General features: G+C 38.4%; 126 protein-coding genes, 2 pseudogenes, 2 riboswitches and 3 other annotated features (2 of these 133 running past the window's edge). Of the genes and pseudogenes, 85 read left to right on the forward strand and 43 right to left on the reverse strand.

Features of this window, described 5'->3' with window-relative positions; genetic code table 11:
* Together ACH0CI_RS08695 and cysI are read left to right on the forward strand one after the other, a co-directional pair.
* Positions 1-193, forward strand: the final stretch of a protein-coding gene (locus ACH0CI_RS08695) for an assimilatory sulfite reductase (NADPH) flavoprotein subunit (protein ID WP_406901262.1). 1,616 nt of this gene lie to the left of the window's left edge; 193 of the gene's 1,809 nt are visible here — the last part of the coding sequence; its start codon lies beyond the left edge, outside the window; it ends in the stop codon at positions 191-193.
* 22 nt (positions 194-215) lie between these two features.
* Positions 216-1,937, forward strand: a complete 1,722-nt coding sequence (gene cysI / locus ACH0CI_RS08700; protein WP_048018962.1) for an assimilatory sulfite reductase (NADPH) hemoprotein subunit — start codon at positions 216-218, stop codon at positions 1,935-1,937.
* A gap of 49 nt (positions 1,938-1,986) precedes the next feature.
* On the opposite strand, the gene ACH0CI_RS08705 is transcribed toward cysI, so the two are convergent.
* The gene (locus tag ACH0CI_RS08705; protein ID WP_033580575.1) at positions 1,987-2,253 is read right to left on the reverse strand and encodes a hypothetical protein; all 267 of its coding nucleotides are present in this window, start codon (positions 2,251-2,253) and stop codon (positions 1,987-1,989) included.
* Positions 2,254-2,452: 199 nt separating this feature from the next.
* On the opposite strand from ACH0CI_RS08705, the gene ACH0CI_RS08710 reads away from it, so the two are divergent.
* Positions 2,453-3,202 carry an SDR family NAD(P)-dependent oxidoreductase gene (locus tag ACH0CI_RS08710; protein WP_335707393.1) on the forward strand — a complete coding sequence of 250 codons (750 nt, stop codon included), beginning with the start codon at positions 2,453-2,455 and terminating at the stop codon, positions 3,200-3,202.
* Positions 3,203-3,243: 41 nt separating this feature from the next.
* On the opposite strand, the gene ACH0CI_RS08715 is transcribed toward ACH0CI_RS08710, so the two are convergent.
* Positions 3,244-3,774 carry a GNAT family N-acetyltransferase gene (locus tag ACH0CI_RS08715; protein ID WP_335707394.1) on the reverse strand — a complete coding sequence of 177 codons (531 nt, stop codon included), beginning with the start codon at positions 3,772-3,774 and terminating at the stop codon, positions 3,244-3,246.
* A 233-nt stretch (positions 3,775-4,007) separates the two neighbouring features.
* Positions 4,008-5,012 carry a DUF3231 family protein gene (locus ACH0CI_RS08720; protein WP_335707395.1) on the reverse strand — a complete coding sequence of 335 codons (1,005 nt, stop codon included), beginning with the start codon at positions 5,010-5,012 and terminating at the stop codon, positions 4,008-4,010.
* Positions 5,013-5,329: 317 nt separating this feature from the next.
* Here ACH0CI_RS08720 and ACH0CI_RS08725 point away from each other — a divergent pair, with 317 nt between their 5' ends.
* From ACH0CI_RS08725 to ACH0CI_RS08750, 6 genes are all read left to right on the forward strand, one after another.
* Complete coding sequence (locus ACH0CI_RS08725) at positions 5,330-6,124, forward strand: AAC(3) family N-acetyltransferase (RefSeq protein ID WP_406901264.1); 795 nt, start codon at positions 5,330-5,332, stop codon at positions 6,122-6,124.
* A gap of 270 nt (positions 6,125-6,394) precedes the next feature.
* Complete coding sequence (gene ystJ, locus ACH0CI_RS08730) at positions 6,395-7,627, forward strand: NADP-dependent malic enzyme (protein WP_335707397.1); 1,233 nt, start codon at positions 6,395-6,397, stop codon at positions 7,625-7,627.
* Positions 7,628-7,791: 164 nt separating this feature from the next.
* Positions 7,792-8,097, forward strand: a complete 306-nt coding sequence (locus ACH0CI_RS08735) for an antibiotic biosynthesis monooxygenase family protein (protein ID WP_013057785.1) — start codon at positions 7,792-7,794, stop codon at positions 8,095-8,097.
* Complete coding sequence (locus ACH0CI_RS08740; RefSeq protein WP_025751140.1) at positions 8,094-8,459, forward strand: hypothetical protein; 366 nt, start codon at positions 8,094-8,096, stop codon at positions 8,457-8,459. The genes ACH0CI_RS08735 and ACH0CI_RS08740 overlap by 4 nt, the downstream gene beginning before the upstream one ends.
* Before the next feature lie 190 nt (positions 8,460-8,649).
* Positions 8,650-9,294: a hypothetical protein gene (locus ACH0CI_RS08745; protein WP_335707398.1), complete on the forward strand. Its 645-nt coding sequence runs from the start codon at positions 8,650-8,652 to the stop codon at positions 9,292-9,294.
* 99 nt (positions 9,295-9,393) lie between these two features.
* Positions 9,394-9,813, forward strand: coding sequence for an Rrf2 family transcriptional regulator (locus ACH0CI_RS08750; protein WP_063247319.1), 420 nt, complete (start codon positions 9,394-9,396; stop codon positions 9,811-9,813).
* A 30-nt stretch (positions 9,814-9,843) separates the two neighbouring features.
* Here the strand turns inward: ACH0CI_RS08750 and ACH0CI_RS08755 are convergent, their stop codons facing one another.
* On the reverse strand, positions 9,844-11,466 hold the full coding sequence (locus ACH0CI_RS08755; protein WP_335707399.1) for a glutamate/serine transporter AimA: 1,623 nt from the start codon (positions 11,464-11,466) through the stop codon (positions 9,844-9,846).
* Between the two features lie 347 nt (positions 11,467-11,813).
* Between ACH0CI_RS08755 and ACH0CI_RS08760 the strand changes: the two genes are divergently transcribed.
* Positions 11,814-11,897 (forward strand): KxYKxGKxW signal peptide domain-containing protein, encoded by an 84-nt coding sequence (locus ACH0CI_RS08760; RefSeq protein ID WP_368485975.1) that lies wholly within the window; start codon positions 11,814-11,816, stop codon positions 11,895-11,897.
* Here the strand turns inward: ACH0CI_RS08760 and ACH0CI_RS08765 are convergent.
* The 4 genes from ACH0CI_RS08765 to ACH0CI_RS08780 form a co-directional block, all read right to left on the reverse strand.
* Positions 11,868-12,323, reverse strand: a complete 456-nt coding sequence (locus ACH0CI_RS08765; protein WP_014459377.1) for a hypothetical protein — start codon at positions 12,321-12,323, stop codon at positions 11,868-11,870. The two genes, ACH0CI_RS08760 and ACH0CI_RS08765, sit on opposite strands and share 30 nt — an antisense overlap.
* A 238-nt stretch (positions 12,324-12,561) precedes the next feature.
* Complete coding sequence (locus tag ACH0CI_RS08770) at positions 12,562-13,014, reverse strand: DMT family transporter (protein WP_013057779.1); 453 nt, start codon at positions 13,012-13,014, stop codon at positions 12,562-12,564.
* Between the two features lie 12 nt (positions 13,015-13,026).
* The gene (locus ACH0CI_RS08775; protein WP_406901265.1) at positions 13,027-13,455 is read right to left on the reverse strand and encodes a DMT family transporter; all 429 of its coding nucleotides are present in this window, start codon (positions 13,453-13,455) and stop codon (positions 13,027-13,029) included.
* A 70-nt stretch (positions 13,456-13,525) separates the two neighbouring features.
* The gene (locus ACH0CI_RS08780; protein WP_013083854.1) at positions 13,526-13,840 is read right to left on the reverse strand and encodes an ArsR/SmtB family transcription factor; all 315 of its coding nucleotides are present in this window, start codon (positions 13,838-13,840) and stop codon (positions 13,526-13,528) included.
* Positions 13,841-14,135: 295 nt separating this feature from the next.
* Here ACH0CI_RS08780 and ACH0CI_RS08785 point away from each other — a divergent pair, with 295 nt between their 5' ends.
* The 3 genes from ACH0CI_RS08785 to ACH0CI_RS08795 all read left to right on the forward strand — a co-directional run bounded on the left by ACH0CI_RS08785 (position 14,136) and on the right by ACH0CI_RS08795 (position 16,622).
* On the forward strand, positions 14,136-15,626 hold the full coding sequence (locus tag ACH0CI_RS08785) for an MFS transporter (RefSeq protein ID WP_049165429.1): 1,491 nt from the start codon (positions 14,136-14,138) through the stop codon (positions 15,624-15,626).
* Between the two features lie 286 nt (positions 15,627-15,912).
* Positions 15,913-16,083 (forward strand): hypothetical protein, encoded by a 171-nt coding sequence (locus ACH0CI_RS08790; protein WP_013083852.1) that lies wholly within the window; start codon positions 15,913-15,915, stop codon positions 16,081-16,083.
* A gap of 146 nt (positions 16,084-16,229) precedes the next feature.
* Positions 16,230-16,622 carry a hypothetical protein gene (locus ACH0CI_RS08795; protein WP_406901266.1) on the forward strand — a complete coding sequence of 131 codons (393 nt, stop codon included), beginning with the start codon at positions 16,230-16,232 and terminating at the stop codon, positions 16,620-16,622.
* 23 nt (positions 16,623-16,645) lie between these two features.
* Here ACH0CI_RS08795 and ACH0CI_RS08800 read toward each other — a convergent pair whose 3' ends face one another.
* Entirely contained in the window at positions 16,646-17,002 is a 357-nt protein-coding gene (locus tag ACH0CI_RS08800; protein WP_028414387.1) for a helix-turn-helix domain-containing protein, read from the reverse strand.
* A 267-nt stretch (positions 17,003-17,269) separates the two neighbouring features.
* On the opposite strand from ACH0CI_RS08800, the gene ACH0CI_RS08805 reads away from it, so the two are divergent.
* A complete protein-coding gene (locus ACH0CI_RS08805; RefSeq protein WP_335707403.1) occupies positions 17,270-18,253 on the forward strand; it encodes an asparaginase in 984 nt (327 codons plus the stop codon).
* 20 nt (positions 18,254-18,273) lie between these two features.
* The gene (gene aspA / locus ACH0CI_RS08810; protein ID WP_014459383.1) at positions 18,274-19,704 is read left to right on the forward strand and encodes an aspartate ammonia-lyase; all 1,431 of its coding nucleotides are present in this window, start codon (positions 18,274-18,276) and stop codon (positions 19,702-19,704) included.
* Positions 19,705-19,736: 32 nt separating this feature from the next.
* On the opposite strand, the gene ACH0CI_RS08815 is transcribed toward aspA, so the two are convergent.
* Positions 19,737-20,180 (reverse strand): HIT family protein, encoded by a 444-nt coding sequence (locus ACH0CI_RS08815; protein ID WP_335707404.1) that lies wholly within the window; start codon positions 20,178-20,180, stop codon positions 19,737-19,739.
* A 254-nt stretch (positions 20,181-20,434) separates the two neighbouring features.
* Between ACH0CI_RS08815 and ACH0CI_RS08820 the strand changes: the two genes are divergently transcribed.
* The 4 genes from ACH0CI_RS08820 to ACH0CI_RS08835 all read left to right on the forward strand — a co-directional run bounded on the left by ACH0CI_RS08820 (position 20,435) and on the right by ACH0CI_RS08835 (position 22,621).
* On the forward strand, positions 20,435-20,857 hold the full coding sequence (locus ACH0CI_RS08820; protein WP_406901267.1) for a MerR family transcriptional regulator: 423 nt from the start codon (positions 20,435-20,437) through the stop codon (positions 20,855-20,857).
* A gap of 427 nt (positions 20,858-21,284) precedes the next feature.
* Positions 21,285-21,866: an ATP-dependent Clp endopeptidase proteolytic subunit ClpP gene (gene clpP / locus ACH0CI_RS08825; protein WP_406901381.1), complete on the forward strand. Its 582-nt coding sequence runs from the start codon at positions 21,285-21,287 to the stop codon at positions 21,864-21,866.
* 12 nt (positions 21,867-21,878) lie between these two features.
* A complete protein-coding gene (locus ACH0CI_RS08830) occupies positions 21,879-22,043 on the forward strand; it encodes a hypothetical protein (RefSeq protein WP_165573521.1) in 165 nt (54 codons plus the stop codon).
* A 161-nt stretch (positions 22,044-22,204) separates the two neighbouring features.
* Positions 22,205-22,621 carry a YhfM domain-containing protein gene (locus ACH0CI_RS08835; RefSeq protein ID WP_028414382.1) on the forward strand — a complete coding sequence of 139 codons (417 nt, stop codon included), beginning with the start codon at positions 22,205-22,207 and terminating at the stop codon, positions 22,619-22,621.
* Between the two features lie 280 nt (positions 22,622-22,901).
* Here the strand turns inward: ACH0CI_RS08835 and ACH0CI_RS08840 are convergent, their stop codons facing one another.
* Entirely contained in the window at positions 22,902-23,171 is a 270-nt protein-coding gene (locus tag ACH0CI_RS08840) for a GlsB/YeaQ/YmgE family stress response membrane protein (protein ID WP_013083843.1), read from the reverse strand.
* A 350-nt stretch (positions 23,172-23,521) separates the two neighbouring features.
* On the opposite strand from ACH0CI_RS08840, the gene ACH0CI_RS08845 reads away from it, so the two are divergent.
* Entirely contained in the window at positions 23,522-24,337 is an 816-nt protein-coding gene (locus ACH0CI_RS08845; protein WP_335707406.1) for an STAS domain-containing protein, read from the forward strand.
* A gap of 43 nt (positions 24,338-24,380) precedes the next feature.
* Here ACH0CI_RS08845 and ACH0CI_RS08850 read toward each other — a convergent pair whose 3' ends face one another.
* Both ACH0CI_RS08850 and ACH0CI_RS08855 read right to left on the reverse strand, forming a co-directional pair.
* Entirely contained in the window at positions 24,381-24,566 is a 186-nt protein-coding gene (locus ACH0CI_RS08850; protein ID WP_335707407.1) for a Spo0E family sporulation regulatory protein-aspartic acid phosphatase, read from the reverse strand.
* Positions 24,567-24,723: 157 nt separating this feature from the next.
* Positions 24,724-24,987 (reverse strand): GlsB/YeaQ/YmgE family stress response membrane protein, encoded by a 264-nt coding sequence (locus ACH0CI_RS08855; protein ID WP_013083841.1) that lies wholly within the window; start codon positions 24,985-24,987, stop codon positions 24,724-24,726.
* Positions 24,988-25,184: 197 nt separating this feature from the next.
* Between ACH0CI_RS08855 and ACH0CI_RS08860 the strand changes: the two genes are divergently transcribed.
* The 3 genes from ACH0CI_RS08860 (at position 25,185) to ACH0CI_RS08870 (ending at position 27,183) form a co-directional block, all read left to right on the forward strand.
* Positions 25,185-25,949, forward strand: coding sequence for a GNAT family N-acetyltransferase (locus tag ACH0CI_RS08860; RefSeq protein ID WP_335707744.1), 765 nt, complete (start codon positions 25,185-25,187; stop codon positions 25,947-25,949).
* Between the two features lie 142 nt (positions 25,950-26,091).
* The gene (locus ACH0CI_RS08865; RefSeq protein WP_014459392.1) at positions 26,092-26,568 is read left to right on the forward strand and encodes a hypothetical protein; all 477 of its coding nucleotides are present in this window, start codon (positions 26,092-26,094) and stop codon (positions 26,566-26,568) included.
* Between the two features lie 138 nt (positions 26,569-26,706).
* Entirely contained in the window at positions 26,707-27,183 is a 477-nt protein-coding gene (locus ACH0CI_RS08870; RefSeq protein WP_335707745.1) for a hypothetical protein, read from the forward strand.
* 36 nt (positions 27,184-27,219) lie between these two features.
* Here the strand turns inward: ACH0CI_RS08870 and ACH0CI_RS08875 are convergent, their stop codons facing one another.
* Positions 27,220-28,053, reverse strand: a complete 834-nt coding sequence (locus ACH0CI_RS08875; protein WP_335707746.1) for an STAS domain-containing protein — start codon at positions 28,051-28,053, stop codon at positions 27,220-27,222.
* 238 nt (positions 28,054-28,291) lie between these two features.
* Positions 28,292-29,074, reverse strand: a complete 783-nt coding sequence (ytvA, locus tag ACH0CI_RS08880; protein ID WP_335707747.1) for a YtvA family blue-light photoreceptor — start codon at positions 29,072-29,074, stop codon at positions 28,292-28,294.
* Positions 29,075-29,226: 152 nt separating this feature from the next.
* Here ytvA and ACH0CI_RS08885 point away from each other — a divergent pair, with 152 nt between their 5' ends.
* From ACH0CI_RS08885 to ACH0CI_RS08900, 4 genes and pseudogenes are all read left to right on the forward strand, one after another.
* Positions 29,227-29,490: a hypothetical protein gene (locus ACH0CI_RS08885; RefSeq protein WP_335707748.1), complete on the forward strand. Its 264-nt coding sequence runs from the start codon at positions 29,227-29,229 to the stop codon at positions 29,488-29,490.
* A gap of 352 nt (positions 29,491-29,842) precedes the next feature.
* Positions 29,843-30,508 carry a cobalamin B12-binding domain-containing protein gene (locus tag ACH0CI_RS08890; RefSeq protein WP_406901268.1) on the forward strand — a complete coding sequence of 222 codons (666 nt, stop codon included), beginning with the start codon at positions 29,843-29,845 and terminating at the stop codon, positions 30,506-30,508.
* On the forward strand, positions 30,495-31,319 hold the full coding sequence (locus ACH0CI_RS08895) for an STAS domain-containing protein (protein WP_029714452.1): 825 nt from the start codon (positions 30,495-30,497) through the stop codon (positions 31,317-31,319). Before ACH0CI_RS08890 ends, ACH0CI_RS08895 begins: the two co-directional genes overlap by 14 nt.
* A 134-nt stretch (positions 31,320-31,453) precedes the next feature.
* Positions 31,454-31,846: pseudogene (locus ACH0CI_RS08900) on the forward strand (EamA family transporter); the annotation flags it as partial.
* Positions 31,847-31,959: 113 nt separating this feature from the next.
* Here the strand turns inward: ACH0CI_RS08900 and ACH0CI_RS08905 are convergent.
* Positions 31,960-32,874, reverse strand: coding sequence for a LysR family transcriptional regulator (locus tag ACH0CI_RS08905; RefSeq protein WP_013083830.1), 915 nt, complete (start codon positions 32,872-32,874; stop codon positions 31,960-31,962).
* 408 nt (positions 32,875-33,282) lie between these two features.
* On the opposite strand from ACH0CI_RS08905, the gene ACH0CI_RS08910 reads away from it, so the two are divergent.
* A complete protein-coding gene (locus ACH0CI_RS08910) occupies positions 33,283-34,386 on the forward strand; it encodes a citrate synthase/methylcitrate synthase (protein WP_050689865.1) in 1,104 nt (367 codons plus the stop codon).
* Positions 34,387-34,440: 54 nt separating this feature from the next.
* Here ACH0CI_RS08910 and ACH0CI_RS08915 read toward each other — a convergent pair whose 3' ends face one another.
* Positions 34,441-34,905, reverse strand: a complete 465-nt coding sequence (locus ACH0CI_RS08915; RefSeq protein ID WP_223260182.1) for a DUF4306 domain-containing protein — start codon at positions 34,903-34,905, stop codon at positions 34,441-34,443.
* A 188-nt stretch (positions 34,906-35,093) separates the two neighbouring features.
* Between ACH0CI_RS08915 and ACH0CI_RS08920 the strand changes: the two genes are divergently transcribed.
* The gene (locus ACH0CI_RS08920; RefSeq protein ID WP_406901269.1) at positions 35,094-35,978 is read left to right on the forward strand and encodes a diacylglycerol/lipid kinase family protein; all 885 of its coding nucleotides are present in this window, start codon (positions 35,094-35,096) and stop codon (positions 35,976-35,978) included.
* Positions 35,979-36,008: 30 nt separating this feature from the next.
* Here ACH0CI_RS08920 and ACH0CI_RS08925 read toward each other — a convergent pair whose 3' ends face one another.
* Positions 36,009-36,572: a YitT family protein gene (locus ACH0CI_RS08925; protein WP_322743156.1), complete on the reverse strand. Its 564-nt coding sequence runs from the start codon at positions 36,570-36,572 to the stop codon at positions 36,009-36,011.
* Between the two features lie 360 nt (positions 36,573-36,932).
* Between ACH0CI_RS08925 and ACH0CI_RS08930 the strand changes: the two genes are divergently transcribed.
* Together ACH0CI_RS08930 and ACH0CI_RS08935 are read left to right on the forward strand one after the other, a co-directional pair.
* Entirely contained in the window at positions 36,933-38,102 is a 1,170-nt protein-coding gene (locus ACH0CI_RS08930; protein WP_406901270.1) for an MFS transporter, read from the forward strand.
* A 186-nt stretch (positions 38,103-38,288) separates the two neighbouring features.
* The gene (locus tag ACH0CI_RS08935; RefSeq protein WP_033580597.1) at positions 38,289-38,735 is read left to right on the forward strand and encodes a GNAT family N-acetyltransferase; all 447 of its coding nucleotides are present in this window, start codon (positions 38,289-38,291) and stop codon (positions 38,733-38,735) included.
* A gap of 328 nt (positions 38,736-39,063) precedes the next feature.
* Here the strand turns inward: ACH0CI_RS08935 and ACH0CI_RS08940 are convergent, their stop codons facing one another.
* Positions 39,064-39,420: a hypothetical protein gene (locus ACH0CI_RS08940; RefSeq protein ID WP_335707752.1), complete on the reverse strand. Its 357-nt coding sequence runs from the start codon at positions 39,418-39,420 to the stop codon at positions 39,064-39,066.
* Positions 39,421-39,486: 66 nt separating this feature from the next.
* On the reverse strand, positions 39,487-40,353 hold the full coding sequence (locus ACH0CI_RS08945) for a YitT family protein (RefSeq protein WP_033580599.1): 867 nt from the start codon (positions 40,351-40,353) through the stop codon (positions 39,487-39,489).
* 162 nt (positions 40,354-40,515) lie between these two features.
* Here ACH0CI_RS08945 and cobT point away from each other — a divergent pair, with 162 nt between their 5' ends.
* Positions 40,516-41,553, forward strand: a complete 1,038-nt coding sequence (cobT, locus tag ACH0CI_RS08950) for a nicotinate-nucleotide--dimethylbenzimidazole phosphoribosyltransferase (RefSeq protein WP_335707753.1) — start codon at positions 40,516-40,518, stop codon at positions 41,551-41,553.
* Positions 41,554-41,627: 74 nt separating this feature from the next.
* Here cobT and ACH0CI_RS08955 read toward each other — a convergent pair whose 3' ends face one another.
* Entirely contained in the window at positions 41,628-41,792 is a 165-nt protein-coding gene (locus ACH0CI_RS08955; RefSeq protein ID WP_155017376.1) for a hypothetical protein, read from the reverse strand.
* Between the two features lie 288 nt (positions 41,793-42,080).
* On the opposite strand from ACH0CI_RS08955, the gene ACH0CI_RS08960 reads away from it, so the two are divergent.
* Positions 42,081-42,761, forward strand: coding sequence for an FHA domain-containing protein (locus ACH0CI_RS08960; RefSeq protein ID WP_335707754.1), 681 nt, complete (start codon positions 42,081-42,083; stop codon positions 42,759-42,761).
* A gap of 15 nt (positions 42,762-42,776) precedes the next feature.
* Here the strand turns inward: ACH0CI_RS08960 and ACH0CI_RS08965 are convergent, their stop codons facing one another.
* The 3 genes from ACH0CI_RS08965 to ACH0CI_RS08975 form a co-directional block, all read right to left on the reverse strand.
* Positions 42,777-43,544 (reverse strand): class I SAM-dependent methyltransferase, encoded by a 768-nt coding sequence (locus ACH0CI_RS08965; RefSeq protein ID WP_049165404.1) that lies wholly within the window; start codon positions 43,542-43,544, stop codon positions 42,777-42,779.
* A 187-nt stretch (positions 43,545-43,731) separates the two neighbouring features.
* Complete coding sequence (locus ACH0CI_RS08970) at positions 43,732-44,193, reverse strand: DinB family protein (RefSeq protein WP_335707755.1); 462 nt, start codon at positions 44,191-44,193, stop codon at positions 43,732-43,734.
* Positions 44,194-44,313: 120 nt separating this feature from the next.
* Positions 44,314-44,589, reverse strand: a complete 276-nt coding sequence (locus ACH0CI_RS08975; protein WP_013057736.1) for an AbrB/MazE/SpoVT family DNA-binding domain-containing protein — start codon at positions 44,587-44,589, stop codon at positions 44,314-44,316.
* Positions 44,590-45,009: 420 nt separating this feature from the next.
* Between ACH0CI_RS08975 and rpsN the strand changes: the two genes are divergently transcribed.
* Positions 45,010-45,279, forward strand: coding sequence for a 30S ribosomal protein S14 (gene rpsN, locus ACH0CI_RS08980; RefSeq protein WP_028414364.1), 270 nt, complete (start codon positions 45,010-45,012; stop codon positions 45,277-45,279).
* A 29-nt stretch (positions 45,280-45,308) separates the two neighbouring features.
* On the opposite strand, the gene ACH0CI_RS08985 is transcribed toward rpsN, so the two are convergent.
* Positions 45,309-47,060 (reverse strand): N-acetylmuramoyl-L-alanine amidase family protein, encoded by a 1,752-nt coding sequence (locus ACH0CI_RS08985; protein WP_406901271.1) that lies wholly within the window; start codon positions 47,058-47,060, stop codon positions 45,309-45,311.
* A gap of 561 nt (positions 47,061-47,621) precedes the next feature.
* Here ACH0CI_RS08985 and ACH0CI_RS08990 point away from each other — a divergent pair.
* The gene (locus ACH0CI_RS08990; RefSeq protein ID WP_048018985.1) at positions 47,622-48,155 is read left to right on the forward strand and encodes a GrpB family protein; all 534 of its coding nucleotides are present in this window, start codon (positions 47,622-47,624) and stop codon (positions 48,153-48,155) included.
* A 36-nt stretch (positions 48,156-48,191) separates the two neighbouring features.
* Here ACH0CI_RS08990 and ACH0CI_RS08995 read toward each other — a convergent pair whose 3' ends face one another.
* The 4 genes from ACH0CI_RS08995 to ACH0CI_RS09010 all read right to left on the reverse strand — a co-directional run bounded on the left by ACH0CI_RS08995 (position 48,192) and on the right by ACH0CI_RS09010 (position 50,570).
* Complete coding sequence (locus ACH0CI_RS08995; RefSeq protein ID WP_406901274.1) at positions 48,192-48,872, reverse strand: DUF4397 domain-containing protein; 681 nt, start codon at positions 48,870-48,872, stop codon at positions 48,192-48,194.
* Positions 48,873-48,987: 115 nt separating this feature from the next.
* Entirely contained in the window at positions 48,988-49,425 is a 438-nt protein-coding gene (locus ACH0CI_RS09000) for a hypothetical protein (RefSeq protein WP_033580605.1), read from the reverse strand.
* Between the two features lie 93 nt (positions 49,426-49,518).
* Entirely contained in the window at positions 49,519-50,256 is a 738-nt protein-coding gene (nfsA, locus tag ACH0CI_RS09005; RefSeq protein ID WP_335707650.1) for an oxygen-insensitive NADPH nitroreductase, read from the reverse strand.
* Positions 50,257-50,285: 29 nt separating this feature from the next.
* Positions 50,286-50,570, reverse strand: coding sequence for a putative quinol monooxygenase (locus ACH0CI_RS09010; RefSeq protein WP_013057729.1), 285 nt, complete (start codon positions 50,568-50,570; stop codon positions 50,286-50,288).
* A gap of 204 nt (positions 50,571-50,774) precedes the next feature.
* Between ACH0CI_RS09010 and ACH0CI_RS09015 the strand changes: the two genes are divergently transcribed.
* Positions 50,775-51,089 carry an ArsR/SmtB family transcription factor gene (locus tag ACH0CI_RS09015; RefSeq protein ID WP_013083811.1) on the forward strand — a complete coding sequence of 105 codons (315 nt, stop codon included), beginning with the start codon at positions 50,775-50,777 and terminating at the stop codon, positions 51,087-51,089.
* A 19-nt stretch (positions 51,090-51,108) separates the two neighbouring features.
* Here ACH0CI_RS09015 and ACH0CI_RS09020 read toward each other — a convergent pair whose 3' ends face one another.
* Complete coding sequence (locus ACH0CI_RS09020; RefSeq protein WP_176343832.1) at positions 51,109-51,444, reverse strand: CHY zinc finger protein; 336 nt, start codon at positions 51,442-51,444, stop codon at positions 51,109-51,111.
* A gap of 177 nt (positions 51,445-51,621) precedes the next feature.
* Between ACH0CI_RS09020 and ACH0CI_RS09025 the strand changes: the two genes are divergently transcribed.
* The 16 genes from ACH0CI_RS09025 to ACH0CI_RS09100 all read left to right on the forward strand — a co-directional run bounded on the left by ACH0CI_RS09025 (position 51,622) and on the right by ACH0CI_RS09100 (position 66,434).
* A complete protein-coding gene (locus tag ACH0CI_RS09025) occupies positions 51,622-52,689 on the forward strand; it encodes an undecaprenyldiphospho-muramoylpentapeptide beta-N-acetylglucosaminyltransferase (protein ID WP_029714620.1) in 1,068 nt (355 codons plus the stop codon).
* Between the two features lie 201 nt (positions 52,690-52,890).
* Positions 52,891-53,033: riboswitch (cyclic di-AMP (ydaO/yuaA leader) on the forward strand.
* Between the two features lie 72 nt (positions 53,034-53,105).
* Positions 53,106-53,243 (forward strand): hypothetical protein, encoded by a 138-nt coding sequence (locus ACH0CI_RS09030; RefSeq protein WP_156830726.1) that lies wholly within the window; start codon positions 53,106-53,108, stop codon positions 53,241-53,243.
* Between the two features lie 15 nt (positions 53,244-53,258).
* Positions 53,259-53,399: riboswitch (cyclic di-AMP (ydaO/yuaA leader) on the forward strand.
* Between the two features lie 297 nt (positions 53,400-53,696).
* Positions 53,697-53,777, forward strand: a complete 81-nt coding sequence (gene kdpF, locus ACH0CI_RS09035) for a K(+)-transporting ATPase subunit F (protein WP_063611563.1) — start codon at positions 53,697-53,699, stop codon at positions 53,775-53,777.
* A gap of 24 nt (positions 53,778-53,801) precedes the next feature.
* Positions 53,802-55,463: a potassium-transporting ATPase subunit KdpA gene (gene kdpA / locus ACH0CI_RS09040; RefSeq protein ID WP_335707654.1), complete on the forward strand. Its 1,662-nt coding sequence runs from the start codon at positions 53,802-53,804 to the stop codon at positions 55,461-55,463.
* A 21-nt stretch (positions 55,464-55,484) separates the two neighbouring features.
* A complete protein-coding gene (gene kdpB / locus ACH0CI_RS09045) occupies positions 55,485-57,560 on the forward strand; it encodes a potassium-transporting ATPase subunit KdpB (RefSeq protein WP_406901275.1) in 2,076 nt (691 codons plus the stop codon).
* A gap of 13 nt (positions 57,561-57,573) precedes the next feature.
* Positions 57,574-58,140: a potassium-transporting ATPase subunit KdpC gene (kdpC, locus tag ACH0CI_RS09050; RefSeq protein ID WP_335707648.1), complete on the forward strand. Its 567-nt coding sequence runs from the start codon at positions 57,574-57,576 to the stop codon at positions 58,138-58,140.
* A gap of 53 nt (positions 58,141-58,193) precedes the next feature.
* On the forward strand, positions 58,194-59,342 hold the full coding sequence (gene kdpDN, locus ACH0CI_RS09055; RefSeq protein WP_335707647.1) for a KdpD-like non-kinase potassium sensor: 1,149 nt from the start codon (positions 58,194-58,196) through the stop codon (positions 59,340-59,342).
* A gap of 29 nt (positions 59,343-59,371) precedes the next feature.
* On the forward strand, positions 59,372-59,806 hold the full coding sequence (locus ACH0CI_RS09060) for a CBS domain-containing protein (protein WP_048018991.1): 435 nt from the start codon (positions 59,372-59,374) through the stop codon (positions 59,804-59,806).
* A 254-nt stretch (positions 59,807-60,060) separates the two neighbouring features.
* A complete protein-coding gene (gene lepB / locus ACH0CI_RS09065; protein WP_028412768.1) occupies positions 60,061-60,615 on the forward strand; it encodes a signal peptidase I in 555 nt (184 codons plus the stop codon).
* 82 nt (positions 60,616-60,697) lie between these two features.
* Positions 60,698-61,801, forward strand: coding sequence for an oxidoreductase (locus tag ACH0CI_RS09070; RefSeq protein ID WP_406901276.1), 1,104 nt, complete (start codon positions 60,698-60,700; stop codon positions 61,799-61,801).
* A gap of 249 nt (positions 61,802-62,050) precedes the next feature.
* Positions 62,051-62,938: a sulfite exporter TauE/SafE family protein gene (locus ACH0CI_RS09075; protein WP_033580612.1), complete on the forward strand. Its 888-nt coding sequence runs from the start codon at positions 62,051-62,053 to the stop codon at positions 62,936-62,938.
* Between the two features lie 449 nt (positions 62,939-63,387).
* Positions 63,388-63,849: a hypothetical protein gene (locus tag ACH0CI_RS09080; protein WP_013083806.1), complete on the forward strand. Its 462-nt coding sequence runs from the start codon at positions 63,388-63,390 to the stop codon at positions 63,847-63,849.
* Positions 63,850-63,964: 115 nt separating this feature from the next.
* Positions 63,965-64,423, forward strand: a complete 459-nt coding sequence (locus ACH0CI_RS09085; RefSeq protein ID WP_406901277.1) for a hypothetical protein — start codon at positions 63,965-63,967, stop codon at positions 64,421-64,423.
* On the forward strand, positions 64,423-64,743 hold the full coding sequence (locus ACH0CI_RS09090) for a hypothetical protein (RefSeq protein WP_028412772.1): 321 nt from the start codon (positions 64,423-64,425) through the stop codon (positions 64,741-64,743). The genes ACH0CI_RS09085 and ACH0CI_RS09090 overlap by 1 nt, the downstream gene beginning before the upstream one ends.
* Positions 64,743-66,002, forward strand: a complete 1,260-nt coding sequence (locus ACH0CI_RS09095) for a glutathionylspermidine synthase family protein (protein ID WP_406901278.1) — start codon at positions 64,743-64,745, stop codon at positions 66,000-66,002. The genes ACH0CI_RS09090 and ACH0CI_RS09095 overlap by 1 nt, the downstream gene beginning before the upstream one ends.
* Positions 66,003-66,017: 15 nt before the next feature.
* Positions 66,018-66,434, forward strand: a complete 417-nt coding sequence (locus tag ACH0CI_RS09100; protein WP_406901280.1) for a DUF350 domain-containing protein — start codon at positions 66,018-66,020, stop codon at positions 66,432-66,434.
* A gap of 18 nt (positions 66,435-66,452) precedes the next feature.
* Here ACH0CI_RS09100 and ACH0CI_RS09105 read toward each other — a convergent pair whose 3' ends face one another.
* Positions 66,453-66,599, reverse strand: coding sequence for a hypothetical protein (locus ACH0CI_RS09105; RefSeq protein WP_165351762.1), 147 nt, complete (start codon positions 66,597-66,599; stop codon positions 66,453-66,455).
* 189 nt (positions 66,600-66,788) lie between these two features.
* Here ACH0CI_RS09105 and ACH0CI_RS09110 point away from each other — a divergent pair, with 189 nt between their 5' ends.
* Positions 66,789-67,214: a DUF6843 domain-containing protein gene (locus ACH0CI_RS09110; protein WP_033580617.1), complete on the forward strand. Its 426-nt coding sequence runs from the start codon at positions 66,789-66,791 to the stop codon at positions 67,212-67,214.
* Positions 67,215-67,255: 41 nt separating this feature from the next.
* Here the strand turns inward: ACH0CI_RS09110 and ACH0CI_RS09115 are convergent, their stop codons facing one another.
* Positions 67,256-67,708, reverse strand: coding sequence for a hypothetical protein (locus tag ACH0CI_RS09115; protein ID WP_028412776.1), 453 nt, complete (start codon positions 67,706-67,708; stop codon positions 67,256-67,258).
* A 172-nt stretch (positions 67,709-67,880) separates the two neighbouring features.
* On the opposite strand from ACH0CI_RS09115, the gene ACH0CI_RS09120 reads away from it, so the two are divergent.
* The gene (locus ACH0CI_RS09120) at positions 67,881-69,218 is read left to right on the forward strand and encodes a sodium-dependent transporter (RefSeq protein ID WP_014459442.1); all 1,338 of its coding nucleotides are present in this window, start codon (positions 67,881-67,883) and stop codon (positions 69,216-69,218) included.
* Between the two features lie 304 nt (positions 69,219-69,522).
* Positions 69,523-69,924, forward strand: a complete 402-nt coding sequence (locus ACH0CI_RS09125; RefSeq protein ID WP_224980258.1) for a hypothetical protein — start codon at positions 69,523-69,525, stop codon at positions 69,922-69,924.
* Positions 69,925-70,141: 217 nt separating this feature from the next.
* On the opposite strand, the pseudogene ACH0CI_RS09130 reads toward ACH0CI_RS09125, so the two are convergent.
* Positions 70,142-71,666, reverse strand: a pseudogene (locus ACH0CI_RS09130) (catalase); the annotation flags it as partial.
* A 453-nt stretch (positions 71,667-72,119) separates the two neighbouring features.
* On the opposite strand from ACH0CI_RS09130, the gene ACH0CI_RS09135 reads away from it, so the two are divergent.
* Both ACH0CI_RS09135 and ACH0CI_RS09140 read left to right on the forward strand, forming a co-directional pair.
* On the forward strand, positions 72,120-73,295 hold the full coding sequence (locus ACH0CI_RS09135) for a C40 family peptidase (protein ID WP_335706873.1): 1,176 nt from the start codon (positions 72,120-72,122) through the stop codon (positions 73,293-73,295).
* A gap of 124 nt (positions 73,296-73,419) precedes the next feature.
* Positions 73,420-73,734: an MTH1187 family thiamine-binding protein gene (locus tag ACH0CI_RS09140; RefSeq protein WP_013057706.1), complete on the forward strand. Its 315-nt coding sequence runs from the start codon at positions 73,420-73,422 to the stop codon at positions 73,732-73,734.
* Between the two features lie 64 nt (positions 73,735-73,798).
* On the opposite strand, the gene ACH0CI_RS09145 is transcribed toward ACH0CI_RS09140, so the two are convergent.
* Positions 73,799-75,382 carry a PucR family transcriptional regulator gene (locus tag ACH0CI_RS09145; protein ID WP_028412781.1) on the reverse strand — a complete coding sequence of 528 codons (1,584 nt, stop codon included), beginning with the start codon at positions 75,380-75,382 and terminating at the stop codon, positions 73,799-73,801.
* A gap of 306 nt (positions 75,383-75,688) precedes the next feature.
* Between ACH0CI_RS09145 and allC the strand changes: the two genes are divergently transcribed.
* From allC to ACH0CI_RS09200, 11 genes are all read left to right on the forward strand, one after another.
* Positions 75,689-76,930 carry an allantoate deiminase gene (gene allC, locus ACH0CI_RS09150; RefSeq protein WP_328174060.1) on the forward strand — a complete coding sequence of 414 codons (1,242 nt, stop codon included), beginning with the start codon at positions 75,689-75,691 and terminating at the stop codon, positions 76,928-76,930.
* Positions 76,931-76,942: 12 nt separating this feature from the next.
* Positions 76,943-78,193: a pyridoxal-phosphate-dependent aminotransferase family protein gene (locus ACH0CI_RS09155; protein WP_335387814.1), complete on the forward strand. Its 1,251-nt coding sequence runs from the start codon at positions 76,943-76,945 to the stop codon at positions 78,191-78,193.
* A gap of 41 nt (positions 78,194-78,234) precedes the next feature.
* A complete protein-coding gene (gene ggt / locus ACH0CI_RS09160) occupies positions 78,235-79,845 on the forward strand; it encodes a gamma-glutamyltransferase (RefSeq protein ID WP_048019000.1) in 1,611 nt (536 codons plus the stop codon).
* Positions 79,846-79,869: 24 nt separating this feature from the next.
* The gene (locus ACH0CI_RS09165) at positions 79,870-80,454 is read left to right on the forward strand and encodes a chromate transporter (protein ID WP_028412785.1); all 585 of its coding nucleotides are present in this window, start codon (positions 79,870-79,872) and stop codon (positions 80,452-80,454) included.
* Positions 80,451-80,981, forward strand: a complete 531-nt coding sequence (locus ACH0CI_RS09170) for a chromate transporter (protein ID WP_014459451.1) — start codon at positions 80,451-80,453, stop codon at positions 80,979-80,981. Before ACH0CI_RS09165 ends, ACH0CI_RS09170 begins: the two co-directional genes overlap by 4 nt.
* 58 nt (positions 80,982-81,039) lie before the next feature.
* Complete coding sequence (locus ACH0CI_RS09175; protein WP_335387809.1) at positions 81,040-81,498, forward strand: GNAT family N-acetyltransferase; 459 nt, start codon at positions 81,040-81,042, stop codon at positions 81,496-81,498.
* A gap of 200 nt (positions 81,499-81,698) precedes the next feature.
* Positions 81,699-81,904: a binding site (T-box leader), on the forward strand.
* A 70-nt stretch (positions 81,905-81,974) separates the two neighbouring features.
* Positions 81,975-82,181, forward strand: a binding site (T-box leader).
* A gap of 126 nt (positions 82,182-82,307) precedes the next feature.
* The gene (locus tag ACH0CI_RS09180; RefSeq protein WP_013057698.1) at positions 82,308-83,381 is read left to right on the forward strand and encodes a bifunctional 3-deoxy-7-phosphoheptulonate synthase/chorismate mutase; all 1,074 of its coding nucleotides are present in this window, start codon (positions 82,308-82,310) and stop codon (positions 83,379-83,381) included.
* A 6-nt stretch (positions 83,382-83,387) separates the two neighbouring features.
* Positions 83,388-83,588: a binding site (T-box leader), on the forward strand.
* Positions 83,589-83,636: 48 nt separating this feature from the next.
* Entirely contained in the window at positions 83,637-84,803 is a 1,167-nt protein-coding gene (gene aroC / locus ACH0CI_RS09185) for a chorismate synthase (RefSeq protein ID WP_033580623.1), read from the forward strand.
* A 20-nt stretch (positions 84,804-84,823) separates the two neighbouring features.
* The gene (locus ACH0CI_RS09190; protein ID WP_406901281.1) at positions 84,824-85,681 is read left to right on the forward strand and encodes a prephenate dehydrogenase; all 858 of its coding nucleotides are present in this window, start codon (positions 84,824-84,826) and stop codon (positions 85,679-85,681) included.
* A 15-nt stretch (positions 85,682-85,696) separates the two neighbouring features.
* On the forward strand, positions 85,697-86,968 hold the full coding sequence (gene aroA, locus ACH0CI_RS09195; RefSeq protein ID WP_033580625.1) for a 3-phosphoshikimate 1-carboxyvinyltransferase: 1,272 nt from the start codon (positions 85,697-85,699) through the stop codon (positions 86,966-86,968).
* Positions 86,969-87,109: 141 nt separating this feature from the next.
* Positions 87,110-87,355, forward strand: coding sequence for a hypothetical protein (locus tag ACH0CI_RS09200; protein ID WP_013057694.1), 246 nt, complete (start codon positions 87,110-87,112; stop codon positions 87,353-87,355).
* 42 nt (positions 87,356-87,397) lie between these two features.
* Here the strand turns inward: ACH0CI_RS09200 and ACH0CI_RS09205 are convergent, their stop codons facing one another.
* Positions 87,398-88,942 (reverse strand): FAD-dependent oxidoreductase, encoded by a 1,545-nt coding sequence (locus ACH0CI_RS09205; RefSeq protein WP_406901282.1) that lies wholly within the window; start codon positions 88,940-88,942, stop codon positions 87,398-87,400.
* 128 nt (positions 88,943-89,070) lie between these two features.
* On the opposite strand from ACH0CI_RS09205, the gene ACH0CI_RS09210 reads away from it, so the two are divergent.
* The 5 genes from ACH0CI_RS09210 (at position 89,071) to ACH0CI_RS09230 (ending at position 92,982) form a co-directional block, all read left to right on the forward strand.
* Positions 89,071-89,229 carry a hypothetical protein gene (locus tag ACH0CI_RS09210; protein WP_335707670.1) on the forward strand — a complete coding sequence of 53 codons (159 nt, stop codon included), beginning with the start codon at positions 89,071-89,073 and terminating at the stop codon, positions 89,227-89,229.
* Between the two features lie 367 nt (positions 89,230-89,596).
* Positions 89,597-90,568: an extracellular catalytic domain type 1 short-chain-length polyhydroxyalkanoate depolymerase gene (locus ACH0CI_RS09215; protein ID WP_033580627.1), complete on the forward strand. Its 972-nt coding sequence runs from the start codon at positions 89,597-89,599 to the stop codon at positions 90,566-90,568.
* A gap of 339 nt (positions 90,569-90,907) precedes the next feature.
* Complete coding sequence (locus ACH0CI_RS09220; protein ID WP_033580628.1) at positions 90,908-91,327, forward strand: CBS domain-containing protein; 420 nt, start codon at positions 90,908-90,910, stop codon at positions 91,325-91,327.
* A gap of 316 nt (positions 91,328-91,643) precedes the next feature.
* On the forward strand, positions 91,644-92,036 hold the full coding sequence (locus ACH0CI_RS09225) for a hypothetical protein (RefSeq protein ID WP_406901283.1): 393 nt from the start codon (positions 91,644-91,646) through the stop codon (positions 92,034-92,036).
* Positions 92,029-92,982 (forward strand): sporulation protein, encoded by a 954-nt coding sequence (locus tag ACH0CI_RS09230; protein WP_335707668.1) that lies wholly within the window; start codon positions 92,029-92,031, stop codon positions 92,980-92,982. The genes ACH0CI_RS09225 and ACH0CI_RS09230 overlap by 8 nt, the downstream gene beginning before the upstream one ends.
* Before the next feature lie 29 nt (positions 92,983-93,011).
* On the opposite strand, the gene ACH0CI_RS09235 is transcribed toward ACH0CI_RS09230, so the two are convergent.
* Both ACH0CI_RS09235 and ACH0CI_RS09240 read right to left on the reverse strand, forming a co-directional pair.
* Positions 93,012-94,337 (reverse strand): hemolysin family protein, encoded by a 1,326-nt coding sequence (locus ACH0CI_RS09235; RefSeq protein ID WP_335707667.1) that lies wholly within the window; start codon positions 94,335-94,337, stop codon positions 93,012-93,014.
* Positions 94,338-95,002: 665 nt separating this feature from the next.
* On the reverse strand, positions 95,003-95,635 hold the full coding sequence (locus ACH0CI_RS09240; RefSeq protein WP_028412794.1) for a spore coat protein: 633 nt from the start codon (positions 95,633-95,635) through the stop codon (positions 95,003-95,005).
* A 227-nt stretch (positions 95,636-95,862) separates the two neighbouring features.
* Between ACH0CI_RS09240 and ACH0CI_RS09245 the strand changes: the two genes are divergently transcribed.
* Complete coding sequence (locus ACH0CI_RS09245) at positions 95,863-96,414, forward strand: hypothetical protein (protein WP_335707666.1); 552 nt, start codon at positions 95,863-95,865, stop codon at positions 96,412-96,414.
* A 23-nt stretch (positions 96,415-96,437) separates the two neighbouring features.
* Here the strand turns inward: ACH0CI_RS09245 and ACH0CI_RS09250 are convergent, their stop codons facing one another.
* Positions 96,438-96,890, reverse strand: a complete 453-nt coding sequence (locus tag ACH0CI_RS09250) for a Dps family protein (RefSeq protein WP_406901284.1) — start codon at positions 96,888-96,890, stop codon at positions 96,438-96,440.
* A 192-nt stretch (positions 96,891-97,082) separates the two neighbouring features.
* Here ACH0CI_RS09250 and ACH0CI_RS09255 point away from each other — a divergent pair, with 192 nt between their 5' ends.
* The 3 genes from ACH0CI_RS09255 to ACH0CI_RS09265 all read left to right on the forward strand — a co-directional run bounded on the left by ACH0CI_RS09255 (position 97,083) and on the right by ACH0CI_RS09265 (position 98,885).
* Positions 97,083-97,364, forward strand: a complete 282-nt coding sequence (locus ACH0CI_RS09255; protein WP_013057684.1) for a hypothetical protein — start codon at positions 97,083-97,085, stop codon at positions 97,362-97,364.
* Between the two features lie 93 nt (positions 97,365-97,457).
* Positions 97,458-97,631, forward strand: a complete 174-nt coding sequence (locus ACH0CI_RS09260; RefSeq protein ID WP_013057683.1) for a hypothetical protein — start codon at positions 97,458-97,460, stop codon at positions 97,629-97,631.
* Between the two features lie 552 nt (positions 97,632-98,183).
* Positions 98,184-98,885, forward strand: a complete 702-nt coding sequence (locus ACH0CI_RS09265) for a poly-gamma-glutamate hydrolase family protein (protein WP_406901286.1) — start codon at positions 98,184-98,186, stop codon at positions 98,883-98,885.
* A gap of 51 nt (positions 98,886-98,936) precedes the next feature.
* Here the strand turns inward: ACH0CI_RS09265 and ACH0CI_RS09270 are convergent, their stop codons facing one another.
* The gene (locus ACH0CI_RS09270) at positions 98,937-99,206 is read right to left on the reverse strand and encodes a CPCC family cysteine-rich protein (RefSeq protein WP_033579458.1); all 270 of its coding nucleotides are present in this window, start codon (positions 99,204-99,206) and stop codon (positions 98,937-98,939) included.
* Between the two features lie 281 nt (positions 99,207-99,487).
* Between ACH0CI_RS09270 and ACH0CI_RS09275 the strand changes: the two genes are divergently transcribed.
* The 3 genes from ACH0CI_RS09275 to ACH0CI_RS09285 all read left to right on the forward strand — a co-directional run bounded on the left by ACH0CI_RS09275 (position 99,488) and on the right by ACH0CI_RS09285 (position 103,255).
* Complete coding sequence (locus ACH0CI_RS09275; protein WP_048019008.1) at positions 99,488-100,048, forward strand: copper resistance CopC family protein; 561 nt, start codon at positions 99,488-99,490, stop codon at positions 100,046-100,048.
* Between the two features lie 4 nt (positions 100,049-100,052).
* Complete coding sequence (locus ACH0CI_RS09280; protein ID WP_232217049.1) at positions 100,053-101,114, forward strand: copper resistance D family protein; 1,062 nt, start codon at positions 100,053-100,055, stop codon at positions 101,112-101,114.
* A 413-nt stretch (positions 101,115-101,527) separates the two neighbouring features.
* The gene (locus ACH0CI_RS09285) at positions 101,528-103,255 is read left to right on the forward strand and encodes an ABC transporter ATP-binding protein (RefSeq protein ID WP_406901287.1); all 1,728 of its coding nucleotides are present in this window, start codon (positions 101,528-101,530) and stop codon (positions 103,253-103,255) included.
* Between the two features lie 42 nt (positions 103,256-103,297).
* Here the strand turns inward: ACH0CI_RS09285 and ACH0CI_RS09290 are convergent, their stop codons facing one another.
* A complete protein-coding gene (locus ACH0CI_RS09290) occupies positions 103,298-103,963 on the reverse strand; it encodes a type 1 glutamine amidotransferase domain-containing protein (protein ID WP_335708085.1) in 666 nt (221 codons plus the stop codon).
* Positions 103,964-104,060: 97 nt separating this feature from the next.
* A complete protein-coding gene (locus tag ACH0CI_RS09295; protein WP_335708084.1) occupies positions 104,061-104,639 on the reverse strand; it encodes a hypothetical protein in 579 nt (192 codons plus the stop codon).
* Between the two features lie 150 nt (positions 104,640-104,789).
* Between ACH0CI_RS09295 and ACH0CI_RS09300 the strand changes: the two genes are divergently transcribed.
* Positions 104,790-105,188, forward strand: coding sequence for a FixH family protein (locus ACH0CI_RS09300; protein ID WP_335708083.1), 399 nt, complete (start codon positions 104,790-104,792; stop codon positions 105,186-105,188).
* 63 nt (positions 105,189-105,251) lie between these two features.
* On the opposite strand, the gene ACH0CI_RS09305 is transcribed toward ACH0CI_RS09300, so the two are convergent.
* Positions 105,252-106,628 (reverse strand): aminotransferase-like domain-containing protein, encoded by a 1,377-nt coding sequence (locus ACH0CI_RS09305; RefSeq protein ID WP_406901288.1) that lies wholly within the window; start codon positions 106,626-106,628, stop codon positions 105,252-105,254.
* 150 nt (positions 106,629-106,778) lie between these two features.
* On the opposite strand from ACH0CI_RS09305, the gene ACH0CI_RS09310 reads away from it, so the two are divergent.
* Positions 106,779-107,696 carry a DMT family transporter gene (locus ACH0CI_RS09310; protein WP_406901289.1) on the forward strand — a complete coding sequence of 306 codons (918 nt, stop codon included), beginning with the start codon at positions 106,779-106,781 and terminating at the stop codon, positions 107,694-107,696.
* A 293-nt stretch (positions 107,697-107,989) separates the two neighbouring features.
* Entirely contained in the window at positions 107,990-109,321 is a 1,332-nt protein-coding gene (locus tag ACH0CI_RS09315) for a polysaccharide biosynthesis protein (protein WP_013057669.1), read from the forward strand.
* Between the two features lie 35 nt (positions 109,322-109,356).
* Here ACH0CI_RS09315 and ACH0CI_RS09320 read toward each other — a convergent pair whose 3' ends face one another.
* The gene (locus ACH0CI_RS09320; protein ID WP_028412808.1) at positions 109,357-111,147 is read right to left on the reverse strand and encodes a transglycosylase domain-containing protein; all 1,791 of its coding nucleotides are present in this window, start codon (positions 111,145-111,147) and stop codon (positions 109,357-109,359) included.
* Positions 111,148-111,968: 821 nt separating this feature from the next.
* Between ACH0CI_RS09320 and ACH0CI_RS09325 the strand changes: the two genes are divergently transcribed.
* Together ACH0CI_RS09325 and ACH0CI_RS09330 are read left to right on the forward strand one after the other, a co-directional pair.
* A complete protein-coding gene (locus ACH0CI_RS09325) occupies positions 111,969-112,571 on the forward strand; it encodes an alpha/beta hydrolase (RefSeq protein ID WP_033579450.1) in 603 nt (200 codons plus the stop codon).
* 290 nt (positions 112,572-112,861) lie between these two features.
* Positions 112,862-113,430: the 5' portion of a polysaccharide deacetylase family protein gene (locus tag ACH0CI_RS09330; RefSeq protein WP_406901291.1), read on the forward strand. It continues 142 nt past the right edge of the window; the window shows 569 of its 711 coding nt (coding positions 1-569); it begins with the start codon at positions 112,862-112,864; the stop codon falls past the right edge of the window.

Raw genomic sequence — 113,430 nt, forward strand, 5'->3', positions numbered from 1 at the left:
TAAAGAATTATTCCAGTGGTTAGAAGAAGGCGCATCTTTTTATGTGTGCGGAGATAAAACAAATATGGCACGCGACGTGCACAACACGCTAGTTGAAATTGTTGAAACAGAAGGCAAGATGAGCCGCGAAGAGGCGGAAGCTTACCTTGCTGAAATGAAGAAACAAAAACGTTATCAGCGTGATGTATACTGAGGATTGAAAGGAGATTTTCAACATGGTAAACAAAATTTTAAAAGCGCCCGAAGGTCCTCCAAGTGACGTTGAGCGCATAAAAGATGAAAGTAATTATTTACGCGGTACATTAGGAGAAACAATGCTAGACCGCATCAGCTCAGGTATTTCTGAAGACGATAACCGTTTGATGAAGTTCCACGGAAGCTACTTACAAGATGATCGAGATCTTCGTAATGAACGTCAAAAACAAAAGCTAGAGCCAGCTTACCAATTCATGCTTCGCGTTCGTACGCCAGGCGGTGTTTCAACACCAGAACAGTGGCTAGTGATGGATGATTTAGCACAAAAATACGGAAATGGAACGTTAAAGCTGACAACTCGTCAGGCGTTCCAAATGCACGGAATTTTAAAGTGGAACATGAAGAAAACGATTCAAGAAATTCATGCTTCTTTATTAGACACAATTGCAGCTTGCGGAGATGTAAACCGTAACGTAATGTGCAATCCGAACCCATATCAGTCAGAAGTGCATGCTGAAGTATTCGAATGGTCAAAAAAATTAAGTGATTATTTATTGCCTCGTACAAGAGCGTACCACGAACTTTGGCTAGATGAAGAGAAAGTAATTAGCACACCGGAAGTGGAAGAAGAAGTGGAACCAATGTATGGTCCGCTCTATTTGCCAAGAAAGTTCAAAATTGGCGTAGCTGTGCCACCTTCTAACGATATTGACGTGTATTCACAAGATCTTGGCTTTATTGCCATTTTAGAAGACGAGAAACTTGTTGGATTTAACGTAGCAATCGGCGGCGGTATGGGTATGACGCACGGGGATAAAGCAACTTACCCTCAGCTTGCAAAAGTGATTGGCTTCTGCCGACCTGACCAAATTCTAGAAGTAGCGGAAAAAGTCATTACGATTCAACGTGATTACGGAAACCGCTCTGTGCGTAAAAACGCGCGTTTTAAATACACGGTTGATCGTCTTGGATTAGAAACGGTAAAAGAAGAGCTTGAAAACCGTCTGGGCTGGAGCTTAGACGAAGCAAAATCTTATCACTTTGATCATAACGGAGACCGCTACGGCTGGGAAAAAGGTGTGAAAGGAAAATGGCACTTTACTCTTTTTGTTCAAGGTGGACGTATTGCTGACTTTGAAGACTATAAGCTTATGACGGGTCTTCGTGAAATTGCAAAAGTTCATAGCGGTGATTTCCGTTTAACGGCCAATCAAAATTTAATTATCGCGAATGTATCCACTCAAAAGAAAAAGCAAATTAGTGACTTGATTGAACAGTATGGATTAACAGACGGCAAGCATTATTCGGCTCTTCGCCGCAGCTCATTAGCTTGCGTATCGCTTCCGACTTGCGGGCTTGCGATGGCAGAAGCTGAGCGTTATCTTCCAGTTCTTGTTGAGAAAATTGAAGCAATTGTAGATGAAAACGGTCTTCGCGATAAAGAAATCACGATTCGTATGACGGGCTGTCCTAACGGCTGTGCGCGTCCTGCTTTAGGTGAAATTGCTTTTATCGGTAAAGCACCGGGCAAATACAATATGTATCTTGGAGCAGCATTTGACGGCAGCCGCTTAAGCAAAATGTATCGTGAAAATATCAGTGAAGAAGAAATTTTAAATGAACTGCGCGTCTTACTTCCTCGCTATGCAAAAGAAAGAGAAGAAGGCGAGCACTTTGGTGACTTTGTCATCCGCGCTGGAGTAATTGAAGCTGTAACAGACGGCACGAATTTCCACGCATAATACGTAAAAAGGGACTTTTCTAACTTACAGAAAAGTCCCTTTTTCTATTTTAGTATTCTCTAACAAATACAGCTACTCCAAATACCCCTAATCTTTCAGCAGTAATTTGTTCAAAGCCGTTGTCAAGTAAACAATGAGCTGCAGTGCGGTAGCGCTGACCTTGAGCTAACAAACGTCCGCAAGGATTTGCGCGGCCAATTACCGTTGCTTCTACGATGGTACGAGGAGCTTGTCTATCCAAAGGATTTCGCTCCCACAGAATTGTCACCACATCCGGAGGACGCGGAATAGATACATTACCCGTGTGTTCATGCATAGCCATCACCTCCTTACCCTATAGTAAATGCAAAAAATCACAGACTGCTTGTACACACGCTGATTTTTAGTAAAAAAGGCGTTTGGCTATGCCTAACTTAACCAATTTCATAGCAATGAGGTGATGAATAGAAACGGCTGGTAGAAAAAAAGAATGCTATAATGTAAAAGAAAGGAATTTTTATCAAGGAGGGAGAAACATGCAGCAAAAACGAGTAGCGGTTATTACAGGGGGAGCAAGCGGGATTGGCAAAGAAACTGCCTTAAAGTTCGCGCAAAAAGGAGACGCAGTGGTCATTGCTGATTATGATGAAGGAAAAGGAAAAGAGACTCTTCAAAAAATTGAAGAAGCGGGAGGCCACGCTTTATTTGTGCAAACGGACGTCACCAAGTTTGAAGAAGTGGAAGCACTGATTGAGGAAACGGTGAACACATTTGGACGAATTGATGTGATGTTTAACAATGCAGGGATTGGACGCCCTACTTCTATTTTAGATCAAGACTTAGAAGAATATCACCGTATTATTAACGTGAATCAGCACGGCGTTACATATGGGATTATGGCAGCGGGTAGGAAAATGAGAGAGTTAGGTATTAAAGGCGTCATTATCAATACGGCCTCTATTTTTAGCTTCTTAGCTTCACCCGGAACGTATGCTTATCATGCAACAAAAGGAGCTGTTGTGATGATGACAAAATCAGCTGCGCTAGATCTCGCTAAATACGGTATTCGCGTCGTCGCCGTTGCGCCAGGATTTGTTGATACGCCTATTATTCAAGGCTATAAAGACAACGGTATGATTGAAGGAATGAAAGCGAAAACAATGAGCAGAGAGCTCACTAATCCAAAACAAATTGCAGATATGGTTTATTTGCTGTCCTTAGAAGAAGCGGGAGCTGTAAACGGCAGTGTCATAATGGCTGATGATGGGTATGCGGCGTTTAAATAAAACGAAAAAGGATTCTTTTCTTAAAAAGAATCCTTTTTTTATTATGTAGAAGGCAGGGAGCTATAAACAAGCGTATCGTAAGCTTTTCCGTTTTGATACATATAGTTTTTTAACACTCCTTCTTGTTGAAACCCGAGCTTTTCAAGCACGTGCTGAGATGCCTTGTTTTCAAGAAACACAACAGCTCCAATCCGCACTAGCTGAAGGGTATCAAATCCATAAGCCATAACAGCCGAAGCAGCTTCCGAAGCATAGCCGTACCCCCAGTGTTCAGGGTGCAGCTCATAGCCAATTTCCGCCCGCTTATGCTTTTGGTTCCACTGATTCAATCCGACTGTCCCGATTAGTTCCCCCGTATCGAGTCGTTCGATTCCCCAGCGCAAACCTTTTTGATTTCTGTAATTTTCAGCAAAAATATCAATCAGCACCAAAGCTTCTTGGAAAATTGTGAATTTTTCTTGCCCGTAATATTTGATAACTTCTTCCTGAGAAAAGCAGTCGAAAATAGTATCTGCATCCGCTTCTGTTATTTCACGCAGTGTAGTGCGAGGTGTACGAAGAATAGGAAACATACGTTTCTCCTTTCTATTTTATATAGAAAGTTTTCGGCAGCCCGGAGAAAATTCCTTTTATTTTTTGTCATAAGGTAAGTAGAAATATGAGCTAAAAGACTAAGAAGAAGAGAGGAAGAGCTTCTAAACAACCCAAACAATTTTTATGTAAGGGTAGCAAAAACAGTATACTAAAAAAACAAATGGGAAAGCTAGCTGCACGTTTAGCAGCTAGCTTTCCCATTTGCAAGAACCTATTTTTTCGTTAACTGATTGCGATCTTCAATTTGAGGAGGCTCTTCAAGCCATCCGTTTTGAATCATAATTTTTCCGCCTTCTTTTGCCAAACTGTAAATGTCTTTTGCAAGCTGGAGCATCTTTAATGGCAAATCACTTCTTAAACTAAAGGCTCCTCCTAAGGCGTTACTCCCCAGACCGAACGTACTCAAAAGACTCGTATTGTACATCATCAGCTTATCTGAAAAAGGAGGAACGGTTGAATTCGTCGCTTTTCCAGCATGAGTAGCCGGAGGTTCTATGTAGCTATGGCGTAAAATATCACCTAATTCTGTTTCAATTTTCTTCGAAAGCTTCATACCCCTGACAAAATGCTGCTGTGCCTCTTTGTTGTTGGCTACTTGAGCAAAACCAATCATCAGCTGCATTCCTACAAGATTTGTATCAACAGCATGTTGAATAAGTGACACTTCAATGGTATTCAACGATCTTTTTTCGCTAAACCAGCTCAATCCGCCTATATAATTTTGCGCATGGACAAAATGGACTTCCTTCGGCATAGAAACGTATGGGGGTTTTGCGATGACACCCGTTTCTAACAATACTTGTGTGGATTGATTGTATATGTTCTGTGCTTCTGCTGTTGCCTCTACGAAGAAATTCCGGATATCTTCTCGGTAAGACATGGTCGAATGCAAAGCAAACAGTCCTGTTTCAATTTGAGACATTAAGCGTATATACATAACTTCAAACATATGGTCGTATAGCTTAGGAACTCCTACATTCACGTCATCTTTCGTAAAACCAATTGGGATAACAGCGCCTTCGTTCTCAAATATTTCTTTTATTTGCGCTACACTTTTTAAAGATCGGTTGTAATATAGTTCAAAAAGTTCTTTGTAATCCTGTTTATCTTCCAGAAAATATTCTAAGAACCTCAAAATCATCGTTTTTTCCTGATAAGTCATCCATAAGTTAGCAAGCTCTGAGGACGTGAGCGGCGGAAGTTTTGATGTGCTCATTGTACACATTCCTCCTGAAAATAGTGATAGGTAAATATGTATAGCTTCCTTAGTATTTCTTTTATTTATAGGAATATTCTTCTTTTTAATTTATTGAAAGACCTCAATAGCGGTTATTATAGTAGGATAATTGAAGGAAATAAACCTTACCAACAAGTCAGTTGTATGATAACTGATATGAATAAAACTAAGTTTTTATATTACTTTAAATAATTTGACAATTGATGTTATTCTTACTATTATGGAAACATAAGTTTTACATATATTTCTAGAGTTCAGCAATACATTCTAGCAGCACTATAAGTAAGGAGCTTACGATGAAGCACATTGTCCAAGCAACAGATCATCCTAGAACGAAAGAGATGTTAAAAGAAGATTTACGCAGGTTAGGCATCACACAAGGGATGACTATCATGGTTCATTCTTCGCTATCTTCATTAGGGTGGGTAAACGGAGGTTCAGTAGCCGTTGTTCAAGCTTTAATGGAGACAGTGACAGAGGAAGGAACGATCGTTATGCCGTCACAGTCGGTCGATCTTTCGGATCCATCAGAATGGGGCAATCCGGCTGTGCCAAAAGAGTGGTGGGAAACTATTCGGGAAACGATGCCTGCATATGATCCAGCCCACACGCCAACAAGCGGGATGGGACAAATTGTGGAAACTTTTCGAACATATCCTGGCGTAAGAAGAAGCAGCCATCCAATGTATTCATTCGCCGCTTGGGGAAAGGACAGCGAAGACATCTTAAGAGATCATCCCCTTGAATTTAGTTTAGGCGAAAATTCTCCTCTTGAAAGGCTTTACAAAAAACATGCCTTTGTTTTATTATTAGGTGTCGGGTTTGGGAATAATACTTCTTTTCATCTAGCAGAATATCGGATTCCATATCGAAATGTGATTCAAAAAGGATCTCCAGTTATAGATTCAGGAAAGCGAGTATGGAAGACGTATAAAGAATTAGAGTTTCGAGAAGGGCTGTTTGAAGAGATAGGTGAAGCGTTTATTGAAGCAAAAGGAATAAAAGCTGAAAAAATTGGTTCAGCACGTGCATACTTCTTTTCAATGCCTAAAGCCGTCGATTTTGCTGAAACGTATTTGAAAGCGCTATAGTGAGCGCTTGTATGCTTTCTAAGTTGTCTGTATATCAGACAACTTGAAGTAAGACAAACAAGAGTTGCCGACACGTCTATACTTTATATTGACAAAGCGCAGCAGTCGTTTAAGCAAGATAGTTTACTTTTTATGTTTCTTGTTTCATAATGGCACTTGTCTGTGAATTTATTCAGTCAGGTTGTCTTACAATTATGGAGATAAAAAGCAAGTGTTAAATAAATTCATTAAAAAATTTAAATGTATAGAAAAAAAGGAGAGAATACAATTATGTCACTACGTGATCAAGCACTACATATGCATCAAGAAAAACAAGGTAAGTTAGAAGTTAAATCAAAAGTTGAAGTTCAAAACGCTCAAGATTTAAGTTTAGCTTACTCTCCGGGAGTAGCAGAACCTTGTAAAGAAATTCATGAACATCCAGAAACGGTGTATGATTACACAATGAAAGGAAACATGGTCGGCGTTGTGACAAATGGTACGGCTGTCCTTGGTCTTGGAAATATCGGACCTGCGGCTTCACTTCCCGTTATGGAAGGAAAAGCAATTTTATTTAAAAGCTTTGCAGGCGTAGATGCATTCCCAATTGCACTTGATACAACAGATACAGATAAAATTGTTGAAACTGTGAAATTAATGGCTCATACATTCGGAGGCATTAACTTAGAAGATATCGCAGCTCCACAGTGCTTTGAAATTGAAGAGCGCCTGAAAAAAGAAGTAGATATTCCTGTGTTCCATGATGATCAGCACGGTACAGCGATCGTAACGGTAGCAGGACTTGTAAATGCACTAAAAATTGTCAATAAACCAATGGAAGACTTAAAAATCGTCTTAAACGGAGCAGGAGCTGCCGGCATTGCCATTACAAAACTTCTTTATTCTTACGGCGTACGTGACATGATTATGTGTGATACAAGAGGTGCTATTTATGAAGGACGCCCTCAAGGTATGAACAAAGTAAAAGCGGAAGTGGCTTCTTATACAAACGTAAACAAAGAAAGCGGTACGCTAAGCGATGTAATTAAAGACGCAGATGTATTTATCGGCGTATCTGCAGCAGATGCATTATCTCAAGAGATGGTTAAATCAATGAATGAAGATGCAATTATCTTTGCGATGGCAAATCCTAATCCCGAAATCAAGCCAGACGCTGCAAAAGAAGCAGGAGCGGCTGTTATTGGAACAGGTCGTTCAGACTTCCCTAACCAAGTAAATAACGTTCTTGCATTCCCTGGAATTTTCCGCGGTGCGTTAGACGTTCGCGCTACTCATATTAACGAAGAAATGAAAAAAGCTGCTGTTGAAGCAATTGCAGCCCTTATTACAGAAGAAGAGCTAAACGCAGATTACGTGATCCCTGGACCATTTGATCCTCGCGTAGCGCCAGCTGTAGCAGAGTCTGTAGCAAAAGCAGCAATGGATTCAGGCGTTGCCCGTATTACAATTGATCCAGCACGTGTAAAAACACATACAGAACAATTAACAAAAATCGAAAACTAATAACAGATAGAAAATCCCTTTGAAACGCTGTTTCAAAGGGATTTTTATGTTAAAGACCTGCTGTAACCCCAGTGAAATCTAAACGTAACACCATTTCATCTCCCGTATGATGTACAATAAAGAGAAAAGAACCCAGGTTTTGTATCATAAAGGGAGGAACCAAGATGTACACCGTATTTTCAACATTTAATGTACCGGATGAAAAAGCTGAAGAAGTGATTGGAATTTATAAAAATCGTTCAAAATCAGTTGACGAGGCTCCAGGATTTGTAGATTTTCTACTTCTTCAAAACGATAAGCGAGCAGGGGAGCTCACCGTTCAGCTTACATTTGATACGAAAGAGAATTATTTAAGCTGGGTACGAAGCGAAGATTTTAAGCGTATTCATGATTTAGAGAAAAAGTACCCTGATCAAGAACTGGCAGCTGTCATCCCAAAAGTTTCTCAGTACAAAGTGGTGGCACGATGAGTTCACTTCCCGTTAATAAGATCGTCGAAAGAGTAACGGAGAAAATCTACGAGTTAGAACCTTCTTTGCTCGAAAAATTCGGAGAGCGCGGCAAAGAAAGATGTCATGAAGATAATCATTATCATATGAAGTATCTTGAGACAACATATAAGTTAGATAATCTGCAAATTTTTACGGACTATGCCTTATGGTTAAACAATTTACTCACAAGCCGAGGCATGAAAACACAGCATATTATTGATAATTTTAATTTTATACAAGAAGCGCTGTTTGAACTAGATAATTACGGTGATAAACAAGTACAGGCGTATGTGACTTACTTAGAAGAAGCGAATCATATATTGAAGCAACAGCAGCTTTAAAAAGAAGCTAGGACAAAAGTGTTTTAGTTGAAAGAAAATCCGAATGGGTTTGATTCTTTATAAAGAATTCAATCCGTTCGGATTTTTTCATTGGTAGGGTAAGCGTAGGTTTCCTGGATGTCGTTATGTTTCACTTTTTTGTTTTACATATGTATAAAGGTGGAAATAAAAAAGAAAAAGGAGAATACATATGCAAAAACAGCTAACAAAAGGAATCCTGTCCTTAGTCACTCTATGTATGATTGGAAGTGCGGCAGCTTGTTCAGGTGAACCAGCTAACAAGACAAAATCCGACAATCATAAAGCAGAGGAAAAACCAATTGAAGACCGTCAAGAATTGACAAAGCTACAGCAGTATTCGAGCGACCCAGACATTAAAAAGGGGAAAGAAGAAGATTTTGACTTGATCGGTACGTTAAAAAAAGACGCTGAAAAAGAAATGACTCTGAATATTGATGATCAACTTGTTAAAGTACCAAAGAGCTCTGGGATGGAAGTGGAAGGCTCACAGCTAAAAGATATGCTTAATAAAGAAGTAGAAGCTGAGATTGACGCAGCTACACAAGAAGCAATTAGTATTGAATTAACTCCAAAAGCAAAAGCAGATAAAGATGGCGTATACGAACAAGATGGAAACGAACGTAAAGTTGTGGGTATTTTTATAGAAGAAAGTAACAAACATCTAACGGTAAAAGTTCCAAACGGCAAAAAAACGTATCAAAAAAGCACAGATTTTGAAAAAGAAGAAAAAGGCAGTTTAAAAGAAAAGACGGTATACCTTGAAATCAACTCAGCTAACGAAGTAGAAAGTATAGAAAAAGAAGACCGTGAATAAATAAAGCTACAGTTCTTCTTTCCTTCCTTGCTCTCTTGACTTTTTGAACTGTGTCACTTAACGTTGCAGTAGAGAAAGAAAAAAGGTGGTTTATGGAAGATGAACAGTGAATTTACCATTGCCGTGCACAGCTTAGTGTTCCTAGCAAATTTACCAGATCACCGAGCAAGCAGTGAATTGATTGCTTATAACATCTGTACCAATCCTGCACGGGTTCGGAAAACAATGAGTACACTCAGAAAAAACAACTTGGTTCGGACAAAAGAAGGGCTAGGGGGTGGTTATACTTTAGGCTGCAGCCCTGCTGAAATAAGTCTTGGGCTGATTTACCGAGTTATATCGACAGGAACGTTGAAGCCTCACTGGTGCAGCGGCGACCCTGACGCTGACTGTATTGTGAAATCAAACATTCAAACAGTGATGGACGACATTTTTACAGAGAGTGAGCAAAGCGTCATCAGGCATTTAGATCAAATTACGATCGAAGACGTGCTGAAAAAAGTTAGAACTGCTCACTAAAAAGCACCTTGCTTATGCAAGGTGCTTTTGTTATGACTCTTTAGAAGCTGCTGTTTCATTCACTGCTGCTTTTAAGTCGTCATTTACTTTTCTTCCATTCTCTAAATACTCAGTTTTGAAGCCGCTTTTTAAAGCCCATGTGTAGAAGAGAAGAGAAACAATAACAATAATTCCCATATCCCATCCGTATTTAATAACATTAAGGCCGCCAAACTTTTCGCTTCCAAGCCAGGAAATAGTCATCATACAAAGTAAGTATACAACCATCCATACGCCGCCTTTGAAGTTCTGTCGAAAGCCTTTCCATTTAGCCTTTGCTTGATAATAAAAATAAATAGGAAGGCCGATTAAAATAATAAACAAAACTTGTCCAGTTAGCGGCCAGCGCGCCCAATATAAGGTTAAAGAGGCAAAAATAAAACCAAGCGGCGCAATGATGCTTAATCCTTTTAAACGAAGGGGGCGATATAAATCGCTGCCAGTTCGTCTTAGCGTCATAACCGTAACAGGACCTGTAATGTAAGAGATAAGCGTAGCGACTGAAATAATTTCAGCAAGCACGCCCCAGCCCCGAAATAAAAACAAAAAGATAAGAGCAACAGCTAAGTTAAAAAACATGGCTTGACGCGGAACACCATAAATCGGATGAAGGCGTCCTAGGACACTTGGCAAATATTTATTTTGTTCCATACCATAAATCATTCGAGCAGTAGTAGCTGTATACGTAATACCCGTTCCAGATGGTGAAACAAACGCATCTGCATACAGGACAATGACAAGCCAGTTAATGTTAAGGGCAATGGCTAAATCTGCAAACGGAGAGTTAAAGTTTAAATGACTCCATCCCTTCGCAATATCAGAAGGATTTACTGCCCCGATAAATGCAATTTGTAGAAGCAAATAAATGACTGTAGCAACTAAAATTGAGCCTACTACCGCAATCGGAATGGAGCGGCCCGGATTTTTCGCTTCTCCCGCCATATTAATAGGGCTTTGAAAACCGTTAAAAGCAAACACAATCCCAGACGTAGCAACAGCTGTAAGCACGCTAGCCCAGCCGTTTGGTGCGATGCTGCTTCCAGAAGTGAAGTTCTCGCCGTGAAAGCCTACAAATAAAAGTGCTCCGATTGTAAGTCCTGGTATAACAATTTTAAAAATAGTAATTAACGAGTTGGCTTTGGAAAATAGTCCAACTGTCCAATAATTCAGTAAAAAGTAAATAATCAATAGCACAGTAGCGATAGCTAATCCTTCGCCAGTTAACGTTCCTTTTTCTACGAGGTGGCTTGTCCACTGTGCCCACTTCCAAGGCCACGAACTCATATACTGTACAGAAGCTACTGCTTCGACTGGAATAACGGATACAATTGCAATCCAGTTTGCCCAAGCAGCAATAAAACCAATAAACGAACCGTGTGAGTACTGCGTATACTTGACCATCCCGCCGGCTTCGGGAAACATGGATCCTAATTCACTGTAAGAAAGTGCAATAAATAAAATAACGACCATTCCAATGACCCATGATAAAATAGCAGCCGGCCCTGCAATTTGAGCTGCTCGCCACGCTCCAAATAACCAGCCGGAACCAATAATTGATCCAAGTCCCGTCATGGTTAACGCGAATGTTCCCATTCTTCGATGTAAATTGTTCATCTGACTAACACCTTTCATGTAAAATAAGTCTTTCATTTAAACGTTGTTGCTTTATTATTATTATTCTGAAATCTTTCGCTGTCAACTTTTGTCGTTACATGCAGTTCTTAATACCTATTGATTTCCAGTTATGTAGGACAGCTATCCTCAACCTTTCTGTCATAGCAATTAAAGCGCTTTACTTTCTTTTTCATCCTACAAGAAACCCTACAGAAATAGATAAAAACCGACAAAAAGTTATCAAGTTCGTATCTTATGCACTAGCAATATGAAAAAATTAGGGGATAAGTGGTAGTTATATTCCCTAAAATTGTGAAGAGAAAACACGCTTCATAATAAAGCCCCTTTTGAATAGCGGAATAAATACCTTCAAAAGGGGTAAGAATTGGCTTTTTGGGCCTTTATCTTTCTTGATGTTTATATTCGAGTAGTTTTACGACGTTTTCTACATCATTTTCAGCAGAAAGTTCGTTGATATTCACTTTGTAAATAAGCGTATCCGTTGCAAAGAATTCATCTTCTCCCTCAGGTTTTACTTTCAAGTTTAGGATTTTTACCCGCACAATATGAGTGAACTTACCGCCTTTACCTGGCTGTATCTCACCCATTTGTATTCCGATATCATCTTTTTTAATCGGGCGAACTTTTACTTTTTTATGCTGTTTACCGTACACCTTCTCATAATGAGAAGTAATATCTTGATGTACCCAAGGTTCAAGAGATTGATAAATAAAATCTTTTACAACAGGCTGACTTACGTGTGATTCTATATTTTCTTCTGGTATATTTTCTTCTGCGGAAATGGAAAGCGTAAAACAAAAAAAGACAAATGCTGCTAAAAACAAAAATTTTCCCACGAAAAAACCCACCTTACCTGTTCGTTTATGTAGCCGATTTTCTAGATCTGCCTCTATATCTTTTGAACAAAGGCATGAAGGTATGCACAGTTTTTTGTGAAATTCACCTGATTAAAAACCAATTTCGTTTAAATAAAATATGTTCTAAATAATTGATTGAAAATTCAAACGCGGTTTACGTACAAAAATAGCCAAGTGCGCCTTTACATAGGGACACTTGGCTATTTTCATGAATATTTTATGCTGCTGTTTTCTTATTGCCTTTGAAAATAAAATAAAGAGCTAATAACATAAATGCTACACCAATCCAGCGGGATAGATCGAAGGGTACTTCCTTGCTTCCAAACCAGCCAAAATGGTCGATAATCATACTTGCAAATAACTGACCGATAACAGTTGAAATATTAGCTGCTGTTACGCCAATTTTAGGAACGGCTAAAACGGTTAGAAACAAATAAGATGCTCCGAATAAAGCGCAAGTAAGCTGCCATTTAGGGACATCAAAAACAGAGAGAATGTTTCCTTGTCCAAAGAAGACCACGACAATCGTTAAAATCATGGCACCTGTTGCAAAGGTTAAAAAAGCTGTTTCAAACGTACCTGTTTTTTTACTTAAAGTACCGTTAATAGAAGACTGAGCGCTTAGCGTTAATCCTCCTATTAAGGTAAGTATTACCATCAATAAACTCATCGTAAAACCCTCCTAGAAAATAAGTACAAGCGCAATTCCCATACATACAATAGCCATTACGCGTTCTTTGTTAATTTTAATTTTGCTGCTGCCAAGCCAACCAAAATGCTCAATGGTCATGCTTGTAATCATTTGGCCCACAATAACCGCAACCATTGAAACACCAATTCCGATAAAGGGGATACTAATCACTAGAATTGTTAAATAAACCGTACCTAATAAACCGCCGGTTAAATTCCACTTAGGTGCTTTTAAGACGTAAGGTAAATCTCCTTTTCCAGCAAATAAAGTGGTCAGACCTAAAATGAGCGTTCCCATGATAAAAATATAATAACTGCTTTCAAGTTTGCCCACTGTTTTTCCAAGTTCTCCGGCAATTGCGCCTTCCATACTTAAAGCAGCGCCGCCTAGAACCGCAACTAAATAAACCAACAACTTCACGTTTATCACTCCAATATTTCTTTATATTTGTATATCTAGAAAAATAGATATAACGAGTGAAAAAAACTCGTTAAAGTTTTTTTCGTAAGAATGAAGAAAGCTCTTGAAGCGTTTCTTCATTTCGGCGATAGTATGTCCATTGACCGTGCCGAATTGACTCTAACAAACCTGCTTTTTGCATCATGGAAAGATAGCTGGATACTGTTGACTGAGACAGCTGAGCTTTTTCTTGAATATCTCCCACGCAAACACCGCCTCTGCTGCTGACCTCCTTAGGCAAATGTGCTTGTTTGTCTTTAAAATGCTTTTCAGGTTCTTTTAACCACTCTAATATATTTAATCGAGTTTCATTAGATAATGCTTTAAAGATATCAATAGGTTTCATACTTATTATTTTATTCGTCACAGCTCAGATGTCAAATGTTCAAGTTTGCATTTTATAGCTAAATAACTAGCAATGGGTTGAATTATAACAGCTGTGAACAAAAAGTCAACTTATAATAGGACATAAAGAAGAACGTTTTACCCAGCTGCTTTTCTATTTATATAAGTAGGAAGCATCTTATTTTTTTGAGCAGAACAGATGACATATTCCTTATTTTTCAAGGAATAGTTTGGTAAAATAGAAAAAAGTGAATAACAAAAGAAGCTAGTCTATTTACTCAGGGGGAGGGCTGCATATGCAAGGGAAAACAAAACAAGTGCGCTTTCGTAATATGGTAGCGTATGGATTTGGGGATTTGTTTGGGGGAGGATCCTTTTTTATTATCGGCACATTGTTTATGGTGTTTTTAACGGATGTAGTCGGGCTTTCTCCTGTAGAAGCAGGAACGATTGTAGCTCTTGGAAAAGTGTGGGATGCTTTATTAGATCCAACCATTGGGTACATATCTGATCATCTTCAGACAAAAAAAGGACGAAGAAGAGTCTTTTTTCTTTTTGGAATCATTCCAGTTGCGATCACGTTCAGTATGCTGTGGATTCCTATTGAAGGCTCACATATGTTTAAATACACCTATTTTATCTTAGCCTATCTTTTATTTAACACGGCGTTTGGTATGGTGATGGTTCCTTACAACACGCTAGCAGCAGAAATGACGACAGATTATAGTATTCGTTCGAAAATGACGGGAATACGCATGGTCTTTTCACAAGGGGCTTCATTTTTAGGTGCTTTTTTCCCGAAACGAATCATTGATGCGTTTCCAGGTGGACAAGGATATTTAATTATGGGCATTATCTTTGGTCTTCTTTTTGCTCTTCCATGGATTTTTGTCTATAAAGGAACTTGGGATAGCGGAGAAGTAGTGGAACGAAAAAAGAAGAACGGATTTTGGTTAGAATTTAAGCAGCTGTTTATCAGTTTTGGAAGTGCATTTAAAAACAAGTCGTTTAACGTGTATCTTGCCATGTATTTAGCATCTTACATTGCAATGGATGTATTTAATGCTCTTTTCTTTTATTTTATTGCCTATTACATGCTGCGCGAAGCGATTTATGCAGATACCCTGAGCTTTGTGCAAATTACACAAGTGCTATTTATTCCTCTTGTTACGTACATAGCCATTAAGTTAGGAAATAAATTAACCTATAACTTCAGCATGGTCATTTGGGGAACGGGCATTATTTTATTCAGTTTCCTAACAACAGATAGCTCGTTAGTTCTTATTTACTTAGCGGCATTTTTTTTAGGAAGCGGTCATTCGGGAGCGATCATGATTCCATGGAATGTACTGCCGTTTGTATCAGATGTAGATGAGATGATTACGACAAAAAGACGAGAAGGCGTGTATGCAGGGCTGATGTCATTTATTCGAAAATCGTCTCAGGCGCTTGCGATTTTTCTTGTTGGTATTGCCTTAAAGAATATTGGCTATGTACCAAATGCCGAGCAGTCAGCGTCTACGCTAGCCGGCTTACAAAAGCTGTTCATGATTGTACCTGCTATTTTAATTCTCATGGGAATTATAGCAACCATATGGTTTAAAATAAGTCCGAAAAATCACAAAATTTTATTAGCTGAAATTGAAAGAAGAAAAAAGGGCGGCCCGGCGACCGCCGTTACTCCTGAAGCGAAAGCAGTTTGTGAAAGTTTAACGGGCTATAAATACGAACAGCTTTGGAAAGACGTAACCATTTCAAAAGAAATTCGAGATAAAACGGTTGTTTAACCTTTATATTCACGAAAAAAAGTAAAATTTTTAGCGCGGAGATTCGCTAATTATATCCAATAAGAAACTTCCTCTGACGTATTGCCTTTTAACAACAATAGAAATTCTCCTGTCTATCGACTCATTTTTTAGGTGAATTTTAGAAAGGAAGAATTTCTTGTCATTGAAGATGTGCAATTTGGCACGTCTTGATAGGGTGGATTGTACAATTTATAATGAAACTATAAACTAACCACAGGCGCTTTCAAGGCGCAGGTATAAATTAGAAAAAAGGAAGGTACAGTTTATGCCAATTCGATATGTTTGTCCACAATGCCAAGGAGCCGGTAAGAAATTTGGATTGATAAAGTGCAAAGTGTGCAACGGCGAAGGAAACATCATCATGTCTTCTAATGAGCCAGATCCAACTAAAAATAAAAAATTAAAATCATCTTCTAAACAAGATAAAGCAATGTAAGGTATTGCTAATAAAGGTATGTATGAACCCCGCTTTTCTATAAAAAAGCGGGGTTTTCTGCTAGACAGATAAAAGCTTTTCCTATGATACAATAAAATAAAAGTCGCTAAAATAATAGATAGGGAACCGAAAGAAGAGGGAAATAGATGGAATACACAGCAAAACAATTTACGCCGCAGTTAGAAAAGCATATACATAAGGTTGAAAGGTCTATGCAAGAACTTCTCAAATCCATATATGAACAATATAAAGAAGCTTTTGAAAAAAAGGGGATGGAAATCTCTGTAGATGTGATCCGTGAAGGGGAAAATCCTTTTCACCCTGGTTATCACGCCACTATTCAAGTGGGTATTTTAGAAAAAGATGAGTTTTTAGATGGTCTTTTTATTCCTATCTGGCACTGTGTACGCACATTTTGGGGCATTCGATCTTCGAAGAAGCTCCCAGGCAGCAAGATAACCGGAGAGCTGATGGAAGAAACAGAAGAGGAAATAACAAAAGAAGTAGTAGCTTATTTAGACATGCAGCTAGAAGATTAGAAGCAACCTGCTTCTAATCTTCTTTAAATTGAAGAAGGTGCAGTTTCTTTTTCAATTTGTCTTTTAGCACGAATAAAGGCCGTCAGCTGCTGAATTTCTTCTTGAGATAGTTCCGCACCGTCGACCGTAATTCTATGAGTTTGAGGCGATGTTAATTCGATGGGTGCATCTGAAGGAGAATGAGGTTCCTTTTCCTTACCTAGCAAGTAGTCTGTTGATGTATCAAATAGTTCTGCGATTGTAACGAGTGCTTCAAGAGAAGGACGACGATAGCCAGATTCGTATCCTGCGTAGGTGCTTTTAGCAATTTCAAGCTGGTCAGCTGTATATTGAAGAGACCATTTTTTTTCTTTCCTGAGTTGAGCTAATCTGCTTAACATTCATGACGCTCCTTTGTAGGTGTAGTATGTAAAAAACCGAGGCATTCAGCTCGCGCGCAGATCTTTGTAATCAAATCGTGAGCTAATTTACATTTTTATTCATTATATCATTGCTGTAGAGAAAAGTGTACGCGAAACGAATAATTTTTCTCTTGATTTATTGAATTTTGGTTACTATAATTACAGGTGAAGTACGCGAAATGAATATAATTTATTTGATAGATTGTCAGGTTTTTTTACAGAAATTAAGCAAAGGGGATGTCGGTTTTGAAAAAACTATTATTGTTATCAACTGGCGGAACGGTCGCTTCACTTGAAGGTGAAAATGGACTTGTTCCTGGAATGGAGCCAGATCAATTACTAAGCTACATACCTGATTTAAATGAACATTGTCAAATTGACAGCAAATCTCTTATGAATCTTGATAGTACAAATATGCAGCCTGAATGTTGGATAGAGATGGCAAAAGCGATTGAAGAGCATTATAATGAATACGATGGTTTTGTTATTACCCATGGAACAGATACAATGGCCTACACATCGGCAGCTCTTTCTTACATGCTTCAGCATTCTAAAAAACCAATTGCGATTACAGGATCTCAAATTCCTATTTCATTTAGTAAAACGGACGCGAAGCGCAATATTGCAGATGCGATTCGCTTTGCATGTGAGGAAACAGGCGGAGTCTATGTAGTCTTTGACGGTCGTGTGATTCAAGGCACAAGAGCAATTAAGCTTCGTACAAAAAGTTATGATGCATTTGAAAGCATTAACTATCCATACGTGGCGTCTATCCATGATAATACGGTGGAATATACAAAATCCATTCGCTCTAGTAAAGAAGAGTTGACGGTTAATACATCTCTTTGTACGGATGTGGCAGTTGTCAAACTTTTTCCCGGCATTAAGCCTGAATTTTTCGATGGATTAAAAGATGTATATCAAGGCGTTGTTGTTGAAAGCTATGGAAGTGGAGGAATTCCATTTCAAGTTCGCAATATTTTAGCCAAGCTTATTGAATTGACAAATCACGGTGTATCCGTTGTCATTACTACTCAGTGCCTTGAAGAAGGAGAAGACATGGGCATTTATGAAGTAGGCCGAATGATTAATCATGACAGCGTCGTTCGCTCAAAAAACATGAACACAGAAGCCATTGTTCCTAAATTAATGTGGGTGCTCGGACAAACCAAAGACCCTCACCAAGTGAAAAAGATGATGGAAACGTCGATTGCAGAAGATATTAATTAAAAAAGAAAGCAGGTACAGCCATGAAACAAGAAACAGCAGGATATCGTACAGAAGCTGATTTTCTAGGAGAAAAACAAATTCCAGCAGACGTATACTACGGTGTACAAACCGCACGTGCCGTAGAAAATTTCCCGATTACGGGTTATAAAGTACATGAAGAAATGATTAAAGCGCTTGCTATCGTAAAAAAAGCGGCAGCGCTTGCAAATATGGACACAAAGCGTTTATATGAAGGTATTGGAAATGCGATTGTGCAAGCAGCTGATGAAATCTTAGCAGGTCAGTGGCATGAATACTTTATTGTGGATCCTATTCAAGGCGGAGCAGGAACGTCAATGAATATGAATGCTAATGAAGTGATTGCAAACCGTGCCCTTGAAATTATGGGAGACAATAAAGGCGAATACGGTAAATTAAGTCCTAACAGCCATGTGAATATGTCTCAGTCAACAAATGATGTATTTCCAACGGCTATCCATATTTCAACGCTGAACTTATTAAATAAACTTCTTGTTACAATGAATGATATGCATGATGTATTTAAACGAAAAGCGCAAGAATTTGACCATGTAATTAAAATGGGCCGTACGCACCTTCAAGATGCTGTACCCGTTCGTCTTGGTCAAGAGTTTGAAGCATACAGCCGCGTGTTAGCGCGCGACATTAAGCGTATCAGCGCAACGCGTGACCACTTGCATGAAGTAAATATGGGGGCGACAGCTGTTGGAACAGGCTTAAATGCAGATCCTCGCTATATTGAAAATGTAGTCAAACACTTAGCTGATATCAGCGGTCTGCCGCTTGTGCATGCAGAGCATTTAGTGGACGCTACTCAAAATACAGATGCTTATACAGAAGTATCTGCAGCGCTTAAAATCTGTATGACGAATATGTCTAAAATTGCAAATGACCTGCGTTTAATGGCATCAGGTCCTCGTGCAGGTCTAGGAGAAATCAGCCTTCCTGCTCGTCAGCCTGGTTCTTCAATCATGCCAGGAAAAGTAAACCCGGTTATGGCTGAATTAATCAATCAAATTGCGTTTCAAGTAATGGGAAATGACCAAACGATCTCTCTTGCTTCAGAAGCAGGTCAGATGGAGCTTAACGTTATGGAACCTGTGCTTGTATTTAACTTGCTTCAATCAATCAGCATCATGAACAACGGTTTCAGAAGCTTTACGGATCACTGTTTAGCAGGAATTGAAGCAAACGAAACGCGCATGAAAGAATATGTAGAAAAAAGCGTAGGGATTATTACAGCTGTTAACCCTCACTTAGGCTATGAAGTCGTATCGCGTATTGCGCGTGAAGCGATTTTAACAGGAAAACCAATTCGTGAGCTTTGCCTTCAATACGATGTGTTAACAGAAGAGGAATTAGATCTCATTTTAAATCCATTTGAAATGACGAACCCTGGTATTGCAGGAAGTTCATTATTTGATCGTCAGTGAATAGAACGGCTTCCATAAGGAAGCCGTTTTTTTTATAAAGACATTTGCTGAATGACGCGGCGCATTTTCTGAGCTGTTGCAGCCAAGACGTCATCATTTTCAGCATATTCGGGAATTTGCGTATAAAAATCTCCGAAACACTCCTCTTTATATCTCGGAACGACGTGCATGTGAAAATGAGTTAACTCGTTAAACATACCCCCGTTTTGAGAGAGAGTAACTCCGTCTGGAATAAAAAGCGTCTTAACTGCTTTTGTCATTAGCTTCGCTGCATTCATCACGGCCAATATGTGTTCCGTATCGAATTCGTCAATTTCCACTATATGTGCTTTAGGAAGAATTAAGAGATGTCCTTCGTTAAACGGCTTGTGGTCTAGCAGGCATGTCACAAAGGAATCTTCAAATATCACATGCGATTTCTCCTGGTTATTTGCTAACCGACACCCTAAGCAATCTATACTTGGATTCCCCATCATATGTTTTCTCCTTTTTTAAGATAACTAAAGTGTAGCACGAGAAGTATCAGGAGGAATAGGTTGAAATATACCCTGTTGTTTTTTCACTTAGTAAAGAGAGCCGAGATATATGACCTGGGCTCTTTGGTTCGTTCCTTTTATTTATATGCTCAGTTATTTTATCTAAAATTTACCATGGTTTTAATTGTAAAATGAATATCTTTACAGTATAATGACAGTGTAACATTTAACTGTAACTGAAAAGGGGGGATTGTTTGAAAACATATACAGGCAAGCAAATTACGGAATTTTTAAACAATGAAGGTGCGGACTTGAACCTGCGTACGGTGCGGTATTACACGCAAATAGAAATTGTTCCTCCGCTGGAGCTAGTGGGAAATAAGCGCGTCTATACAGATCAGCATGTTCATTACTTTCGAGCCGCTTTAACATTATCAAAAGCAGGGGAGTCACTAGCTTCCATTCAAGAAACGCTGCGTTCAATGAGTGTGGAAGAAGTGAAAAGTATAGGTGCGCAGCTCCCTCTTTACCAAAGCAAACAAATTCGAAATCAAGAAATGCATCAAGTCAATGAAGATGTGTTTGTCGCTATGAATCGGAATTTATCAGCAGACGTACGGCAAAAAGTAATTGAGTCTGTTACTAAGATTTTAAAGGATCATTCATCGCATGATTAAATTAGCCATAGCAAAATCAGTAATGGAAAAAGAAGAAGGAATGAACCACCTATGTATTACATTTGAACGATCGCAAATAAAAGTTAAAAACATCACGATTGATATTCAGCTGCCCCAAGGTTTGTTCAAAACAAGAAACTTAAATGGGTACTGTGAAAACCCACAAGGACAAATCGAAGTAAAACATATTGACGATGAACCTTTATTAATAGAGCTCTACACGGAAGAGACCGTTTTATATCCACAGGCAGAGATTGCAGTTGCGGTGACTTACCGCGATGAACACTTGCATATACAGCAAGAAAGACATTCTCTAATGATTAAATTTACCGATGAAGATTTGATAGGGGATTCATTTTTAAATCAAGAAATCAGTGCAAAAGTAAAAAAATTTGCTCGTATTAATTCAGTGGAAAGAGGCGGTCACATGAACTTAACTCCCTATGTAGTAGAACAAACAAGTAAAGGAGAGCGTGCCTATGACATTTATTCAAGGCTGTGGCTCGACCGAGTGATTATGCTCACAGGTGAAGTTACGGATGAGGTGGCTACTAGCATTATCGCTCAGCTTTTATTTTTAGATGCAGAAAACCCAGAAAAAGATATTAGCATTTATATTAATTCACCGGGAGGGTCCATTACAGCGGGCATGGCTATTTTTGATACGATGCAGCTTATACGTGCAGATGTAAGTACATTGTGTATAGGGCTAGCAGCATCTATGGGTTCAGTTTTACTAGCGGGCGGTCAAAAAGGGAAACGTTTTGCTCTTCCTAACAGCGAAGTGATGATTCATCAGCCGCTAGGAGGAGCAAAAGGACAAGCAGCTGAAATTGAAATTCGAGCGAAGCGTATTTTGCGCTTAAAAGACCACCTAAATGAACTTCTGTCTGAACGAACAGGACAATCGCTGTCAACGATTAATAAAGACACTGATCGAGATACATTCTTTACAGCGGATGAAGCAAAAGAATATGGCTTGATTGATCAAATTTTAGTTCATCAATAAGGAGGATACCATGTGGAAAAGTCAAATCGTTATTCAGTAGAATATGAATGGGGAAACGTGATTTATTACCAAGAAGTAGAAGCAATGACGATACACGAAGCAAAAGAATACGTTCAACATACAAAAGTAAACGCCGCTATTCGCGCTGTTCATGTCATAGAAGATGTCGAATCGTAACGAAAAACTGGATCCTTTCGGGGATTCAGTTTTTTTGAGCAAATGAAGCAGGGATTTATAGGAAGAAAAGAGAATGCAAAAAGAGATTTAAAAACGAGCAGCTGGTAGCATCATTCAGCAAGAACATCTCATTTCAATTACAAAAAGAAAGGTAGATGTAAATGAAAAAAGTATGGTCTGGATTAGTAGTTCTCATTGCTATTTGTTGGGTGATAACAGGATGTCAGCAAAGCAGTGCTTCAAGCGGTACTGTTGAACAAAAGCTCGTAATCGAAAAATACATAGCCGATAATCAATATGGCCATGCGGTTAAAATGAAAGACCAAAATCAAGTGCAGAAAGTGCAGCAGTGGTTAAAAGATGTATCCTGGAGAGAAGAAAAAGCTGAAATGATTCGAAAACCTAACTACATTCTTCACTTTGAACCGGTAGAAACCAAAAAGGATATAAAGGTACAATCTTACCGGATGTGGGTCAACTTAGACAACGAAACCGTTGAATTAGCTACAGATACACACTACGCACAGTTAAAGGGCAAACAAGCAAGGTCATTTATTGAACTAGTAGAACCGAAATAGAAAGCAGCTATAAAACAATGTCCAATAAAAGCTAAAACTGAACCCTTTCATATTGAAGCTATCTTCACCGATATGCTTGAGGACCTCGAAGGTACAGAGGTGCTTATTACTAACGCGCTTGATATGAGGGTGTAGAAATATTAAATGTCAGAGGTGACAAGCAGCAATTATTAAATGTAGCCATAAAGAATTACACTTACAGGTAGGTCCATTATTAAAACATCTTGCTATAAGAAGTAAGGGAAAAAGAGAAATCAAGACGCTGATTTCTCTTTTTTATTTAGGCGTGTCGATGATTATTATTTCCGCGCATTTTGCGTAAAACAAAACTCACAATTAAAACTAAAATAACAGCACCAATAATTGCAGGAACAATTGCGAATCCGCCGATCTCTGGACCGAAATCTCCAAAAATTAGAGAGCCTAACCATGCTCCAATGAACCCAGCGATGATGTTTCCGATAATTCCACCTGGAACATCTCGTCCTGTTAACACACCGGCAAGCCAGCCGATAAGTCCTCCAACAATAAGTGTCCAAATAAATGACATATACCTAACCTCCTTTTTATAGGGAATTCCTTTTCAGTCTTTCCTAAAACACATTTTGTCATGCGACATGCTTGCTGCAAACCCTTTTACATTTTTTCATCTATTTATCATATATGTTAAAATAGTCTAACTTCAAATTGAAATGTTATGTATGAGAATTCACTGTGAACGTAACGATAAAATGAAGGAGAGAAGTTCAGCTTATGTACATTTTGGATTCAATTTAGCTCATTCTATTCGCAAAAGAGGACATCCGGTTCATTTTTAAAAGCTTTTTCCCTTAGTTTTACTTTTTTTAACGGTATTTGTGATATCATTTTAAGTAAACAAATTCTTAACGGGAGAACAATATGGAGTCATTATTATTAGATAAAAAGCTTAAACACATTACGAATTTAATTCTAGAAAAAAAAGAAGAGTTCTCAAAACAAAAACAAGATGAAGACAAAGATATTCAACAACAGTTAGAACCGTGGCGCGTTCATTTAATTCAAATATACGCTGATTCTGTCTCAACAAATGATACGAAAAACTTTGAAGTGCTTGAGGAATGGGGAAGAGAAGTAGCGAATTTACTCGTTACCCTTCAGCTTCCGTTGGATGTAGCATTAGAAGAAATCAGCTATTACCGAAATATTATCGGGGAAATTATTAAAGAAGAAGCAAAAGCTGAAACGTTTACGTTTGATGCCTTCTATCAAGTTATTTCTCGTTTCAACGTAGTAGTAGATAAGGCCGTGCACTGGGTTAGTAAATCGTATATGACCGACTTTGCAAACAAAATCCAATCGGCTCGCTATGCAATTGATGAACTTTCAATTCCTGTGGTACGCATTACGAAAGAAATTGGCGTGATTCCTCTTGTTGGGGATTTAGATACAAATCGGGCTCAAATTTTAATGGAAAATGCCCTTCAGCACGGCAGTGACTATAAGCTAAATTGGTTGATTATTGATTTGTACGCCGTTCCAATTATTGATACGATGGTAGCGGACCAAATTTTTAAAGTAATCGGTGCTTTAAAATTATTAGGCATTCAAGTGGTTTTAAGCGGTATCCGTGCTGAAATTGCTCAGACGATGGTGAACTTAGGATTAGATTTGGTTGATATTACGACTTTCAGTAGCCTTCACCAAGCAGTGGAATATGTTAATCAGGCGGACTAATATAAAACAAAAGCCCATGATATGGTTACATACTCATGGGCTTCTATTGATAGAAGAAAATTTGAAGTTTATTTAATAAAGCATCTAATGATTGACTAACTTGAAGTGTGTTAGGACTTGCCATTCCTTCACGGACAGCCGTTTGAATCATCAACGTTCGTGTCTGTTCGATTTCTTCTATTAGTATTTCGTACATAGATTTGTCTTTTTGATGGGTTGAAAGCAGCATGTTAATTCCTCTTTTTTTATAGTGATTATGGTTAAATTAACATTAATAGGTTTATTTTTCAATATTATGAAATTAAAAATAGTAAATCTTAAGAATTTTCCATATAAAAAAAGAACCTCTTTTTCAACAGAGGTTCTTTTTCTAATATAATAATTTATTATGCATGTTTATGACTACCACGCATTTTTCTCATAATGAAACTTACGATTAATACTAAAATGATTGATCCGATAATGGCAGGAATAATAGCAAATCCACCTACAACTGGTCCGAAGCTTCCAAAGATAGCTGAACCTAACCAAGAACCGATAAAACCAGCAATAATGTTACCAATAATACCTCCTGGAACGTCTCTTCCCGTAATTAATCCGGCAAGCCACCCAATAATACCACCTACAATAAGTGCCCATAAAAATGACATAAATATCATCCTCCTTTTTAATGATGTATTGCTTATATAGGTTAGTACCCCACTTAAAAGAAAACTATTCATAGAATAACAAAAAAAATAAAAAAACTTGGAAAAGGACTTAAGAACTGGGATAGAGTCATAGAAAATAGACTAACTAGTATATAATAGAAAAAGGAACATAGTTTAGAAGAGAGAGGAGACATGAAGTGAAAATAAAAAATCAAAGCGATATAGTAGAACAGCACTTGATTCAGCACTGGATGTATTTTCAGCATACGAAGAAATCTGTGAAGGTGGATACACCAGAAATGAAATGGATTTCTGCATCTCCTTATAATCGCGGCATATATGCAGGAACCCGTCGTATTGAGACTGCGTTAGGGATGTGCTCTTCGGAAGGGGAAGAACCTCTATGGATTGTTGGTCCATCTTCATATGATAACCTTAGGCCAGTTCTTCATAAAAATGGATTTGTTCCTTATGAAAAATGGATCGGAATGATTCAGCACATTCAAGAAAAAGAATACGTACACACAGGAGTAGAAGGGTTTCAATGTAAGCGAGTGCACACAGAAGCTGAATTGAAAGAATGGATAACGGTATACATAGACGGCTATCAAAAACCAAAAGAATATCAAGCTGACTTTCTTGAAAGGTTTAGGGAGCTTATGCAGCACACTGACCAATATCACTTATATTTGGGTCTTTATCACAACCGGCCAGCTGTAGCTGGGTCTCTCTTTTTTTATGACGGTACAGCGGGTTTGTACTGTATCACTACAGCTAGACATATGAGGAGAAAAGGCCTGGCTACCGCCTATTTGAAGGAAGTTCTTACTGAAGCAAAAAAACAGGCAGATACGTGTATTTTGCATGCTACAAGTGCAGGAAAGCCAGCCTATGAAAAACTTGGCTTTACAGCGGTTAACGAATTTGATGTATACAGATGGAGAAATAGAGATGGAAAATAATGTGCCGAAGCTTGTGAAACAAGAGACAAAATTCGACAAAATTTTAAAAAAGTGTAGCTTCCACTTCGTTTTTGGTGTATCCTAGGGAAAAGCAGCAGCATGAGCTAGTGTTGTACATAGAACACAGATAAAAGGAGTCATTATGAAACATTTTTTTAAAACGAGCACGTTTTGGATAGGTTTAGTTGTCGGAATCGCGCTCACATTTGGGGGATATTTTACTGTTACTAGTATTTATGATTATTATTTAGGACGAGAACAGCTGAAAGTATTGACTGCCTCTCAGAAAAACCTTCAAACTGCTTTTAAAGAGTATAATCAGCTTATGGCCGAAAAAAAAACCAAAAAGCAATTTATCAATGAACTCGATGATATTTCAAATACGATAAACTATGAATATAATGAATTAGCTTCCCTTGATCCTACGATGAAAACGATGTATAAGCATACGGGCGTCATCGATGATATGGAACTGATGATTGATAATATCGATAGCATTTATGAATTAACGATGAATGATCACAAAGACGCAACAAAACCGCTTCAAACCTACGTATCTGATTTAATGGAATATGTAGAAAAAGATATGAAAAAAGAAATAAGCATGCTAAGTAAATAGAAAAAAACAGCTGTCTAAACAAATAGGCAGCTGTTTTTTTGTTGATTGTAAAAGGAATCTTTTAGTTGCAGGCGAAAGAGTATACTATGCACCCACTCACTTACGTGCACCACGTTCACAAAAAAGGGAGGACATAGTATGAAAAAAGTGGTGGTTATCCTATTTAGTTTATTTTCATTAACCGCATGTCAGGTTCCTACAGCTGAAACGCTTGAAGATCCTTATCCACCCGCTATAAAAATAATAGCCGAAGGTAAAGAAGCCATCATCAAGCCTTTATTTTTTTGCTGGACCGAATGTGAAGCTGATTTTGGCGAACGAAAAAATTTCAGACAAATTGTTATGAAAGATAGTATTCCCGTCTCTCAAGGTGGTCAAGTGTCCATTAAAATAGATGGTAAAAAACCTAATGCGCTTTATTACAAACAAATCCGCAATCAGTCTATTTATGAAAACGTAGTAGAAAAAAAGGACATAAAAAAAACATCCGCTATTACAGTAGATTCTGCCTCTCGCAGCGATCGGTATATACTCGTAGCGGACTGGAAAGATACCAAAGGAAAAAAGCTAATCGGGCGTGTCTATTACACCCCAGTAAAATTTGAAACGCCATAGATATGACTCTCTATGCTGTAATAGAGAGTCATATGCTTAACTAATAGAATTAAGCGCCTGTGCAAGAGAAGAAGTAGTTTTAACATGTTCAAACGAAAGCCCTAAGCGAATTGCAGTTTGAGAAATTTCCGGTCGAATTCCAGATAGAATGGTTTCTACCCCAATTAAACGAAGAGCTTTTACCAAATTAAAAATTTCTTGTGCCATCATCGTGTCAATCGTAGCTACACCGAGCAGGTCAATACATAAATGTTCAACGTCTTTTTCTGAGCATTGCTGAAGCGTGTTTTCTAAAATAAACTGACTTTTAACCGTTCCAATATCTCCCACCAGAGGCAGAAGTGCAACTTTGTTTTGCAGCATGATCACAGGAGAACTTAATTCATTAATTAACTCTTTCTGAGCGTTCAACTGTTCTTGCGTATTCTTATGATATTCTTGAATAAAGATATAAATAGATAGATCAAATGCTTTAACAATAATGTCATACCACATAAATATCTTATCCACGCTTACCTCTTCTGGATGCAAAGAGACAAACTTCTTTAAGTAATTAACGACAATTTTTTGTGAATTAAAATATTCTCGAATAACAAAGTGAAGAGGCGTACTTAAATGCTTTGGATCACGTGCAAGTTCGACCGACCACTGCTGGAAATCGGAAAAAAAGTACTCCTCATCTTTTATAAATACGTCAAATAAATGCTGAAAATAATCTTGATTTTGCTGCTTCAGTTCTTTCACAATTACTGGATTTTTACTCGAATACACGGAGAACTCGTTTTCATCATCGAGCTGATTGTACCAGTCTTCAGTTAATTGAAGAGAATGTTCTTTAAAAAATTGATATAAGTCCTGATTTCTATGCATGAAGACTCTCCTTACATATGTATAGTCTAATTGATTTATAAATAAAGGCACAAAAGCATCCACTGACATAGAGTGCGGATGCTTATAAATAAATCCATTATGAAGCGCATTTATTTTCCTATACGCCTTGTTTTCCCCAACTGTAAACTCTCAAACCCAATTTATTAAAAAATAAACATTTTTTAACTAACATCTTCATGCATTTTAACTCTTTTTCATAAGGCATCACTTCTTGCGCTTATAGCTTTAGCTTCGGTAAGGCATCTTTAATGCTTTGATAGACTAAAATAAAGGACATATCATCTTCTATAGTGCTCATATGTATGGCCATGTTAGGGGAAATTCCGGTTAAAACGAGCTGAGTTCCCATTAACTTCAGCCAATTGTAAATATTAAGAATATCACGGCCGAATGAATCGTTAAATCCAGCTAACCCTGAGACGTCTACGATTAAGTAACGATCTTTGCTGCTTGTGTTACGCGAGGTGAAACTATTAAATAGCATTTCTATACGCCGCTCGTTTAAAGTTCCGATTAATGGAAGAACAGAGATTCCTTCTTCTATTGGCACGATAGGAGTGGATAGCCTTTCCACTTCTTCTAAAGCTTGCTGAAGCTGTTCCTGGGCTGTAATTTCTATGGTTACGTCTTTTTGAACACCAATAAAGTAGTATTTATCTTCTTCCTCTACGTATGTCGGGTCAATCGTTAGCTGATTATGAAAGAAAGAGCCGTCTTTTCGATAATTCACAAGCGTAACAGAAACTGACTGATTGCGGCTTATAGCGCTGCGAATTTCATCAACGTGGTGCGGGCTTGTAAGAGACCCTTGTAGAAAACGGCAATTTTCCCCTAATACTTCTTCTTCCTTATAGCCGGTCATAAGGGAAAACCCTTGGTTGAGGTAAATAATTGGATTATCAGGTAAAGAAGGATCCGTCACGATAATACCAGATTGCGAACTATGAAGGGCTTTATTTAAAATGGACCATTTTGAATCTTGAGCTTCAGGTGTAGTCAATGCATTCCCTCATTCCTTGGAATTTTTATAAAAATATTGTGACATAAACACATTTAAAAAACAATTTTCGACGCGTTTGCTTCTAGAGAAAGAATGAAGATAAGGAAAAATATGTTATAATAGTTTCATGGGCAAAGGGAGTGTGAACAAATGTGATAACTATCAATTTATTTAACGTTAGTTTCTTTGTGATGGCGCTAGTAGGCTTTATTCTCATTTTTTGTTTGCGTATAAAGTTCAAGCGGCCACTGTCATTCTTTAAATGGTCTTTTTTGTTCGGAACGGTGCTGCTGTCGCTAAGCGTATACTTGTTTATGGCGACCAGCCAATATATTCATTTGATATGGGATACAATCGGTTCAGTTATGACAGCGCTCTATCTTATCAGTATTATGGTTGGAGCAGAAGAGTCATAAATACATATGTTTGAAAGTCTATTGAAAGTGGAAGATAAGGAGGATGCTTAAAAGAGAAACAGACGAATTGACATTCTTTTAGCCGAAATGATGACAACTGGAAAAAACACCTCGGTAAAAAATGCCGAGGTGTTTTTCGTAAATAAAAGGTAAAGGAGAATATTTAGAGAAATACTAGTCATACTTTACTGAGTGTAGTAAAATAAAAAGTTATTATTCTATTTTTAGGTTGTTGCTATTGGCAACATGTGTTAGTCTAAAAGTGGTATACATTTTAGGCGATCTTGAAAAAGAGAGACGAGAAGCTTTTATTCAAGTTTCTTAAAAGCTTTACGTTTACTGAGGTGAAACAATGAAATCTCAAGTACAAAAATTTGTAGGCTATTTATTAGCTGGTGATCAAGACAGCGCTTGGGAAGTTGTGCTAGAAGAAATCCACCAAGGAAAGAACAGCCTAGATATTTATGAAAATTTAATTACAACCGCAATGCGAGTAACTGGAGATATGTGGGAAGAAAATATCATTTCTGTAGCTGATGAGCATGTTGCAACTACGACGTGTGATTATGTGCTAACTCGCTATCGCTTTTATAAAAAAATTCAGGGACACGCTTCAGACACCGCTCCAAGGGCACTGCTTCTATGCTTGGAACAAGAACAGCACTTCATTGGTTTAAAGATGGTGGCTTTATTGTTTGAGGAACATGGTTGGAATACTCGCTTTTTAGGGGCCAATCTACCTCTGGAATACGCTGAGAAAATGGCTATAGAATGGAAGCCGCACATGGTAGGATTATCTGTCAGCATTCCTTATCATATTGAGAGGCTTGCTGAATATACCAAAACTTTGGACAAATTAGAACCAAGACCAACAGTAATGGTAGGAGGGCGTTTAGTTTCTCAAATTGATTTCCGTTCTTACTGTTCTGAGCATGCACGCCTAATTCCGGATCTTTACCAACTAAATAACTGGTTAATCAGTTATCACAAAGGAGTGGAAGTTAATGTCGATGCTTGAATATGTTCCAATTCCTTACTTTCTAGTGGATACTGAATTTAATATTTTGGAATGGTCACAACAATCAGGTCATTTATTTAAGCCTTCAGCTAATTTTTTAGATCTTGTAGACGTATTTAGTCAAGAAAAGGCGAGAAAGTTTTTAAGCTTGCGCCAGAAAGATTCTCGAGAATTGTCTGTAGACGAACCCCATGATGAGCAAACGCTTGTCCAAAGCCGAGGCCAGGCTATTCAGAAAGTAGAGCTTGTGATGCAAACCAATGATTCGCCGTATTCACTGTTTGAATGCTTAATTCAATGGGATAGTGATATAGGTCATTTAGTTTGTATTCGCCAAGATGAACGTATACAGGAGCTAACGAATCTTGTTCAAGACCATCGGAAACGATTAGCAGATACAGATTTTGAACTGCTTGAACAAAAAGAACGTCTCGAAAAATCATTACAAAAAATTAAGCAATTGTCCGCTTCTTTTATTAAATTATCCTCTAAAGTAGGGCTTATACCTCTTTTTGGAGACTTAGACACAGCTCTTGTAGCTGAAAATACGTCCATTTTGCAAAACTTTGCACATGAAGGAAATTACACCACGCTTCTATTTGACTTTGGGGGCCTAGATATATTAACAACCGAAGGAATTCAAGCTTTTGCAGGCTTTATGCAGTCCTTCTATCTTATGGGGATCACATGCTATATTATTGGCATGAAACCGCACCATACGGCTGCTTTGAAAAATAGAACGTTTGGTGAACAAATTATTTATATGAATAACCTGAGTGAAATTATTGCTGTGAATAAAAATGTGAGTTAAAAGGGTAGAGGAGAAGAAAGTTATTCTTCTCCTCTTTCTGTATACACTTCTCTTCTTATAATTAAACATCTATTAAAGAATCTTTTTATATTTCAGCTGAAAGAATGGCATTAAGACGTTGAAGTCCTGTGTCGTTTTTAATTAATGGTATTCAAAAGTTTTACGGGGGAATATTTCTACTGGTGCTATCTTTATGTACAGAGCAGATTCATGTTTCAACTATTATGCCTTGGAACGCAGTATGGTCTATTGTATATTTAATTTTTGTTGGTTCAATTGCTGGACACGGCTTATACTATTGGCTAATCGCCCAAACAAATCCGGTTTTTCCATCTACTTGGTTGTATGTATCTCCTTTAATCGCGGTGTTAATCGGCTATGTAGTCTTAAATGAAGCTATCACGCCTTCTATTATTGGCGGAGGCCTTCTTATTTTAATAGGAGTATTTATGGCCAATCGTGAAGCTTTGGGAGTATATTTGGGAGTATATTTTAAAAAAGGTGTGCTATTCAAAAAGCAGCTGTAAAACAAGTCTCCATTTGCTGACTTGTTTTTAGTTGATCGCAAGACAAAAAAGATTGAAGAAAGATATAAAAGATGACTAAAAGCCTCTTCCTAATGAAAGAAGAGGCTTTTTTGTTAAGAGTTTGCTGACATCGTATGAGACGGCAAAATGATGTCTTGGTCTACTAGGAAGGATAAAAGTTCTCGTGTAGCATATGACATATAGCGATCTTTTTTCAAAATGATGCCGAGCTCCCACATTGGAGTAGGTGCGGCAATTGGAATACTTTTAATAAAAGGATTATTGATTTTTGGAAACACGGACTTTGGTAAAATGGCAATACCTAATTCAGAAGCGACTAGTTCAATAATCAAATCCCATTGAGAACTTTCGTACGCTATTTTTGGATGAAAACCCGCTTGAATGCACTCATGAATAATGCGATCATGAAGAGAGAAATCTTTGCTGAACAGGACAAACGGCTCTTCTCTCAGCTCGCTCAAAGCAACGATTGATTTGGCTGCCAGCGGATGCTCATGATGAATGTACAAATTAAACTCTTCTTCAATAAACGGATAGACGTGAAAAAGAGGGTTTTGAATAGGCAATACGATAATACCAAGGTCTACTTGTTCGTTTTCTACAAGTTCGACAATTCGCTTTGCGCCAAGTTCCACAAGCTCCAATTTCACCTGAGGATGTTTTGATGTAAAGTTTTTTGCGATCATTGGGAAAACAACAGTTCCTACTAAAGGAGGAATTCCTACTTTAATATCTCCTGTAGGGAGATTTCGTAAATCATCTAACAGAGCATGCAGCTCGTGAAGAGTGGATACCAGCTTTTGGCTTTGCCCATACACAATCTGTCCTGCATCGGTTAACGTCAGCTTTCGAGTAGAGCGATCAAAAAGATCTACGCCGAGTTCTTCTTCCAGTTTTTTTACAATTTTACTTAATGCTGGCTGAGACAAGTGAATTGCAGCTGCTGCTTTCGTGAAACTTTTTTGATTGACTACTTCCATGAAATGTTGCAGTTCTCGAATATCCATAAATTCTCCTCACTAGTATTCTTAGTTTTCATACTATTTATTCTATTTATCTATTTTACTTATGATTCAAATAAATGTAAACTCTTACATAAGGAAGTGAATAGTGATTCATCTAAAAACAGCACATGAAATTCCTCTAAATACGTTAGAAACCCGCATATTTGTAAGCGTTAACAAAAAAGTACCCTCGAAGAAAATCATAGAAAAATATTTTTTCTCCCGTAAAACAAAGCCGCGAGCGCAGAAATAACACATGTTGAAATGTTCATTTTGTATACTGTTCTGACAATTAAGAAAGAGGAATAAAATGGTATAGTGCACCACTAAGGTGAGTCTATTCATTCTGCAAACGAGCCGTACATAGAAAAAAGGGCCGGTTTGTTAAAAATAATTGGGGGAGTGGTTGAGATGACATACGTTAAAGGACTAGAAGGAATCGTTGCAGCTGAAACAAAAGTAGGGCATGTTGATGGAGAGAAAGGTCAGCTGATTTATCGCGGATATTGGGCAAAAGATTTGGCGATCAATTATTCTTTTGAAGAAGTTTCTTATTTAATTTGGAACGGCACGCTGCCAAATCATGATGAGTTAAAAGCATTTAAACAAAAAATGGTGACTCATCGTACGCTTCCGGCTAATATTGTTGCGTTAATGGACTGTTTGCCAAAAGATACAGAAGTGATGAGCGCGCTTCGCACATGTATCTCAGCTTTAGGAGACCCTTCATACAGCTGGCCTCCGACAAAAGAGCAGGCGCTTGCCATTACAGCAGTCACACCTACTATTATTGCCTATTGGTATCGTAAAATGAATGATTTAGAAGTAGTAGAGCCTAACGAGCACTTGGATCATGTAGCAAACTATTTATACATGATTAATGGGGAAATTCCAGATCAAAGTTTGGTTACTGCGCTGAACGCATATTTTGTTTTGACAATTGAGCATGGAATGAATGCCTCAACCTTCTCATCACGCGTTATTTCATCTACCGAATCTGACATGGTTTCAGCTATTTGCGGAGCAATCGGCGCGATGAAAGGTCCGCTTCACGGAGGAGCTCCTTCTGGTGTTATTAGCATGTTTGATGAAATTGGAAGTGAAGAGAATATTGAGCCTTGGGTTCGTAAAAAATTAGATAATAAAGAGAAAATCATGGGATTTGGTCATCGCGTTTATCGTACACATGATCCAAGAGCAGAAGCATTAAAAGAAGTTTCGAAACAAATCTCCGGAGACAACGGGCTATTTGATTTAATTGTTAAAATTGAAGATAAAACCATTGAGTTACTCAATGAATACAAGCCGGGTAGAGGTATTTATACCAACGTAGAATATTTCGCTGCAGCGGTTATGAAAGCGGTTGAGCTTCCGTCTGAACTATTCACTCCGACCTTCACAGCAAGCCGTGTGGTTGGTTGGACAGCTCATGTCGTAGAACAGTCAGAAAATAATCGTATTTACCGACCTCAGTCTGCTTATATTGGTTATACGCCAGTTGAGCAAAATCAATAATAAACCGGATTTCACATAAAAAACGTCGGTAGATCCGACGTTTTTTTCATATGGTTAAATATATTCTTTTTGAGAATAAAATCGCTTTAATAAATAGAATAATCCGACTGCTAGGCATAAACTTGCTGCAGCTAAGCTAGAGGTAATCATGGCGTGTTCACCTTCGGTAGGGGTATGTGAAAGTTTATAGCTGCTGTAGCATAAGAGAGCTGTGATACATAAACAGCAGGAGCTAATTAATCCATACCGCTTTTTGAAGCCAATAATAGATAGTAATACAATCAAATAAATCCCGCTCACCATCATCATAATTGGAAACTGAGGGTGGAATTTAATTGTATATAACAAATAATCGATGTGAGAATAGTGATGAACCGCCGAGGACTTTGTTAGCCCTCCGGTCAAACTAGCTGATAAAGGTCCTTCAAGCATCGAAGAGCCGTTATACCAAGTAGCGACTGAGGAAAGTAAAAAAACAAAACAACTTGCAAATAGCTGCGTCATGCATTTTATTGACACGTATAGAAAGCTCCTCTCAATAACCATCTTTTGTTAATACAAGTCCGAAAATTATTATAGCAGGTTTTGAAAGTAAAAAAAGTACTATTGGAATGGTTTCATAAAACGTTCATATTTCAAAAGGTTTGTTTTTTCAAAAGAAAGGGAAAAAAGGTGAAACGGAAGATATGAATAGAGGAGAGAGAAAGATGAAGGCAGCAGTGATTTTGAATCCAAACGCAGGAAACAAAAAATTAGTAAATGAAATTGACTTTATATGTGATCGGTTAAACACTGCATTTGAGACGGTTACGTTATATAAAACAGAGCAACCTGGAGATGGTGCCGATCTGGTAAGAAAATTGGAAGGCGAAGCGGATGTCATTATTGGAGCAGGAGGAGACGGGACGATTTATGAGTTGATCAACGCTCTTGCTCCGCTGCAGCAACGTCCTGCGTTTGCTATTTTACCTGGAGGAACGTGCAACGATTTTTCCCGCGCAATTGGAATGAATCAAAACCCTTTAAAAGCTGTGGAGCAAATTATAGAAAAGCAGACGGAAGCAGTGGATGTTGGAAAACATGGAGAAGATTATTTTTTGAACTTCTGGGGGATCGGCCTCGTAGCTGATGTATCTGAAAATATTTTAGAAGAAAATAAAGAGAAATTTGGTAAGCTTTCTTACTACATGAGCGTAGGTAGAACGTTAAATCAAGCAGAGCCTTTTCAACTAAAAATGACGAGCGAAAAAGCTTCCTATGAAGGAGAAGCTGTTATGGTGTTAATTGGAAACGGTCCTTTTTTAGGAGGAACTCGCGCTATGCTAGGAAACAGCTCATTTCAAGACGGATTATTAGATGTATTCGTTATTAAAGAAATGGGAATCGAGCCGGTTATGGCATGGTTACAAACAAGCCCTGATGAGGAACAGCTTAATCCCGAAAGCAACCTTATGCATTTTCGTGCAAAAGAAGTCCATATCGAAACTACTCCTGAAAAAACGGTAGATTGTGATGGAGAAAAAGAAACGACAACACCTTCAACGATTACGGTTCTCCACAATCACATAAATATGATAGTCGGAAACAAATAAAAAAAACGCTGAAACTTCAAGCGTTTTTTTTTATGAAGACAGCCATCGTGGGGAAGTGAAGAGCGTAATCATTATGCTGCTCATCGTAATAACAAGCATGGAGTAGCAAAAAGCAGTAAATCCGATAATATGTAAGCCCACTATCATAATCGTACTGTCTAAGATAAAAATGGTTATTCCTATATTGATTTTCCATTTTTTTGATACAATAATAGCAATTAAATCAAGCCCATCCGAACTGATGCCGTAGCGAAGCATCAGTCCTATTCCCATTCCTACGAGTGCGCCTCCAAGCAGTGAGCTAAAAAGTAAAGGAAGCTCCAGCGTACCTTCGAGAATAGACAGCCATTCTGTCATAAAAAAAGAAACAACTAAACCTATACTTCCATAAAAAAAGTTTTGACGATGACGAAAAAAAGCATATAAATAGACAGGTACGTTCAAAAAGAAAATGGACAGTCCGATGGGAGTTCCAAACACATAATATACGATAAGCCCAAATCCTATAAGTCCACCGTCTAGTAAGTGATACGGAGCAATAAACCCGTTTAGCCCTAGTCCAATTAATAAGCTGCCACAGCAAATCGAAACCACTCTCGAAAAAATATTCCTCACCCTATACGTTAAATTTTAATAGGAGTACTCGTCCATCTATGTATATGGCAAGCTCAGGTGATTTAGAAGTAGAGAAGACGAAAAAAGAAAATTATGTAAAAAGTATTGATTCTATAACTCTGATATTCTATAGTTAATCTAACTTCGTTTTCACGACAATTTCTTGATTTTTTACGATACTGTTTAACTGTTTGTATTTTTTAATATATAAAAAAGTTGTGTTCTGTAAAAAGCATACGATTGTAATAAGTCGATAAAAGCAAGCCGCTATATAAAGGGGTTGATTACGTGTAGGATTCTCTTTCTTTTCAGTCATACTAAAAAGAAAGAGGGATTGTCGTGAAAAATCGTTCCGTACTTTTTTTATGGTTTGGTCAAAGCCAAGCCAATTTAGCAGATGTATTATACATTGTTGCGTTAATCAGCATTCTTTATGCTCAAAACAGTTCTCCTGTGCTGCTTTCATGTATTCCGTTTACCATTACGGCTGCTAAGTTTTTGAGCAGTTTTACGGTGCCTTTTCTTATAGATCGCTACAGAGCTAAGCGTATTCTTGTGGTATCTCAGCTGTTAAAAACCAGTGTTTTGTCTATGTTTTTCTTGTGGCATATGTCGCTTATCAGCATGCTGTGCTGCGTGGCGCTTATTGCTTTTTTCGATGGGTGGGCAGCTCCGGTTCAAAGCTCTATGCTTCCTCATTTAGTAGATAAAGAGAAGCTGTTAAAATGGAACAGTATGTTTAATGTCACGGATCAAACGATTCAAATTGCAGCCTATCCGCTTGGAAGCTTTCTGATTATTAGCTGGGATGCTACCGGCCTTTTATGGCTGTCATTTTCGTTATTTAGTTTGTCACTCGTATTCATGCAGGCCATTCGCATGAACGTTCATTCTTCTAAAACGAAGCAAAAACAAGGGTTAAAAGAGGGATGGAAGCTAATTTGGCATTATCCGCGCCTGCGGGTTTTATTAGTCATGGAGGTTTTAGAAGGGATGGCTGCCGGCGTTTGGGCATCAGCTATTGTCTACGTGTTTGTGAAAGAAATATTAAATAAAAATGAAGCTTGGTGGGGATATATTAACAGCAGTTTTTTTGTTGGAACAGTTCTTGGTGGTTTCGTTTTGCTGAAGATTTCAGTTGAGCAAGAGAGAAGTCTTTATCATATCGCAATACTAGGCAGTCTTTTTTCAGGTTTCTTTACATTATTGTTCGGAGTTATATCTGTGCCGTTTCTTTCCCTTTTACTTAGTTTTACTATTGGCATTGCCCTTCAAATAAGCGCTACATGTTCTTACACGCTTACACAAACGGCCGTTCCTTTAGAAAAGCTTCCTAAGGTGCTTTCCGCTACGCTGAGCGTTTCATATGTGACGTTTGGACTTTCGGTGCTGCTGCTTGGCGCTGTTGCTTCGCTAAATGTGACGGCGGCGTTTCTAACGGCAGGAGGACTGGTTGTAATCAGCGGCTGCGTAGGTTTATTCTTACGAAATTATGCGCTTGCTAACTAAAAAAGGTTGCTGTTTGCAACCTTTTTTTAAAACAGCGTATTTTCTCTCCTCAACCATAAGTCGTATAAGGTTGTTTGCTTTAAATATCCCCTTGTGTAAAAGTAGGGAGCTTTTCACGAAAACGAAAGGAAAAAAAGTATAGCTATCGAATTATGTTAAGAGCGTTGAGCTAAAAGGAGTGATTAAATGGTTGTCATTCGACAGGCGGTTGAAACTGATCGAGAGCGACTGGCTACGTTAATGCAAGAATATATAGTGAAATTCTGCGAGCAGCCTGACCCTTCCCGGAAAGCTTTAACTTTACATATTAAGCGTTTATTGAATAATCCTTCCTACGGTATCCAATTTGTTGCTGAATTGGAAGGGAAACTAGTAGGTTTTGCGACGGTGTACGTATCGTGGAGCACCCATTATTTTAAAGAAACAGGCGTCTTAAAAGATTTGTACGTATCTCCTTTAAACAGAGGAAATAAAATTGGTGAACGTTTGTTTAAGATTTGCCTTGCCTATTCTCAAAAGTATGAGTTTGCAGGAATGACCGCTGAGTGCAGCAGTGAAAATAAAGTTGCTCAAAACCTTTATCAAAAAATGAACGGTAAAGAAAATGCAGGGGTTCAATACCGTTTTTTTTAAGAGAAGTACAGCTTTTACTTTTAAGACTTCTACTAAATGGCAAAAATATGTTATAGTATGAAAAGTGAAATTGATGAAAATGTCGGTGGGCTATATGTTAGATGATGGTATGAATAGTAGGGGGAAGTTGGACTAGCTGTTTGAAAGGCGGCCATCCTATTTTTAGTATAGCCGCAAGGAAGGAGCAGGACCTTGAAAAAAAATCCAATCTTAAACGCGTGGAAAATAGTAACTGCGACGAGCGGTTTTTTACTTGCGCTGTTTATCTTTAAAGTCCGAAAAGGAAGATAACCATATAAAAAAAGCTCCTCGATTGAGGAGCTTTTTATTATTTAGTAATAGGAAACGTCAAGGGAGTCACTGTTGATAAAGAATCTCGGTAAGAATGATAGGTGAAATAATGACGTGTTGGACTATAAATAGTCATGTAAAGTAAATAATCATATTTCGTTTCCATATAGAAAAAAACGCCGTCTTCGTGGAGTGCATAGAAAGAGTACGAAATCCCGAGCAGCGTTTGCTTTTGTACGCTTGTGCTTGGATTTTCTTTAATCCATTCATACAGTTCAAAAACACTCACTCCTGATGAAGATTGCAGCGTATGTACTTTGTCATATAACGTATCAGCTACATCCGAAACCGACTGTTTTAATTGGTTAAATAAGTTGGACATTTGTTCTTTCATTGTGGTGATCTCCTTTACGGGTAGTCAGCTATTAGCATGCTCAGAGAAATTCACGCTTATGTATAGTTAGTGAATGGCTGATTTGAATTTGCCGCCCTGCGCTTCTTGGGTATCCATAATGGTTGTAAATGCCTGTGGATCAATTTCAGAAATAATGGTTTTAAGCTTGGTAATTTCTAAACGCGTCACAACTACGTATATGACTTCTTTTTCTGTACCTTCAAATCCGCCTTTACCATACAGTTTCGTCACGCCGCGGCCTAGACGATGCGTAATAGCGTCTGATAGCTCTTCATAGTGATTTGACACAATAAAAGCTGCTTTTGTTTCATCAAGCCCTTGAATGATCGCATCGATTGTCTTAGACGCAATATAGTACGTAAGGATCGAGTACATGGCCTGTTCCCAACCTAGCACGAACCCTGCCCAAGCGAAAATGAAGATATTTAAAAACATCACAAATTCACCCACAGAAAACGGTATTTTTTTTGTTAATAAAATACCTAAAATCTCAGTTCCATCTAACGCTCCACCGTGACGAATGACCGTTCCTACACCTGCTCCTAAAAGGAGCCCGCCAAATACAGTAGCAAGAAGCGGTTCAGATGTTACAGCTGGAACATGGTGCAATTGAGATTCTACAATGGATAAAGCAACAACTGCAAACATAGATGAAAAGCAGAAGCTACGACCAATTTGTTTGTATCCACTATATAAAAAAGGGAGATTAAAGATGATGATAAGTAGACTGAACGGCAATTTCGTTAAGTAAACTAAAATTAGAGAAATACCGATAATACCGCCGTCAATTACGGAATTTGGGACTAAAAATAATTCGATAGAAACGGCAGCCAAGGAAGCTCCAATTAACATCATAATGTAGCGATAAATGAGCCGACCTGCCTTTTCCTTTTTGTGCTGTTTCGTTGTCATAAAATCTTTCCTTTCAACATACTGCTTATACGCAACTCTTACTAGTATAACTAAGTCTTGGGAACTCTATCCAATTATCTACTTTAAAAAAGACTAGCCAGAATAAACAAAATCCTGTTAAATTAAACGGTAGACATTTGCTGAAATAAAGGAGCTGTACATATGATAAACGTTTATATTCCACCGCTTCAAACAAGCGCCGGCGAAAAAGCGGCACGCTATATTGATACATTAACCAAACCGATAGGAAGCCTTGGAAGGCTCGAAGAAATAGCAGTTGAATTAGCGGCCATGACCGGGGAAGCTTTTCCGACAGTCACGCCGCCAGGAGTCCTCGTTTTTGCAGGCGATCATGGAATTGTAAAAGAAGGAGTTTCAGCTTATCCTCAAGACGTAACGGCACAAATGGCGCTAAATTTTTTGCAGGGAGGAGCAGCTATTAACGTGTTTAGTGGGCAAATAGATGCCCAGTTCAAACTGATTGACATCGGCATTGCTTCTGACCTTTCCCATAAGGATCTTGTACAACGCAAAGTGAAGCTGGGCACAGCCAGTTTTTATAAAGAAGACGCGATGACGCGCAGTGAGGCAGAATTGGCTGTTCAAGTCGGATATGAAGAAGCTGAAGAGCTTATTACCCAAGGAATTAAATGTTTGATTGTGGGAGAAATGGGCATCGGAAACACTACGTCAAGCACGGCTATTTTAGCTGTATTGACAGGAGAAAAAGTCTCTAAGCTTGCAGGAATGGGCACAGGGATTTCTGACGAACAACTGCGCCACAAAGTGAAGGTAATTGAAGAAGCGCTGCAAAACAGGCACATCAACCCTCAGGATCCGATTGATATTATTAGTAAAATAGGGGGGCTTGAAATTGCAGGGATGACAGGTGCTATGCTGGCGGCAGCTGCTCACCGTATTCCTATTTTAGTAGATGGTTTTATTTGTACAGTTGCAGCTCTTCTAGCGACAGAAATCAATACACAAGCAAGAGACTATATGTTTGCTAGTCACGAATCTGTTGAACAAGGTCATGCGTGTGCAATGAAGCTCCTTGGCAAGAAACCGCTTCTCAACCTCAATCTTCGGTTAGGTGAAGGAAGTGGAGCTGCTGTTACATTTCCGCTGCTGAACTCGGCTTCGCTGATGATTGCTAATATGGCTACGTTTCAATCTGCGGGAGTGTCTGAGAAAGAATAAACTTAGAAAAGAATAAACCTAAAAAAGACATGGGAACAAAACCATGTCTTTTTTCTTTATTTTATAAAAAAATCTTATATTTTTAACATCATAAACCAATAAACGCTAAAGCTAGCACCTGTTAAAATAAATGATCCAATAATTAACAATACCAGTGCAACGCGTCGTTTAATCGCTTGAATTTCTCTATCTTTTGGCAAACGTCCCATTGGTCTTCCTCCATTATGTAAATATTTCACGTATTTTCCTATTTTACTCCGCTTTAAAAAGAGAGAACATATGTCAAAGTTACTAAAAAACAAATTATTTTACAAGAAAATTGTATCCACGTTACAGCAGGGCAAGGAATACGTATTTTTTCAGTTAGAAAAGGACTGCTCTAAAGGTTTACTTACATGGCAACAACCTTTATCATATAACTGACTATACTATGATGTTATCCAAAGTTGGAAGAAATCTCAATAAATGTGAGTGTTATAATTACATGATAAGAGTCAGAAAATTTTAAAAAAGAGTGTGAGCAAACAATGAACGGTATGTTGATTATCCGGAACGGTTCTCCTTTTTATGAAGGAGTTTCCGTGCCTATTCCAAAAGATAAAGCCTGTATTATCGGACGAAGCAGTGAAGAATGGGAGCCTTATCTGGCCTTTCAAAGTGCTTACATTTCACGCAAGCATTTCGAAGTAACGTACGAAAGCAATGCATTTTTCATTACAGACTTGTTTAGTAAACACGGGACAAAAGTAAACGGAGAAGAGTTACAGCCTGGAACCCCTCGTTTCTTGAAAGAGCAGGATGTCATTACCTTAGCAAATGAGGAGGCAGCTTTAGTATTTAGAAATGATGATATGGATGCAACCCTCGAATTAGGACCTTTGCTAAAACAAATAAATAAGCCATTTTACACATTAGATCCAATTTTGCAGAAAGTAAAAGTAAAAGAGGAAACGTATATTCTGTCAGATAAAGAATACGCGTGCTTAGCTTACCTTCTAGAATATAACAATCAATTTGTTTCAAAAGAAGCATTAAAAAAGAGCGTTTGGCCTGAACGAGTAGAGTCAAATGGAGAAATTCTGGTAGCAGCGGAAGAGCTGAATGCGCTGATTTACCGGGTTCGCAAAAAAATAGGAACATATTTAGAAATCGAAGTGATTCGAGGAAAAGGATATTGGCTGCACTTTAACGAAAATGGACGTGAATAGAATCACGTCCATTTTTTAATCTCGTTTTACAGCATGTACACGTATATGTTTAGCTTCTGCTAGCCAAGATCCGTTTTGAAATAGTTTGTCTTGCATTCGATTTTCTAAGCGCGTAATGAGGACATTTTTAGTTTCTGTCGTCACGTGAGCAAAAAGAGGGGCTGCATTTGTTTCCAGCCAATTACGCAAGCCGTTTTCCCCTTTTAACAAGAGGGGTCGGCTGTAGTGTATAGCCGTGGTGACTTGAAAATTCTGTGATTCCAAAAGAGAAGAATATTCAGCTACAGAAGGGAAGTACCATGGGAAATCTACATCGTTATAAGGGATATCAAACGTTTTAAATTGACGAATGATTTCTGTAAAAATTTCGTCCATGTTTCCTTTTCCCCAAAATTCTGCTACAAATCGGCCATTTAGTTTTAAAGCATTGTAAATATTTTTAATGACAAGGTGAGGGGGACGGATGTCGTGTAAAGTTGCATTGGAAAAAACTGCGTCAAATTGTTCGTAATAAGGAAGGTTAAGGGCGTTTAACTGTTCAAAGGATAGAGTCGGGTACTGATGACGAGCCTGTTCAATCATATTTTCAGAGCAATCGATGCCAGTTGCACGGACATGAAGCTTATTGAGCTGCGAAATAAATTCGCCAGTGCCACAGCCAATATCTAAAATATGTTCGCCAGCTTGAGGAGAAAGAAGGTTCATAGCACTTCCTCCAAATGAAGAAACAAACGGAAGATGATACACTTGAGCAATTTTTTGTTGATTAACAGTTTGACTCATGAAGTGATTCCTCCTTTGTAAAAGATGATGACGATCGTTTTATAAGAAGAAACAAGCTTTGAATAGTAGATATGAAGTTATTGATAGAATTATACCATATATCTTACTTATTATGCCGAAAACTCCAAAGAAAAAGCGCACCAAACTTCTAGCTTGGGCGCTTACAAGCCGAACTATTTTATAACCATTAACCGAACTGAACAAATAGAGGAAGGTCTGTATGACCCATCTCACGTACGTAGACGTATAAATTTCCTTTATGATGAATTTCATGATCAATGGCCATTTGTAAAAGCTGTCTTCCGGGAAGCTTTCTTCCAAACGCTGCAGTTGCGTCAATGGTCTTGTTTAAGTCAGCTTCGCTAAGTGAGCGTAATACGTCTACTGTTTTTTCCGTATATTCAGCTGCAAGGTCTGATAATGACTTACCGCCAAAATCAGCTTTTTGACCAAGCGGAGATAAATCACCGGATTTTACCACTGATGCAAATGCATAAAAGGATGTTAAAATATGCGTAGATAAGTCAAAAGCGGACATAGATGTCGGGGCAGGCATGTATTCGTAGTGACCTGCTTCAATTTTGTTGATTAATTCATTAGTTACGTTTCGATGTGCTAAAAAGTGATGAGTCATTTGTTCAACTGTCATGATGAAAGGCTCCTTTATTATGTATTCGCTTCTGAGTATAGCATCTGAAAATCAGAAAGCGAAGAAAAAACTTTAATAAAAAGAAAAACAGCTGCACGTGAGCAGCTGCTTTTCTTTTTATTAGAAATTACGTTGTTTTAACTCTTCAAGTAATAACTCCATACCTTCGCGGCTTAAAGTTAATTTGCCATCTGCGATTGTTACATTGTCAGAAGATACTTCGCCAGTAATCGCACAAGCACCGTTCGGCTCATATTTCTTTAAAATAATTCGATCTGTTTCGACAAAAATTTCAACAGGATCTTTTACATCTATTTCAAGAACACGTCTTAACTCTTTAGGAATTACGATACGACCTAAATCATCTACTTTTCTTACAATACCAGTCGATTTCATTTTTTAATCACCTTTACTTTTATATTTTATTGAGTACGCAAAATATTATTTTTGGAATTTCTAAGATGATTATATACTAGATAACCGCTAAATTTGTCGAAGTTATTAATATGTAAATGAACTGTAATATTATTGAAATATTATCTGTAAATACAAATCCTCCTACAAAATGGAATATGTAGGGCTCTTTGTATGATATAGGAGATGAAGGAATTAATTACATTTGACATACAATTTTATTTATGTTTATACAGCAATCCGGGGGTAAAGGGAGGCTACATGTAAGCGCAGGAGTAAATAAGTTGAAAGAATAAAGAAAATATGATTAAATTTAAAAAGTAACTTGCTCAAAATAATTAAATCGTAATGATTACGTATTTCAAATAAAAAAATTGATAAAGCGAAAGGATGACAAAGAGTTTGGCTAAAAAATCAAAAGTTGTAAAAGAACAAAAGCGCCAAGAGATAGTAGCGAAATATGCGCAATTGCGCCAAGAGTTGAAGGAAAAAGGAGATTACGAAGCGTTAAAAAAATTGCCTAGAGATTCTTCACCAACGCGCTTAAATAATCGCTGCCGCGTTACCGGTCGCCCTCGAGGCTATCTTAGAAAATTTGAAATGTCACGCATTGCTTTTAGGGAATTGGCCTACAAAGGACAAATCCCAGGTGTTAAAAAAGCAAGCTGGTAGTATAAAAGCCCTCATAATGAGGGCTTTTATTATTTATTAGCTGCAAAGTATCGAGCAATTCCTTGATAAATACCTGTAGATATTTGCTGCTGATACGCATTAGAAGAAACAATTTGCTCATCGTGAGCATTTGATAAAAAGCCTAATTCAAGAAGTACAGCACGCTGATTGTTTTCTCGAGTAACATAATAATCTCCAAAACGAACCCCCATATCCTTCATAGAAGGCGCATTTTCAGCCATGCTTTCTTGAATATATTTTGCTAATTCTTTATCTTTGGATTCACTGTAATAAAATGACGCAATGCCGTTTGCAGAAGATGAAGTAGAAGCGTTATAGTGAATGCTGATAAACGCATCTGCATGCTTTGCTTCACTAACGTTCACACGTCCGCTCAGTGAAATAAAGGTATCGTTTGAACGCGTCATAAATACATTTGCTCCCGAATTAGCTAAGCGGCTTGCCACAAGTTTTGCGGTTGTTAACGCTAGTTTTTTCTCAATCGATGATTTGCCTGAAGTACCAGGATCATATCCGCCGTGTCCAGCGTCTACTACAATAATTTTATCTTTTAAAGCAGCAGATGGGGAAGGCAAACTAGCTGAAGTTGTAGAACCAGCTGCAGCTGTTAACCCTTTTGACACCCATGCTGTTTGACTTGCAGAGTACTGGATTTGCACCCAGTCATTCGTTTCGCCTACTTTTTTGAATCGTTCGCCCGCTTTTGCTACACGGATAATGCCCGCGCTTAAGCTCGGCTGACTGCGTAAATTTGAAGCTTTTGTAATTTGAATCGACTGGGCTGTTTGTGAAGACTGTCCGGAATCAGCTTGTAAATACTGACTTGCTACCCAGCCTGTTTGACCTGATGCTGTTTTAATCTGTGACCAGGATCCGCTCTCTTTTACCACCGTTACTTTGGAACCCCGGGATAAGTTCGTCACGATAGACGCGCTTGTGCTTGCAGAAGAGCGAACGTTTAATGAGCTAGCGTTAACAACAGCTGACTTGGATGTTGTAGAACCCGAGTTACTAGTCGGTGTAGAAGAACCGGGGCCTGCTTGTAGGTACTGACTCGCTACCCAGCCCGTTTGACCTGATGCTGTTTTAATCTGTGACCAGGATCCGCTTTCTTTTACCACCGTTACTTTTGAATTGCGCGGTAAGTTCGTCACGACCGATGCGCTTGTGCTCGCAGAAGAGCGAACATTTAATGAGCTAGCGTTAACAACAGCTGACTTGGATGTTGTGGAACTCGAGTTACTAGTCGGTGTAGAAGAACCGGAGCCTGCTTGTAGGTACTGACTCGCTACCCAGCCCGTTTGACCTGATGCTGTTTTAATCTGTGACCAAGATCCGCTTTCTTTTACCACCGTTACTTTGGAACCTCGGGATAAGTTCGTCACGATAGACGCGCTTGTGCTCGCAGAAGAGCGAACATTTAATGAACTGGCGTTAACCACGGCTGACTTGGATGTCGAATTTGCCGTAGACGTACTGTTTGTTTGTGTTTTGTTTATGTATTGAGATGAAATCCAAGCTTCTTTACCGTTATACGTAATTTTAGCCCATCCCTTGCTTTCATCTACTATATTAACGGTGTTTCCCTTCGTTACTTTTCCAACGATAGCGCCGCTTGTACTAGGCGTTGCACGTACATTTAACGATGTAGCAGTTACTTTGGCCGATTCAGCTGCATCTGCGTCAATCGAATGCAAAAGCAATGAAGAGCTTAAAAGAACAGAAGAAACGGCTGTGTACATGACATGTTTTTTATTCATTTTTTCCTCCTTGCAAATTACAAATTTCAACATAAGTTAATTAGTATACAAAGCATATATCGGCAAATAGCCCAAAATTTTGAGTTAAATCTACTATTATCTCATAATGCCGATATTATCCATCATACTATATGTCGAATTTCAATTGTATAATGAATTTGAACTATCTGCCATCTTTAACGATAAAATTTTACATTAATGTAAAATATAATTATATCAAAGGTGAAATGTAGGGATGTCAAGGGCATATAAAAGTCTTTAGCCCTTGGTTCACCGATGTTTTGAGGACATGTTTTATACTAGAAAAAATGTAAAATAGTATAAAGCAGCTGAATGTGAATATGATAGAGGAGAGATAGCAAATAAAAGAGTATCTATCTTTTGGAGGAGGAAACGTCCACAATTATGAAACATTCAGAATAAAAATAACAAAAATATATAAAGCCTGTCTATATTGATGGAAAAGCTCATAGCATAAACAAAAAGTGAATAGTTAGAAAATTCTTTCTTTTTACTTTGAAACATGGTACAGTATAAAAAAGTGAAAGGGTGGAAACTGATATGCGAAAGATTGTTCAGTATGAAACAAAGTGGTCGCTTTTGTATCAAATGGAAAAAGAGGCGTTACTTAATACACTAAAAGATTTTTCAGTAGACATCGAACATATTGGAAGCACGTCCGTTCCAGGATTGGCAGGTTCACCAATCGTTGATATTTTAATCGGCGTCAAACGCGAAGAAGACATAAATGAAGTGCGCGCTATATTAAAAAATAAATCTCACGTATACGTAGCGGAAAAAGAGATGTTCGTCTTATTAAAAGAAGGCGTTCCAGCTTCACACTACCCTCCAATTATGACAGCTAAAAATGCCCGTAAGCTCATTCCACATGATGCTAGAAGAAGTCATGTGTACGTAACGGTCAGTGAATCACCTTACTGGAATGAACGAATTAATTTCAGGGAGCAGTTACGCTCGAGCGAACGTGCTAGAAAAAAATATGAAGGTATGAAATACGAGCTTTCAAAACGATTGTGGAACGATATTTCTACCTATGAGTACAAAAAAGAAGAATTCATTCAGCGCAGTCTATAAAAAAACGTCATTTCAATTGAAATGACGTTTTTTTAATTAATTATCTTGTAAAATAATGTTCTCAAGCTTATCAGCAGTATTTACTGCGAGAACCGTATAATTTTTACCGCTTTGAAGATTTGTTCCAGGAAGACTTAGTATTTCTTTTCCGTCTGCTGTGGAAACAGATAAATCATACGAACCCGGATTTACTACTTGATAACCTGAAATGCTTTTAAAAGACAGATCTTTAAATAAAGGAGCAGCCCCTTTAGGACCTACGTTTACCGCAGGAGCATCAGGAGATAAATGAGCAACACGTAAGCTTGCTTTTCCATCCATCCCTTGCTTATTATTCGTGAAAGCCTGCAGTTCAAGATTTTCGGCTTTATTTACAGCGGCTACTGTATACGATTTTCCACCGTCTACAACAAGGGTAGCTTCGATGATGGAATCTTTTGTTCCTTTTGTCTTCGCTTCGTATACTTCTACTTTATGAGAACCAGCTGACAAAGGCAGGGAGTTGGAGACATCTTTAAACTTTGCTCCTTCTACTAAAGCTTTGTCATCCACAAAAATGTCTACAGCTGGAGCATCCGGTGAAGCATGAACGATACGAACTTCTGCATTTTGAACTGGTCGCTCATCTGCAGCAGGAGGTGTTTCAGCGGCAAATACTAACATGCGGCTAAGTGCCAAGAAGGCAATCACTGCTACCATTACGAATAGTCTTTTCATCAAGTATCACTCCTTTTTTAGTATACACAGCTTTATGTAAAGAGAAGGACTGTGCAGTTGTTAGCGTATACTAAATAAAATCAACTATTCGTTTGTTTGTTAACTTTTAACGTGTTTACTGAGATTTCTGACGGAAAAATCGAAGAATAGCCAAAATATTGTACAAGGTTGTTAAGAGCCACGTCAATAAAAAGCCTAGGCCAAGTCCGATATTAGCATCTATATACGTATGCGTGAAGTCATCATATACGACGTAGGCAAGAGGAGCAATTGACAGTAAAAGGAGAAGAAAAAACAAAAGTGTTTTCCATCTGCTTAAAGTGAAGGTTAGATAAAAGAAAAGGAAAGCGGAAAACAATAGAAGACCGTCTCGAATAGCCCAAGGTAAAACACCGATATGTGGATTAGCGAGAAGAAAGGTTGGAACAATTGAAAGGAGGAAAAGGAGAGACAGCAAAGTCACGTGAAGGGTGTTCTTTTTTGTAAAAGCCGGCACCAATAAAAACGCTGCCGTTGCACCTAAAAGAAAATTACAAATTAAAATAAACTCCATCCAAACACCTCATTTATCGAGTATTACTTTTAGTCTATTCAAGACGCTGTTAAAGTAGATAAAAAAAGCTGCGATGAACATCGCAGCTTTTGATCATTCGAATTTAAATCCTTGTTTTTCAAGCATCGCTCGAACTTCTGGATAATAAATGGTTTTGTAAATAGCGGATACAGTTTGTGACCAGTTGCGGTCATCTGCACCGTTTGTTCTCTTTTTCATATACTCTGCCATTTCAGCATCATAGTCTTGAATCAATGACTTTAAGTCATGATTATAGCTTTCACGATGGTGCACAGCAGCTTGTGGCAATCGAGGCTTTTTCGCAGAATGATCTGCCGGATGTCCAATGACAAGACCGCTTACTGGGAATACGTATTCCGGTAAATCTAGGAGTTCAATGACTTCTAGTGGCTTTCTGCGAATTCCGCCGATTGGTACTGTACCTAAACCGAGTGACTCTGCTGCAACTGTTGCTGCTTCTAAAGAAATTCCAGCATCGGTTGCCCCCACTAAAATTGACTCAAGTCCATCGGTTACGCCAAGAGGCGCATCGTTAAGCTCAGCTGCAATCTTAGCACGATTAAAATCTGCACAAAAGATTAAAAATAGAGGAGCATGGTCAATCCACGCTTGGTTGCCCGCAAGCTCTGAAAGCTTTTTCTTCTTTTCTTTATCTTGGACGCTAATAATAGTTACTTGCTGTCCGTTAATAGAAGAAGCGGCTGACTGAGCAGATTGAATAATTGTATCTAAATGCTCGTCGCTTACTGCTTCGTCTGTATATTGACGGATAGAACGATGATCTTGAATTGTACGAATTGCTTCATTCATGATGCGTCATCCTTTCAAAGAAGTTATTTTTAGCCTTGTAATGTTTTTACATCTAAAGGTGCTACAAGTACGCCAGTTTGAGCAAATGCTACAAAACTTTGGAAATGAGCTGATTTATTGTGTGCTTGAATTGCTTCTTCGCTTTTCCACTCTTCAATCATCATAAATGTGTTAGGTGTAAAAGCATCTTCAAATAGTTGATAGTTGCTGTTTCCTTCTTCTTGTAAAGAATGCTTAATTAGTTCTTGTACGTTTTCTAAAAATTCTTCTCTTTTTGCTGGGTTAACTTTCATTGAAGCTTGTAAATGAATCATGGGTGATTCCTCCTTTAATAATAATGGTGCTTTATATTATTTGTTTTGTTTTTAATCTTTCATTCAATTTACGATTAAAATGAAGATAAGTTCGAATACCATCGAACAATGAAACTATAACACCGATTAAATAACAGTGCAAGGAATTTAGTTCGAAAGTTATCGAACATTGATACACAAAAGAAGCTGTGTTATATTTTAAGCATGAGAAAACCTTATCAACCACCGAAATCTGAAATTAAATTAACGCCTATTTTACATGCATTGAGTGATCCTAACCGGCTGCGAATTGTACAGTGTTTAGCGACAAGAAAGGAGCAGACCTGTTCGTATTATCAAAAATTAAATGTATCAAAATCAACGCTATCACATCATATTAAAGTACTTCGCGAAGCTGGAATTATCAAACTACGTATAGAAGGTACGCAGCACTATTATTCCTTGCGTTTAGAAGAACTTGAGGAACTGTTCCCAGGTCTGCTTCCTTCCATTATAAATATAGATGAGCAATTATTTTAAAAGCTGAACGATGTTTTGTTCAGCTTTTTTGTTCAAAATAAATGTGTCCATGCAGGCTGCATCCGGGATTAAAAGAAGAACGACAGTGAGGGCAAGTCGAGTTACAGGTTAAGTATTCATTAATTGAGAGCTCATGCTTACATACTCCGCAAAGAATAGCTTTTTCATTAAACATAAATGTTGGCCATCTTTTAATGTCGTGATCCGCATGTGCGTTATGACATTGATAGCATGGATAATATGTATGACAGCAATAAAATTTTATTGCAATAATATCTTTATCCGTATGATAGTGCGTACAGCGCGTTTCGGAATCCACTGTGTCACCTTTTACTGCAGGTACAGATTTGTTCATTATCATCACTCCTTATGAAAAGTATAGCATGCTTTTATACGCCTTATCATACATATGTAAAAAGAAAAATGCTATAATAAAACCATCGTTTTACATGTCAGATTGCATGCTAAAAAGATCAGATAAAAATTGATGTCAAAACAGATCGATTAAGTGAAGTAAAGAGAGGAAGAAAAAATGAGTAAGCAAGTTATCGTTTTTACCGGAGGCGGAACAGCTGGACACGTAACACCAAACATTGCCATCATGAAAGAATTAGACAGTGAAAAATGGGATATCCATTATGTCGGTTCTCACAATGGTATTGAGAAAGAATTAATTACAAAATTAAACGTTCCATATCATGCGATTTCAAGCGGGAAGCTGCGTCGATACGTAGATATGGAAAATGTAAAAGATGTATTTCGAGTAGCAAAAGGGGTTGGCGATGCGCGTCGCGTGCTGAAAAAACTAAAGCCTTCTCTTGTTTTTTCAAAAGGCGGTTTCGTCACAGTTCCTGTGGTAATGGCTGCTAAATCTTTAAACATTCCCGTGTTCATTCATGAAAGTGATTTAACACCGGGACTGGCAAATAAAATTGCGCAGAAATTTGCCACTAAAATTTTTACTTCTTTTGATGAAGCCGCAAACTACTTTCCAAAAGAAAAAGTGCAGGTTGTTGGTTCACCTATTCGAAAAGAGCTATTTAGCGGAAGCGCAGCGAACGGGGAAAGCTGGCTACGCTTTTATGATAAGCGCCCCATTTTAACAATTATGGGCGGAAGTTTAGGAGCACGCCGTATTAATGAAATCGTTCGAGAGTCTTTGCCTGAACTGCAAAAGAAATTCCAAATTGTACACCTTTGCGGAAAAGGCAATATTGATACAAGCCTTGAAAAAGAGTCGGGATACCGTCAGTTAGAATACGTAAACGAACAGCTTCCAGATGTTCTAGCGGCAACTGATTATGTGATTACACGCGGCGGATCCAATGCCATTTTTGAGTTTTTAGCTCTTCATAAACCGATGATGATTATTCCTTTATCAAAAGCACAGAGTCGCGGAGATCAAATTTTAAATGCACAATCCTTTAAGAAAAAAGGCTACTGTATGGTTGTAGAAGAAGAGCAGTTAACAAAAGAACTGTTTTTGCGTGAAGTAAATGAGCTTCAGCAGCAGGCAAGTACAATGAAGCGTACAATGCGTGAAGCAACAAAAACGGATGCCATTTCAATTCTTGTAAATGAAATTGAGAAAATGAGCTAAAAAAGAGACTGAAACAGACGTATGTTAGCCGAAGTGAAAAACGAACCATTGATCAAGGTATTTGATTAGTGGTTCGTTTTTTTTTTGAATCTATTATTTTAAAATAATGAATAAACATAGAAAAATAAAGCTTTTAAAATTTCAAAAAATGTTGTTGACAGTAAATTTTAACAGGAGTAAGATTACTCTCATGAAACGTTCCACTGTGAAACGCTGAGTCTTTTCTGAAAGAGAAGGAAAGAGCGGAGGACCCAATTATCAGGGGTGAATCTCTTAATTGAGTAGGGTTACTTTCTTGACCCGAACCCGTCAGCTAACTTCGTAAGCGTTAAGAGAGAGGATGGTGTAATCGTGGTCGTTTTCTATAACAGCGGATAGTACGCTCCTTTCAAAATATAGGTGAAAGGAGCGTCAGGATGCATTTATCTAAGCAAATGATTCAAATGATTGAATATCGGGCCATGTGCGATCAGCAATCTTTTGATCTAGCAAACCGCTATTTGTCTACGTTAGCTAATCAAAGTTTTAAACGCAGCAGTAAAAGTCAGCATTAAGTCTAAAAATTAAATAACAAATATACGCTTAATCAATTATGAGCGGGGGACCCAATATTTTGTACGTATGTACTAGGGGTGAATCTCTTAACTGAGTAGGGTTACTTCCATAACCCGAATCCGACAGCTAACTCCGTAAGCGTTTTGGGAGTAAAAAATTCGTGTGAATCACGGCTTATTTGTCGTGCATTAAACCGCGGAAGAGAACTCTCTTCTGCGGTTTTTTAGTGGGAAAAATCAGCATCACGTCTCACGGTTAGCTTTTTTGGACGTGATGCTTTATGAAAAGAAACCGTCACTAAACTTAGAAGCTATCATTTTTGTCAGGAAACAGTTAGGAGGGAGCAACTTGGATATGATCATGCTTGGAACGCTTGTCATATTAACAGCTGCTATGTACGGAATTATTTGCTGGTCGTCTCATGTAGTAGACGAAAGAGAGGAGAAGTGAACATGTCGTTCATTTTGTTAGGTATTTCAGTTCTCGTTTTAATTTATTTAGTATATGTACTGTTAAATCCAGAACAATTTTAATAAGCGGAGGAATAAAACGTGGGGATTTTTCTACTATCAGTTGCGCTGCTGCTTGTTTTTGTAGCGCTTATTGCAAAGCCCGTAGGTATTTATATAGCGAATGTGTTTTCAAACGACAAAAACACTAGCTTGGTAGGAAAGATAGAAACAGTTATGTTTAAAGCAGCAGGAATTAAAGGGCATAATCAGACGTGGAAGCAATATGCATTGGCTCTTGTGTTAACAAATACGTTTATGATTTTTGTAGTGTATCTTATCTTCCGGTTTCAAGAGGTACTGCCGCTTAACCCAAGCCACATTAAAGGAATGGATCCGGCTCTTGCTTTTAACACGGCCATTAGTTTTATGACAAATACGAACTTGCAGCACTACAGCGGCGAATCAGGTTTGTCCTATTTCTCGCAGATGGCAGCCGTTGTATTTATGATGTTTGCAGCACCAGCAACGGCACTTGCAGTAGCAATCGCTTTTATTCGCGGGCTAGCAGGGAAGGAAATGGGAAACTTTTTTGTTGACTTTGTAAAATCAATTACGCGTATTTTACTTCCTATCGCTTTTATAACAGGCATTTTATTTGCGTTTTTAGGTGTCCCTCAAACGTTAAGCGGGACTGTGACTGCCCATACATTAGAAGGAGCAACGCAGCAAATAGCAAGGGGACCAGTTGCTTCTTTTCTTTCAATCAAAGAGCTAGGCAACAACGGAGGGGGATTTTTTGGTGTCAATTCAGCTCATCCATTTGAAAATCCTAATGCGTGGAGCAATGTATTACAAATCGTCCTTATGCTGTTATTGCCAACAGCCCTTCCTTTTACGTACGGAAAAATGATCGGACAGCGTAAACAAGGCCGCATCTTGTTTGTAGCGATGAGTATGCTGTTTATCGTTATTTTAAGCACAGCGTTTGTAACAGAGTGGGGAGGCAATCCAAGACTTGGTGCTTTTCATCTAAATGAAGCGAGCGGTTATATGGAAGGGAAAGAAGTCCGTTTTGGTGTCGGCATGTCGACGCTTTACGCCATCGTGACGACAGCAAGTGAAACAGGTGCAGTCAACACCATGCACGATACCCTGACGCCTCTTACCGGGTTATTAACGCTTGGAAATATGATGTTAAATACCGTATTTGGCGGTGTCGGAGCAGGATTTATGAATGTTATGATGTACGTCATCATTGCTGTATTTTTATCAGGTTTAATGGTTGGAAGAACACCAGAATACGTAGGTAAAAAAATTGAAGGAAAAGAAATGAAACTCATTGCCGTGACGCTTATTTTGCAACCGCTGCTAATTTTAGGAGGAACAGCTGTAGCACTTACCACTCATTTAGGAATAGAAGGTATATCAAACCCTGGCTTTCACGGCTTAAGTCAGGCATTGTATGAATTTACGTCGTCAGCAGCAAACAATGGATCCGGCTTTGAAGGACTCGGTGATGCAACGCCGTTTTGGAACATTTCAACGGGAATTGTTATGTATATTGGACGCTACTTCGGACTAATTACGATGCTGGCGGTATCGAGCTCACTAGCATCCAAGCAGCTTGTTCCCGAAACACCTGGGACATTTAAAACAGATACGTCTTTATTTAGCGGCATTTTAATTGGAACTACCGTTATTGTAGGAGCACTTACGTTTTTCCCAGTGCTTGTGCTTGGGCCGGTTGCTGAGTATTTAACACTGTAATCAAGAAAGCGGAGGATCATAATGAATAAACGGAATTTTGCAAATAATATTGAATTGGATCGCAACAGTCATATTCAAGGTTCTGTAGATAAACAAGCTTCATCGATTTTTATTCAATCAGTAAAGCAGGCGTTTATCAAGCTCAGCCCAAGAACGATGATAAAAAACCCTATCATGTTCGTAGTAGAAATCGGGTTTATAATTACGCTTTTTTTAGCCGTTGTTCCGGACCTTTTCGGAGAAAGTACAGTAAGCACAGGGTTTAATGTTGCCGTATCTCTCGTGTTATTTTTTACAATTGTTTTTGCTAATTTTGCAGAAGCATTAGCAGAAGGACGAGGAAAAGCACAGGCAAACTCATTAAAGAAATCTAAAGGCGATATTACAGCTAATCAGCTTCAAAACGGGCAAATGATACAAGTTCCGGCATCGCAACTAAAAAAAGGAGACATCGTCGTCGTTTCACAAGGCGAAATGATTCCTGGAGATGGAGAAATCATTAAAGGACTGGCGTCTGTTGATGAATCGGCTATTACGGGTGAATCGGCACCTGTTATGAAAGAAGCAGGCGGGGACTTTAACTCTGTAACGGGAGGTACAAGAGTTGTCAGTGATGAAATTACAATTAAAATTACGTGTGAGCAAGGTGAATCGTTTTTAGATAAAATGATTTCGCTTGTTGAAGGAGCAGAGCGTCAAAAAACGCCAAATGAAATTGCGCTAAATACGGTTTTGACAAGTCTGACGATTATTTTCTTACTAGTAGTTGTGACGCTTCCTGTTTTCACAAACTACCTGCACTTTCAGCTCGACACGGCTATTTTAATTTCACTGCTCGTCTGTCTCATTCCGACAACAATTGGAGGCTTATTATCGGCCATTGGAATTGCTGGGATGGACCGAGTAACGCAGTTTAACGTGATTGCCATGTCAGGAAAAGCAGTAGAAGCAGCTGGTGACATCAATACAATTATTTTAGATAAAACCGGCACCATTACGTTTGGAAACCGAATGGCTCATCAATTAACGACTATAGAAGGCATAGACGAACGTGAACTGTACAAATGGGCGTTTGTTTCTTCTCTTTACGACGAAACACCAGAAGGACGCTCAGTGGTTGATTTTATCCAAACTCGCATGGGAGTAGAAGATCTTAGAAAAACCGAAGGAACGTTTGTTGAATTTAAAGCTGAAACGCGAATGAGCGGCATTGACTTACAGAATGTGTCTGTACGAAAAGGGGCAGTGGACGCCGTCACGGCATGGGTAGAGTCAAATTGCGGAAAGGTTCCCTCTGATTTACAGCAAAAAGCAAACGAAATTGCAGGAGCTGGTGGCACGCCGCTTGCCGTCGCCGCTGATAATAAAATTTACGGTTTGATTTATTTAAAAGACACGGTAAAACCAGGAATGAAAGAACGCTTTGATGAACTTCGTAAAATGGGTATTAAAACAGTCATGTGTACAGGAGATAATCCGTTAACCGCAGCAACCATTGCAAAAGAAGCGGGAGTAGATGAATTTATTGCGGAATGCAAGCCAGAAGACAAGATTCAAGTTATTAAATACGAACAGCAGCAAGGCAAGCTAGTTGCGATGACAGGTGACGGGACAAACGATGCCCCTGCACTTGCTCAAGCTGACGTTGGTCTAGCGATGAACAGCGGAACTTCAGCTGCTAAAGAAGCAGCAAATATGGTGGATTTAGATTCTGACCCTACTAAAATTATTGAAGTCGTTTCAATTGGAAAACAGCTATTAATGACAAGGGGTGCCTTAACTACATTCAGCATCGCAAACGATATCGCTAAGTATTTCGCGATTATTCCAGCGATGTTTACCTTGGCGATTCCGCAAATGGAGGCTCTTAACGTAATGAAGCTGAATTCACCACTATCTGCGGTGTTGTCAGCGCTCATTTTTAATGCGGTCATTATCCCGCTGTTAATTCCCTTAGCCATGAAGGGAATTGCCTATAAGCCGATGAGTTCTAACGCACTGCTGCGAAAAAATTTGTTCATTTACGGATTAGGTGGGGTATTAGTTCCATTCATTGGGATTAAAGCGATTGACTTATTACTTTCATTTGTGATGTAGAGGAGAAGAAACGATGATACAAACAGAACGAACGGGAAGCATTATTGTTCGCTTAACAATTATGATGATGATACTTTGTGGTCTTATTTATCCTGTTGTGATGACAGGTATTGCTCAAACAGCTGTTCCAAGTAAAGCAAACGGCAGCCTAATCTATTCAAACAATCATCAAGTTATCGGTTCTAAGCTGATTGGGCAGCAGTTTACGGGCAATGCATTTTTTCACGGCAGAGTCTCTAGTATTGATTATAACGGGGCAGGATCTGGGTCGTTGAATTTAGCACCTTCAAATAAAGATCTTACGAATCGTATCGAGAAATCCGTAGCGGCGTGGAAAAAAGAAAACGAAGTGCCCAAAGAAGGAATTCCAATTGATGCCGTCACAAATTCGGCTTCTGGACTCGATCCTGACATTACGCCACAAGCTGCATATGCACAAGTAGAGCGCGTGGCAAAAGCCACACATATTAAAGCCAACACGCTAAAACAGTTAATCAAAGAACATACTCAGCAAGGGGCTTTTAGTGAAAAACGAGTAAATGTAGTAGAGCTAAATTTAGCTGTTCAACGAGAGCGCTAATTACATGCACTCGCTTCATGTACTGAAGCGAGTGTGATAAAGGGGCACAAACAATGAAAGAAAAAGAAGCTCATCCATACTTTCGAAGAAAAACTCCGGAAGAACTATTGCGTGAACTTCATAATCAGAAGCGCGGAAAGCTTAAACTTTACATCGGTGCCGCGCCGGGAGTAGGAAAGACGTATAAAATGCTTCAAGATGCGCACGATTTAGTCAAAGAAGGCATAGATGTCGTAGTTGGATATGTAGAAACACACGGCAGGGATGAGACTAAAGAGATGATTGGAAATCTAGAAGTAATCCAAAGAGAAACCATTTTTTATAAAGGAAAAGAATTACAAGAGCTTGATTTGCTGGCGATTGTAAGAAGGCGCCCAAAAGTTGTAATTATCGATGAACTTGCTCACACAAATGTTCCGACAAGCCGCCATAAAAAACGTTTTGAAGATGTTTCTTACCTGCTCAACCAAGGTATTTCAGTTATGTCAGCAATGAACATTCAGCATATGGAAAGCGTACATGACCTCGTATATGCTGTTACCCAAGTAAAAGTTCGTGAAACGGTGCCAGATTTATTTATTCAGCAAGCAGATGAAATTCAGCTTGTCGACGTTACGCCGGAACAGCTGCAAAAGCGGCTTCGTGAAGGGAAAATATACGAAGTCCATAAAATTGAACAAAGCCTGCAGTCGTTTTTTAAGCTTGCGAATCTCCATGCACTTCGTGAATTAACGCTCAGAGAAATAGCGGATGAAGTGGATGGCAAGCTGATTCATGCGCATGAAATTGGCGTAACAGGTATTTGTGAACGCATTTTAGTATGCATTCAATACAGTGAAACAGCTGAAAAATTAATTCGGCGAGGCTGGAGAATGGCGAACCGATTGAAAGCAGATTTACTGCTGCTGCATGTTTTTACAGGCGAGCAAACTGAAAGGCAAAAAGCCCAAATCAAACACTGGCAGGCATTCGCTGACCGTTTTCACGCATCGTTAATTGTTGAAGAAGCTAAAAAGCAAAAACCAGCTGCAGTGATTGTGAATGTAGCCAAGCATTATCGCGTTACTCAAATCTTACTAGGGCAATCAGCACGGACAAGGTGGGAAGAGATTCGGAAAGGCTCTATTGTGAATACAATTATGAGACAGACTCATAACATCGACATTCATATTGTTTCAGATTCAGCAAAACAACAAAAATAAAATGCATATATAACAAAAGGAGAATATGAGTGAATATTGCGTTCTTTTTACTCCCTAAAAAAGAAGTCGTTACACTATCGACACAGTCAACGATCCGTCAAGCATTGGAGAAAATGGAGTATCATCGCTACTCTTCTGTGCCGCTTATTAACCATAAAGGAGAATATGTAGGGACTTTGGCAGAAGGAGACTTGTTATGGAAGCTAAAAAGCCTAGAACATATAGAACTCCATGAGTTAGAACACCTACGAATTGAGGAGGTTCCAAGACATCGCGATTACGAAGCTATCACCATTAACGATGAAATGGAAAGTATTTTGTCACGCGCGTCTGAACAAAATTTTGTGCCAGTTGTAGATGATCAAAACATTTTTATTGGACTCGTGCGGCGAAGAGAGATTATAGAGTATTGCATCTCCCAACTTTTTATACATGGAGAAACGCCTTTAAATGTGAAGATTTAGTTAAGTTTGCGTAAAAAACATAATTTTTACATAAAAGGTAGTCTCTTTTTATATAATTAATGTTATAATAAGAGATGTAAAGACGAAACTTGCGTAATGTAAGCCTCTAACATTTGTTAGAGGTTCTTTTTTTACATAACATAAAACATTTGATTTCAGTTCTTTCTATGGTTAAGTTAGAATAAGTGTTAAAGTAAGAGGTTTCTTGCTTTTTTACATAAGAAAAGTGAGCTGTACAAAGGAGACAAAGCATATTGACTACGGAAAAAACAAAAAGCGATCAATTACGCAGCATATTCAAAACTATTATCTTCGCTATCGCTCTAGTATTTATGATTCGCGCATTTTTATTTTCTCCGTATATTGTAGAAGGCGCTTCAATGAACCCAACGCTGCATAACGGAGAGCGGTTGTTCGTGAATAAACTGTCGTATTCGCTCCATGATATTCGCCGCGGAGATATTGTGATTATTAAAGATGAGGCTAAGAATAAGCATTATGTAAAAAGAGTAATCGGTCTGCCAGGTGAAAAAATCGAAATGAAAAAAGATCAGCTTTATATTGATGATAAAAAAGTAAGTGAACCTTATTTAAAAACGAATCGTCAAATTGCCAACAACATGGATATGGAGCTTACGGGAGATTTTGAACCCGTACAAATACCTAAAAACGAAGTATTTGTAATGGGTGACAACCGTCTGTACAGTATGGATAGCCGCAACGGTCTAGGTCTTATTGATGAAAAACGAATTGTCGGAAAAAGCGAATTTGTATTTTATCCGGTCAAAAAAATAAGAAAAACAACGTAAAAAGAAATGCCGATAAAGGTATTTCTTTTTTTATGCCTATGTCTACTCCGCTTATAGATGGGCAAGCTAAGGGAAAAAAGGTGTGAATCAATTGAAGACGGCCTATGAAAAGTTATTTAAACATTTTAAATTTGTTGATGCTCTTGAGATGAAAAACCGATTAGCAATGGGACCTATACTCACATACGCTTCACGAGAAAACGGGGAAATATCCGATATCGATCTGACTTTTTACGAAAAACGAGTAGGGGGCGTCAGTACGGTAATTATCGGCCCCGCGTTTATCACAGAAAATGGCCAAGTAGCACATGGTCAAATCGGAATTCATCGTGATCAGGTCATACGAAAGCTTCATCAACTAACCCAAATGATTCATAGAAGAGGAGCTAAAGCGATTCTTCAACTATCGCACGGGGGAAGAAAGTGCGTAGAAATGGAAAGTAAGTGGCAAGCAATTAGCCCTAGTGAAAAGCCTCACAAACGTAAAGGAAAAAAGCCTGTTCAAATGACCGAGCGCGATATAACTTATATTGTTCAAGCGTTTGGCGAAGCTACCACAAGAGCTATGGAAGCAGGGTTTGATGGAGTGGAAATTGACGGAGGAAATGAATGTTTACTGCAGCAGTTTACGTCAAGGCAAGCCAATGAACGAAGTGATTCTTATGGAGGAAGCGCAGAAAACCGCTTCACTTTTGCACTTGAAGTTATTCGTGAAGTGACGCGTCGAGCAGCACATGCGGGCAAACCATTTATTGTGGGATATACATTAGCGCCCAAAGAAAAAGGCTATTTAGGAAATAAAGTGGAAGATACATTTGAGTGGATTGATCGTCTTGTTCATACAGAAATTGATTATTTACATATCAGTGCTTTGCATAAACCTACCTCAAAAAGGGAAGAAAATCATTCACTGCTTTCTTCGATCATTAAGCACGTCAATTACCGGGTCCCTCTTGTGGGTACAGGAGGACTTACGGCAACGGAAGTCGCAGAAGCTTTTGAGCAAGGTCTGGCTTTAATTACGATTGAACAAGCGTTAGTCGTACAGCCAGATTGGGTAGAAAAAGTGATAAATAGCGATGAGCCTACTTCTATGGATGTGACGTCATTAGATAAAGATGTGAGTTTACCACCTGAAGTGCTAGCTCACTGGCAAGACATGCATAAAAATGACCGCCCTTATTAAGTGAGCGGTCGTTTTTATGTTGTTGACTTAACAAGAAGAATTTTATTTTACTGATACTATAACCAAGCAGCATACATAGACTAAAAGAAAAACTAAAAACACAGTTGACTTCTAGGAATAGTTAGGATTACAATATAAACAACTTATTTATAAAACGGACAGCTGATCGGACATACCGAAGGCTTCTAGCAAACAACTGTTGGAGGCCTTTTTGTGCTCTCTAACAGAAGATTAAAGTGGAGGGACAACATGAAAAAGTTAATTACGTTTGCACTTATTGGCTTTTTAGCTCAGTTAATTGACGGATCACTTGGAATGGCGTACGGGGTGACATCAACTACCCTACTTTTAACGTTTGGAATTGCACCAGCTGTGGCTTCGGCATCTGTTCACTTGGCAGAAGTTGTAACAACAGCAGCGTCTGGTGTTTCACATATTAAATTTGGCAACGTAGATAAATCGATGGTTTTAAAACTGATTATTCCTGGTTCCATCGGGGCTTTTGTAGGAGCCTGCTTTCTAAGTAATTTACCTGGAGATGCAGTAAGACCTTACGTTTCAACATTCTTATTGCTCCTAGGAGTTTATGTGTTATTTCGCTTTTTATTTACGTTTAAAACAAACGAAGAAAAGAGCACCAAACCTTTATCGACGAAGCAGTCCATTCCGTTAGGATTAATTGCTGGATTTGCTGATGCTACAGGAGGAGGAGGCTGGGGGCCGATTGCAACGCCTGTATTGCTAGCTAAAAAAGGCACAACAGCACGGAAAGTCGTTGGAACCGTTGATACAAGTGAATTTGCTATTGCCGTCTCGGCTACACTTGGCTTTTTAATTTCTCTTGGCTGGGAGCAGGTAAACTGGTTCTGGGTAGGCGCTCTTATGATTGGCGGAATTATCGCGGCTCCGATTGCTGCATGGTTTGTTCGTATTATCCCGGCTCACTTGCTTGGTTCGCTTGTTGGTGGGTTTATCATTTTAACAAATGCTCGAACACTCTTAAATACATGGGTATCAAGCAGCTCAACGCAGATAGCTGTATACGCATTTATCCTTATTGTATGGGCAGCAGCAATCGTTTACTCATTTTTACAAGGGAAAAAATATAATCAAAATCGAAACGTAGAAGTTTCGTAATAAAAGGATGGAATAAAAATAGCTTAGTTAAAGGAAAAACTGAACGCATTTGATTCTTGATGGAGAATCAAATGCGTTCAGTTTTTTTTATGGTTAGGGTACATGCAGGTTTCATGTATGTAAGTGCTTCTAGCTGTTGACTAGAGGGCAAGGCGAAGTCACCTGCGAGAAAAGCGGAACAGGTGAGACACGGCAAAAGTGGCCGCCCTCGGAAAGCGAAGCCTTACACGGAAGTCAACAACGGTGTAACAAGGGAGCATACTAGCGCATTTATCTCATGTTCGTCTTTAGATTGGGATGATTTTGTTATGTCTCAATCTCTTTTAGTAAAATAGACGAGCGTAGATATTTTTTTTACGTCTTATGATACAATAGACGAGTTCATTCATGAGTGGGAATACTTTCTAACACATATAAAATTCATTGAATCGTCGAGGTGTGAAGAGTAAGTGGTCTATTTTATTTTAGTATTAGTAGCAGCTATCGAAGTAATTGTCTTGTTGATTAATCGACCTGTATTTGCAAACATTCCGTATGTGCAAGTATATATTGTTCCTTTGTTAATAGTAATTGTCATAACGATGTTACTTTCGCGAAATCCAAAGAGGTTTATGCGGTGGTTTAAACAAGGGCTTATTACGATTTCAGTCGTTGTACTTGTATTCGTACCGGTTCTCTATGCCAAAAATCTCCCGCTGTATGGTTATAATGAAGCAAAAAAAATGCTTGCGCAAAGAGAACAGCTCTTGCTAAGTCAGTTCCAAAAAGGAAAATACGTATATCCAGCAAAAGACAGCCCTAAAAAATACAGGTATCTATTCAAAGTTAATCGTGGAAACGGCATGCTTGAATATGTATTCGACCCATACACAGGCGGTTATGAAGTTGTGACAGATGTGATAAAAAAATAAAGGTTTAGCTTATTTAAAGCTAAGCCTTTTAATATGAGAAAAATTGAAACTTTTTGAAAATCTGTGCGTATTTATTAAAGAACGTTCACAAAAAAGTCACAAAAGGAGTTGCACAATGGCAAAGTTAGAATACCGACTGCTAAAGCCTGACGATACGTTTGTATCTATTTATCACTATCAGTCTATTGAACTTGAACAAATTTTAGCAAGAAGAGAATGCGAATTTTTTGTTAAAGAAGGAATAACGTATAAACAAACTTCATCTGCAGTCGAAGATGATATACATATTATTTATGTGAAAGAACATGAACATGGACCGAAAGAGCAAGCAGAAGGTGATCACAGAAAGATTACGTTAGAAGTCCGCGAACTGAATTCTCTTCAAGGACATCCGATTTTATTCGCCTCTTCATTTTATACGCATTTGGACGTATTAAGCTATATCGGAACTGTTTATACGTACTATAATGGATTGGAATGGGAAAGAGACTCTGCGGAAATTGATGAAGACCGCAGCGTGTACAGTTTATATGTAACAAAAACAGGCGTAACGTATGAAAGGGGAAAGGCTTAATGTCAAAAACAAAAAAAATGATGGCGGGGGTTTTGACCACTGCTTTAATGACATCGCTCGTTGCCTGTGGTTCAACTGATCAGGCAAGACCAGCTAAACCGAAAGATAAATCGTGCGACAAGTGGAAATGGGATGAAGATACGAAAACGTACTACTGTTCAGATTCTTCTTCTTCGCACAGCGGTTCATATTATCACGGAGGGCGCTACTACGGGTCTAAAAAACAGCTGACCTCATCATCGTCCTATAAATCATTTAAATCAAGCAGCTCGTATAAATCTGGAATTGGGAGCGGCTCTAAAGGAGGTTTTGGCGGGTAATGCATAAAGAAAAGCGAGAAATGTTTTATAAAGAAATTCAAGATTTTTGGTACGACTTATATGGAACAGAGTATGCTCTTTATGACGTACATATGGAGTCTTCTCACATCATTCATTCTATTAAAGAAGCAGCAAATCAAATCGGGGAACTATTTTTTAAAACGGCACCTTTACTTCGTTCATTAGATGATCAGACGCTTCTTTCTTTAGGATTTCCAAAAGCCAGTTTACCGTACCTGCGACTGAAAACGATGGAAACAGAAAGTGTTATTTCACGCCTTGATTTTGCTGTTACGGCTGATCAAATCAAGCTTTTAGAACTAAATGCGGATACGCCTACATTCATCAAAGAATTATTTCATGTAAATGAGTTGGTCTGTCGGCATTTTCAGGTTCAAAACCCTAATAAGCTTGAAGAAAAAAAGCTTGCTTTAGCATTAAAACACGCCATTTTTGAAGCTTATAACGTGCTCGATAGAACGAACTATCCAAACGTCGTTTTTTCTTCTCATGATACACATGAAGAAGATAAGCTAACGACTCTTTATTTAATGAAGCTAGCCGATGTAGATGCTACATACGTTCCGTTATCGCAACTTCGAATTGTCCCTGCCTCTACAGTTGAAGAAGGTGAACATATAGAAGCGGGCGTGTATAATCAACATGGACAAAAAATAGACGTACTCTATCGCCAAACTTATCCGCTTGAACATTTAATTGAAGATGAAGATCCGAGTACGCATGAAAAAGTCGGACACATGCTTTTAACATTGGCACAGCAAAAACAAGTAGCCATAATCAATCCGCCTTCTGCATTTTTACTGCAGTCTAAAGCCGTGCAAGCACTCATTTGGGCTTTGCATGAACAAGATCATCCTTTCTTCACTAAAGAAGAGCATCACATCATTGAAACATACTTTTTACCAACGTATTTAGAAGAAGATCCATTTATTGAAAGAAAACAAGCATTTGTGAAGAAACCATCGTTTGGTCGTGAAGGAGATACCGTTGAAATTTATAATGAAGACGGAATCAAAATAGACGAAGATCAGCATAAGACATATCAAGAATACACGGCTGTATATCAACAGTTTATTCCTTTGCCAACTGCAAAAATGAAGACGCAAACGAAAACAGTAGAGGCTCATATCATGTACGGGTGCTTTTTATTAAATGGAAAAGCAAGCGCAGTAGGAATTCGAGCTGGAAATCAAATTACAGATAACGAATCGTATTATTTGCCGATTGGATTAAAATGAAAAGGGGAACTAAAAATGACACAATGGATTGATTGGGCTAGTATAGGGAGTTTTTTATCTCACGTAGCGGTAGGATTAGGGCTATTATTTATCGGAGTAATCGTATTTGAATTAACAACAAAATTTAATGATCGTGAACTTATAAAAAAAGGAAATGTCGCAGTCGCTTTGAAGTTATGGGGAAAAGGAATTGGGCTTGCTATTGTCATTTTCACTGTGTGGAGCAACAGCTTAAATTTGGTAGATGCAACTATTTGGGGAGTAGTAGGTATCATTACTCAAGTAGTGACATATTGGATTATTGAATTTATTATGACGCCTAAAACGAGCCTAGCCAAAAAAGTAGAAGAAGGAAATGTAGCGGTTGGAGTAACTCTTTTTGCAGCATCGATAGCCGTTGGCCTTATTGTCGCTGGAAGCTTAACATATTAAAAGAAGGCGATTCCTGTTTTACGGGGAATCGCTTTTTTTATGTCCAGATTGCTCGTGTTCACTTAGTAATAATATACGTGTATTTTCACGGTCGGCACGAACAATTTTTTGCTGTGTGTAAAGCGGAATGACAAAGAGCAAAATAAATAAAAAAACATAGCTCATTTTTGTTATCCTCCCATGTAAATTGTAAACGCCTGCTAATAGTGTGTGACAAACAATACGTAAATATAGCATATTTGACTGGATAAACTGGAAAAAATTGAGGGGTGCAAAAAGAATATAATCTTACCTTCAACAAAAACTAAAAGCAGTATAGAGACACGTCTTTTATTAAGAAAGGAGTTGGGAAAAGTGAAAAGGTGGCTCATTTTGTTTTTATTGATCGTAATCGCATCTGGATGTGGACGTCCAGATGAAACGTCTCAACCGAGCATTTTCCTTATACCAGAAGGGTACAAAGGATGGGTTATGGTCGAATATGATAAAGATAACGGAAATCCTAGCAAGACAGAAGGAGACTACACTGTATTTAAAGTAAACGAGCAGGGAGTCGGGAAAACCAAAACGCTTTTAAGCGGCGGCGGCTGGGCAAGAAATAAATATTTCTATGTAAATAAAAATGGAGAGCGAAAGCAATTGAAGCAAGGGAAGATGATTCATGGCACGACTCAAGGTAACAAAAATCATACGGTAACCTACTTTTTCGTCGGCACCGCAAAAGAGTTCGACAAGGCCGGGGACTATCGAAGAAAACTTACCGAAGAAAGTTCTTCGTAAAAAAGAAACGCTGCCTCTTTGGCAACGTTTCTTTTCTATCTTCATTTGAATGTGCAAAAGACGGTGTCTTTTAAACGTTGAATTTCGTTTAGTGCTTCTTCCTGCTTATGAATTACCCAATCTGGCAATGAGTGTTCAACCGACAGCTCGTCGAAACAAGCCCCGCATGTTTTAACTTCAATATAAGATTCAATATATTGAAGGTGATCTAAGTTATAAGCCCAAAGTCGACGTTCAGGGCAGATTGTTTCCAAGTAAAGCGGAAGCTGAAAAAAAGGATCTACTGCTTCAGAAAGTTCTAACGGTCCTTGGCCCTCAGCGCTGATGACGTCTAGATAACCACAGTGAGGACACGTGCATGAGTGCGTTGACCCGCTCAATTTTTTATCCAGTTTTACAACTCGCGCACATAGTTCGCAGTTTGGACATTTTACTAAGATAAAGTCAAGGAACTTATCTAAAAATTGCTGCTGTATTACTTGTTGATTTGTCATTTTTTGTACCTCTAACTGTCAAACTTTTTTTAGTTACGAAAATAAATAATGAAACCTACATACTATTCATAACACATGATGGGGGTTAAAACAACAAAAACCCTTTTCGACAGCAGGGTTGTGTGATATAGTATGACAAATCAGAATAAATAAAGAAAAATGGTGAGAAAACATGAGTCAAAACGAACAATGGACATCAAAACTCGGCTTTATCTTGGCATCCGCCGGTTCAGCAATTGGAATCGGAGCCATTTGGAAACTTCCTTATGTAGCCGGAACAAGCGGAGGAGGGGCCTTTTTTTTACTGTTTATCTTGTTTACAGCAATTATTGGTTTGCCGCTTTTGCTTGCTGAATTTGTACTAGGTAGACATACACAAAAAGAAGCAATTCGTGCTTATGATGCAGTTGCTCCCGGTTCTCTTTGGAAAGGAATCGGGTATTTAGGCGTGATTACATGCTTCATTTTATTATCTTTCTATAGTGTAGTAGGAGGATGGATTTTACAATATATTTTTGCAAGCGTCACGGGTCAGCTGAATGGAGTAAGTGACTACGGGAGTTTATTTAACTCCACCATTGCTAATCCGACAAGTGCTGTTATCTCTCAATTTGTTTTTCTTCTTTTAACAATTGTTGTAGTAGCAAGAGGTATTCAAAATGGTATTGAAAAAGCAAACAAAATTTTAATGCCTGCTCTCTTTATTTTATTTATTATTATTATTATTCGTTCTTTAACATTAGACGGAGCGATGGAAGGCGTATCTTTCTTTTTGTATCCAGATTTTTCAAAGCTTACCTCCCAAACCATTTTGTTTGCAATGGGACAAGCATTCTTTTCGCTTAGCGTAGGCGTTTCGGTTATGGTTACGTACAGTTCGTATCTGTCTAAACAGCAAAACTTGCCAAAATCGGCTATTTCAATTTCAGCGTTAAATATTTTGATTTCTTTACTAGCAGGTTTGGCAATTTTCCCTGCAGTCTTTTCAATGGGCGTAAAGCCGACGGAAGGACCAGGTCTTTTATTTATTGTATTGCCTTCTATTTTTGAACAGCTTCCGTTCGGAATTGTGTTTCAAACTTTCTTTTTGGCGCTGTTTTTATTTGCTACTTTAACATCTGCGTTTTCGATGTTAGAAATTATTGTTGCTTCATTAGCCAAAGGAGAGCAGCATAAGCGCATAAAGCTATCTTGGATTTCGGGCTTACTAATCTTTGTGGTAGGAATACCTTCAGCACTATCGTATGGTTTATTAAGTGACGTATCGATCTTTGGAAAAAGCATCTTTGACGCTTTTGATTTTCTTGTAAGTAATATCCTTATGCCTCTCGGTGCTCTTTTAATTGCCATCTTTGTTCCTTGGAAGATGAAAAAAGATGTGTTAATTGAAGAGTTTAAGCATGGTTCGACGAATGTGAAGCGCTGGTTCTCTTTATGGCTTCTTGCTATTCGATACATCGCACCTGTTTTAATTATCATTGTATTTATTAATATGCTAGGCTTTATCTAACGAAAAAACGCTGTTAAAACGCTTGGTTTTAACAGCGTTTTTTTTGGAGGAAAAGGAGGAGTATGATGCTTGATTTCTTGTACGATATGTTTGTAGGAGCAGGAGTATTTATTTTATTATTCGTTCTTTTGCTAGTAGCGAGAACGTCGGGGAAACGCAAGAAATAGGCGGGTATAATTCCCAGTGTAAAAAACCCAAAAAAGACTAACACCACAGAATTAAACTATGATAATATATTATCCTATGAGCATAACCAATGCTCACATATGTTGTGATGAAGCGTTTTTTAGAAAGAGGGATCATCTTGAGTGGAGAAGTTCTTGTCAAGATTTTATCTCAAGCGTATGAACAAAAAAAGACATTACCAATCGTCTCATTCTCGTCTTTTTTTGAACAAAAAAAGGTGGGCTTTCGTTTAAATAACGATGTGTCCGCTGATATCATCTACCATACGCTTACATGTATTCAGAGAAAAACGTGTGTCCAAGATGTGTTAGTGGAAGTACTAAAAGTTGATAGTCCAAACAATGACGGGGCATTTTCTGATTGTGTATATATTTTAGCAAATGGTACAAACCAGCAAGTGAAAGAATGGGTTCAACCCTTACATCCTAAAAGAGTTACACAAGGATATCAGCACGGGACACCCATTGATGCGCCACAGTTAAAAAATGACTACCACGTGTTTGCCGTTACTTGGTCATAAGCGTTTAACCCAAAAAACATCCTGCTGTCGCTGCAGGATGTTTTTTGTTAATAAGGATGGGCGTCTTTTCCTTTTTCATTAGCTTCTTCTACCGCATCAGCAGCTTTGTTGCTTCCTAACGGTGAACCGCCTTCTTTTGGCAATTTCCCATATGTAGGAGTCATTTCTGCTCCCATTTCAATTTCTAAAGAACCATCATCATGCATGAGAAGACCGATACCATTAGCTACTCGATTGCCGTAGTCAAAATCACATTGAGTTAAAAGCTCAATCATCTTTGTTTGAACGGTATGGTGACAGCATTTTAAACCGTCTACTAAGTTTTGAATAAGCTCATCACGTTCCCAGTCTTCTAGTAAACGATAGCGTTCACCAGCTTGCTTAAAGTCATTTGTACGGTCAATTTTTTCTTTTTTTACATTCCCTTCAACATAAGGCTGATGAGGTTTTGGATGATCATGCGCTTCTTGAAGACCTCCAAGAGAAGATGGCTCATAATTCACATGCGGGTTCTGACCAGGAGCTGCATCTACATGATAGGCCATTTGACCATCTCGTTGATTTGTTGCTACATGTTTTTTCGGCGCGTTAATAGGCAGTTGCAAGTAGTTTGTTCCCACACGGTGACGCTGCGTGTCGGAATAAGAAAACGTTCTTCCTTGCAACATTTTATCATCAGAAAAATCTAGCCCATCCACAAGCACACCCGTACCAAATGCGACTTGCTCCGTTTCAGCAAATACGTTGCTTGGATTTTTATCTAGGACCATTTTACCTACTGGAAGAAATGGAAACTGGTCTTCCGGCCAAATTTTCGTGTCATCAAGCGGATCGAAATCTAGTTCGGAATGCTCTCCGTCTTCCATGACTTGCATACAAAGTTCCCACTCAGGGTAGTTGCCGCTCTCGATCGCTTCATACAAGTCTTGAGTAGCGTGACTGATATTTTTAGCCTGAATTTCTTCTGCTTGTTTTTGGGTCAAATTTTTAATTCCTTGTTTTGGTTCCCAATGGTATTTAACAAGAAAGGCATCGCCATCTTTGTTTACCCACTTATATGTATTAACACCGGAACCTTGCATTTGCCGATAGTTAGCAGGTATTCCCCAAGGTGAAAATAAAAAAGTAATCATATGCATAGCCTCAGGTGTATGAGAAATAAAATCAAAAATACGCTCGGTATCTTGACGGTTTGTCACAGGATCGGGCTTAAAAGCATGAATCAAATCAGGGAATTTAATAGCATCGCGAATAAAAAATATTTTAAGGTTATTTCCTACTAAGTCCCAGTTCCCGTCTTCTGTATAGAACTTTACAGCAAATCCCCTTGGGTCTCGCATCGTTTCTGGAGAGTCCTTTCCATGAGTTACGGTAGAAAATCTGACAAAAACGGGCGTCTGTTTGCCTGCTCCTGAAAAAACTTTTGCGCGGGTGTATGTTTCAACGGGCTCGTCCCCAAGTTTTCCGTACGTTTCAAAATATCCATGAGCTCCCGTTCCTCGGGCATGAACAACACGTTCCGGTATACGTTCACGATCAAAATGCGAAAGTTTTTCAATCAGCTGGTAATTTTCAAGAGTAGCAGGTCCTCTGTTGCCTACCGTTCGAGAATTTTGGTTATCACGAATGGGGTGACCTTGACGCGTCGTAAGCGTCTGCTCGTTCTCTCCGCTTGCATAGCGTTTGTCTTCCGAGTCACCTGATCCGCTAACATTTGTACCATGAATGCCTTTATGGCTCATAAAATAATCCTCCTTATTTAAAACATAACCAAAACTATTTTTTTCAGCACGCGTTTTTTTATTCATTAATATGGAAATAATATAAATTTTTAGAAGAAAAGCTGTTTTGCTGAAGAGGGGAACAAATCCACTAAACGAATAATTTTAAAAAAAGTTTCACATTTCAAAAAAAAATAAATTGTTTTTTTTGAAATATAAAGATAATGTTACGGGTGATTTTTTACCTATTATTAGTGTAGGAAAAGGAATAATATTGGAATATATTAGCTTTTTTGTCGAACTTATTAAGTGTTAAACGACAATAAACTACGACAATATACACCATACGGCTGCGCTACTGTCGTTTCCTGTAACATAAATGTAATATTAGTGATGTTATTTTGTAATAATGTGTTGTTACAATGTAAACGTCTTATAGATTAGTAGATTATGGCATTGGAGGAACCTTTTTTTATGAAAAAGTTGATATATTCGTTAGCGTTATGTGGATCTTTAACAGTAGTACCTACAATTAGTGAAGCTGCTTTAGGAGATGCTACGCTGCACCCAGGAACAAGTAATTCAGATGTGAAAGAATTACAGCAAAAATTAAAAAACAAAGGTTATTTTACATACGGTACAACAACAAACTATTACGGTTCAATCACGACTAGCGCAGTAAAATCGTTTCAGCGCGCAAATGGTTTATCAGCAGATGGTATTGCAGGTCGAGCTACATTTAATAAACTGCTAGGAAGCGGAAGCTCATCAAGTTCATCAGTTAGCTCAAGCTCATTGCTGCGCGTTGGTTCAACAGGACCAAACGTACAATCTTTACAGCAACAGCTAAAGAATAAAGGCTATTTTAAAGGAACTACAACTCAATACTTCGGTTCAATTACAAAGAATGCAGTAATGGCATTTCAACGTGCAAATGGACTGTCTGTGGATGGAATTGCGGGTCCAGCTACGTTAAGTAAATTAAAAAATGGGGGTTCTAGCGCTTCAACTGGCGGTTCTAGCTCTAGCAGCTCAACTATTTTACGTCAAGGTATGAAAGGTTCAGCCGTAAGCAGCCTTCAGCAAAAACTAAAAAATAAAGGTTACTTCTCAGCTGGTGTAACAGGATACTTTGGCTCAATTACAACAAGTGCAGTAAAATCATTTCAACGTGCAAATGGTTTATTAGTAGACGGAGAAGCGGGTCCGGATACGCTAAATAAATTAAACTCAAGCAGCTCTAGCAGCTCAAAACCTTCAACATCAACAGGAAGCAGCACAAGCTCAAGCTCAGCTTCAAAAGTTATTTCATACGGTAAACGTTTTATGGGAACACCTTATGTTTGGGGCGGAGCTGCGCCTGGAGGATTTGATTGCAGTGGTTACCTTAACTATGTATATCGCAATGCAGTAGGTGTAAGTCTTCCTCGTACAGTTGCTAGTATCTATCAAACTGGTACGCGTGTAAGTTCACCTCAGCCTGGAGATATCGTTTTCTTTGAAACGTACCAACCAGGAGCTAGCCATGCTGGAATTTATATCGGAAACGGTCAATTCATGCATGCAGGTTCTTCAACAGGCGTAACAATCACATCATTAAGCAACTCTTACTGGTCAAAACGTTACTTAGGAGCAAAGCGTTACCTATAAGAGTGTAACAAAAAGGAGTAGTTGCATAACTATTCCTTTTTTCTATGCACCGTAAACGTAAAAGTAGGAAATTTTTGTGTCGTTTGGTATGATAATTGGAGAATAAACAAAAGGAGTGTATAACATGGCTATTGTAGATGTAACCATTATTCCGGTAGGTACGGAAACGCCAAGCGTGAGTCAGTACGTAGCTGATATTCAAAAAGTGCTGGCCAAGCATGAAGATGAAATTACATATCAATTAACCCCTATGAATACATTGATTGAAGGGGAATTAAGCACGCTGCTAAAAATTGTTCAAGAGATGCATGAAGTACCTTTTGAAAATGGTATTCAGCGCGTGTGTACAAATTTACGAATTGATGATCGCCGTGATAAAGAAAATCATACGATGGCTGGGAAATTACAATCAGTACAGTCTAAATTAAAAGCGAAATAAATAATATGCACTACAATAAAAAACGCTTGAGTATCTACTCAGGCGTTTTTTATTGTAGTTATACTTAATTGGCATGCACAAGAGAAAAAATTTGAAAAGCTACGCGCAGCCGAAGGGTTTCCTCTGACGTGTGAATAGGTCTTTTTAGTAACTCTTCGCATTTTTCGATTCGATAGATTACCGTGTTCCGGTGAACGAATAACTGCTTAGCAGTCTCTGAGATTTGGCAATTGGAATTTAGATATGTTTCAAGCGTGTCAAGTAAGATGGAGCGATCTTTCTTATCGTACTGCAGCAAACCTTCCAATGTTTGAGAATAGTAATCCTGTAAATCGTTTGCTGGAAGCAACCTCAGCAGCTCTTTGAACTGTTTTGGCTGATAAAATTGAATAAGCTTTGACTGATCTTTAAAATGGATGGTTTCAAGAGCTTCAACAGCTTCTTTATATGAGTCAGCGATTGTAAGTAGGGATTGGCTTTGGTTTCCAATTCCAAATGACATTCGCTTATCGTAGTGACGGTAAACAGCTTCCTGCAAGCGATGCAAGCATTCTATAATCATAGGTTGAGAATGAGGTGTAAACAAGAGAATGTAAAGATTGTCATAGAAAAACAAAACGGCCTCTGTAGGACCTGCTGATAACTCATATTGAAGGAGCTCATAGATCATATCATCATCGCTGTAAGGCGTGAATGTAGAATGAATTTTCCCAACGGCGCAAATATAGCTGTTTCCTGCTGATAAGCCCATCATCTGTGCTTGAAAGGAAGCATCCTCAGGCGTTTTATAATAATTGTTAACAAGCTGATTGAAAAAATCGTTTTTTCGTCGCCGTTCAGCTTCATACAAAGCCTGCTGTCTCATCATTTCGAAGGATAAAACGTTTGTCGCTTGTTCAATCGTTAGGAGCGCTGAATCGGATAAAGAAACTTGGTGTTCAATAAATAAATAACTGTACTTTCTTGTATGAGTAGCAATCGGAAAAAGCGTAACGGTTTTTTTTGTGTTCAAAAAGGAAAAGGTTGTATATTTTGACGTTCGTAAAAACAGCTGCTTAGCGCCCGCTACCGCTTCTTCCATTGGGAGCGAAAAAGGTTCGCGTTTGTTTGTGTAAAAGAGTTCATGACCATGGGTATCAAAAAGGGCAACGTGAGCATTGCATAACGTTTGAATGGATTGCATAATTTTCTCAATGCCTTTTCCTTGTAAGATGTAGGAGGAAAATAGCTGATGTGTGACCATCGCTTGCTGAAGCTCGGCTGTTTTTTTATCTAAAATAAAGCTGAGAGATTCATTAATAACCGCGCCTAACGTTTCGTCCGTTTGGAAATCAATGATTGGAAAGTGAAGTTCATCAGCTAGCTGACAAATAGAAACAGGCACGTGTTCGAAAAAACGCTTCGTTTTTATGGCCAATCCTGCACATTTCTTTTTAGCCATTCCTTCTACAAGTTTTGCTAAGCTTTCTTCATGTTCTTTGAAGTGATAACCCGTTGTAATTAAAAATTCTCCTTCTTTTAAAAAAGATAAAATATCGGGTGCGTCCATCATATTGACGTTATGTACTTTGCGGGTGACCCCTTTTTGTCCGGCTACTACAGATGCTTTCTCATAAATCGGAATGCGTAAAAGAGTTTGTAGTTCCATTATTCATTACTCCTTTTGTTAAAAATTCTCACATTTCCCTGCGCGTATTTTTATCTACCTTCTATTTTATAAGAAAGTTTAGTTAAAATAAATAAAATTTTCAGAAAAAAATGTATAAATTGTTAATGAAGAAGTTTATTTAATTCTGTAAGATAAAATAAATAACATATAACGTTAGAAAAAGTAACGTATATAAGACTTTGTGTATTTAGTGATAATAGCCAAAAAAACACTAAATCATTGTAGGAAGTGTTAATGAAAACAATCAGTCATTTTCTTAAAATGAAGATAGCAGGAGGGATAGCAATGGTTGCAGATATGACGGGAAAATCTAAGCTTTGTCAGCAAATCGAAGAAAACATTAGCTGGTTGTCACAGTTTGGGTTAGATGAAAAAGAAGGTGTCACGAGGCTTTTATATACGGAACAGTGGAATGCAGCTCAAAAGGCATTGGAAGAAAAAATGAAGGGACTTCACCTCAAAACGTATTACGATGATGTAGGAAATTTATTTGGACGGTTGCAAGGAACGGGTCCAGAACAACAAGTGATTTTAACAGGATCCCATATCGACACCGTGATAAACGGAGGAAAATATGACGGGGCTTTTGGTGTTGTGGCAGGTATCATTGCTCTGCAGTACCTATATGCGCATTATGGCTCCCCTACAAAAACCTTAGAGGTCGTATCACTTTGTGAAGAAGAAGGTAGCAGATTTCCTCTTACGTATTGGGGATCAGGTAATATGAATGGATTACACAGCAAAAGTGATGCAAAACATGTTATAAATAAAGAAGGGGTTAAGCTGGATGACGCAATGAAACAACTCAATTTCGGAGAAGGCCTCCACAGCGAGCCATACCGCACAGACATCGCTTCTTTTATTGAACTGCATATCGAGCAAGGAAAGCAGCTTGAAATGTCTCATTGCGATATCGGAATTGTTTCTAGTATCGTCGGGCAGAAACGATTTACAGTATCTGTTAAAGGTGAAAGTAACCATGCGGGCACAACCCCGATGAACATCCGAAAAGATGCATTTTATGTGAGCTGCAAACTCGCTAAGGCATTTATTGAATTGAGCGAAAAATATCATAACGCTTTATACGTAACGATTGGAAAAATTACACTTTCTCCAAATGCACCGAATGTAATACCAGGATATGTAGAATTCACGGTCGATATAAGACATCATGAGTATAAGGTTTTACAAGAAGCAGAACGAGAAATGAAGGAAATTATCAAGCGAACAGCAGGGGATTTAGAAGTGAATCTCAACTGCTGGATGGATGAAAAACCTGTTGCCATGAGCGAACAATTATCTGAACTTTCCAAAATTATTTCCTCGGAAAAGAATATCTCCTCCCGAGAATTAGTAAGCGGTGCAGGACACGACTCGCAGGTATTCGGGAGAAGAGTTCCCACATGTTTGTTATTCGTCCCGAGCCAAGATGGAATCAGCCATTCCCCAAAGGAATTCACCAAAGGAGAACAGTTAGAAAAAGGAGTAAAGGTCTTAATAGAACTATTATATAAACTTGCCTACTAGGAGGAATTTGACATGACTATAACAAAACAGCTTCATACACCGCCGCGTACGATTATGACACCAGGCCCCGTAGAAGCAGATCCACGCGTATTAAGAGCATTAGGAACACCTATTTTAGGTCAGTTCGACCCCGCATTTACGCGCATTATGAACGAAACGATGGAAATGCTTCGTGAGCTATTTCAAACCAAAAACAAATGGGCTTTTCCCGTTGATGGAACGTCTAGAGCTGGGATTGAAGCAGTTCTTGCAAGTGTAGTTGAACCGGGCGATAAAGTATTCGTCCCGATTTTCGGCCGCTTCGGCTATTTATTAACGGAAATTGCCGAGCGCTACGGAGCTGAGGTACACAATATTGAATGCGAATGGGGAGAAGTGTTTGACCCTGAGACCGTAATCCAGGAAATAAAAAAAGTAAACCCAAAAATTGTTGCAATGGTTCATGGCGAAACGTCTACAGGGAGAATGCAGCCTCTTAAAGAAATTGGTGCTGCATGTCGCGACCAAGATGTTTTATTTATCGTCGACGCAGTAGCTACTATCGGCGGTACGGATGTAAAAGTAGACGAGTGGAACATTGACGCATTGATTGCAGGTACACAAAAGTGTTTATCTGTTCCGTCGGGTATGGCACCTATTACGTACAATGATCGTGTTGAAAAAATTATCATGGAACGTAAAAAAGTTGAAAAAGGAATTGCGACAAAAGCAGATGCTCAAACTGTTCGTCTGCGTCCAAATATTATCAGCAACTATTTTGATTTGAGTCAGCTTCAAGACTATTGGAGTGAGCGCAGGCTAAATCATCACACGGAAGCAACGTCCATGCTCTATGCTTTAAGAGAAGGACTGCGCATTATTTTAGAAGAAGGGTTAGAAGAAAGATTTGCAAGACATCGTCTCCACGAAAAAGCACTTGTAGCCGGAATTAAAGCAATGGGATTATCTTTATTTGGCGATGAGCACTCAAAAGTTCCAACCGTTACGTGCGTCTTAATTCCATTAGGAATTGACGGGGAAGCAGTTCGTTCTACGCTTCTTGAACAATTTGGAATTGAAATCGCAAGTTCTTTTGGGCCGATGCACGGAAAAATATGGCGTATCGGTACAATGGGATACAGCTGCCGTAAAGACAACGTTCTCTTTACATTAGCCGGTCTTGAAGCAGTGCTTATTCGAAACGGGGCAAGCGTAAATGCAGGTTCTGCTCTGCAAGCAGCTTTAGAAGTTTATGAGGAAGAAGTAGCGTTGTCTAGTCTGTAAAGATTCGTTATTCACCATATAAAGAAAAGAGGAGATTTTCTATGAGCGAATACTTTTTCACACACCCATATGCATCGCAGCGTACGTGCACGTTTGGAAAAAACGGAATGGTAGCAACTAGTCAGCCTCTTGCCGCTCAGGCGGGTCTTGAAATGTTGAAAAAAGGAGGCAATGCAGTAGATGCTGCTATTGCCTCCGCAGCTTGTTTAACGGTGGTAGAACCTACTTCAAATGGAATTGGCGGAGACGCATTTGCTCTTGTGTGGATAAATGAAGAACTATATGGACTCAACGCGAGCGGTCCTGCTCCTGCTTCTATCTCTATTGAGGCTCTGCGCGCCATGGGGATAAAAGAGATGCCGGCTCGCGGTTTTGTTCCTGTTACGGTCCCAGGTGCCCCGAGTGCGTGGGTGGAGCTGTCAAAACGCTTTGGCCGGCTACCGTTAAAAGAAGTGCTGCAGCCGGCTATTTCTTATGCGCAAGAAGGGTTCCCAATCTCCCCAATTTTAGGGTACAATTGGGAACGAGCGTTTGAACGATTTACACACGCGTTAAAAGGTGAAGAATATAAACACTGGTTTGAGACATTTACTAACAATGGATCTGCTCCTAAGGTAGGGGAAATGTGGCGATCACCAGACCATGCTGCTACGCTGCTTGAAATTGCCGAAACGAATGGAGAATCTTTTTACAGAGGGGATTTAGCTGATAAAATAGCAGCTTTTTCGAAAAAACACGGCGGATTTTTAGCAAAAGAGGATTTAGCAGCTTTTAAAGCAGAGTGGGTAAAGCCGATTTCAACTTCTTACCGAGGATACGATGTGTGGGAAATACCGCCCAACGGCCAAGGCCTTATTGCGCTTTTAGCTCTAAATACGCTAAAAGGTTTTTCTTTTGATGCCAAAGATTCTGTCGATACATACCACAAGCAAATTGAAGCTATGAAGCTAGCGTTTGCAGATGGACAAAAATTTATTACAGATGCTGATAAAATGACAGTAGCAGTTGAAGATTTGTTGAATGATTCTTATGCAAACAAGCGCAGAGGGCTGATTGGTGAAAAAGCGCTTATTCCCGAAGCCGGACAGCCGTCTCATAGCGGCACGATCTATTTGGCTACAGCTGATGGAGAAGGAAACATGGTATCATTCATTCAAAGTAATTACATGGATTTTGGCTCAGGACTTGTCGTACCTAATACGGGCATATGCCTGCAAAACCGCGGGCACAATTTTTCGTTAGACCCACAGCACCATAACCGATTAGAGCCTGGAAAACGAACCTATCATACCATTATTCCTGGATTTTTAACAAAGAATAAAAGTGCTGTAGGTTCATTCGGTGTAATGGGTAAATTTATGCAGCCGCAAGGACATGTGCAAGTCATCATGAATATGATTGATTTTCATCTAAATCCTCAGGCAGCTTTAGATGCACCAAGATGGCAGTGGATTGAACATAAAAAGGTTCTTGTGGAAAAAGAAATGCCTTCACATATTGTAGAAGCATTAGAACGCAAAGGGCATGATATTCATGTGGCTACGAGCAGACATACGTTTGGAAGAGGGCAGATTATTTTAAGAGATGAACAAACCGGTGTATTATACGGCGGCACAGAAGCGCGAACAGACGGAGCCGTCGTTGCTTATTAGATCACAGAGAAAGGAGCGCGAGAAATGCGACAATTGGATATTTTTATAGCGTTTTTTCGCTCAGGTATGCTCGGCTACGGAGGAGGACCTTCAGCTATTCCACTTGTAAAAAAAGAAGTAGTCGATACGTACAAGTGGATGGATGACGATGAATTTGGCGATTTGTTAGCAATTGCCAATACGCTGCCTGGGCCTATTGCGACAAAGCTGGCTGGATACATCGGCTATCGAGTCGGCGGTATCTTAGGTCTCGGTACAGCTTTATTTGCAGCCGTTATTCCAACCGTTTTTTTAATGGTATTACTGTTGACCACTTTAACGCAATTTAAAGATCAGCCCTGGGTTATGGGGATGACCAAAGCAGTCGTTCCTGTAGTGGGAGTGATGCTCGCAGTTATGACATGGGATTTTTTTAAAAAATCAACGTCTGGTTTAGGCTGGACGCCAGCTATTATCTTACTCATTATTAGTTTAGGACTAATGGAATTTGCCCATATTCATCCAGCAGTTATTATTATTGTACTTATGGCAGCAGCTTGGATTCCGCTAAAACGAAAAGGAAAAAAAGGCGAAAGCGATGAGCACAAGCAAAAGAGGGAATCGGTATGATTTATATTCAGCTATTTATGGCGTTTTTTGTTTCAAATATTTTAGGCTATGGAGGAGGACCTGCGTCGATTCCGCTCATTCAAAAAGAAGTTGTAGACCGCTACCATTGGCTTACCGTTAAAGAGTTTAGTGAAATGCTGGCAATTGGAAATGCGCTTCCAGGTCCAATTGCGACAAAAATGGCGGGATTTATCGGATATCAGCAGGCAGGGATTTTAGGCTCGGTGATTGCTCTTTTTGCAACGATTGCTCCGTCGGTTTTGCTTTTAGTCATTTTACTTCGAATATTATTTAAGTATAAAGATTCACCAAATGTTAAGAAAATGACCAACTACATTCGTCCCGTAATCGCTATTTTACTTGGCTTAATGGCCTATGAATTTTTTATGAATTCATACGGTGATTCAGGTATATGGCAAACTCTATTTTTAGTAGCAGCCAGCTTTCTTTTATTGGAAAAATTACGTGTGCATCCAGCGTTCGTTATTGTCGGAGCACTCGTATACGGAGCTGTTTTTCTTGCTTAAATGAAGCTCTCAAATGCTGAGAGTTTTTTTTGTAAAAGAGACGAAAAGAGGGAGAACAATGGTTGAAAAAGCACTATTAGAAGACGTGCAGGACCTGGTTAACCTGCGAATGCTGCTCATGAAAGAACTGGGAGAACTAAATGAGAGTGAGGAGCTGTTTCGAAAGGCGACAGAAGAATATTTTACTGCGAATATAAATAGCCCAAATAATTATACGGCTATTTTAAAAGTCGATGGAAAAGTTGTATCATCAGGAAGCATCGTCTTTTTTATACGTCCGCCTTCACCGGGTAACCTTCAAGGAAAAGAAGCATATGTTATGAACATGTATACAGCTTTTGATCACCGAAAGCACGGCTATTCTTCCGCTATTTTAAAGCACTTGATGCAGTACGGCCAAAAAAGTGGTGTAAATCGAATATGGTTAAATGCTTCCGCCGCTGGAAAAAGCTTGTATCAAAAACATGGATTTATTGAATATGACTCTGAAATGGAATACGTGTTTGAAAAAAATTAAAGTGACAAAACTCTTGATAGAGAGAGGTTTGAAGGGGCAATGGTTTTTAAAAAATAAAAAAAATTAATAAAAAGTGTTGACGAAGATAAAAAAACCATTCATAATACAAATCAACATCACACAACATTACACACAACTTGGAAGCGACAAACAGTTTCAAACGATCGGAACTGATTATCCAAGTACGCATACATAGTCAATACTGAGCGTTGATAGGAGCACGAGTAGAAAAAATTTCCCTGTATCAGAGAGCTGACGGTTGCTGCGAGTCAGAACAAAAATTTTTTCGAAGTACATTCCTTGAGCATCTTTTCCGAGCAGGAAAAGACGGCCTGGCCGTTATTTTAATGAAGAGGCAAGCAAAATGCTTGCAACTAGGGTGGTACCGCGAATTTTCGTCCCTACTGACTCTTAAGAACAATCTTAAGGGTGAGTAGGGACTTTTTGTATTTCGGTCCATTATAATTTTATATCCATTACAAGCGATGAAAAGAGCATAGTAGCAAAATCTTCCCTGTATTCAGAGAGCTGATGGTTGGTGCGAATCAGTACAAAAGAGATTGCGAATTACATTCTTGGAGCTTTCTTTTGGCAATAGTCAAAAGCGGCAATAGCCGTTATCTTAATGAAGAGGCAAGCAATGCTTGCAATTAGGGTGGTACCGCGATCAATTCGTCCCTACTGATACAATCAGTAGGGACTTTTTGTATATCCGCATAAGCGGCTGTGTAGGTGTAAAACGGATTTTTAAATACAAACTAAACGAAAAGATCCGTTCAAGGTTGTAAAATCAAAGGAGGATTTTTAAAATGACAAAATCACTAGAACAATTACGAGGACAAATCGACGAAATAAATTTAGAAATTTTAGAATTATTAAATAAACGCGGTGAAATCGCACAAGAAATTGGAAAAGTAAAAGGTACACAAGGTGTGAATCGCTTTGATCCAGTTCGTGAACGTAAATCATTAGATCAAATCTTAGCTAACCATAATGGTCCATTCGAAGCTTCAACAATTCAGCATATTTTCAAAGAAATTTTCAAAGCAAGCTTAGAACTTCAAGAAGACGATCACCGTAAAGCACTTCTTGTATCTCGTAAAAAGAAATCAGAAGATACAATCGTTGACATCAACGGCACAAAAGTAGGACCTGGAAACTTAGAATTCGTAATGGGACCATGTGCAGTAGAAAGCTACGAACAAGTAAAAGAAGTGGGCTTAGCGCTTAAAGAACAAGGCATTACATTAATGCGCGGCGGAGCGTTCAAACCACGTACATCACCTTACGATTTCCAAGGTCTTGGAGTGGAAGGATTAAAAATCTTACGTCAAGTAGGAGATGAGCTAGGTCTATCAATTATCAGTGAAATTGTTTCTCCTCAAGATATTGAAACGGCTCTAGACTACGTAGATGTGATTCAAATTGGTGCACGTAACATGCAAAACTTCGAGCTATTAAAAGCTGCAGGTTCTGTAGACAAACCAATTCTTTTAAAACGTGGATTGGCAGCAACAATTGAAGAATTCATTAACGCTGCTGAATACATTATGTCTCGCGGAAATGGAAACATTATTCTTTGTGAACGCGGTATCCGCACATACGAGCGTGCAACACGCAACACATTAGATATCTCAGCTGTTCCAATCTTGAAAAAAGAAACGCATTTACCAGTTGTAGTAGACGTAACGCATTCGACAGGACGCAAAGACTTACTATTACCATGTGCAAAAGCAGCGATTGCTATCGGCGCAGATGCTGTAATGGCAGAAGTTCATCCAGACCCAGCAGTAGCACTGTCAGATTCAGCACAGCAAATGAACATTCCTGAATTCCACAAATTCATGGAAGAATTAAAAGGTGCAGCAGTAAAATTATCTTAATTTCATAGTGATACAGTGATAAGAAACTAGTAGCAAACATTTCCCTGTCTCAGAGAGCTGACGGTTGGTGGAAGTCAGTACAAAAATGTGAGCGAATTACACTCTTTGAGTACTCTTTTACAGAGCGGTCAGCGGATCGTTAACAATTCGAGGTGGCAAGCAATGTTTGCAACTAGGGTGGTATCGCGAGAAAAACTCGTCCCTATGACGTAGGGGCGAGTTTTTTATTTTTTATAACAGAAAGGAATCGATAATATGAGATATTTAACAGCAGGAGAATCGCACGGACCTCAATTAACAGCGATTATTGAAGGAGTACCAGCAGGACTTGAGTTAACAGCCGAACATATTAATGAAGACTTAGCAAGAAGACAAAAGGGACATGGGCGCGGACGCCGCATGCAGATTGAAAAAGACCAAGTTCAGATTAAAGGCGGTGTTCGCCACGGTGAGACGCTTGGTTCACCAATTGCTTTAGTCGTTGAAAACAAAGATTTTACGCACTGGAGAAATATTATGGGTGCTGATCCAGTTGATCATGAGGAAGAAGTAAAGAGACAAATTACAAAACCTCGTCCAGGTCACGCGGATTTAAATGGAGCGATTAAATACGGCCACAGAGATATGCGAAACGTATTAGAACGTTCATCTGCTCGTGAAACGACGGTACGAGTAGCCACAGGCGCAGTTGCCAAACAAGTATTAAAAGCTGTAGGTGTAAATATTGCATGTCACGTACTTGAAATCGGCGGTGTGAAAGCTGAAAAAACGGCATATGAGTCGCTAACAGAACTTCAGGAAAAAACTGAAGCGTCACCTGTTCGCTGCTTAGATGAAGAAGCGGGACAGAAAATGATGAAAGCAATCGATGATGCAAAAGAAAATGGAGACAGCATTGGTGGCGTAGTGGAAGTAGTAGTAGAAGGAATGCCTACTGCAGTAGGCAGTTACGTGCACTATGATCGTAAGTTAGATTCAAAGCTAGCTGCTGCTATTATGAGCATTAACGCGTTTAAAGGCGTTGAAATCGGCGTAGGCTTTGAAGCAGCTCGCAGACCGGGAAGTGAAGTCCATGATGAAATTCTATGGGATGAACAAAACGGCTATACGCGTAAAACGAATAATGCAGGAGGTTTAGAAGGAGGCATGACCACAGGGATGCCGATTGTGGTGCGAGGCGTCATGAAACCTATTCCTACCTTATACAAGCCGCTGCAAAGTATAGATATTGATACAAAAGAGCCGTTTGCTGCAAGTATTGAACGATCAGACAGCTGTGCAGTACCGGCGGCGGCGGTTGTAGCAGAATCAGTGATTGCTTGGGAACTAGCATCTGCTATTATCGATCAATTTGGGGCAGATCGAATTCAGTTAATTCAAGAAAATGTAAAAAAACACGAAGAATACGCAAAGCAATTTTAAAGAATAGAGGAGAATGAAAGGTGAAAACACGTGTATTACTTATTGGCGTTGGCCTTATTGGAGGATCATTAGCGCTAGCTATGAAGAAGCATCGTCACGTAACAGTCGTTGGAGCTGATATCAACACAAATGAAGTACAAGTAGCCAACCAGCTAGGTATCATTGATTATGTAGCTGAAGATATAAAAACAGAAGCAGCCCAAGCAGATTATATCGTGCTTGCTACTCCAGTAGAGTATACGACAGCATGGATACACGACCTTTCTACTTGGAAGCTTAAAGAAACGGTTATCGTAACGGATGTCGGAAGTACAAAAGGTGAAATTATGAAAGCAGCCCAAGCGCTGAATAAAAAATGTATTTCATTTATTGGGGGGCATCCGATGGCTGGTTCTCATACGAGCGGTGCAGTCAATGCACGAGCGGATTTATTTTGTTCGGCGCGCTATATTTTAACGCCGTTTAAAAATGAGCAAAAAGAAAAAATAGATGCGCTTATGCATTTGCTAGAGCCTACAGGTGCACAATTTGTACCGCTTGATGCAGCTACTCATGACCAAATCACCGGAGTTGTCAGTCATTTACCACATGTGATTGCAACCAGTCTAGTAAGACAAGTCAAAGGCTATTCAGCAAATAATCATCTTGTTACAGAAATGGCGGCAGGCGGTTTTCGAGATATTACGAGAATTGCTTCAAGCAACCCTCATATGTGGAGAGACATATTAAAACAAAACCGTTCTATGCTTTTAACATTGCTCGATGACTGGATGAAAGAAATGGAACAAGTAAAACTATTAGTAGAAAAAGGTGACGGACACGAGTTATTTGATTACTTTTCAGATGCTAAAGAATTTCGTGATTCGCTTCACGCATAAAAGGAGAGACAGATTGTGACAGTAAAAGCTTTACGAGGAACGATTCAAATTCCAGGAGATAAATCCATTTCTCACCGTTCCGTCATGTTTGGTTCAATTGCAGAAGGAACAACAACAATTAACGGATTTTTGCCGGGAGATGATTGCCTTAGCACCATTTCCTGCTTTCAAAAACTAGGTGTAGATATTCAAATGATTGATGAACAAAGCGTCGTGGTAAAAGGAAAAGGTCTACAAGCGCTAAAAGAGCCATCTGATATTTTAGATGTCGGAAATTCGGGCACCACGATTCGCCTCATGATGGGGATTTTAGCAAATACACCCTTTCATTCAACGTTAATTGGAGACGAATCTATTGCCAAACGCCCTATGAAGCGTGTGACTGGTCCGCTTCGTGATATGAATATTCATTTAGACGGCCGAAAAGACGCTAATTTTACACCGCTTGTTATTCGAGGTGGGAAAGCAAAAGGTATACACTATACATCTCCTGTTGCAAGCGCACAAGTAAAATCAGCTATTTTACTTGCTGGACTGCAGGCGGAAGGAACAACTTCTGTAACGGAACCGGCGAAATCGCGTGATCATACAGAACGTATGCTAGAGGCGTTTGGAGTTAAAGTGAAAGAAGAAGGATTAACCGTTTCAATTGAAGGCGGTCAAACGTTAAGAGGAACGCATGTAGAAGTTCCTGGTGATATTTCGTCAGCTGCATTCTTTTTAGTAGCGGGGGCTATTATTGCAAACAGTCGCATTGAAATTCAAAAAGTTGGGATGAATCCGACTCGAACGGGTATTTTAGATGTGCTTTCAAATATGGGGGCTTCGATCGAGACAGTCAAAGAAACAAAAGAAACGGCGGAACCCTATGCAGATTTAGTTGTAGAAGCTTCTCACTTAAAAGGTACGGAAGTAGGCGGAGACTTAATTCCACGTCTAATTGACGAAATCCCAATTATTGCACTAGCTGCCACACAGGCAGAAGGGATTACCGTTATTAAAGATGCTGCAGAGTTAAAAGTCAAAGAAACAAATCGTATTGATACGGTAGTGAATGAGTTAACCAAAATGGGAGCTAACATTGAAGCAACGGAAGATGGAATGATTATTCACGGAGGTACAAAACTTCATGGAGCAAATGTAAACAGCCACGGAGATCACCGTATCGGCATGATGCTTGCTGTTGCCTCTTGTATTGCAGAAGGGGAAACAATTATTGAAAATCGTGACGCGGTATCCGTTTCATACCCGCAGTTTTTTGCTCACTTAGAGTCTTTACAGCAGTAAATTCCCTTATTATGTTAAAATAGCAGTTTGAAAGTTGTAAGGAATTTATAAAATTAAAACCAATGACTCTATATTTCGCCGGAGAAATCCGATATAATCATTACAACACCTCTAGTATTAAATAGAATTTGGTGAATGATTATGTTTTTGATGATTGTCTACATCGGGGCCATTTTATTTTTTATAAAAATGTTTATGGATCGAGATTTTATTTGGTTTTTGTTTCTATTGCCATTTTTGATGTTTGTTATGTTTTTTGAAACAGACTATCTTGATCATGTCCCTGAATCTGGAAGGTTAATTATCTTTACGTTTTCTTTTTTAGTCATTTATGCAATGGTTTTAGTGTATAATCGATACTTTAGAAAAGAAGGATGTAAAGAGTAAATTCAAATGTGAATCCATTGATAATGATAAAAAAAGCATGCCCTAGGGCGTGCTTTTTTTATCGCTTGAATTGACATCCACTGGTGTAAGCGGCTTTTTAGCAGGGCCTTCTACCACAGATCCGTCGTAAGAAAAACGAGAACCGTGACAAGGACAGTCCCACGTGCGGTCACCGGCGTTCCAATTTACTTCACATCCTAAGTGCGTGCATGTAGTATCGACGCAGTGAAGCTTCCCTTGAGGATCTTTATACGCCCCCGTACGTTTGCTGTTTACATATACGACCGACCCTTCATCATTTTGAAGCTGATCGAGTCCTTTTTCAGGCATTGAAAACTTACCGGTAATAAAGTGTTCAGCCACATCAAGATTTTGACGAAAGAAATGCTTAAGGCTAGGGTCCGCATAAAAACGAGACGGATTATACAACTCTGCATATGGGTTGTCTTTCCCGGTTATTGCATCCCGGATAATATGTGCTGCAATGGTGCTATGAGTCATGCCCCATTTTTTAAATCCGGTAGCAATAAAGATATTTGGCTTGCTTTCTTTAAGGGGCCCGATATATGGAATTTTATCAAGCGTAAATAAATCTTGTGCAGACCATTTATAACGAAAATGTTGGACAGTAAAATTTTCTTCGGCGAACCTCTGAAGGGACTCATAGTGGAACATAGTATTAATTCCTTGTCCAGCTTTGTGGCCTTCTCCGCCAATTAAGACGAGTTCTTCTCCGTCAACTTTTGTTGAACGCAGCGAATGAGTAGGCTGATCAGCACTTAAATACATGCCTCCAGGGTAAGCTTGTTCAACTTTTGCTGCTAACACATACGAACGTTTGGCATACATGCGCGTATAGTAAAAGCCCGCTCCATCATAAAATGGAAAGTGTGAACACGCCACTACATATTTGCAAGAAATGCGATGTCCGTCTCTTGTGACAACGGTGGGCGACGTGCTTTCTTCTACATCCGTTGCTACGGTGTTTTCAAAAATCAATCCACCGCTTTCTGTGAATTTTTTTACTAAATGAAGCAGATATTTTAACGGATGAAACTGAGCTTGATCTTTCATAATAGCTGCTGCTCTAATATCAAAACTAAAAGGAAGCTCTGTTGCAAATTCACATGGAATATGTAATCGCTGATAGGCTCGAAATTCTTTACGAACTCGATGGTCAAACTCCAGCGTTTCTCCGTATAAGTAAGCATCTTGTACTGAAAAATCACAGTCAATGTTTTCCGTTTGAATTAAGTTTTTCATAAACTGCAGAGCTTGTTCGTTTGCTTTATAATACAGCAGCGTTTTTTCTTCGCCAATGTGTGAAAGCAGTTCATCGTAGATAACGTCATGCTGAGCTGTAATCTTTGCTGTTGTGTGACCGGTTGTACCATTTAAAATATTATCAGCTTCAATTAACGCCACGTTCAGTCCTTCTTTTTGTAATAAATAAGCCGTTGTAATACCGCTAATACCGCCTCCTACTACTACAACATCAACTTTTCGATTTTCTGAAAGAGATGGGTATGTTGGAAACTTTAAATGATCGCGCCAGTAGGGCTCAGTATCCTTTGGGATATTTGCCAATTTATTCACCTCCATATGATAAGTCTTATTTTTACCATAGTTTTCTAAAAAAATGTATGCAAAATAAAGGAATCTACTCTAATAGCACCTCTTGGCTATACCTGTTTAAAAAAAAGGAGGGGAAAAGAGTGATTACAATCAGCCTTTGTATGAATGTTGCGAACAAAGAAGAGGTTAATCCAAAACATTTGCTATTCAAGATGCTTCTTTTTCAACGTGGCTTCCACACCTGCACCTTGCCATTTGCTCCTATAGAATTGGTGAATAAAAGGCAGAGCATGAAATAATAAAAGGCTACAGATTGAAACATGCAGAGCAATAAATTCATATAAATGATAGGGAGCATCATATAATAAAAGTATAGATGCTTAATTCGGCAAAAGGTATGTAAACATCAAGGTCCAAATAAAAGGGCAAACGGCATGTTTGTCCTTTTTTCATGATTATAGTGACAATTTTCATATATAGTAATAAAGTATATATATAGCAAAAAAATCCCAATTTTAAAGAATATAAAAAACGGCTTAAAACCAAAACAAGTTGTACTCTTAGAGTATGTAGAACGTGCAAAAAAACGAAATAATATGTAGTATTGTAATACAGGACGTAATTGGGAAGAAAAATGAAAACGTTGACAAAAAGAGGAGGGGTACCATGTTGGGTTCACTACCTAATGTTATAAATACGTCAACGCTCGTGTCTTCAAGTGAACAACAAGAAGCGTCATCTGAATCATTTAAAACATATACTCATAAAGGAAAAAAATTCAAGGTTTATTTACCTAAATCCTATCATATTTTGAAATCTTACCCACTAATGGTTATGCTGCATGGATGTACACAAAATGCAGATGATTTTGCGATAGGCACGCAAATGAATGAGCTCGCCGACGAAAAGGAATTTATTGTCGTATATCCACAGCAGTCTTCTAACTCAAATATGAATAAATGCTGGAACTGGTTTGAACCGCTTCATCAAATTAGAGGATTTGGCGAGCCAGCGATTATTGCAGGGATTGTAAAAAAAGTCCAAAACATGCACTTTATTCAGAAAAATAAAGTGTTTGTTGCCGGTCTGTCAGCAGGAGGAGCCATGAGCATCGTCATGGGGGTAACGTATCCAGAACTGTTTGCTGGCATAGGTGTGTCAGCAGGTATCGAATATCAGGCGGCTCTTAACGTATTTAATGCGTATTCCGTCATGGCCAGTAAAGGTCCTTCCCCCGTTAAACAAGGAAGAATTGCTTATCAGCAAATGGGAAAACGGGCAAAGCCACTGCCGCTCATTGTATTTCATGGTAACGCCGATTCGACGGTAAATGTAGCCAATGCAGATCAAGTGGTTCACCAGTGGATTACAACGAATAATCTTGCTTATAACGGAAAAATAGATGGATGGATTCAGAATAGCCCTGTTAAAACGAGAGAAGAAAAAATCCTCTTTGGACGGGATTATACAACGTATCGCTACGAAAGCAGTAAGGGAGAATTGGCTATTGATAAATATATTATCAATGGAATGGGGCATGCATGGTCAGGAGGGAATTCAGCGGGCAGCTATACGGATCCTAAAGGCCCCAATGCTAGCCGAATCATGTGGGACTTTTTCATGAGTCAAAAAGTATAAACAGAGCATATAATGAGGTTCAGTTGCGTTCTTATCGCAGAGAAGAAGAGCTGAAAGTAGCTCTTCCGGCCCTTATTAGTATAAAGCAGCAGCTGCAGGAGCAATCATTTTAACTAGACGGTTTTTTCTAAAAATTAGGATTTGATTATTTAGAAAACGGGTACTGTAATAAAGAAATAGGAAGCCGAAATTACATAGCTTAGGATTGACAGCTTATAGTTGTAAATGTAAGATAACTGCGAGCTGCATTTTGTATGATTAAAACATTAAAATAAGCCGAAAATTGAACAAATAAATAGAAATTGTAAGATGAGCGGGTAAGGAAAAGGAGATTAAAAAATGAATATTGCATTTTTCTTAGTACCAAAAAGTGATGTTGTAACATTAAATATTCACTCCACATTAAGACAGGCTCTTGAAAAAATGGAGTATCATCGCTATTCTACAGTTCCACTGGTTGACGATGATGGTAAATATGTGGGCGTTCTTACTGAAGGAGATCTTCTTTGGAAGTTAAAAAGCCTAGGAGACTATCGCTTTCAAGATACGGAAAATATTAAATTAACAGAGATTGACCGCTATCAAGATTATAACCCAGTTGCTATATATGATGAAGTTCAAAACATCCTTTCAAAGGCAATTGACCAAAATTTTGTGCCTGTAACGGATGATCAAGGCGTATTTATTGGAATTGTGAGAAGAAGAGAAATTCTAGAGTTTTATGCAGAAAGCGCAAGTAAAGTGAAAAATCAAATATAAAAAAGCCATCTAGAGATGGCTTTTTTTCTTGTCTTATCTTCCCCGTACATACTCCTAAAAACAGGCTTAGGTCATGGCCCACAGCAATGCACTTCCTTGTACTAGTTTACATAATCTATTTATATATAGGTATAAAATTGCCTATATAAATCTTATTTATAGATAAGGATGGTTTATGTGAGTTACAACAACAAAAAGAAGTGTTGCTGGTGTTCTAATCAGTATTATTACAAAACTTCTGGTTATGATCCAAGAAGTAGCCACGAAGGAAAATGCTGTCATAACGATTATAAGCATAACGATCATTGTCCTAAACATGATGATGATCATCGTTCAGGTCATAAAAAATGTCATCATGGCGGGGGTCACGGCGGTAACCACGGTGGGGGCCATGGCGGCAATCATGGTGGCAATCACGGCGGAGGCCACGATGGCAATCATGGCGGCAACCATGGGGGTAACCACGATGGAGGGCATCACGATGGTAACCACAGTGGCTGTCATCACGGCGGACATCACGGCGGTTGTAAAAAACGTCATTGCTGCAAAAGACGTAACTGCTGCTGGGGCTGGTTTTTTTAATACAGGAGCTTTAAAGCAACAGAAAGAACTCAAGAAATTGAGTTCTTTTTTTTGTAAGTTGAAACTTATAAACGGTATACTTCGTATATATAGTAAGAGCATTTTGGAGGAGGAAAAAAATGTTTAAAAAAATGTTTGCTAAAATGGGAGTTGGAGCTGCCAAAGTAGATTTACGATTAAATGAAACAGCCTATACGCTCGGTCATGTCATTGAAGGAGCTATTGTCATCCAAGGCGGAAACGTTCAGCAACATATTAATTTAATTGATGTTGAATTTTGGCTTGAAGTTCAAATGAAAAGCGGTCAAATGCATACACATCGTGTGGAAAGCCTGCGCGCAGCTTCTTCATTTACAATTAATGAAGGTGAGAAAAAGGAAATTCCATTTACATATCATTTACCTTTGGATCTTCCAATCTCTGCGAGCAACGTTAGCTATTTCTTTAAGACACACTTAGATATTGAAGGGGGAGTTGACTCAACAGACCGCGACCCTGTGCGCATTAAAGCACCAAAAAGCTTATATCAGCTAGTAGAGGGCTTTGAAGCACTTGGGTTTAGAGAAAAACACCATTCAGGAAAATTTAACGGATACAAACAAGAATTTGCATTTTTTCCTACAGACTTCTTAAAGGGATATGTAAATGAGATTGAGTTTGAGGTAGCCATTGAACGAGAAGGTATACGAGTGCTATTGGAGCTAGATTTGCCTTCTTTCGGCCGGGAAAGGGAAATAAAAAACGAACTTTTTTTTACCAATGATGAACTCAGCCATCCATCCACTATCGCTCGTTTGCTGGAAGAAGCGATGGAAGAGATGATGGAAAATCCTCGAGACTATGAGTATTATAAGCCTTCTCACTATGATCAGCATTCACATCATCCACGTATGAGCGGGTTAGGAGGAGCAATGGGAGGCTTTGCAGCCGGTATGTTAGGCGGGCTGCTCATTGAGAATTTGATCGATGATATGTTTGAAGACTCGGCGCTTGGTGAAATTGGAGAAGATATTGAAGAAGCCGGGGAGGATCTGTTGGATGGAGACTTTTTTGATGGAGGAGACGATTGGTAAAAGGGATTTTGAATAACTAAAAAGGATGATTAATGATGATCATCCTTTTTTTCTTTCTTCTTTCTTTTTTTTACTTCTATATACTTAATGTGAAAATCTTCTATAATCAAAACTTTAAAGTAAAATTGCTCATGCTGAATGATATCATTTTTGGTCACATCAAACTTTTCAGTTAACACCCACCCGGCAATGGTATCTACTTCTTCGTCGCTAATATCCGTGCCGAGTAAATCATTTACTTGGCTAATGAGCATTTTTCCGTCAAGAATATAGTGATCGTCTTTAATTTTTTGTACATAAGGAATTTCGTCTGTGTCAAACTCATCTCGAATTTCTCCCACAATTTCTTCAATAATGTCTTCTACTGTGACAAGCCCCGCGGTTCCCCCATACTCATCAAAAAGAATAGCCATTTGAATGCGTTCTTTTTGCATCTTTACGAGCAAGTCATGAATAGGTACGGTTTCAATTACTTTAAAAATAGGCTTGACATATGATTCTAACGTATTGGTGCCGTCTTTTTCGTTAAATACAATATCATTATAAATTTCTTTAATATTAACGAGACCAATTATCTTATCTTTATCCCCATCTTCAACAATTGGATAGCGGGTATATTTTTCGACATTTGCAATTTGCAAAAAAACCTCTACCACGTCATCTTTAGAAGCACTTACAATTTCCGTGCGTGGGACCATTACTTCTTTAGCTAAACGGTCATCAAAATCAAAAATTTTGCTCATATATCGATATTCGGACTGATTAATTTCACCGCCTTCAAAGCTTTCAGATAACAAAATGCGAAGTTCTTCTTCACTATGAGCAGCTTCATTTTCTGAAATCATCGTTATACCAAAAACCTTGGTCAACATACGAGCTGAGCCGTTTAATATTTTAATGAACGGATACATAAGTTTGTAAAACACGATAATCGGTTTTGCAAAGTTCAGCGTAATTTGTTCAGCCATTTGAATAGCAAACGTTTTAGGAGCTAATTCTCCTAAGACAACATGTAAAAAGGTAATAACAACAAATGCAATGACAAAAGATAAAATACCAGCAAGCGGCTCATTCGTATGGAAGGTAGTAAAAAGAGGATGAAGCAACCGATCTAGCGTCGGTTCACCAAGCCAACCAAGCCCGAGGGCCGTGATGGTGATACCAAGCTGACAAGCGGATAGATATTCATCTAAATGCGTAATAACATGTTTGGCAGATACGGCTTTTTTATTTCCTTCTTCTAGAAGCTGATTGATTTTTGAACTCCTTACTTTTACAATAGCGAATTCTGTCGCTACAAAAAAAGCAGTTAATGCAATCAAAACTGCGACTAATAGTAATTTTACGGCGATCATCAAAGTCACCACCTTGTACGTAAATGTATATCTTAAGTGTTAGCCAAAGTGGAGAAAACATGTATTAAATCGGGAAAAGAAAAACGCATAAAAAAACTGCTTCTATCTTTAAAAAGAAAAAGAAGCAGTTTATTATGTTACATGTTCATTTAGGGGAATTAATCTTAACTTTACCATCATGGTCTATCACATATCGGTTCTACAGTTCAACTGACTTTTAGCAAACGTATTGCGAGCGGTTATGACACCTCCTTTAACTGTAATCCGAGTATATATGATGCATCCCTCACTCCTTTCTATTAGTTAACTGTATTATAATACACAATTAATCAAAATACTACAAATATTCAGAAAATAATCCAAAATGCATAGTTTTTTGTCATTTTCTGAAATATATACGCAAAAGAGATTGAGACACAACTATATCAATCGAATCTAAAGGGGAACAAATTGGATAAATGGTCGAGTATGGATCGCTTGTTCCACCGCTGTTGATTTCCGTGCATGACTTCACTTCCCGCAGGAGCCTTCGCCTTTCCCTCCAATCAACAGCTAGAATCAACTCTAAACATAACCTATATTCACCATACTAATGAAAAGATCCGAACGATGAATCGTTCGGATCTTCCTTTAATTAAAATACGTTTGCCCCAGCCTCTTTGTAATTAATGCAGCTTATGGTTATTAGGCATCTGAGGAGAGGCAGTAGCTTTTGCGAAACTTGTGATCATTTGCTGCATATCTTCTTTTGCAAGCTGCGGCACTTGATAATAATGATGTTTGTTTTGATAAAGAGAAATTTCATAAGCCATTTCAATCCAATTAGGAACACTGTCTCCGAATATTCGGCGAACAACAGGATTAGTTATTTCTAAAGCTGTCATAGTTAAAAGAGATGCTTGAGACTTGACTAGACCCAGCATATGACCTGAAATTCCTTTTTCATTAATTTCCTCAACGGACTGATTGGGCTTTTTAGGCTGCGAAGGCTTTAAGCCATAAACAAAGGTATGAGACTGCTTCATGTTATATACATGTGTAGAACCGGCAGGCTTTTGGCCAGTAGAAAAAGCTTCTACGATTAAATTATATTCATTTAAAATAAACTGATATTGCCGATCAATAATATCAAGCAGCTCTTGTTCTTTTACATATTGCCTAAACATCATAAACTGATCCATTACATTGATCGAGCCGGCAAGTGTTTCATGAACGTCAAATAGCTCATGCCCTCCATGGTTCAATTGAGGGGGGACAGCTCCAGTTTGCATGTTTGTAGGAAGTTCGTGATTATTCATACTAAGTCCTCCTTAAAATCGGTATCGACTATAGTCTTTAAACTTCTTCAAGTTTTATACTCAAACTTGATTTATTCATAAAATGTTGCTCTACATAACTTAATTTACCTCTAGTTAGTTAATTAAAGGGTAAATAGTTAATTAAAGGGTAAAAGTGAAAGGGTTTTATAAAAAAAAAGCGAATATCAATAACAATTCACGATCTATAGATAGGGGAATCAAAAAACATGAATGAGCTGCTGTCATACTCAAGTGAATTAAAACATGAAGCAAATCAACTGGTGGTATCCAACCGTTTATTTAATTTGTTAAGAGAGTACGGTTGCCCGCTCTCAGGGGAGAGTTTTGAGTTAAATGTCATGACAAATCGCGTCGTTAATTTTTACGTAGGAAATGATGAAATGGATGAAGAATCTATTTTTCACATGGGGTATCAGCTTACAAAGCGTTTTCAACCTTATAAGATGATATTTGCTAATGAAAAAGGTAAGTATCAGTGGAGTGTGTATATGATTCAGAAGGGTGAAGAGTGGAAGCTTGATATTTCCGTGCTTCCAGAAAATATCGTGAAGGGCAAAGTTGAGAAACAAGTATTATTAAAATCACTTCTCACTGAAAAGAAGCGGGAATGTATTTTATTTTTCAAGCAGCAAAGCGGATATAATCGCTACTATACGAGTGATCATGTCTATAAGGCTGTGCTAGAAGATGACATTTACGATGATATGTCTTTTTTTATGTGGCTGCAAAAACAAAAAAAAGGAAATCAACAAACGTAAAAAAAGAGCCGATTGGGCTCTTTTTATGCATGTACGGATGTTTTTACAGGTAAAGCAGCTTTTAGCATCCAAATATGTTTTTCAATGTTACCAATTGTTCCAATGAATAAGTCAGGTGTTACGTGATCATGTGCTGCTTCAGCTTTTTCAACTGCATTTTTTAGGTTTTTAACAAGTAGCGTATAGTCATTAATTAAGGTTTCTACCATTTCTTCACTCGTTTGCTCATTCCCATCTTCAGAAAGAGTAGCTGCTTGTAAAAATTGCTTCATCGTAGCAATTGGGCTTCCTCCAATGGCTAGTAATCGTTCTGCATATTCATCTATATAGTCCGCCGTCTCATTATAGAATTCTTCAAATTTTTCATGAAGCGTAAAAAATTGAGGCCCTTTTACATACCAGTGAAAGCGATGTAGCTTTGTATATAATACGTTAAAATCGGCAATTTTTTGGTTCAATACGTTTTCTAAATTCATAGTTAATAGCCTCCTAATGAGTTGTTGTTATCTTATGTTTATATTATATCAAATATCAAATTAAAATCAATACTTATTTATAATTATTATTAAATAATAATCAGAATGCTTTTAAATTGCAGTTATTCTCTTTAAAAACTCTAAAGATATGATAGGATAGAGCAAGAGTATTGAAAGGAAGAAGGGGTAGTCATGCATATTACACCAGAAGCAAAACAATTAATTAACAATATACTTGAAGAGCAGGAGATAACAGGAATTCGCTTGTATTTCAAAGGAATTAGCTGTGAAATCCCTAACATTGGGTTAGCTTTTGAAGAGCCTTTTGAAAATGATGAAATGTATGAAGTCGACGGAGTACAAGTAGCAATGGAAGCTTCTATTGTGCCTTATACAAATGAATTAATGTTAGATGTCCATACAACGCCGTACGGCCCAGGTTTAGCATTAGTTGGAGCTAAAGAAGCTGAGTAAAAAATTAATGTAAGAGAAGCTAACAGGTTTGTTGTTTGTTTTGGTAAACCTTGGTTTACTTAATTCAAACGTTAGTGAAATGGAGGGGGACCTATGCTTCTTTCTCATCATGTAACGGTTGAACAAAGACAGCAAATCAAACGCTTTAAACAGCAAATACAAGACGCAAAAACGCTAGATGAGCGCCGTTTGTATCAAGCCCAGCTAAATAAATTTGTTGAGCGCCTATTTATTGAGAATCGCTTGCAGCGCAGCGGCGAACAATAAAAAACACCTAGAAAAGAAGCCTTCAAAGAAGGTTTCTTTTTTTTTAGTAGATTATTATACTTTTACACCTTGTAATTATTCATTTTCTTATATATCGCCCTTTATCTATTTGAAATTCGGTTTTCTGTATGAATATAGCACTAAAAACGTGTAAGTGACTGTTAAATGAAAGCGCTTTCTGTTATAGTGAAGGTATAGAATTGTACTTGTTCACCTACAATGTTCATAAGGAGTGGTTTGTATGATTGAAAGAGGAAACTTCTTAATTGGTTTAGCGTGGGGAACATCTTTGAGCATACCTTTATGGATCGCCTTCTTTGGCTGGATAAAATTAGTTTGGCGCTTGCTTTAAATAAATAAAAACAAAAAAGTAAAAAACTTCAGTGGATATGCGCTGAAGTTTTTTTAAATAGTATAAATAGGTATTAAGAACTATTAAATAAATTGTATTTTTAAACGATAAGTAAATAAGACTATTAAAATATTATTTTTGGATTTTTTAGGATTCTAATGTTTTAGGTCTTATTGCATAATGGAAAGCGGGAGTACAAATTGAAAAGCTATCGTTTAGTAAGTTTCTCTACCTTATGTATCTGTCTATTCGTTTTATTCATTTCACCTTTTCAAGACACATCTAGTGCATCAACTGATAAATATCAAAATTTCAAGCAGCTCTCACAGCACGAGTCTTCAGCTAGCTATAAAGTGACGACTAAAGAAGCGAAAAGCCCTGTCCTTATCTTTGCTCCACACGGTGGAGGAATTGAAGGCGGGACAAGCGAAATTGCCAAAGAGCTTAGCAAACAAAATGCTCTTTACCTATTCGAATCGTTAAAATCGAAAGGCTCGCGAGATCTGCACCTCACAAGCACTCATTTTGATGAGCCCACAGCGCGTAAGATGGTAAGCAAGTATGATAATGTTCTATCTCTTCACGGGTATTCTGGGAATGAAAAACATATTTTTTTGGGGGGAACTGATCGGGAACGTGCAAAAAAATTAACGCAATTATTAAATCAAAATGGATTTCCCGCGGAACTGATTACAAAAGGGCACGATGAGATTGCAGGCATTAACTCTAAAAATATTGCAAATAAAAATCGTACCGGCAAAAGTATTCAATTAGAGATTAGCCAACCGCTGCGAAGTTCTATGTTTCATTCATTCACTTCACAAGGAAGAGCTTCGTCTAAAACTCAAACTTTTTATAAGTTTACAAATGTGCTTTCTACATTTGTTTCCACTTCTTACTGACTTAAAAAAAGAATGCTTTCACAAGCATTCTTTTTTTATAAACTAGTTTTGCTATTCGTGACTTATAATAGGTTTCCAGTTAAAATCTTTTACATCTTGAACAGAAGGCTTTCTCACGTGCTGTAAGCTTTCCTTATTACATGCTCCATAAACTATAAAATTTTGCTGAGCTTCTATCAAAGAAATAGAGTTGGCTCCTAGTTCATTGGCATTCAGCTTTTGATACGGATCGTCTTCCCAAAAACATATCTCACAAATATCATAGTCACCATCACTGTCTAACGATTGATAACCGCAGCAAGGGCACGTATACTTTTTCATTGTTCCTATCCTTTCTGTATGGGATTTTAAGCTAGAAAAAAGTCAGCCATCTTATTTAACTATTTTACTATATTCAAAGGTGACCTGAAAGAATATTCAAAAAAATTACAGAAGCATATTTCCTAGGATTTGTGAACATTTTATAACGAATTGGTGATAGTTCTTGTGAGATTGAGTGAAAAAGGAGTACACTTACTAGGAAAATAGATCGTGTTCGGAAACGTCTACATAAAAACATTTTTGGATATGATGAATGAAAAAAGAGATAGGGAGTCATAAATATGAAAAAAATAATAGGTTTACTTTTAGCATGCTTTTTAGCTGTCCCGACAGTTAGTTTTGCTCATACACATGTGCAAACAACAGTACCGGAAAATGGTGCAACTGTTACAGCTCCTCTAAAAGAAATTAAATTAACCTTTGAAACACCCATCGAGAAAATCAGTACTGTGACCATTACAAAAGATGGACAAAAAATTTCACTTGCATCGCAAAAAGTAGAGGGGCATGATTTAATAGCTTCTGTTGATCAGCCTCTTGAAAACGGATCTTACGCAGTAAACTGGGAAATTGTAGGGGAAGATGGTCATGTAATGAAAGATTCGATTGCTTTTAAAGTAGATGTGAAAGATGAAGCGAAAGAAGAGAATACTCAAGCAGCCGGAAAAGATAGTGAAAAAAAGCAAGGCGCCACGCAATCCGAACAGCACCAAAAAAGTGCAGCAGCAAATGATGAGAAAACAGAGAACAATGATTCTTCATCGTTTTTTGTTATCATGATTATTGCTATTGTAGTGGTGGTTGGAGCATTACTCTTAATCTTCAGAAAGAAAAAGGCTTAAAAAGATGAGTGTTTTGTTGCCTGTTTTTGAGTGGTTCACATACGTAGCTCTTTCCCTATTATTAGGATTTGCCGTACTGCAATATGTGCCCCTTACAAAAAAGCCAACAATTTTATTATCAAAGCGATGGCTACTTGCAAGTGCAGCGGCTGTCGCTCTTTTTTCGGTTGGAAATTCGCTTGAGATTATTTTATCTTTTTCAAAAATAAGAGGGTTAGGTGAAACAGTTCGTCTTGTATTATTGGAAACAAGAACGGGACACGCCTGGATCTTTGTTGTACTGATTGCTATTTTATGTATGGTTGCTGTTTCAATAGAGAGCCACCCCCATATGTATACATTACTGACTGTAGCCTTAGTGGGAGGAATCGCCTACGCAAGTCACGCAGCATCCGCTTCTGTGCTTAGCGGCATGTTGTCTCATTCCCTTCATATTTTAGCAGTTGGACTGTGGGGAGGAGTGGTTCTGATTGTTGCCGCTTTTTCAAAAGAAACCTCCAATTGGAAAAGTTTCTTAAGCTGGTTTACTCCTTTTGCGATCGCTTGTTTTGTGCTTCTTTCATTAAGTGGGTTCATTTCGATGGTTATTATCATGGGGCTGTCCAACTATGTAAATTCATGGGCTACAGATTACGGGCAATCTCTTTTGTTAAAGCATATTACGATTATTCCGCTGCTTGCATTTGCCGTCATCAATGGCTTTCTTATGAAAAAAGCGATAAAACATCCAGAATATAAGCCCGTGATGTGGATTCGAGCAGAAAGCATTATTTTGCTTATCATTTTTTTATTTACAGCTATCATGGTAACGCAATCGCCGCCAACTAATATAAGTCATATGGCAATGGATTCATCGATTCTTCCTTTTATCTATGGGAAACAAGTGACGCTGCCTCTAACGTTTCACGTAACGATTGTAGGAATTTTATTCTTATTTGTTGCACTGCTGTTTTTTGTGTATTTACTTGTTTGTTTTTACAAAAAGACAGTATGGCTCAGCGTATTAAGTGCGGGTTTGTTTGTGTTTGCTTTTTATATTGCGATGATGACAAGTATTCAAGTCTAAAAACAGTGAGAAATATCTCACTGTTTTTTTATTAGCCATTAAAAGTAGTGTTATCTCTCGGGCCATTTCTCGGAGAAGGGGGCATCGGCATTTGGGAACTAGAACCGGAGCCGGATGTAGAGCCGCTTGGAGGCGATATATTTCCTGCGTTTCCAAAAATAACGATCCCGCCAGAAATTGTGCCAATAGAAATAGATTTAATATAAACAGACATCCTTATTCAACCTCTCATCTAGTAAAAGAATTCAGTGTACCATAGTATATGACCAGCTTGTCATTTTTGTATAGACGAGTTTAAAAAATAGGTAAAAGCTTAGAAGTTCAGGTTGAGAAAGGAAATGGTGTAAAATAAGATAGAACTTTGAAGGTAAAGTGTTGATATCACCTATTAAAAGAAGTAGAAAGGAACTAAGATGAATACGCAAAAAGGAATTCATTTTTCATTTAAAAAATTATGGTTGCTAACGAACCCTCCGACAGGAAAGCTACTCATTTCGTTCATACTGGCCTTAATTAATACCGGAGCGTCGCTTTCTATTCCTCTTGTCATTAAAGAAGTGATGGAGAAAATTGCAGTAGGCGTCTCACCGCAGCTTATAGCGGGACTCCTTGGTTTATTTGCTGCTCAAATGGCAACAAGCGCAGTATCTCTTTATCTCCTTGCTCAAGTAGGCCAAGGTGTTGTAAGAGAACTCAGACATAAAGTGTGGAACAAGCTCATAAAGCTTCCGGTTTCATTTTACGACCAAAATCGTTCCGGTGAAATGGTAAGCCGCATTACAAATGATACAACCATTGTGATGAACTTATTGTCAACAGAAATGATTGACTTTGTTAAAAATATTTTATCTATTATCGTTGCCATTGTTATTTTATTTACGCTTGATGTACCCATGACGCTCATTTTATTAGCGGTTATTCCCGTTATGTTTGTACTGGTTATGCCGTTAGCGAGAAAAATACATAAAATTTCACGTGAGCAGCAGGATAAAATGTCCAAGCTTACAGCTTTTTTAGCTCAAATGCTGAGTGAAATCCGCTTGATTAAAGTATCCGGTTCAGAGAAAAAAGAAGTTGATTCCGGCTTACAATCGTTTCAGTCACTCTACCTCTTCGGTGTAAAGAGAGCTAAAATTGAAGCTATCATTACACCGATTATTAGCACGGTGATGACCGCTGTTATGATTGCCATCGTCGGGTTTGGTGCATACCGGGTGAGTGAGGGATTTATCACTGCAGGAGAGCTGGTGGCTTTTGTTCTTTACCTTTTTCAAATTATGGTTCCGGTTGGTTCACTTACCCGATTTGTTACGAGCTTTCAGCAAACTAAAGGAGCTTCAGAAAGAATCTTTGATATATTAGCTGAGAAAGAAGAGAACTATGAAAATGGAGAAGTGCTTGAACAGGTAGGGAGTTTAAGGTTCGATAAAGTTGCTTTTCAATATGAAGATAAACCCGTATTGCAGGAAGTTTCATTTTCTGCTAAAAAAGGAGAAGTTACCGCTTTTGTTGGACCTAGCGGAGCTGGAAAATCTACTGTTTTTTCTCTTATCGAACGCTTTTATGAGCCTTCATCGGGTCACATATTCTTGGATGGAACAGACAGTCAAAACGTCAACTTACGTTCGTGGCGTCACCTATTTAGCTATGTCCAGCAAGATTCTCCGATTTTAGCAGGAACAATTCGAGAAAATCTCATTTACGGATTAGAGCGGCATGTGACGGATGAAGAAATAGAAGAAGCAGCAAAGTTAGCGAATGCTCATCATTTCATTCAGTCCTTTGAAGCTCAATATGAAACAATGATTGGAGAAAGAGGTATTAATCTCTCAGGAGGACAGCGACAGCGTATTGCAATTGCCCGAGCGCTGTTACGAAATCCTCAGTTTTTATTACTGGACGAAGCGACAGCTAGCTTGGACTCCGAGTCAGAAAAGCTTGTGCAAGAGTCATTGGAGACAGTAATGAAAGAACGCACATCACTCGTCATTGCCCATCGTCTATCTACGGTCATTAATGCGGACCAAATTGTTGTAATAGAAGAAGGGCAAGTTACAGGAAGCGGAACGCATAAAGAGCTGTTAGCCTCTCATTCTTTTTACCGGCGTTTGGTAGAGCAGCAGTTTCAAACATCCCTATAAAACAAACAAAAAAAGACTGCTTTCGAGCAGTCTTTTTTTAGTTTATTTATTTAGCTTTTTAACTAATTCATCACCCATTAACTCAGAAGAAAAAGGATCTCGGCTTGTGACAATTTGATCATTTGCCCAAACAGCATATGCTTTTTTATCCATCTCAGGGATGTAATTAGCCACTTCACGAAGTTCTTGTTCTAAACTGTATGGTAAAAAGGGACGTACTTCTTCCGGTTCAATTTCATCAGGATAACCGGTTACGTCTAGTCCTTTAATTAACAGTTCATCATCGGATCCTTTCAAGAAAGCAAACACAGAAGGTCCGTGACACTCAGCTGCTAAAATACCTCCGTTGTCGTACACTTTGTTCATAAGTGCATGCAAGTCCACATTTTTTGCTAAGTCAAACATAGCGCCGTGGCCGCCTACTACTAAGATAACGTCATAGTTCTCAGCATCTACTTCTTCAAGTTTCATTGTCTGATCCGCTCTTCCTGACTCATATAATTTCTTATATGTTCCGTCTGGATCAAAGTCTTCTGAAATACTTCGAACGTCTAGTTCAGGCTTACCTCCAAAAGGTGAGGCTAAGTCAACGGTGTGTCCTGCGTTCTCAAGCTTTTGTAGCGGAGCAAACAATTCTTCTGCCCACCAACCTGTGTGATAATCTTTCTCTTCGTATCCGCTTGATAATACAGCTAACACTCTTGCCATGTTTATACCTCCTAAATGATGTAAAACGTATAGTGATACATATCATGTATTCATTGTGAACTGTACCCTATATAAAAAAACTTTAAACAATGGCAAGTTATGAAAAGGTAGCGTGAATCATAAACAAAACCAAAAAAGAGATAGCAAATTTAAGATGCCACTTTTTATCTGTACGCTTATAGCGCTTCACGCCCATCACGAGCAGACAAGCTAGAACAGCCATCGTGATAATTCCTGAAAAGTACGTAAAATTTGCTTGAAATCCTTTTATCAAAGCCATATAACCATGTAAAATAATCAAAGCAGTTGATATAAGGGCAACGGGAACGTGCCACTGACGAACGTACTTGGCTAAAAACTGAATAAGCGGTTTTAACTCAAACTTTCCTTTTTTAATTTGCGATATCGGTTTCCATTTTAATAATAAAAAGATAGGATAAATAGCTAAAGCTGAAAAGAAACCAATTCGTGCGATAGAACCAAGCTCTTTAAAATTCCCTTCGTATATTTTAGAATCAAGCGGAAGGGAATGTTTATAAATAGGGACGTAAATAAGCCCTGCTACAACTAGTAAAAAAGAGATAGTAAAGATAAAGATCACTTTTTTACGCTCACTTTTATTTTGGATTAACGTCTGTAGCCATGATTTTTTAGCTGGAGATTTAGCGGAATTCATTTTCTTCCTCCTTGGAAAAAACTAGTTAGTATCAGTATGAACTTTTTTTCTTAAAAAACCTTTAAAAATCCTTCTTTTTTAAAAAAATTCATTTTTTTCTTTGCAATACGCGTTATAGTTAAACAAAGGGTTTAAAAAGGAGATGAATACATGAAAAAAAGAATAAGTATATCTATAATCAGTCTTTGTTTACTTTTAACAGCCTGTGGTCAGGAACCTGCTCAAAGCACAAATGCTGAGCAGCCAAAACCGTTGGACGTAAATCTTCAAGGCCCAGAGGCGTTACAGAAAAATGAAAGCGGTATCTACAAAGCCGAAATTACATATGGAGATGAAAAAGTGAAAAATGATGATGTTGAAATGATTGAATTTGAAATAGAGAAAAAAGATGGTGAAGGGAAAGGGAAGATGTTAAAGCCTAAACAAGTAGGAAAAGGTGTATATGAGATACAAACATCTTTCTCTGAGCCTGGCACATATACCGTGCAGTCACATGTTTCTGCAAAAGGGACGCATAACATGCCTCTTATAACCGTTACGGTTAAATAAAAGAAGTCAAGGATGCTAATTCCTTGGCTTCTTTTCGTTTAGTATGTCCGTTAAATTCCCATTCTACAAGGGGAAAAGGTTATTTGGAATAGGATGATGTTTTCTATCATCAATTAAAGTAATGCACTGAGCCAGCTGTTCAATCCCTCGTTTGATCGTATTCTTATTTACTTGTGAGATGCTTAATCGGAGAAGCGTGTCTCGTTTATATTCTGGTAAAAAAAATCTAGAAGCATCATCAACATATATGTGCTGCTCGTTTAGCATGTGGACGATCTGTTTTGCTTTCACATGCTCAGGCAAACTAATGGATAAATAGAATCCTGAAGGTGGTTTAGAAAAATGTGTATGAGCGGGCAGCAGTGAATCACATGCTTCTACAAGAGTTTGCATTTTGGTATGGTATACCTCTTTTATCTTTTTAAGATGACTAGTAAACATGCCGCTTTTCAAATAAATTTCAAGAGCACCTTGGGAAAGCGCTGAACTATTAAAATCTGAACTGAATTTATATCGTAAAAAGTTGCTATTCATTAACGAAGGAAGCACGATAGCAGCAATGCGTAACCCAGGAAGAAAAATTTTCGAAAAGCTTTTAATATAAATGACTCGTCCAGAAGGATTAAAAGAAAATAAAGGATCTGATTTTGCATCGGGATCAAGGTCGCCCAAAAAGTCATCCTCGACTATATATACATCGTATTTTTCGGCCAGCTCCACGATTTTTTTCTTCTCAAAATTTGTATAACAATGCCCAAGAGGATTGTGGAATCTTGGAATAATATAGAAAAATTTTATGTCATTATTTCGAAAAATGTACTCCAAACGATCAAGATCAATCCCTTCCATCGATAGCTCGATCCCAAAAGTAGTAGCTTGGTGCAGGGTAAGAGACTCGATAAAACCGAAATAAGTGGGCTGTTCAATCAGGATATTATTTTTTCCATTTGGAAATGGCATAGAAACTAATAAGTGAAGAGCTTGCTGAGATCCGGATACCACAACTAACCTTTCAGCTTGAGTGAACACCTGTAGGCTCTGCAAGTATTTCACTAACTGTACCCGCAATGAGTAAGAGCCTTGTTGATCAGAGTATGTAAAAAGCTCTTCTTTGTAGTGTTCAATTGCTTGGTTTATACAATGCTGAAATTCAAGATAAGGCATAACGTTTTTATCTGGACCAGCAGACAAGAAATCAATCACTTCACTTTCATTCGTCCTATGTTGAAATTCTGCCACAACGTAGTAGCCGCTTTTAGGAACAGAATAAATTAAATGCTCTTTTTCTAATTCGCTGTACGCTTTAATAACGGTATTCTTGCTGCACGAAAAATGTTGGGAGAGTCGGCGAACAGAAGGGAGTTTACCGCCTGCAATAAGCGATCCGTTTGCTAGGCCAAGCTTAATTTCTTCCATGATTTTCAAATATTTTAAACTCATAGGTCCTACTCCTTTAATTTGTACCCGTACAGATAGGTAAAAGAATGATTTATTTTACTAGTTGTCCTGCGCTATCCTTTTAATTATATCAGAACTTTTTTTAGAAAAATGGTACAGTTCTGAAAAATAAAAAGACAGGGGTAGGGTAAGATGCAAAAAGAAACGAGAGAGAAAATGGGCTTATTGCTCGGGGTAGTAGGCGTTATCTGTTTTAGCTTAACCCTTCCTTCTACAAGCATTGCAGTCGAGTATTTTGGAACGACAGTCGCCGGTTTAGGAAGAACAGCTATAGCTGCTATCTTAGTAGCTGTGATATTGATTGTACGAAAAGAAAAATTTCCTTCTCTTCGCCAATTTAAAAGTCTGCTGATCGTTGCTTTAGGCGCAGTTTTAGGGTTTCCTCTGCTCACTTCCTGGGCAATGAAATCATTGCCTGTTTCTCACGGAGCGGTTGAACTCGCTCTTTTACCATTAGCCACAGCCGGTTTTGCGATGTTTAGAGGAGGTGAACATCCTTCTTTCAAATTCTGGATATCAAGCATGATTGGTTCTGCAGCTGTTATCGTGTATGCTCTTCACCTCGGATTTGGTCAACTGCAGTTTGCCGATGCCGCTCTACTAACAGCGGTGCTGATACTTGGACTGAGCTACGCAGAAGGAGGGGTGTTGGCAAGAGAATTAGGCAGCTGGCAAGTGATTGCTTGGGCCATTATCATCGGTGCGCCATTTTTTATGATTCCAGTAGGACTAAGCATTACAGCTGAGATGCTTCATGCGCCTTTAAAAGCGTGGGTTAGTTTGATTTATCTCTCAGTCGTGAGTCAATTTTTAGCATACGTTGCTTGGTACAGCGGGATGGCTATGGGGGGAATAGCCAGAGTTAGTCAGGTTCAATATTTACAGCCATTTTTAATGATTCTGTTTGCAGCTCTATTTCTAGGCGAATCTATTACACTTTTTACTCTTGCTATAGCAATAATTGTTGTCTTTTCGGTTGTACTAGGCAAAAACGCCTCGGTATCAAAAAAAGAAGTGCATCCACAGGAAATAATGAATAAAGACGCTTAACTAATATGTAAATTTATTACATTAAAACAACATGCTCTATTCCCGTTAGCAATCAGCAGGCTCATTCAGTCTCCTGTTTTTCTATGTAAGTTTCAAGAGCCAAAAGATAAGAAATGAATGAATTTCCTATGTAAAAAAGGTATATAACGGTTTTTTTTCACATAGGTTGAACATTATACGAGAACTTGTACACCGAAAAATACAATTAGACAAATAATTCGTATTGGGCTTGTCATATACATAGAGAGAAGAGGTAGTGATGAAAAAGGACGGGAGATAGAGGAGATAACGAGATGAACACTTTTTTGAAAGGAACGTTTATTCTAGCAGGTGCTGCCTTTGCAGGAGAGTTAATTGAATTTCTTGTAAATATGGTACTTGCTAGAGAATTAGGAAGGGAAGGCATGGGCATGTACATGACTGTTCTTCCTATCATTTTTCTTATTGCCACCGTAGCCAACTTAGAATTGCCTATTTCTATTTCTAAATTTCTTGCTGAACATCATCGCAAAGAACATCAGCATATGATGAAGCATGCCACCATTTTTGCGACTGCTGTGAGCTTGGGAATCTTTTTTATTACACTGGCCGTATTAGCAGCCTTTCCATTTTTCAGTCACTATCATCCTTACTTGAAATGGGTTGTACTATGTTTCATTCCGGTTGTTTCATTTTCAGCGGTGCTTCGTGGATATTTTACGGGTAAAAATAATATGACGACCATCGCTGTGTCTAATTTTATTCGCAAAGCCTTTCAGCTAACTATTTTATTTGTTGTTTTTCAAATGTTCGCTTTCACAGATGTTAAAATGTCTCTGTTTATTGCGATTTGTACACTGATTGGAACCGAAGCTGTTATTTTGCTTTATTTTTTTATCACGTATGTTACTCAGTTAAGTGTTTTATCAAGAGGGCACAGGCCTCTGCTTTCTCCAAGTGAGATTCGGAAAAAGCTGTTAGGCGTCTCACTTCCGACCACGGGACTGCGTTTATTTAATGCGGTATGTAATGCTATTCAGCCGTTTTTAATCAAACACGCGCTCGTTTTATCGGGCATGACGTTAACCGGGGCAACGCAGCATTTTGGTATGCTAACAGGGGTAGCGATGTCAATCGGCTTTTTTCCGGCTTTCTTTGCTCACTCTCTTTTAGTAGCACTCATACCTGCTGTGTCTGAAGCTCATGCGAAAAATCAGGAAGAACAGCTTCAAAGACTTTTGACTCAAAGTATGCAAATGACATTTTTATATGGGATTCCGTCTATAGTGGCGATGTATTTCTTTGCTGAGCCGCTTACTAACTTGTTTTTTCATTCTACAGAAGCCGTGTACTATCTAAAGGCTTTATGGCCGTATTTTCTTTTTCACTTCTTTGCCGTCCCGCTTCAAGCTTATTTAATTGGACTCGGCTATGTAAAAGATGCTTTTTATCATACGATTTGGTCTCATATTGTCTCTTTTTCCCTGATGTTTTTCTTAGGATCACAAACAAATATTGGCATGCAGGGAATTATTATCGGGATGAACTGTGGCGTGGTTGTTTTGACCGTTCTGCATTATGTAACGATTTGCAAAGTCATTAACGTTTCCTTTTTTTCACTTAAGCATAAAACGCATTTATCTTAAAAAAAACCTCCAACAGTGAAGTTGGAGGTTTTTGGTTACCAGTTATTCATAATTGAGCTAAACAGTGTAGCAGGGTCTTGTCCGCCGCCGCCTGATAAATATTTCGTTGTTTGCGTAGAATTAGCATTATCAAAGCCAGCGTGGATAGAAACGACTGCATCATCGGTATACCCGACAAACCAAGCATCTTTGACGTCGTTGGTTGTACCGGTTTTACCTGCAGCATCTCGTGAAGAACGAGCGTTAACACCTGTTCCATAGCTTTTTTCAATTACGTCTTGCAGCATGGATGTCATTGTATCCGCATTTTCTTCACTCATTACTCGCTCTGTCTGAATGTCTGGCTTTTTCACTTCACCGTCGCGCATCTCAATTTTTCGAATTGCGTACGGCTTAGTCATGACGCCTTTGTTAGCGAAAGTTGTATATCCTTGTGCTAACTGAAGGGGAGAGAACGTTGTCGTCGTTCCTCCAAGAGCAAGCCCTAATTTTGACTTATCGTCATCTTCAAGAGGAAGTCCAGCTTTTTCCATGAATTTTGCGCTTGTATCAATACCAATTTGTTTTAAAAGCCAAACAGCTGGAACGTTAAGTGAACGAGTAAGTGCTTCACGCATTGTCACATGCTTTTGATATTCACCTTCTGCGTTTTTAGGGCTATATCCACCGCCAAAGTCTTGTCGTTCGTCACTTAAGAGTGAAGTTGGTGTATAATCTCCAGTTTCTAAGGCTGGACCATATACGGCTAAAGGCTTAATAGCTGAACCAAGCTGATAGCCGCTTGTAGCACGGTTTAAGCCGTTTCGCTCATAGCTGCGTCCTCCATACATCGCTGAAATCCCACCTGTTTTAGGGTTGACAGCTGAAATCCCAACCTCTACTTTACTGTTGATGGCATCATCTCGGAACGTATGATTTGCTACAGAGTTATTAATCGATTCCTGTAAATTAGGATCTAAATCTGTATAGATGGCATAACCACCCTTATAAAGGTCATCAGCAGATACGCCATATTGTTGAGCAGCTTCTTTAATTACATAATCAATAAATGCTTGATTTGAGTTCGGTTTTTTAACCGGAATACTAGGCTCGACTACACGTTCATTTAACGCTTGCTGATACTGAGTATCGCTAATAACGTTTTGGTCATGCATCAGTTTCAATACAACGTTTCGTCGGGCTGTTGCTTTTTCTGTACTATTGCTTGGTGAATACGTACTCGGCGCTTTTGGGAGTCCTGCTAAAAGCGCAGCTTCGCCTACGGTTAAATCTGATACAGGCTTATTAAAATAAATCTGAGAAGCTGCACCAATACCGTATACACCGCTTCCGAAATAAATTTGATTTAAATATAATTCCAGAATTTGATCTTTTGTAAATTGTCTTTCTAAGCCTAGTGATAGAAACATTTCATCTACTTTACGTTTAATGGTCTTATCACTAGATAAGTAAAGGTTTCTTGCTAACTGCTGTGTAATGGTACTTGCGCCTTCAGCTTTACTCATTGTTACAATGTTCTTAAAAAGGGCGCGGCCAATACCTTGTAAATCAATCCCAAAATGCTTGTAAAAGCGACGGTCTTCCGTTGCAACAAACGCCATTTTTACATAATCGGGAATTTCATTGCTCGAAACATTTTGACGGGGAACGGTTTTATACAATTCGTCAATCTTACGGTCATTTTTGTCATAGACTACCGTACTTTGAACCGACTGCAGTTTCGAGTAAGATAAATCAGCCGTTTGCTGAAATTGCTTTAATACATAGGTAACTCCTAGCATTACAATTAAAACAACGACTAAAAAGGCTAAAATAAATTTCCTCATGTTGGTTCACTCCACTAAGTAATAATTCCATGTTCACACATAGCTACATTCTTCGTCTTTACAAGGTCGTTATGTAAAGAATGCTGAAGTTTGTTGACCCATTCAATCTTTTAACAAAGAGATGGGTGATAAAGTATTAACGTTTAAAAGCTGACGCGCTAAGTTTAATAAAGGCTATTATTCAAGTGCAGGTAAGTTTTAGGGTATAAGATGATTGACATAAATAGCTCTTTACGCAGTTATTTTTTGCTTACTCGCAGATGCTTCGTTTTTTTATTAAACTGAAACAAAGTGAAATACAATCATCTGAACTTAGTTTACCCATAAATTTGTGTTTGTCAAATAAAGTCGTATAAAGCACCATTCGGGGCTTTGTTCCTCTTTATGAAAAACCAAGGGGGTATTTTACGTTCTGTTTCTCATAGAAAAAAGTTGTTATAACACGTATAAGAAATACGATTTAGTACGCTCGGGTATAAATGCTGATATCTGTTGAAAGTAACGAAATAAAGAAAAAATTAACTAATTTATCAGACTAGGGCACTTTTTATACGAAGGAGGACGGGCGAGTTTTAATTATTATCCACCTTTTGACGGGAGCACTTAGATAAAAGTGGAATATTTCTTTACCCGCTGTAATTCAAACGAATTAAATACCTAGCTGAATATGAGTAATGGCCATATGAAGTTATTCAGTATTATGTGATACTGCCAGCAAAACATACAGGTATTTCTTTGACAGTAGTTCCTTTACAAATGCTTCGAAAGTTCTTATAATAAAATTATCTTTAATTCGAGATATTTAAAAGGAGTGGATATACGTGAAACATATTTTTAAAAAAGGAACGGACGAGACGAAACCGACTTTATTGCTGTTGCATGGTACAGGAGGTACAGAACAAGATCTGCTCCCTGTTGCAGATATGATTGATTCCTCTTGCTCCGTATTATCTGTAAGAGGAAATGTACTAGAAAACGGAATGCCCCGTTTCTTTAGACGTTTACAAGAAGGAATATTTGATATAGAAGATTTAATTGAACGTACAAAAGAACTTCATCAATTTTTAGATGAAGCGGCTGAAACATATTCATTCGACCGACACAACATCGTAGCTGTAGGCTACTCAAATGGTGCCAATATTGCAGGAAGTTTGCTGTTTCATTATGAGAATTCTTTAAAAGGGGCGGCTCTTCTTCATCCGATGGTTCCAAGAAGAGGAATTGAAGTGCCTAAGACCGACGCCTCTATCTTTATCGGCGCAGGTACAAACGATCCTATTTGCCCAGCATCAGAAACGGAAGAACTTTCTGCTCTTTTAGAAAAAGCCGGAGCGGACGTACAGGTCCATTGGGAATCATTTGGACATCAGTTAACACGAACAGAAATTGAAGCAGCTGAAAAATGGTATCGGTCAAAATTTTAATTTCAAAACTTCCCGCACTCGTGCGGGAAGTTTTTTTATTTTCAAAAAACAAGGACAGTTATCATACAAAAGATAGATATAAATGGTAAAAAGTACTTTTTTTACTGAATGAAGGGAAATTTTATGATATCATTTTATTTCCGGTATATCCTTGTAGAACAGCTATTTTTAGGTAAAGTATCAAATTATTTTAAAATTCCTGGCTTCTATCACAAAAAAATGAAACCAAAGTCTGAGTAAACCGTTATAATAAATGCAGGATTTAAATTCAAAAGGATGGTTAAAAGCATATGACTCGTTTTTTTATTGTTTTACTTTTCGTTCTAATGGTTATATGTGTATATACCATTATTTCGCAAACCCTTTACCGTCGCTATCATTCATCAGTCATAATAAAAGGGGCAAAAAAGCATAAAATAGCTATAACATTTGACGATGGGCCTCATCCTGTTTATACGCCAAAAGTTTTGGACTTGTTCAAACTGTATGAAATGAAAGCTACTTTTTTTATTGTGGGAGAACTAGGGGAAAAACACCCGTCTATTTTAAACAGGATGATTGATGAAGGACATGAAGTAGCTATACATCATCATCGTCACGTGAGTGCATGGACGCAAACACCTTGGCAATTAAAAAGACAAATTCATCGATGTGCACAGGTTATAGAGAAAGTAACAAATCAAAAGCCGCTTTTTTATCGTCCGCCGTGGGGACATTTAAATATGAGCAGTTTATTAATGGCCAAGCCATATCACCTCGTGATCTGGACAGGAATCTTTCAGGATTGGACACTAAAAACAACGAAAACGGCATTAGTTCAAAAACTAATGCGTAAAGTAGAAGATGGAGCCATTTTTGT

It is taken from the genome of Priestia sp. 179-F W1.4 NHS (assembly GCF_045369295.1).
Lineage (GTDB): Bacteria > Bacillota > Bacilli > Bacillales > Bacillaceae_H > Priestia > Priestia zanthoxyli.

Coding starts and splice junctions, on each gene's coding strand:
- ACH0CI_RS09120 (WP_014459442.1), top strand. CDS start 67,881: ATGAGTCAAAACGAACAATGGACATCAAAACTCGGCTTTATCTTGGCA.
- ACH0CI_RS08910 (WP_050689865.1), top strand. CDS start 33,283: ATGACATACGTTAAAGGACTAGAAGGAATCGTTGCAGCTGAAACAAAA.
- ACH0CI_RS08740 (WP_025751140.1), top strand. CDS start 8,094: ATGAGTTCACTTCCCGTTAATAAGATCGTCGAAAGAGTAACGGAGAAA.
- ACH0CI_RS08780 (WP_013083854.1), bottom strand. CDS start 13,840: ATGAAACCTATTGATATCTTTAAAGCATTATCTAATGAAACTCGATTA.
- ACH0CI_RS09255 (WP_013057684.1), top strand. CDS start 97,083: ATGCATATTACACCAGAAGCAAAACAATTAATTAACAATATACTTGAA.
- ACH0CI_RS09315 (WP_013057669.1), top strand. CDS start 107,990: ATGAACACTTTTTTGAAAGGAACGTTTATTCTAGCAGGTGCTGCCTTT.
- ACH0CI_RS09235 (WP_335707667.1), bottom strand. CDS start 94,337: ATGATCGCCGTAAAATTACTATTAGTCGCAGTTTTGATTGCATTAACT.
- ACH0CI_RS08705 (WP_033580575.1), bottom strand. CDS start 2,253: ATGCATGAACACACGGGTAATGTATCTATTCCGCGTCCTCCGGATGTG.
- ACH0CI_RS08815 (WP_335707404.1), bottom strand. CDS start 20,180: ATGATGGGGAATCCAAGTATAGATTGCTTAGGGTGTCGGTTAGCAAAT.
- ACH0CI_RS08745 (WP_335707398.1), top strand. CDS start 8,650: ATGCAAAAACAGCTAACAAAAGGAATCCTGTCCTTAGTCACTCTATGT.
- ACH0CI_RS09260 (WP_013057683.1), top strand. CDS start 97,458: ATGCTTCTTTCTCATCATGTAACGGTTGAACAAAGACAGCAAATCAAA.
- ACH0CI_RS09155 (WP_335387814.1), top strand. CDS start 76,943: ATGACTATAACAAAACAGCTTCATACACCGCCGCGTACGATTATGACA.
- aroC (WP_033580623.1), top strand. CDS start 83,637: ATGAGATATTTAACAGCAGGAGAATCGCACGGACCTCAATTAACAGCG.
- ACH0CI_RS09285 (WP_406901287.1), top strand. CDS start 101,528: ATGAATACGCAAAAAGGAATTCATTTTTCATTTAAAAAATTATGGTTG.
- ACH0CI_RS09280 (WP_232217049.1), top strand. CDS start 100,053: ATGAGTGTTTTGTTGCCTGTTTTTGAGTGGTTCACATACGTAGCTCTT.
- ACH0CI_RS09090 (WP_028412772.1), top strand. CDS start 64,423: ATGTCAAAAACAAAAAAAATGATGGCGGGGGTTTTGACCACTGCTTTA.
- ACH0CI_RS08895 (WP_029714452.1), top strand. CDS start 30,495: ATGTCGATGCTTGAATATGTTCCAATTCCTTACTTTCTAGTGGATACT.
- ACH0CI_RS09175 (WP_335387809.1), top strand. CDS start 81,040: ATGGTTGAAAAAGCACTATTAGAAGACGTGCAGGACCTGGTTAACCTG.
- ACH0CI_RS09135 (WP_335706873.1), top strand. CDS start 72,120: ATGAAAAAGTTGATATATTCGTTAGCGTTATGTGGATCTTTAACAGTA.
- ACH0CI_RS08725 (WP_406901264.1), top strand. CDS start 5,330: ATGAAGCACATTGTCCAAGCAACAGATCATCCTAGAACGAAAGAGATG.
- aspA (WP_014459383.1), top strand. CDS start 18,274: ATGAAACAAGAAACAGCAGGATATCGTACAGAAGCTGATTTTCTAGGA.
- ACH0CI_RS08975 (WP_013057736.1), bottom strand. CDS start 44,589: ATGAAATCGACTGGTATTGTAAGAAAAGTAGATGATTTAGGTCGTATC.
- cysI (WP_048018962.1), top strand. CDS start 216: ATGGTAAACAAAATTTTAAAAGCGCCCGAAGGTCCTCCAAGTGACGTT.
- ACH0CI_RS08785 (WP_049165429.1), top strand. CDS start 14,136: ATGCAAGGGAAAACAAAACAAGTGCGCTTTCGTAATATGGTAGCGTAT.
- ACH0CI_RS09250 (WP_406901284.1), bottom strand. CDS start 96,890: ATGAATTTAGAAAACGTATTGAACCAAAAAATTGCCGATTTTAACGTA.
- ACH0CI_RS08800 (WP_028414387.1), bottom strand. CDS start 17,002: ATGTTAAGCAGATTAGCTCAACTCAGGAAAGAAAAAAAATGGTCTCTT.
- nfsA (WP_335707650.1), bottom strand. CDS start 50,256: ATGAATGAAGCAATTCGTACAATTCAAGATCATCGTTCTATCCGTCAA.
- ACH0CI_RS08940 (WP_335707752.1), bottom strand. CDS start 39,420: ATGAAAGAACAAATGTCCAACTTATTTAACCAATTAAAACAGTCGGTT.
- allC (WP_328174060.1), top strand. CDS start 75,689: ATGGTTGCAGATATGACGGGAAAATCTAAGCTTTGTCAGCAAATCGAA.
- ACH0CI_RS09275 (WP_048019008.1), top strand. CDS start 99,488: ATGAAAAAAATAATAGGTTTACTTTTAGCATGCTTTTTAGCTGTCCCG.
- ACH0CI_RS08750 (WP_063247319.1), top strand. CDS start 9,394: ATGAACAGTGAATTTACCATTGCCGTGCACAGCTTAGTGTTCCTAGCA.
- ACH0CI_RS08840 (WP_013083843.1), bottom strand. CDS start 23,171: ATGTCATTTATTTGGACACTTATTGTTGGAGGACTTATCGGCTGGCTT.
- ACH0CI_RS08850 (WP_335707407.1), bottom strand. CDS start 24,566: ATGCTGCTTTCAACCCATCAAAAAGACAAATCTATGTACGAAATACTA.
- ACH0CI_RS08920 (WP_406901269.1), top strand. CDS start 35,094: ATGAAGGCAGCAGTGATTTTGAATCCAAACGCAGGAAACAAAAAATTA.
- ACH0CI_RS09025 (WP_029714620.1), top strand. CDS start 51,622: ATGAGTAAGCAAGTTATCGTTTTTACCGGAGGCGGAACAGCTGGACAC.
- ACH0CI_RS09085 (WP_406901277.1), top strand. CDS start 63,965: ATGGCAAAGTTAGAATACCGACTGCTAAAGCCTGACGATACGTTTGTA.
- ACH0CI_RS09215 (WP_033580627.1), top strand. CDS start 89,597: ATGTTGGGTTCACTACCTAATGTTATAAATACGTCAACGCTCGTGTCT.
- ACH0CI_RS09290 (WP_335708085.1), bottom strand. CDS start 103,963: ATGGCAAGAGTGTTAGCTGTATTATCAAGCGGATACGAAGAGAAAGAT.
- ACH0CI_RS08875 (WP_335707746.1), bottom strand. CDS start 28,053: ATGCATAGAAATCAGGACTTATATCAATTTTTTAAAGAACATTCTCTT.
- ACH0CI_RS08905 (WP_013083830.1), bottom strand. CDS start 32,874: ATGGATATTCGAGAACTGCAACATTTCATGGAAGTAGTCAATCAAAAA.
- ACH0CI_RS09100 (WP_406901280.1), top strand. CDS start 66,018: ATGACACAATGGATTGATTGGGCTAGTATAGGGAGTTTTTTATCTCAC.
- ystJ (WP_335707397.1), top strand. CDS start 6,395: ATGTCACTACGTGATCAAGCACTACATATGCATCAAGAAAAACAAGGT.
- kdpDN (WP_335707647.1), top strand. CDS start 58,194: ATGAAAGAAAAAGAAGCTCATCCATACTTTCGAAGAAAAACTCCGGAA.
- ACH0CI_RS08870 (WP_335707745.1), top strand. CDS start 26,707: ATGAAAAAAGTGGTGGTTATCCTATTTAGTTTATTTTCATTAACCGCA.
- ACH0CI_RS08715 (WP_335707394.1), bottom strand. CDS start 3,774: ATGTTTCCTATTCTTCGTACACCTCGCACTACACTGCGTGAAATAACA.
- kdpC (WP_335707648.1), top strand. CDS start 57,574: ATGATACAAACAGAACGAACGGGAAGCATTATTGTTCGCTTAACAATT.
- ACH0CI_RS08965 (WP_049165404.1), bottom strand. CDS start 43,544: ATGAGTCAAACTGTTAATCAACAAAAAATTGCTCAAGTGTATCATCTT.
- ACH0CI_RS08845 (WP_335707406.1), top strand. CDS start 23,522: ATGGAGTCATTATTATTAGATAAAAAGCTTAAACACATTACGAATTTA.
- ACH0CI_RS08995 (WP_406901274.1), bottom strand. CDS start 48,872: ATGAAAAGACTATTCGTAATGGTAGCAGTGATTGCCTTCTTGGCACTT.
- ACH0CI_RS08865 (WP_014459392.1), top strand. CDS start 26,092: ATGAAACATTTTTTTAAAACGAGCACGTTTTGGATAGGTTTAGTTGTC.
- ACH0CI_RS09000 (WP_033580605.1), bottom strand. CDS start 49,425: ATGGAGTTTATTTTAATTTGTAATTTTCTTTTAGGTGCAACGGCAGCG.
- ACH0CI_RS09225 (WP_406901283.1), top strand. CDS start 91,644: ATGATGATGATCATCGTTCAGGTCATAAAAAATGTCATCATGGCGGGG.
- ACH0CI_RS09320 (WP_028412808.1), bottom strand. CDS start 111,147: ATGAGGAAATTTATTTTAGCCTTTTTAGTCGTTGTTTTAATTGTAATG.
- kdpB (WP_406901275.1), top strand. CDS start 55,485: ATGAATAAACGGAATTTTGCAAATAATATTGAATTGGATCGCAACAGT.
- ACH0CI_RS09180 (WP_013057698.1), top strand. CDS start 82,308: ATGACAAAATCACTAGAACAATTACGAGGACAAATCGACGAAATAAAT.
- kdpF (WP_063611563.1), top strand. CDS start 53,697: ATGTCGTTCATTTTGTTAGGTATTTCAGTTCTCGTTTTAATTTATTTA.
- ACH0CI_RS08795 (WP_406901266.1), top strand. CDS start 16,230: ATGGAATACACAGCAAAACAATTTACGCCGCAGTTAGAAAAGCATATA.
- ACH0CI_RS09295 (WP_335708084.1), bottom strand. CDS start 104,639: ATGAATTCCGCTAAATCTCCAGCTAAAAAATCATGGCTACAGACGTTA.
- clpP (WP_406901381.1), top strand. CDS start 21,285: ATGAACTTAACTCCCTATGTAGTAGAACAAACAAGTAAAGGAGAGCGT.
- cobT (WP_335707753.1), top strand. CDS start 40,516: ATGATAAACGTTTATATTCCACCGCTTCAAACAAGCGCCGGCGAAAAA.
- ACH0CI_RS09200 (WP_013057694.1), top strand. CDS start 87,110: ATGTTTTTGATGATTGTCTACATCGGGGCCATTTTATTTTTTATAAAA.
- ACH0CI_RS09230 (WP_335707668.1), top strand. CDS start 92,029: ATGTTTAAAAAAATGTTTGCTAAAATGGGAGTTGGAGCTGCCAAAGTA.
- ACH0CI_RS08755 (WP_335707399.1), bottom strand. CDS start 11,466: ATGAACAATTTACATCGAAGAATGGGAACATTCGCGTTAACCATGACG.
- ACH0CI_RS09015 (WP_013083811.1), top strand. CDS start 50,775: ATGAGAAAACCTTATCAACCACCGAAATCTGAAATTAAATTAACGCCT.
- ACH0CI_RS09305 (WP_406901288.1), bottom strand. CDS start 106,628: ATGAGTTTAAAATATTTGAAAATCATGGAAGAAATTAAGCTTGGCCTA.
- ACH0CI_RS09300 (WP_335708083.1), top strand. CDS start 104,790: ATGAAAAAAAGAATAAGTATATCTATAATCAGTCTTTGTTTACTTTTA.
- ACH0CI_RS09010 (WP_013057729.1), bottom strand. CDS start 50,570: ATGATTCATTTACAAGCTTCAATGAAAGTTAACCCAGCAAAAAGAGAA.
- ACH0CI_RS09030 (WP_156830726.1), top strand. CDS start 53,106: ATGCATTTATCTAAGCAAATGATTCAAATGATTGAATATCGGGCCATG.
- ACH0CI_RS09245 (WP_335707666.1), top strand. CDS start 95,863: ATGAATGAGCTGCTGTCATACTCAAGTGAATTAAAACATGAAGCAAAT.
- ggt (WP_048019000.1), top strand. CDS start 78,235: ATGAGCGAATACTTTTTCACACACCCATATGCATCGCAGCGTACGTGC.
- ACH0CI_RS09145 (WP_028412781.1), bottom strand. CDS start 75,382: ATGGAACTACAAACTCTTTTACGCATTCCGATTTATGAGAAAGCATCT.
- ACH0CI_RS08720 (WP_335707395.1), bottom strand. CDS start 5,012: ATGAGCACATCAAAACTTCCGCCGCTCACGTCCTCAGAGCTTGCTAAC.
- ACH0CI_RS09140 (WP_013057706.1), top strand. CDS start 73,420: ATGGCTATTGTAGATGTAACCATTATTCCGGTAGGTACGGAAACGCCA.
- ACH0CI_RS08790 (WP_013083852.1), top strand. CDS start 15,913: ATGCCAATTCGATATGTTTGTCCACAATGCCAAGGAGCCGGTAAGAAA.
- ACH0CI_RS08735 (WP_013057785.1), top strand. CDS start 7,792: ATGTACACCGTATTTTCAACATTTAATGTACCGGATGAAAAAGCTGAA.
- ACH0CI_RS08835 (WP_028414382.1), top strand. CDS start 22,205: ATGAAAAAAGTATGGTCTGGATTAGTAGTTCTCATTGCTATTTGTTGG.
- ACH0CI_RS09075 (WP_033580612.1), top strand. CDS start 62,051: ATGAAAAAGTTAATTACGTTTGCACTTATTGGCTTTTTAGCTCAGTTA.
- ACH0CI_RS09270 (WP_033579458.1), bottom strand. CDS start 99,206: ATGAAAAAGTATACGTGCCCTTGCTGCGGTTATCAATCGTTAGACAGT.
- ACH0CI_RS09115 (WP_028412776.1), bottom strand. CDS start 67,708: ATGACAAATCAACAAGTAATACAGCAGCAATTTTTAGATAAGTTCCTT.
- ACH0CI_RS09020 (WP_176343832.1), bottom strand. CDS start 51,444: ATGAACAAATCTGTACCTGCAGTAAAAGGTGACACAGTGGATTCCGAA.
- ACH0CI_RS08935 (WP_033580597.1), top strand. CDS start 38,289: ATGGTTGTCATTCGACAGGCGGTTGAAACTGATCGAGAGCGACTGGCT.
- ACH0CI_RS09105 (WP_165351762.1), bottom strand. CDS start 66,599: ATGAGCTATGTTTTTTTATTTATTTTGCTCTTTGTCATTCCGCTTTAC.
- ACH0CI_RS08985 (WP_406901271.1), bottom strand. CDS start 47,060: ATGAATAAAAAACATGTCATGTACACAGCCGTTTCTTCTGTTCTTTTA.
- ACH0CI_RS08990 (WP_048018985.1), top strand. CDS start 47,622: ATGCGAAAGATTGTTCAGTATGAAACAAAGTGGTCGCTTTTGTATCAA.
- ACH0CI_RS09095 (WP_406901278.1), top strand. CDS start 64,743: ATGCATAAAGAAAAGCGAGAAATGTTTTATAAAGAAATTCAAGATTTT.
- ACH0CI_RS09310 (WP_406901289.1), top strand. CDS start 106,779: ATGCAAAAAGAAACGAGAGAGAAAATGGGCTTATTGCTCGGGGTAGTA.
- ACH0CI_RS08960 (WP_335707754.1), top strand. CDS start 42,081: ATGAACGGTATGTTGATTATCCGGAACGGTTCTCCTTTTTATGAAGGA.
- ACH0CI_RS08970 (WP_335707755.1), bottom strand. CDS start 44,193: ATGACAGTTGAACAAATGACTCATCACTTTTTAGCACATCGAAACGTA.
- ACH0CI_RS08710 (WP_335707393.1), top strand. CDS start 2,453: ATGCAGCAAAAACGAGTAGCGGTTATTACAGGGGGAGCAAGCGGGATT.
- ACH0CI_RS09220 (WP_033580628.1), top strand. CDS start 90,908: ATGAATATTGCATTTTTCTTAGTACCAAAAAGTGATGTTGTAACATTA.
- ACH0CI_RS08855 (WP_013083841.1), bottom strand. CDS start 24,987: ATGTCATTTTTATGGGCACTTATTGTAGGTGGTATTATTGGGTGGCTT.
- ACH0CI_RS08890 (WP_406901268.1), top strand. CDS start 29,843: ATGAAATCTCAAGTACAAAAATTTGTAGGCTATTTATTAGCTGGTGAT.
- ACH0CI_RS09240 (WP_028412794.1), bottom strand. CDS start 95,635: ATGAATAATCACGAACTTCCTACAAACATGCAAACTGGAGCTGTCCCC.
- ACH0CI_RS09165 (WP_028412785.1), top strand. CDS start 79,870: ATGCGACAATTGGATATTTTTATAGCGTTTTTTCGCTCAGGTATGCTC.
- ACH0CI_RS08945 (WP_033580599.1), bottom strand. CDS start 40,353: ATGACAACGAAACAGCACAAAAAGGAAAAGGCAGGTCGGCTCATTTAT.
- ACH0CI_RS09170 (WP_014459451.1), top strand. CDS start 80,451: ATGATTTATATTCAGCTATTTATGGCGTTTTTTGTTTCAAATATTTTA.
- ACH0CI_RS08770 (WP_013057779.1), bottom strand. CDS start 13,014: ATGAGTTTATTGATGGTAATACTTACCTTAATAGGAGGATTAACGCTA.